Raw genomic sequence first — 98,894 nt, 5'->3', positions numbered from 1 at the left:
TCAGAAGACCACCACGGAGCGGATGCTCTCGCCGGCGTGCATCAGGTCGAAGCCCTTGTTGATCTCTTCCAGTGTCAGGACATGGGTGATCATCGGGTCGATCTCGATCTTGCCGTTCATGTACCAGTCGACGATCTTCGGCACCTCGGTGCGGCCCTTCATGCCGCCGAAGGCGGAGCCCTTCCAGACGCGGCCCGTCACCAGCTGGAACGGACGGGTGGAGATCTCTTTGCCCGCCTCGGCCACGCCGATCACGGTCGACACACCCCAGCCCCGGTGGCAGGCTTCCAGCGCCTGGCGCATCACCATGGTGTTGCCGGTGCAGTCGAAGGTGTAGTCGCCGCCGCCGTCGGTCATGGCGATCAGGTGCTGCACGATGTCGCCGTCGATCTTCGAGGGGTTCACGAAATCGGTCATGCCGAACTTGCGGCCCCAGTCGGCCTTGGCGTCGTTCAGGTCCACGCCGATGATCTTGTCCGCGCCGACCATGCGGGCGCCCTGGATCACGTTCAGACCGATGCCGCCCAGGCCGAAGACGATGACGTTCGAACCGGGCGTCACCTTGGCGGTGTTGGTCACGGCGCCGACGCCCGTGGTCACGCCGCAGCCGCAGTAGCAGGCCTTGTCGAAGGGTGCGTCCTCGCGGATCTTCGCCACGGCGATCTCCGGCACCACGATGAAGTTCGAGAAGGTCGAGCAGCCCATGTAGTGGTAGATCGCCTCGCCCTTGTAGGACATGCGCGAGGTGCCGTCGGGCATCAGGCCCTGGCCCTGGGTGGCGCGGATCGCGGTGCACAGGTTGGTCTTGCCCGAGAGGCAGGATTTACACTGGCGGCACTCGGGGGTGTAGAGCGGGATGACGTGATCGTCCTGCTTCACCGATTTCACGCCCGGACCCACGGCCCGGATGACGCCGGCGCCTTCGTGGCCCAGAACGGAGGGGAAGATGCCTTCGCTGTCGAGACCATCCAGAGTGTAGGCGTCGGTGTGGCAGATGCCGGTGGCCATGATCTCGACCAGGACCTCGCCCTCCTTCGGGCCTTCCAGGTCGAGCTCGACGATTTCCAGAGGTTTCTTCGCCTCGAAGGCGACGGCTGCACGGGTTTTCATGGTAGCTCGCTCCGTAATGGGGATGTCTTCACAAACCACAGGTCGGCATGTCGGGAAAGACCAGAAACGAAGAGAAGGGCAGACGATTGCGACGCTTCGCGCGCTGCCCGCGACATGGCGCAGCGATGCGGCACAGGCGGGACGAAAAACGGCGTCCCCGGGGCGGAGACGCCGCAAGTCATTGATAGTTATGGTCTATCGCGTGATAGCTCAGACGGCCTCAAGCGCCACGGCGATGCCCTGGCCGACGCCGATGCACATGGTCGACAGGGACTTCTCGCCCGACTTCAGCTGCAGCGCGGCGGTGCCGGTGATGCGCGCGCCGGACATGCCCAGCGGGTGGCCCAGGGCGATGGCGCCGCCGTTGGGGTTCACCCGCGGGTCATCGTCGGCAATCCCGAGGTCACGCAGCGTGGCCAGGCCCTGGGAGGCGAAGGCCTCGTTCAGCTCGATCACGGCGAAGTCTTCCTGGGTCAGACCCAGCCGCGCCATCAGCTTCTTCGAGGCGGGCGCGGGGCCGAAGCCCATGATCCGCGGCGGCACGCCGGCGGTGGCGCCGCCCAGCACGCGGGCGATCGGGGTCAGCCCGTGTTTCTTCGCCGCCTCGGCGGAGGCCAGGATCAGACCCGCCGCGCCGTCATTGACGCCCGAGGCATTGCCCGCCGTCACCGTGCCACCCTCACGGAAGGGCGTCGGCAGCTTGGCCAGCTTTTCCAGCGTGGAGGCGCGGGGGTGTTCGTCGGTGTCGAAGATCAGGTCGTCCTGCTTGCGGCGCTTGATCGTGACGGGCACGATTTCCTGTGCCAGGCGACCATTGGCGATGGCGGCGGCGGCCTTTTCCTGACTGTTCAGGGCGAATTTGTCCTGGTCTTCGCGCGAGATGTTGAAGTCCTCGGCGACGTTCTCGCCGGTTTCGGGCATCGATTCCACGCCGTACTGCTTCTTCATCAGCGGGTTGACGAAGCGCCAGCCGATGGTGGTGTCGTAGACGGCGTTGTTCCGCGAAAAGGCGGTTTCGGCCTTGGGCATGACGAAGGGCGCGCGGGACATGCTTTCCACGCCGCCGGCGATCATCAGGTCGGCCTCGCCCGCCTTGATGGCACGGGCGGCGGTGATGATGGCGTCCATGCCGGACCCGCAGAGGCGGTTCATCGTGGTGCCGGTGACATTGACCGGCAGACCGGCCAGCAGCGCCGCCATGCGGGCCACGTTGCGGTTGTCCTCGCCCGCCTGGTTGGCGCAGCCGAAGATCACGTCGTCGACGGCTTCCCAATCGACGGCGGTGTTCCGCTCCATCAGGGCCTTCAGCGGCAGGGCGCCCAGGTCATCGGCCCGGACGGTGGCCAGCGTGCCACCGAAACGGCCGATGGGGGTGCGGATGTAGTCGCAGATATAAACGTCGGTCATGTGATCCTCCTGGGGCTCAAGGGCGTGTCCCTAGCCATGTGTTCCGCCCGTCGGGCACCGCCGGGCAGAGCCCGACCCGCCCCACAGGGCGGGCGCTATGCACCCACCCTCGGGCCGGGCGCCGCCCTCTGTACGAAGGCGCCGCCCATGGATTGTCCGAAGGGCGGGATCTACCCCGCCCCGGTTGTCAAAGCTCTGGCACCACCAGATCGGCCACGTCGCCTTCGGTGTGCAGCGGCGCGCCGGTGACGGCTTGCAGATCGTCCATGGACATCCCTGCCAGCTTCTCGCGCAGCACGAAATGGCCGTCCACGATGTCCACAACCGCCAGCGAGGTGTAGACGCGGGTCACGCAGCCCACCCCGGTCAGCGGGAAGGTGCAGGCATCGACCAGTTTCGGGTCGCCCTTCTTGGTGACGTGGTCGGTCAGCACGGCCACGCGTTTCGCGCCATGCACCAGGTCCATCGCGCCGCCCACGGCCGGAACACCCTTGTTGCCGACGCGCCAATTGGCCAGGTCGCCGTTCTGCGCCACCTGCAACGCGCCCAGAATGGCCACGTCCAGATGCCCGCCGCGCACCATGCCGAAGCTGTCGGCGTGGTGGAAGAAGGACGCACCGGGTTTCAGTGTAACGGCCTTCTTGCCGGCGTTGATCAGATCCCAGTCCTCGCTGCCCGGCTCCGGCGCGGGGCCGAAACCCAGCAGGCCGTTTTCCGTGTGGAAGACCGGCGTGCGGCCGTCGACGGTGTATTGCGCCACCATCTCGGGGAAACCGATGCCGAGGTTGACGTAGGCGCCATCCTCGATGTCCTGCGCCGCGCGCCAGGCGATCTGGGCGTTGGAAAGCTTAAGCTCGCTCATATTCAACTCCTGCGCGGATAAGGGCCTCTTCCTGCTGCGGATCGGCGACCTCGACGACGTGATCGACGAAGATGCCGGGGGTGTGCACCTGCTCGGGGTCGATGCCGCCGGGCTCCACAACCTTGGTCGCCTGCACGATGGTCGTCGCCGCCGCCGCGGCCATCAGCGGGGAGAAGTTCCGCGCCGCCATGCGGTAGGTCAGGTTGCCGAAATGATCGGCCAGCTCCGCCTTGATCAGGGCGAAATCGGCCTTCAGCCAGCGTTCCTGCACGTAGTGCTTGCCGTCGAACTCGGCGGTCGGCTTGCCCTCGGCCAGCTCGGTGCCATAGCTCGCGGGAGTATAGAAGGCGGGGATCCCCGTGCCTCCGGCGCGGATCCGCTCGGCGAGCGTGCCCTGGGGCACCAGCTCCAGCTCGATCTCACCGGCCATGTAGCGGTCGGTGAAGGCGCGCGGATCGGACGACTTGGGGAAGGAGCAGATCATCTTCTTCACCATGCCGGCGTCGATCATCGCCGCGATGCCGATCTTGCCGTTGCCGGCGTTGTTGTTGATGACGGTCAGGTCCTTGGGGCCGGCGTCGATCAGGGCGTGGATCAGCTCGATCGGGTTTCCCGATCCTCCGAAGCCGCCGATCATCACCGTGGCGCCATCCTTGATCCCGGAAACGGCCTCGTTCAGGCCGGGGAGTCTCTTGTCCATGCGGATCCTCCTTTGCTGGCGCAAGTCATACGCCCCGACAGGGATCGACGTCCACGGGGTTTGTGCGCTATGCTCTCTTTGTACGGATAGCGCACAAACCCCGGCGGGAGGCTCCATGGCCCTGAACCAACGCGACATGATCTCCGGCCTCGCCAAGGGGCTGCGGGTGATCGAGGGGTTCACCGCCGACCACCCTCGCCAGTCGATCAGCGACGTGGCCGAGGCGACGGGGCTGGACCGCGCCACCGCGCGGCGCTGCCTGCTGACCCTGACCGAGCTGGGCTACGCCGCCCATGACGGCAAGTATTTCACCCTGACGCCCCGGGTCCTGCGCCTGGGCACCGCCTGCCTGGCCACCCTGCCCCTGGCGCAGATGGTGCAACCCTGGCTGGATCAGCTGTCGGAGGAACTGGGCGAAAGCTCCTCGGTCTCGGTGCTGGACGAGGGCGAGGTGGTTTACGTGGCCCGCGCCGCACAGCGCAAGGTGATGTCCATCGCCCTGATGCCCGGATCCCGCCTGCCAGCCTATTGCACCTCGATGGGGCGTGTCCTGCTGGCCGCCCTGCCCGAGGCCGAGGCGTGGGCGCGGCTGGCCGCGATGGACCTCGCGCCGCGCACACCGCTGACCCAGACCGACCCGGAGGCCCTCATGGCGCGGCTGGCGGTGGTCCGGGCGCAGGGCTACGAGGTGATCGACCAGGAGGTGGAGATCGGCCTGCGCTCCATCGCCGTGCCCATCGAGGATGCCCACGGCCGCACCGTCGCCGCCCTGAACCTGGGCCTGCCGGTGCGGGACACGCCCGTTGACGACATCCCCACCCGCTACCTGCCTGCCCTGCATCGCCTTCAGGCCGAGTTAAAGCGCGTGCTGCGCTAGGGGATCGCCCGTGGGCCTTCCTAGCTGGGGTCTCATCGGCGAAGAGCAGAGGGTGCGTGAAGAGGTTGGGATTAACCCCTCACAACGCCGGGCTGCTGCCTTCGACCACCGCTTCCATCGACACGAAGGTGGTGGTGGAGGTGACATGCGGCAGGGTGCTGACTTCTTCCCCCATGACGCGGCGGTAATCGGCCATGTCCTGGGACCGCACCTTCAGCAGGTAGTCGAATCCCCCTGCAATCATGTAGCATTCCTCTATCTCGGGCACGCGGCGCACGGCCGCGTTGAAGGCTTGCAGGGCCGCTGGGCGGGTATCGTCCAGGCGCACCTCGACGAAGCTGACATGGGTCAGGCCCAGTTTCCGGGGCGACAAGGTGGCGCGGTAGCCGGTGATGACACCGCTGTCTTCCAGCGCCTTCAGACGGGCCGCAACAGGTGTTTTCGACAAGCCGACCTTGCGCGCCAGCTCCGCCACCGGGATGCGGGCATTTCCGGTGAGTTCACGCAGGATCTTGCGATCCGTCGAATCCAGGTTTGATGTGCGCATCGCCTGCCAATACCTCGAAGAAAAGTTCTATCGCCGCCATCATGGCATATCTTTGGGCGAAAGGACTATCGCGAAGTCGATACAACAGCCCTGACCCGGGACGTGCCCGGCGACCGCCCGCCAAGGGGATCACAGAAGGGAGACGACCATGCAGGACCAGACCGCAACGCCGCGTTTCGACGCCCTCGAAGGGGTGGCCAAACATGCCGCCGAAGCGCCGCTGATCGCCGCCCTCGCCGCCGAGGCCGATCTGAGCGAGCAGGCCCGGGCGATGATCTCTCACCGCGCCGCCGATCTGGTGCGCAAGATCCGCACGACGCAGAAACCCACCCTGATGGAGCATTTCCTGGGGGAATACGGGCTGTCGACCCGCGAGGGCGTGGCGCTGATGTGCCTGGCCGAAGCGATGCTGCGGGTGCCGGACCGGCTGACCATCGACGCGCTGATCGAGGACAAGATCGCCCCCAGCGACTGGTCCGCCCACATGGGGCGGGCGTCGTCGCCGCTGGTCAATGCCTCCACCTGGGCGCTGATGCTGACCGGGCGCGTGCTGGATGACGAGGGGCCGCGCATGGCGGCCACCCTGCGCGGCGCCGTGAAACGCCTGGGCGAGCCAGTGATCCGCACCGCCGTGGGCCGCGCCATGCGCGAGATGGGCCGCCAGTTCGTGCTGGGCCAGACCATCGAGAAGGCCATGGACCGCGCCCGGACCCGAGAGGAGCAGGGGTTCACCTACAGCTACGACATGCTGGGCGAGGCCGCGATGACTTCTGCCGATGCGGCGCGCTATGCCCGGGAATATTCCGACGCCATCGACGCCATCGCCAAGTCCTGCACCCATGGGTCGGTCGAGGACAATCCCGGCATTTCGATCAAGCTGTCGGCCCTGCACCCCCGTTACGAGGTCGCCAACGAGGAACGCGTCATGGCCGAACTGGTGCCCGTGGTGCGCGAACTGGCCCGCAAGGCGCGCGCCGCCGGCATGGGTCTGAACATCGACGCCGAGGAACAGGACCGGCTGGTGATTTCGCTGAAGGTGATCGAGGCGGTGATCTGTGACGAGGCCCTGGCGGGTTGGGACGGCTTCGGCGTGGTGGTGCAGGCCTATGGCAAGCGCGCCAGCCAGACCATCGACTGGCTCTACAAGACCGCGACGAAATACGACCGCCGCATCATGGTGCGCCTGGTGAAGGGCGCCTACTGGGACACCGAGATGAAGCTGGCCCAGGTCGAAGGCTTGCCCGACTTCCCGCTCTTCACCTCCAAGGTGGCGACGGACGTCAGCTATATCGCCAACGCCAAGAAGCTGCTGCAGCGCGCCGACCGGATCTATCCGCAGTTCGCCACTCATAACGCGCACACGGTTGCCGCGATCCTGGAGATGGCGGGGGACGAGAAGTACGAGTTCCAGCGCCTGCATGGCATGGGCGAACGCCTGCATGACATCGTGATGAAGGGCACCAAGGATCACGGCGGCCCGGGCCGTTGCCGGATCTACGCCCCCGTGGGCGCACACAAGGATCTGCTGGCCTACCTGGTGCGGCGCCTGCTGGAAAACGGCGCCAACAGCTCCTTCGTGAACCAGATCGTCGACGAGGAGGTCTCCCCCGAGGAGATCGCCCGGGATCCCTTTGCCGACCTGCCCGAGGCCCATGCCCCGGCGGGGCTGGTCGCTCCGTCCGAGATCTTCGGCGAAGGCCGGGTGAACAGCCGTGGGTTCGACCTGACCGATGCCCGCACCCTCAGCATGATCGAAGCGGCGCGCGACATCACCGTGCCGGACGCCGGGCCGATCACCGTGGGTCCCGCCAGCGGCACCGCGCGCGACGTACTGAACCCCGCCGACGGCACGGTCGTCGCCCAGGTGACCGAGGCCGACGAGGCCTGCGTGACGGCCGCCATCGACGCGGCCGCGCCCTGGGATGCCACCCCCGAGGAGCGCGCCGAGGTGCTGCGCCGCGCCGCTGATCTCTACGAGGCGAATTTCGGCCCCTTCTTCGCCGTGCTGGCGCGTGAGGCGGGCAAGTCGCTGCTGGATGCGGTGGGCGAGTTGCGCGAGGCGGTGGATTTCCTGCGCTACTACGCCAATGAGGGCGCTCGGCGCGAGGATGCCGCGCGCGGCATCTTCACCGCGATCAGCCCCTGGAACTTCCCCCTGGCGATCTTCACCGGCCAGATTTCCGCCGCGCTGGCCGCGGGCAACGGGGTTCTGGCGAAACCGGCCGAGCAGACCGGGCTGACCGCCGCCATGGCCGTGCGTCTGCTGCATGAGGCCGGGGTGCCGGCCTCCGCCCTGCAACTGCTGCCCGGCGATGGCCGGGTGGGCGCCATGCTGACCGGATCCGGGAAGGTGCAGGGCGTGGCCTTCACCGGCTCGACCGAAACGGCGCAGACCATCTGTCGCGCCATGGCCGAGGTGATGGACCCCGGCGCGCCGCTGATCGCGGAAACCGGCGGGCTGAACGCCATGATCGTCGACAGCACCGCCCTGCCCGAACAGGCCGTGCGCGACATCGTCGCCTCCGCCTTCCAGTCGGCCGGCCAGCGGTGTTCCGCCCTGCGCTGCCTTTACGTGCAGGAAGACGTGGCACCCGGGATGATCGAGATGATCCGCGGCGCCATGGACGAGCTGACGGTGGGCAACCCCTGGTATCTGTCGACCGACGTCGGACCGGTGATCGACGAGGAGGCCCGGGCCGGCATCGCCGAGTACATCGAGGCCGCCCGCGCCGAGGGCCGGCTGCTGCATGCGCTGGACACGCCCCACGGCGGCACCTTCATCGCCCCGACCCTGCTGCAGGTCGGCGGCATCGAGGAGATGGAGCGGGAAATCTTCGGCCCCGTCCTGCATGTCGCGACCTTCAAGGGCAAGGACCTGGGCAAGGTGATCGCGCGGATCAACGCCACGGGCTATGGCCTGACCTTCGGCTTGCACACCCGCATCGACACCCGGGTGCAGGAGGTGACGGATGCGATCCATGCCGGCAACCTCTACGTCAACCGCAACCAGATCGGCGCCATCGTCGGCTCCCAGCCCTTCGGCGGCGAAGGGCTGTCGGGCACCGGGCCGAAGGCCGGCGGGCCGAACTACCTCGACCGTTTCCGCGCCGCGCCCGCGCCGCATGCTGGCACCGAGGATGGCCCGGTCAGCGCCGATGCCATCGCGGCGAAGCTGAAGGGCGGTCGCGAGGGTGAGCTGGTCAACGAGGAGCTGCTGCCCGGTCCGACCGGCGAGCTGAACCGCCTGGCCGCCTTCCGCCGTGCGCCGTTGCTGTGCATGGGGCCGGGGGCCGAGGCCGAGGCGGCGCAGGTCGCCGCGGTCGAGGCGTTGGGTGGTCAGGCGCTGGCGGCGGGCGGTGTGCCCGATGCCACGGCGCTGACCGATCTCGACGGGTTCAGCGGTGCGCTCTGGTGGGGCGACGCGGAGGCGGCGCGTGATTTCACCCGGGCGCTGGCCGCCCGCAAGGGGCCGATCCTGCCGCTGGTCACCGGCCTGCCGGACCGCGGTCATGCCCTGCACGAGCGGCATCTGTGCGTCGACACGACGGCCGCCGGCGGCAATGCCGCCCTGCTCGCCGGCGCGGGGGAATAGGCTCCTGTTCCCTTCCCTGGCGTCCGGGGCGGCACATCCCTTCCTGCCCCGGACGTCCCCTTTGTCCCTGCAACCTGACGGGGGCGACGGCCCCTAGTCCAGGTCGTAGCGTTTCAGCACCTTGTCGACGACACGACCGTCGCCCAGGCGCTTGCCGGTGATCCGCCCGTACTCCTCGAAGCCGCGCGACTGGTAATAGGCCAGGCCGCCCCCGTTGTCGGCGCGGATCTCGGCGTTGATCCAGGCATAGCCCGTGGCGCGGGCGGCGGCTGCCGTGGCCTCGAACAGGGCCGATCCGATGCCCAGTCCGGTGCGGCCCCTGCGGGCGAAGGTGGCGATACTGCCCACCTCCCCGCCCAGTTCGGCGTGCGGTTCGACGTATTGAAACCCCAGGATCTCGCCCGCGTCATCCTCCGCCACATGCCAGATCGCCCGGTCGGAACGGGTCATCCAGGCCGAAATCTCCGCCCGGGTGACGGGATCGGTCATCGCCGTTGTGCCGCCCGCGCGGATAATCTCGTTCAACAGTGCGGCCATGGGGCCGCAATCCAGCGCCCCGGCACGGCGGATATGCGGGATTTGCCCCATCCGGTCAGATCGCCGCCAGCAGCGCGGCGTGGCGGGCGGTGAATTCGTTGCGCGCCTCGACCGGCGGGCGCAGCACGATGTCCAGCCCCTCGATCACCTCCGGCTTGGGGCGGCCGAAGAACCGGCTGGCCTCGGCCTCGGTGAAGCCGGCGATCTGCGTGGCCTCCATCCAGGCGGACACCTTGTCGGCCTTCTTGATCCGCTGCTTCAGGCGTACCGGCGTCGCCGCCGGCAGGCCGAAGCGGATGTGAATAGCCGCCGTCAGCCGCTCGTCCAGCTTGCCGTAGTCGGGGCCTACGGCGGCCTTCACCGGGCTGATCATGTCGCCGATGACGTATTCCGGCGCATCATGCAGCAGGGCCGTCAGCAGCTCCGCCGGCCTGGCCGAAGGCCACATGCGACGGAACAAGGCCTCTACCAGCAGGGAATGCTCGGCAACGGAATAGGCGAAATCGCCCTTGGTCTGGCCATTCCAGCGGGCGACGAAGGCCAGGCCATGGGCGATGTCCTCGACCTCGATGTCCATCGGGGTCGGGTCCAGCAGATCGAGGCGGCGACCGGAGAGCATCCGTTGCCAGGCGCGGGGAGGTTTCATCGGAATGGTCCTTTCACGCCCTGATTAGGCCGCCCGGCGGCGGCTGTAAATTCGCCCCTTTGCAAACTGCCGCATTTGCAGGCACCGACCCGCCGAGGGCGCTGCCAGGGGCCGTTTTGGCAGGCAGCCGTCGTCTCCGTCAGCGCCCTGCTATGCTTTGCTCTGCTCGATATTCTGGCCAGTTCCGCGCGGCCGACTGCGCACCTTTGCCTATGCTGGGCAGAGCAGTGAAAATTAACATCCGATCAAGGCTGCCGATCGTATGAAAGGGGCCTGCGTCGGTCTACCAAGTTGTACCCATCAGCCGCCGGTGCTACCCCTTTGCGCGACCGATCGAACCCTTTTGGAGTGACGGATGACCCAAGACTATATTGTCAAAGACATCGCCCTGGCGGACTATGGCCGCAAGGAACTGGATATTGCCGAAACCGAAATGCCGGGCCTGATGGCGCTGCGCGAAGAGTTCGGCGAGACCAAGCCGCTGAAGGGCGCGCGCATCGCCGGGTCTTTGCACATGACCATCCAGACGGCCTGCCTGATCGAGACGCTGGTCGCCCTGGGTGCAGAGGTCCGCTGGGCCTCGTGCAACATTTTCTCCACCCAGGACCATGCCGCGGCCGTCATCGCCGCCTCGGGTACCCCGGTCTTCGCCGTGAAGGGCGAGACGCTGGAGGAATACTGGGACTATTGTGACAAGATCTTCGCCTTCGAAGACGGCGCCAACATGATCCTCGATGACGGTGGCGACGCCACCATGTACATCCTGATCGGCGCCCGCGTCGAAGCCGGCGAAACCGACCTGATCGAGATGCCGACCTCGGAAGAAGAGGAATACCTCTTCGCGCAGATCAAGAAGCGCATGAAGGAAACCCCCGGCTTCTTCACCAAGCAGAAAGAGCTGATCAAGGGCGTGTCCGAAGAGACCACCACAGGCGTTCACCGCCTCTACGAGCTGTCCAAGGCCGGCCAGCTGCCCTTCCCGGCGATCAACGTCAACGACAGCGTGACCAAGTCGAAGTTCGACAACAAGTACGGCTGCAAGGAATCGCTGGTCGACGGCATCCGTCGCGCCACGGATGTGATGATGGCCGGCAAGGTCGCCGTGGTCTGCGGCTACGGTGACGTGGGCAAGGGGTCCGCTGCGTCGCTGCAAGGCGCCGGCGCCCGCGTTCTGGTGACCGAAGCCGACCCGATCTGCGCCCTGCAGGCCGCCATGGACGGCTTCCAGGTTGTCCTGCTGGACGAGGTGATCTCGGACGTCGACATCATCATCACCACCACCGGCAACAAGGACATTGTCCGCATCGAGCATATGCGCGCGATGAAGGACATGGCGATCCTCGGCAACATCGGCCACTTCGACAACGAGATCCAGGTTGCCGCGCTGAAGAACCACAAGTGGACCAACATCAAGGAACAGGTGGACATGATCGAGATGCCCTCGGGCAACCGCATCATCCTGCTGTCCGAAGGTCGTCTGCTGAACCTCGGCAATGCCACCGGCCACCCGTCCTTCGTGATGTCCGCCTCCTTCACCAACCAGGTGCTCGCCCAGATCGAGCTGTGGACCAAGGGGGGAGAGTACGGCAAAGACGTCTACGTCCTGCCCAAGCACCTGGACGAGAAGGTCGCGGCCCTGCACCTGGACAAGGTCGGCGCCAAGCTGACCAAGCTGAGCCCGGAACAGGCCGCCTACATCGGCGTCGGCGTCGATGGCCCGTTCAAGCCGGAACACTACCGCTATTGATCCCGCGGGGCCGTCCGGCCCCCGGATCCGCATTGGAAACCCCCGTCGAGCGATCGGCGGGGGTTTTCTCATGGCGCCGCCGCGCCCTTGATCGCCGCGCCTCCGGGGCCATCTGAAGGGGATGAAACCCCTGCCCCGCTTCGTTTCGCTGATCTGCCTTGCCGCGCTGAGTGCCGGTGCCGCCCTGCCCGCCCGGGCGCAGGGCCTGGGCACGACCGCGGCTGATCGCCTGCGGACGGAGCAGCAGAACCGCGTGCTGACCCACAGCAACCCGACCCTGGGCCGCATCGACCAGCGCCTGAACCTGCATTTCGTCCAGAGCGACGCGATACGGCGCGGTGACCTGGCCGATCTGGCGGAGATCGAGCGACGCCGGCGGCTGTTGATGCTGGAACGACAGAAGGACCTGTCGGAGATCGAGACCCCGTCCGCCGCGCCGACGGATGGTCGCGAGGATCGCACCTCGGTCTCCGGGGCGCCCGGCGCGCCCTGACCCGACACCCCCGCCCCGCCTGCGAAAAAGGCCCCGGTCCTTCGACCGGGGCCTTCGTGTTTCGCCAGGGGCCGTCGGGCCCCGGATCGGATCAGGTGAACTTCTTGATCTCGCCCGACTTCAGCCGCGCGACGTAATGGGCCAGTTCGGCCTTCACGATCGGCATCAGCAGGTAGAGCGCGATGATGTTCACGATCGCCATCGAGAAGAGCATCGCATCGGAGAAGTCGATGACCGGACCCAGGCTGGCCGCCGCGCCGATGACGATGAACAGGCAGAAGATGACCTTGAAGGTCACCTCGCTCGCCTTGCTTTCCCCGAAGAGATAGGTCCAGGCCTTCAGCCCGTAGTAGCTCCAGGAAATCATCGTCGAGAAGGCAAACAGCACCACGGCGATGGCCAGCATCACCGGGAACCAGGAGAAGGACTGCGCATAGGCGCGCGAGGTCAGCTCCACCCCGGAGACGCCGCCCTCGGTCGAGATCATGCCCGCCGCTTCGTCCCAGACATAAAGGCCGGTGTCGGCATCCACGTTCAGCACGCCGGTGATGACGATGACCAGGGCGGTCATGGTGCAGATCACCACGGTGTCGATGAAGGGTTCCAGCAGGGCGACGTAGCCCTCGGTGATGGGCTCCTTCGTCTTCACCGCCGAGTGCGCGATGGCAGCCGAACCGATCCCCGCCTCGTTGGAGAAGGCAGCACGGCGGAAGCCCTGGATCAGCGCGCCGGTGAAGCCACCCGCGACGCCCAGGCCGGTGAAGGCGCCCTGGAAGATCTGGCCGAAGGCCCAGAGGATCATGTCGTAGTTCATGAACAGGATGGTCAGCGACACGACGACGTAGAAGATCCCCATGAAGGGCACGACCTTCTCGGTGACGCGGGCGATGGATTTGATCCCGCCGACGATGACCACGAAGGTGATGCCGGCCAGGATGACGCCGGTGATCCAGCCCGGGTAGTCGCCGATGACGTTCGACAGCTGCGCATGGGCCTGGTTGGCCTGGAACATGTTGCCGCCGCCCAGGGCACCGAGGATGGTGAAGATGCAGAACAGCACCGCCAGGATCTTGCCGCCCGGCAGGCCGCGTTCCTTGAACCCCTTGGTGATGTAGTACATCGGCCCGCCCGAGACGTGGCCGTCCTCGTATTCGTTGCGGTACTTCACCCCGAGCGTACATTCGGTGAATTTCGTCGCCATGCCGAAGAGGCCTGCGATCACCATCCAGAAGGTCGCGCCGGGGCCCCCGATGCCCACGGCCACGGCGACGCCGGCGATGTTGCCCAGCCCCACGGTGCCCGACAGCGCGGTGGCCAGGGCCTGGAAGTGACTGACCTCGCCTGCGTCATCGGGATCGGAATAGTCCCCCTTCACCAGCCGGATCGAATGGCCGAAGCCCTTCAGCTGGATGAAGCCGAAATAGAAGGTAAAGATCAGGGCGCCGACCACCAGCCACAGCGCGATCCAGCTGAAGTTGGTGCCGGGCAGGTCGGCGAAGATCAGGCCGACATACCAGCCGGTGTAATCGGCGAAGATGGAGTTGATGGTCTCGTCGATGCCCTGCGCGGCGGCGGGCAATGCGCCGAAAAGGAAGGCCGCCAGCGCGGCGGCAAATGTCGTTACGCGGTTCATGGGGGACTCCTCAGGGCACGATGACGGTGGGAACGGGGGCGATCTGGGCCAGGCCCAGGGGCACCGAGCCGAAGACCCGGGCGGAGATCGAGTTCGATCCCGAGCGCCCGACGAAGATCATCGCGGCGCTCTTCTGCCGGGCGATCTCGGCGATCAGTTCGACCACCTGGCCATAGCGGATTTCGCCGGTGGCGCTCAGTCCCGCGTCGGAGGCCTTGACCACCGCGGGGTCGATTATGACCGCCTTGGCGCGGGCCAGCTCTTCCTTGCGGCGGGAATGGCGTTCCTCGACCTCCTGGGGCGTGAGGAAGGAATAGGGCGACCATTCGAGAACGTGCACGATATGCAGCGCCGCGTCCTCTTTCTTCGCCCGTTCGATGGCGTACTCCAGCAATGTGCCGGAGTCGTCGTCGCCCTCATAGGCCACGACGAAAACTTCCTGTGTCATGTCTTGTCTCCCTGTTCCCGGCCCTGTCGTTGTCCTGCAGAGCTGTGTTTGCGGCATGGCGCCACATGGCATCAGGGTGCCCCTGCGGAGTGCGCTTGTCATGAAATATTTGCAAGAAAACGCGGTTTCAGGGGGCGTACGCCCGAAGATTCCTACGGGCCCATGGTAAATTTGGATTTCTTCCGTGCGGATTTGCCGATTAACTTCTTGTTAGGGAACGCATTGGGCGGGCCTGTAGTCGAAGAGGGGAAAGAGATGGGCAAACGGGATGAGCTGATCGAGAAATACGCCGAGGATCTGAAGACGAAATGCGGCATGGAGCCGGACATGGACCTGCTGACGAAGGTGACCATCGGCTGCGGTCCGACGATCTACGACGCGGATGCCTCGACCGTCGCTTCCAGCCAGCCGGGAGAGCTGGAAACGGTGAAAAACAACTTTCTGATCAAGAAGTTGGGCCTGTCCGACGGGCCGGAGCTGATGACTGCGATCGACAGCGTGGTGGAGACCTACGGCAAGTCCGAGCGCAACAAGTTCCGCGCCGTGATCTACTACATGCTGGTGAAGCATTTCGGCAAGGAATCGGTCTACGGCTGAGCCGTTACATCGCATTCTAATCATTGATCTTTTGCCGTGGCGCGGGATCTCGTGCTAGACCCGTGGCACGGCCAGTACGGCCCGACCTATTCAGAGATCACGTGTGGTGCGTAGGGAGCACGTGGGGTGACGAAGGGGTTGGGCGCTGTCCGACCCCTTCGTTCGTTCCGCACGTCCGGTCCGCCGCTTGGCTGTCGCCTCACATGAGACCGTTCCACCAGTCGCCCTCCGGCGACGGGGCCGCCGCCCCGACACCCTCAGTCCGGGTCGGTCTCGCCCAGGGCGCAGACGATGCGCCATTCCTCCGCCGTCACCGGCTGCACCGACAGGCGGGAGTTCTTCACCAGCACCATGTCGTCCAGCCGCCCGTCGGCCTTGATCTGGTCCAGGGTGACAGGCCGTTGAAAGGGCCGCACCGCCTGGATGTCCACGCAGTCCCAGCGGGGATCGTCCGTCTTGCTGTCGGGATGGGCCTCGGCGATCACCTCGACGATGCCCACCACCTGCTTTTCGTTCACAGAATGGTAGAAGAAGCCGCGATCACCCACCTTCATCTCGCGCATGAAATTGCGCGCCTGGTAGTTGCGCACGCCATCCCATTCCTCGCCGTCCGCGCCCTTCGCCACCTGGTCGTCCCACCCCCAGGTGTTCGGCTCGGTCTTGAAGAGCCAGTAGCGCATCAGAGACCCACCACCTGCTTGAACCCTTTGATCTCGACGCTCTCGAACAGGCCCGCCTTGGCATAGGGGTCGCCTGCCGCCCAGGCCTCGGCCGCCGCCATGTCCGCCACGTCGAGGATCAGCATCGAGCCGCACATGTTGCCGTCAGCATCCAGCATCGGGCCGCCGAAGGTGCCGACGCCGGTCTCGGACAGGTAGGCCAGGTGCGCGTCGCGGTTGGCCTTGCGGATTTCCAGCGCGCCGGGCTTGTCATGGGCGATCAGGATAAAGGTCATGGGGTTTCCTCCTTCAGGGGGCGCGCCAGAAGTTGCGCCATGGCAGTTTTCACATCCAGCCGTTGGTCCACAAGGCCGGTGACGACCTCGGTGATCGGCATGTCCCATCCCTCGCGCTGTGCCAGGGCATGGGTGGCCTGGGCGGTGGCGGCGCCTTCGACGGTGACAGCGGGGTCGAAGTCCTCGCCGCGTCCGATCGCCAGGCCGAGGCGATAGTTGCGCGACCCCTCCGAAGTGCAGGTCAGTGCCAGATCGCCGAAGCCCGACAGCCCCGCCAGCGTCGCGGGGGAGGCGCCTAACGCCTTGGCCATGCGCGACATTTCCGCATACCCCCGGGTCATCAACGCGGCGCGGGCGCTGTCGCCCAGCCCGGCACCTATGGCCGCGCCACAGGCGATGGCGATGACGTTCTTCATCGCCCCGCCCAGTTCGGCCCCGGTCACGTCGGTGGTGCGGTACAGGCGCAGGTGTGGCGCCTGCAGCTGTTCCTGAAGCTCCTCGGCGCAATCGGCGGTTTCGCAGGCCAGCGTCAGCGCCGTGGGCAAGCCGCGGGCGATGTCGGCGGCGAAGCTGGGACCGGTCAGCACGGCCAGCGTCGCCTCGGGCAGGGTTTGGGCCAGCACCTCGCTGGCACGCAGCCCGGTCGACAGCTCGATCCCCTTGCAGCACAGGACCAGCGTCCGGTGCGCCAGCTGATCGGCAAAGCGCGTGGTGACGGCGCGCAGCTGCTGCATCGGCACGGCCAGCAGGACGGGGCCGGAGGCGGGCAGGGCGGTGATGTCACTGGCGCAGGTCAGCCCGGGGTCCAGCGTCACGCCGGGCAGGCGCGGGCAGGTCCGGTCGGCCTGCATCCGCGCCATGACCTCGGCGTTGCGCCCCCACAGCCAGACCGGCGCATGAGCGGCAAAGGAGGTGGCCAGCGCGGTGCCGAAGGCCCCGGCGCCGAGGACGGAAATGGGGACGGAAACGGGGGCGGAACTCATGCCTTGGCTCCCTTCTTGCCTGACCCCAGAAGGGCGGGCGCGCGTTTGTCCAGTGGCCAGCGCGGGCGGGCCGCCAGGGTCATGTCGTCGGTCTCTCCGGCGGCGAACCGCTCCAGCCCGGCGTAGGCGATCATCGCCGCGTTGTCGGTACATAGCGCCAGCGGCGGCGCGGTGAAGGCCACGCCCCGTTCGGCGCAAAGCCCGGTCAGGGCCGCGCGGATGGCACCATTGGCCGCCACGCCGCCCGCGACGGCGATCATCGGCTGCGCGGGCGCCTCGGCCAGGTAGAGATCCAGCGCGCGCGCTGTCTTCTCGCGCAGGACGTCCACCACGGCCTGCTGGAACCCGGCGCAAAGGTCGGCACGGTCGCCTGCGCGCAGCGTGTTGTCCTGCATCAGCGCGTCGCGCTCGCGCAGCAACGCGGTCTTCAGCCCCGAAAAGGACATGTCGCAGCCGGGCCGGTCCAGCAGCGGCCGCGGGAAGCGGAAGCGTTTCGCGTCCCCGTCCCGCGCCGTGCGTTCGACCGAGGGGCCGCCGGGCTGGGGCAGGGCCAGCAGGCGGGCGGTCTTGTCGAAGGCCTCGCCGGGGGCATCGTCGATGGTGCCGCCCAGCCGGGTGAAGCGGTCGGGGGCATGGACCAGCAGGAACTGGCAGTGCCCGCCGGAGACCAGCAGCATCAGATAGGGGAAGGGCGCGCCATCGGTCAGCCGCGGCGTCAGGGCGTGGCCCGCCAGGTGGTTCACCCCGATCAGCGGCTTGCCCGTCGCCGCCGCCAGCCCCTTGGCACACATGACGCCCGACAGGACGCCCCCGATCAGGCCCGGCCCGGCGGTGACGGCGATGGCATCCACCTCGGCCAGTGTGATGCCGGCCTCCTCCAGCGCGCGGGCCACGCAGCTGTCGATCCGTTCGGCATGGGCGCGGGCGGCGATTTCCGGGACGACGCCACCGAAGGCCGCGTGCAGCTCTGCCTGGCCCTCGACGACCGAGGACAGGACCCGCGCCGCGCCGGGCTGGCCGGTGACCAGCGCCGCGCCGGTGTCGTCGCAGCTGCTTTCGATGCCGAGAAGGGTCAGGGAAGGGGGCATGGCACGTCCGTTGCGAAACCTCTGTGCGGGAGGTAGCACTGGCAGGAGCCGGGAACAATGACGACCACCGTCCCGGGCAGGAGAGCGGATGGCCCCCATCGTGATGATCACACGGCCCGAGCCGGAGGCGACGGCGCTGGCCGCGCAGCTGGCGGGGCAGGGCGCGCGGCTTGTGGTCTCGCCCCTGCAACAGATCAGATTTCACGCCATCACCCTGCCCGAAGGCCCGTTCGAGGCGATTTTCACCTCGCGCAACGGGGTGCGGGCCCTGGTCCGCGCCGGGGCCGTGGCCCGCCGCGCCTGGTGCGTGGGCGAGGCCACCGCCCGGGCCGCGCGCGAGGCTGGGATGTGGGCCATGTCCGCCGATGGCGACGCAGAGGCCCTGCTGGCCCTTCTGTTGAAAGAACGTCCCGCCGGGCCGCTGGTGCATCTGCGCGGCGCGCAGCATCGCGGCGACCTGGTGGGGCGGCTGGTCGCGGCCGGGCTGCGTGCCGAGGCGGTGGAGGCCTATGCCCAGGCGCCCCGTGCCGCCACGCCGGAGGCGCGGCAGGCGATGCAGGGGCCGGCACCCGTCGTCGTGCCGGTTTATTCGCCGGGCGCCGCGCATCGGCTGGCGGCGGAATGGCAGGGCGGTGCGCCGCTGCTGGTCACGGCCATCAGTGCCGCCGCCGCCGCGCCGCTGCGAGCCCTGTCGCCGGCCCGGCTGTCGGTCGCCGCCCGGCCAAGCGGCGAAACCATGCTGAACGAGATCACTGGACTTATCGCCGCAGCGCATCAGCTTGAGAACAAAGGGGGTGGCGTCTAAGCTGCCCGTGATGCGCCATGGTGGGCGCCCAGAATCGAACGCCCAGAAGCGAAGGGGTTGATCATTGGCTCAGACCAGGGACGACGAGACCGAAAAACGCAGCCAGACGGATGCGGAGGCCAGCCAGGAGACGGGCCGGCCAGAGGAAGACGTCGACACCGGCCCCGCGCCGGAGGGCACCGAGGCGGAACTGACCGTACCGGAGCATGACCCGACGGACAACGCGCCGGAACTGGTCGCACCCGAGCATGATCCGCGCGAGGAAGTTGCCGATCCGGCCGCGGCGGTCGCCATTCCCGAGGAAGAGCTGACCGATCTGGACGAGGAAAGCCCGCTTGCCGCTGGCGACGACCGGCTGCAGGCGGATGAGACCCCGAACGGCCCGCCCGCCGATACGCCGCCGCCCGCGGCCGAGGCGGAACCGCCCGCCCGTCGGGGGGGCTTCGGCCCGGCCCTGCTGGGGGGCGTGGTCGCCGCCGGCATCGGGTTCGGCGCCGCGATGATCGCCTTCCCGCCCGTCGACACCACCGCGCTGGAGCAGACGCAGCAAGATCAGGCCGCCACGCTGGAGGACCTGCGCGCGGATCTGGACGCGGGCCCTGACCTGTCGGCTCTGGATGCCGTGACCGCCAGTGTCAGCGACATGGAGGCGAGCTTTGCTGATCTGCAGCAGAGTGTGGAAAGCACCCGGTCGGACCTCGATGCGCTGACCGCCCGTGTCGATGAGCTTGAAAAGCAGCCCCTGGCCGAAAGTGTCTCGGATTCCGCCATCGCCGCCTATGAGGACGAGCTCGCGCGCCTGCAAAAGGCCATGGAGGACCAGCGCGCCGAGATCCAGGAGATGGTCACCGACAGCCAGCAGATGCGCGAGGACGCCGCCGCCACCGCACGCGATACCCAGATCCGCGCTGCGTTTGTGCGTCTGAACGGGGCATTGGCCGATGGTGAGCCCTTCGAGGCACCGCTGAAGACCCTGGCCGAGCTGGGGCTGGACATTCCCGACGCCCTGGAGACCAATGCCGCGGCCGGCGTGGCGACCATGGCCCGCTTGCGGGACGATCTGCCCGATGCGGCCCGCGATGCCCTTGCCGCCACCCGCGACGGCAGTCTGGGGGGATCCCTCAACGACTTCCTGAAGAACCAGCTGGGCGCGCGGTCTCTGACCCCGAAGGAGGGGGACGACCCCGACGCGATCCTGTCGCGCGCCGAGGCCGCTCTGCGCGACGGTGACCTGAAGAAGGCCCTGGTCGAACTGGATGGGCTGCCGGAGCCGGCTCTGGCCGCCATGAACGACTGGATGAACCTCGCCCGCACCCGCTCCGACACCGTCACCGCAGCCGAAACGCTGTCCGAACAGACGAAGTGAGGAAGAACTGATGCTCTGGTCCCTGGTGAAAATCCTCGTCTTCGTCCTGCTCGTGGGGGCGGCCACCTTCGGCGCCGCCTACCTGCTGGAACTGGACGGCGGGGTGCGCATCGCCTTTGGCGCGATGGAATTCAACCTGACCCCGATCCGCGCGGTTATCGCTCTGCTGCTGCTGGTGCTGTCCATCTGGCTGCTGCTGAAACTGGCCGGGCTGCTGATCGCCCTGCTGAAGTTCATCAACGGCGATGAAACCGCCCTTAGCCGCTATTTCGACCGCAACCGCGAGCGCAAGGGCTTCAACGCGCTCAGCGACAGCCTGATGGCGCTGGCCTCGGGCGAGGGGCGGTTGGCCATGTCCAAGGCCACCAAGGCCGAGAAATATCTCGACCGGCCCGATCTGACGACGCTGGTCATCGCCCAGGCGGCCGAGGTCGCGGGCGACAAGCGCCGCGCCGAAGAGGCCTACAAGCGGCTGGTGACCGATGAACGCACCCGCTTCGTCGGCGTGCGCGGGCTGATGAAACAGAAGCTGGAGGCGGGCGATACCGACAAGGCGATGAAGCTGGCCGAGAAGGCCTTCGCCCTGAAGCCGCAGCACGTCGAGGTGCAGGACACCCTGCTGAAGCTGCAGGCGGCCAACCAGGACTGGTCCGGCGCTCGCGGTACTCTAAAGGCGAAGCTGCGCCATGGGGCCCTGCCGCGCGACGTGCACAAGCGCCGCGATGCGGTGCTGGCCCTCAGCGAGGCGAAGACCGTCCTGGCCGATGACAGCACCATCGAGATGCGCGAGGCCGCGATCGAGGCCAACCGCCTGTCGCCCGACCTGATCCCTGCCGCCGTCTTTGCCGCCCGCGCCTATGCCGAGCAGGGCAAGCCGAAATATGCCACCCGCGTCCTGAAGAAGGCCTGGGAGGCCCATCCCCATCCCGACCTCGCCGCCGCCTTTGCCGCGCTGCATCCCGAGGAGGACGCCGAGGCCCGGCTGAAGCGGTTCAAGACCCTGACCCGCATCCACCCCGAGCACCGCGAGACCCGGCTGCTGCAGGCCGAGCTGCTGATCGCGGCGGAGGATTTCCCCGCCGCCCGCAAGGCCCTCGGCGATCTGGCGACCGAGAAACCCGATGCCCGCGCGCTGACCATCATGGCGGCGATCGAACGCGGCGAGGGGGCCTCGGACGCCGTGGTGAAGGGCTGGCTGGCGCGCGCCGTCTCCGCCCCGCGCGGCCCGCAGTGGACCTGCGAGAACTGCCACCACATCCACGCCGAATGGGTGCCGGTCTGCGAGAACTGCCAGGCCTTCGACACGCTCGCCTGGAAGGACGCGCCGGCGGCGGATTACCAGACGACCATGTCCAGCGCGATGCTGCCGCTGATCGTCGGCCGGGTGGATGAGGGGGCCGGAGTGCCCGCCGCCGCCCAGGCCGCCACCCCACCCGAGATGCCGGGCGAGACGGGGACGGCAGAGGCGCCCGACGGCCAGGCGCAGGAGGCGTCCGACGGGATCCCCGAAGCCGAGGTCATCCCGCCCGAGCACAGCCCGGGCGATCCCTCCGGCGATCGCCGCTGAAAGCTCCCGGAAAAGCGCGCACTTTGCGCTTTTCCAACCGCCGCCGGGGTGCTATAGCCCCGGCCCACGAGGCCCCGTTCGCGGGCCCTCCGAGGGAAGTGCCGGTGTAGCTCAGCTGGTAGAGCACGTCATTCGTAATGATGGGGTCGTAGGTTCGAGTCCTATCACCGGCACCACTTCTTTCTCCTGAAATATTGATCTTGTTTTGCATCGCGCCTTTCGCGTCGAGCGGGTTCCTCAAGTCCGTCACGCAGGCAAGCCCCTCGTCCACCGTCACGAAGGTCCTTCCCGCACGCTGTTAAAGCGGGATATGGACCCTGTCGGTCCAGCGGCCGATGGTTGCGCGACTCACGCTGAACATTTGCGGTGCTTGGGGCTGTAGGGGCAGAGCCGCAGGGCGTGCGACTTCGATCGCCAGGTCGCAGGCCTCCACGTTCGTGCCGCCGTGTTGAACGGCTACACCGTGCTCGGACGACCTTTCACCGCGCCCAGGGGATAAGTGCCTCCGGGGCACGGGGAAGTGCCAGCGTTCGCAGCCCTGCGCGAAGGAACCGTTCAGGCGTGACCCCCTTTGAACCGGGCGCCTCGACGCCCGGTCGTGCAAGAGGCTCAGGCGCCGCTACATCGGATCACCCTGCCCGACCTCGATCTGATCGCGAGGCGGGCAAGGGCCCGGAGATCGACGCGGGCGGCGCCTGCTCACGACGTGCTGTCGCCGCGCCGCGTGACGCGGATCTCGCCGGCCTCGGCGTCGACCGACACCCAGTCCCCGGTGCGGATGCTGTCGAAGACGTCATGGTCGAAATCTGTCATCGAGGGGACGCGCGTCACCACGGCCCCGAGCGCCATTTTCGTCGTCATCCGGGTGAACAGCATGGCCGCCGGGGCGACGCCATTGATCCGGGTCATGTGGAAGAAGGCGGACCAGCCGGAGGATCCCTTGGCGCCGGGGAAGACCAGGATCTTGCCCGCGAAGCTCTGCCCGACCAACTCGTGCCGACGCTCGATGATCGAGCCGTCACGCTCGTTGATCCCGCCCCAGCCGGAGATGGTCTGGGTGGTGACCAAGGCCTCGCCCTCGGCCCGGCCGGCAACGACGCAGCGGCCACGGATCAGCAGGGGTGTTGTCAGCGTTTCCATCAGAAGTCTCCCGTCCAGGTGCCGGTCAGGCCGGCCTCGATGCAGGCCTCCAGGCTGCCGAACCAGCCCTGCACCTTGGCAATGGCGGGCAGGTAGTGGGCCTGCTTGGCGCTGTCGGTGGCGATCACGCGCACCCCCGGCGGCAGGCGGCGCGAGATGGCGGGGCAGGTGTCCGACATCACCTTGCCGCCCGCCGCCTCGATCCGCGCCACGTAGCCCGAGCGTTCGGCGACGGTACGGATCGCGCGCGGGGTATGGACCCAGAGCGCGACATCCGGGTGCAGCCGCTTGCCGTCCAGAAGATGCGCGATGCGGGCCAGCTGCTCGATCGAGTTGTGCGGGCAGCCCAGCATGATGAAGTCGACCTTGCGGTCCTCGGCGCTTTGCAGCGTGTCGTACATCTTCTTGCGCGCGGTGGCGTCGTAGACGTGGACATCATCGGCCCGATTGGGGCCGAAGGCCTCGTCCACGGTGCGCGCCTCGGGGGTGTGACCGGGGATGTGGTACATCTCCACCCCGCCGGAGGAGGCCGCGGCGGCGCCGAAATGCTTCAGCTTGACCAGGTCGACGCCGGACATATCGCCCTCCAGCACGGGGATGTTCTCTTCCACCATCTCGCCGGTGAAATAGCCCAGCAAACCCCAGTCCAGCATCGAGCGCACGGGCACGTCGACGCGGATATGGCGGTTGCCGTAGCGGTTTTCGGAAAGGTGATAGCCCCAGTAGGGGATACGCCCGGTCAGCGCGGCGGCGCCGGTGCTTTCCTTGCCCTCGACATTGGTGCGCCCGCCAAGCGCGCCGTTGCAGTAGATCACGGCGGAGCTTTCCATCCAGGCGCAATGTTCGCCGAAGGTGGGCACGTTGCCGACCTGGTAGGGGGTGCAGGTGGCCATCAGGTTCACCCCGCGCTGGCCGACGAAGGCCTCGCTGTCGCGCTGCATCTCGACCATCTGCGGATCGGCGCCCTGCAGGGCCCAGTTCTGGTCGTCGATGCCGGTAATCAGCTGGCAGGTGCGGGCGCGCATCTGCGGGATCTCGACCGTCTTGTCGCTGTCGAGGTTGAGGCGCGAGAAGACCTCGGCCATGCCGTTCTCGGCGATCTTGCGCACCGAGGGGGTGGAGGCGTTGAAGGCGCCCGCCACGTTGTCGGTTTCCACTAGGCGCTCGGCGCCAAGCGCCGTGCCGTAGCGGATCAGAAGGTCCATCGCGGCGGCCACGGCCTCCCCGCCGTCGCCGTCCCGCATGGCCTTTTCAGTATCGGTCAGTTGCATTCTTCCTCCTCCGGTCCGGGTCACGAATTGGTCGCGACCGAGGCCAGCTCCTTCTCGTCCCAGCGGTAGTGCTGGCGCTCGACGTTATCGGATACCCGCGCGCGCATCTCGTCCATGTCGATCTGATGGGTGCTGCCGGTTCCGGCGAGGTCCAGCGCATGGGCCGCGGCCATGCCCATGGCGATGCAGGGGCCCATGACGCGCACCGAGGACAGCGCGGCGCTGTCGGCGTCGATGCAGCGCCCGGCGGCGATGACGTTGTGACAGGCCTCGGGCACCAGGCTGCCAAGCGGCACGTAATGCACGTGATCCTTGTCGAAGACGATCCAGTGGTGGCCGTCGTCATGGTCGTGCAACTCGATCGGCCAGGCGGTGCGGCCGATGGCATCGTCGAACTTGCGGCTTTCGCGGATCTCCTCGACCGTCAGGTGATGGCGGCCCTTGATCCAACGGGTCTGGCGGATGCCCGGCAGCCCGAAGGAGCGGATGCGTGCCTCGCCGAAGCAGTCGGGGAATTCCTTGCGCAGGAAGTCCACCGCGCGCATGGCCTGGTCCTTGCCGTCCAGGGCGGCGGCAGAGGCCGCGACCGGTTCCAGCGGGGTTTCCACGTGGGTCATGTTCATCGCCGCGATGCCACGCCCGGGGATGGTGAAGCCCAGCCCCTCGCGCCGCCGCAACCCGTACTGATCGCCCACCTCCTTCATCCGGGCGCCGATCAGGTCGCGGGTCGGCTGGGCGGCCTCGTTGATGTTCTCCATCACCACCATCTGGGTGCCGTAGACGCCGTTCTGGTCCGGCTCGCGACAGTCGAAGCCCGATTGCCAGACCAGTGCGGCATCGCCGGAGGCATCGACCCAGCCGGTAGCGTCCACGTCCAGCGCGCCATAGCGGGTCAGGAAATGGCCGCGCGTGACGCGCCCGCCCTCGACCTCGGTGCCGTTCAGCATGGCGCCCAGGACCACGGTGATCCCCGCGGCCAGGATGCTTTCCTCGACCCAGCGACCCAGGGCCACCTCGTCGTAGTAGACCACCGTGGTGTTGGGGCCGTGGCGATAGAAGATGCCCTGGTCCTGGCGTTCCAGATAGCCCAGCAGATCGTCGGCAATACCGTGGGTGAACTGGTAGCCATGGGTGCCGTTGGAAAAGAGGCCGCAGAAGGTGGCGATGATCGAGTTCACGGCCTGGCCGCCAAGCGCGGGCTGGCTGTCGACCAGCACCACCTTGCGGCCCAGCTTGGCGGCCTCCAGCGCGGCTGTGACACCGGAAATCCCGGCGCCGACGACGCAAATGTCCGCGCTCAGCCGGTCCACGGGACGCCCGGCATCCCGACGAACGATCCGGGTGGCCGTGTTGAATTGGTCGCTCATGGCGATGCTCCTCCCTCTGAATTCCCGGGGACCGTCGCACCCCGTTACCCTCAGAAACAGAACAGATTTACGCCTTTACCTTTTGCGCATCGCGAAAGACATTTGACGCAGGGAGAGGAGACCCCATGGATACCATCGACAATATGCGCACCTTCCTGGCGGTCGTGCGCGCGGGCAGTTTCTCGGCTGCGGCCCGCAACCTGGATACAGTGCCTTCGGTGATCTCGAAGAAGATCAACCGGCTGGAGGACCAGATCGGCGCGCCGCTGTTCATCCGCTCGACCCGCAAGCTGGAACTGACGGAGACGGGCGCGCAGGTGCATCCGCGTTTCATGGCGATCGTGGCGGATGTGACCGACGCCTTCGCCGACCTGCGGGCCCATGGCTCACCCATGGCCGGCACGCTGCGCATCAAGTGCCCGACGACGCTGTGCGTGCTGCATTTCGGGCGCATCATCACCGAGTTCCAGGCCGCCCATCCCGAGGCGCGCATCGACCTGGTGCTGATGGACCGCTCGGTCAATCCGCTGGAGGAGGGGTTCGACATCGCCATCGGGGCGATCCCGACCTCCTACCCCAATGTGGAGGCGACGCCGCTCTGTCCCTATCCGCGGTCGACCGTGGCCTCCCCGGGCTATCTCGCCCAGGCGGGGGAGCTGAGCCATCCGCGTCACCTGCTGAACCATGATTGCCTGTCCTTCCACCCCATCGGGTCGAACTGGGTGTTCGAGGGACGGCAGGGGCCGGTCAGCGTCGAGATCAATCCCCACTTCTCGGTCAACGACAGCCAGGTCCTGGTCGAGGCGGCCCTGGCCGACCTCGGCGTGGCCGTGGTCGCCGACTACCTGGCGCGGCCCTACGTGGCGCGCGGGGAGCTGTGCCGTGTGCTGGAGGAGTACACCATTCCGGATCTCTGGGTGTCGGCCTGGGTCCCGGTGTCGCGGGCGCAGGACCGGCTGGTCGTGGCCATGTGCGACTGGCTGCGCGAGGCCGTGCAACCCGTGGCGCCCTGGGATCACGGGGCGTCGGAGGGAGGGGCGGCCGGACATGCGGCCGCCCAGCTTCTTACATCCCGTTCGGCAGGACCAGCGAGATCTGCGGGAAGACCACCAGAAGGAACATGATGATCGCCTCGCAGGCCAGGAACCAACCCACGCCACGGAAGATGCGGCCGAGGGGGATCTCGTCACCGACTACCGATTTCACCACGTAGACGTTGAAGCCCACGGGCGGGGTCAGCAGGCCGATCTCGATGAACTTCACCACGATCACGCCGACCCAGATCGGATCCGCGCCGACGGCGTCGAACATTGGCTGCATCACCGGCAGCGACAGCAGCAGTACGCCCATCGGATCCAGGAACATGCCCAGGATCAGGTAGATCACCGAGGCCGCCAGGATCAGCATGTAGGGCGACAGCTGCCAGCTCTCGATCGTGTTGCCGAGGAAGACCGGCAGGCCCGACAGCGCCAGGAACTTGGTGAACATCACCGCGCCATAGGCCACGAACAGCAGCGAGGCGGTTGTCGTCACGGCCTCCATCACCGAGGTCCACATGACCCGGCCTGTCAGGCGGCCCTGGAAGAGCGCGATGGCGCAGGCCAGCAGGGCGCCACCCGCCCCGGCCTCGGTGGGGGTGAAGATCCCTCCATATAGGCCGCCGATGATCCCGAAGATCAGCACCAGCACCGGCCAGACCGGCAGCAGGGATTTCCAGCGCGCCTGCCACAGGGTGCCTTCCTCGGGGTCCACCGTGACCGGCGGGGCGATCTTGGGGTTCAGCTTGGCCCGGATGATGATCATCGCCGTGTAGACCGCCGCCGTCAGGATGCCGGGCAGGACGCCCGCGACCAGAAGCTTGGTGATCGAGACCTCGGCGAAGACCCCGTAGATCACGAACATGATCGAGGGCGGGATCAGCGCGCCCAGTGTACCGGCCGAGGCGACGACGCCCGCGGCCAGCCCCTTGTCATAGCCCGCGCGCAGCATCTCGGGGATGCCGAGGCGGCCCATGGTGGCCGCCGTGGCGACGGAGGAGCCGGAGGCGGCGGCGAACCCGGCCGAGGCGAGGTTGGTGGCCACCGCCAGCCCGCCCGGCAGGCGCGAGGCCCAGAGGCGCGCCGCCCGGAACAGGGCGACGGAAATGCCGGAGTTGTGGGCGATGGCCCCCATCAGGATGAACATCGGGATGGCCGACAGGCTCCAGCTGGCGGCAACCTCGAAGGGCGTCTGTTCCATGACGTTCATCGCCACGCGTTCGTTGCGCAGCACGGTCAGCCCGACCACGGCGGCCACGCCGAGGGAGACGCCGATGGGAATGCGGATGGCGATCAGGACGAGAACGCCCAGAAGGCCCAGGGCACCGATCAGGGGGGCGCTCATTCCATCACCTCCATGCGCTCGTCCTCGTCGGGGATCTGGCCGGTGATCGCGGCGCGGGCATCGCGGACCGTGTGGATCAGCACGTAGATCGCCATGAACAGGAACCCGGCGGGCACGATCCAGCGCGAGGGCCAGATCTCGACGAAGCCGGTGGCGGATTCCCAGGCCTCGCGGATGTGGGTCTTCTCGATGGCGATCTCGAAGAGCTTCCAGACGAAGAGGCAGACGTAGGCAAGGGTCACCAGGCCGGCAAAGGCATCAAGCGCCTTCAGCTTCCGCTTCGGCAGGTGCGAGGTGAAGAGTTCCACGATGATGTGGCCGCGCTGGCGCGAGATCCAGGCAATCGGCAGGAAGGCGAGGGCCACCATGTAATAGGCCGCCACGATCTCCGTCGTGCCGATGAGGGGAGAGTGAAAGAAGGTGCGCGCGACGACATCGGCGCTGACATGCAGCATCATGATGATCACGAAGATGCAGGCCACTGCGGTCGTCGCTTTCGCAACCCGGTCGAGCTGTTTCATGGGGATGCGCTTTCGGGCAGAGAGCTGAAAAGGGTCACCGGAGGCCGCGCGGGCCCCCGGTGACGGATGGGCCGGGGATGATCAGAGGTCCTCGGGGTCCAGCTTGGAATAGACCTCGCGGTTGAGGGCCTCGGTGAATTTCTCCACGTCGGTCCCCACCTCTCCGGAGATGTCGGCCCATTTCTCCAGAAGCTCGCTGTACTTGGCCAGCAGTCCCTCGACATCGTCGACGCCGACGGAGGTTGCCATCTCGATGATCGCCGCTTCCTGCTGATCGACACGCTGCTGCATGATGTCGGCGAAATCGGCGCCGCCCTCGTGGAAGATCACGCCTTCCTCCAGGGCCGCGGCCTTCACCTCGGCGTCGATGTCCATCTGCGCGGTGATGGTGCCCACGGCGACCAGCTCGGCCGCGTTGTCGATATGGGCCTTGCGCTGTTCGGGGGTCAGGTCGTTCCAGACATCGCGGTTCATATACATCAGCAGCGGCGGACCGGCCATGCCGAGGGGGTATTCCATCACATGTTCGGTGATGTCCATGTAGCCGTAGTTGCGCAGCCAGGCGAGCGAGCCCATGACGCAATCCACCACGCCACGCTCCAGCGCCGAGGTCGCCTCGGCTGGGCTCATCGCCACCGGAGTGGCACCGGCCATCTTCATGATCTCGACCCCGCCGCCGGAGGCGCGCACCTTGGTGCCGCTCAGGTCGGCCACGGTTGAGACCTCGGGCTTGCACATCAGCAGGTAGGGGGTGGTGTTGTAGGCGCCGAAGGCCACGGCGTCGTTGCGTTCGTACTCCGCCTTGCACTCGGGGCAGTTGAGCAGGATCAGCTCGTTCATCGCGCCTGCGGTGCCGACCACGTCGTCGCCTGCCACGGTGCGGGTGAAGATCGCGTTGGTGGCCGGCAGTTCGCGCGGCGTATAGGGCGCCATGGTGGTGCCCGCGTCGATCAGGTTGCCTGCGACCGCATCGACGGTGCCGGCGCCGGTGGCCAGCTGTCCGCCGGGCACGAGGGTCCACTCGATCTCCCCTCCGGTGGCCTCCTTCACCTTCTCGAAATAGTGGGGCAGCGAGATCGCGTTGGTCGAGGCATTGGCCCCCATCCAGCTGCCATAGATCAGTTCCTTGGCCTGGGACGGCACGGCCCCCACGGCCAGGGCTGCGGCGATGGCAGCCCCGATGATGGTCTGTTTCATGAATTCCTCCCTAGGTGCAGCAGGTCCGAAGACCCCTGACAAGTCATAGTCTAGAAGCGCCATTCCTCGCGAAACCACAGCAATTGATGCACAGATGCATTCGCGATCTGGAAAAGGTGGTGGTCTGTGCCTGTCGCGCGGCGGCGGTGCCGCCGCGCGTTGGGGCTCAGCCGCGCGGCGGGATCAGAACGGCGCCGCGCGACAGCGGTTCGACCTCGCCTTCGTAGATCGACAGCCAGCCGCGCTGGCCGGAATGTCCCACCGGGGGCAGGGCAGAGCGGCGCGTCTCCATCTCGGCGTCGTCCATGTCGACATCCACGCGGCGGGCCAGCACATCGATGGTGATCTGGTCGCCGTCGCGCACCAGCCCCAGGGGGCCGCCACCGTGGGCTTCGGGTGTCACCTCGCCCACGACCAGCCCCTTGTTCACCAGTCCCGACAGCTGCCCGTCGGTGACCACCGCCACGTCCTCGCCCAGGCCCGCGCCCTCGATGGCGAAGACCACGCGCGAGGCCATGCCCATGCCGGGCCCGCCACGCACGCCGAGGCCGCGCAGCACCAGCACGTCGCCTGCCGTCACCTTGCCCGCCTTCAGCCCCTCGATGGCGTCGATGGGGTTGTCGAAACAGACGGCGGGGCCGGTGACCTTCAGCTTGCGGTCATAGCGCAGGCCCAGCTTGATGATCCCCGTATCGGGCGCCAGGTTGCCGCGCACGAGGACGATGGCTGGCTTGTCGGACAGCGGCGCCTCGGCGGTCTTCACCGTGTCGGTGGGCGGCTGCCACCCGTCCAGCGTCTCGCCCAGGGTCTTGCCCGCGACGGTCATCGCCTCGGTCCGGGTGAGCGCCCCGAGGTTCTTCAGGATCGCCCGCGCGCCGCCGCCGTCGTCGAACTCTTCGATCGAGCTGTCGCCGTTCGGACGCACCGCAACCAGCACCGGTGAGCTGTCCATCAGCCGTTCATACATGCCGTAGACGTCGATATCGGTGTCGGCCTCGGTCGCCACGGCCTGCAGGTGCTTGATCGTGTTGATCGAGCCGCTGACCGCGAAAACCGACCGCACGGCGTTTTCAAAGGCGGCTTCGGTCAGGATCTGTCGCGGGCGCAGGTCTTCCCAGACCATGTCGACGATGCGCTTGCCCGCTTCGGCGGCGTTGTCGAGCATGCCCCCGCCCGCGGCGCGCACCGGCGCATGGCCGGGCAAGGTCATACCCAGGGCCTCGCAGACCGTGTGCATGGAATTGGCCGTGCCCATCCCCGAGCAGACCCCGGAGGAGGTGATGGCCTTCTCACTCATCTCCTTCAGCCGGTCGAGGGTGATGGCGCCCATGGCGTGATGCCCGGCGCCGAGGAAGACCTCCTCGATATCGACATGCTCCTCGCCCATATGGCCGCTGCCCTGGTAGCCGCAGATGGCGAAGATCGTCGGGATGTTCAGCCGCGCGGCCGCCATCAGCTGGCCCGGCGCGGTCTTGTCACAGGAGGCCAGGCAGACCATCCCGTCCAGCTGCGCGCCCTCCACCTGAACCTCGATGTCATTGGTGATCAGGTCGCGCGAGGGCAGGATGTACTTGCCCGCGTTGCCCGCCGAATGGATGAAATCCGAGGGCGCGGCGGTGCGCACCTCGAAGGGCAGGCCGCCGGCGTCGCGGATCGCCTGTTTCACCACTGCCGCCACATGGTCCAGGTGGTTGAAGCAGATCGCCAGTTCCGACGAGGTGTTGATGACGGCGATCTTGGGCTTCTCCATGTCCTCGTCGGTCAGCCCCATGGCGCGCCACTGCGCCCGGCGGACCGCCCAGAATGAACTCCCGATCTCGTAATTGCTGCGCAAGGGGCGCGTGTTGCGCCCGTCCTTCGTGGCCATGCCTGTTCTCCTCCGAAACGTGAATGTCTGTGCATCTCCTCCGATGCCCTTTTAGTTGACGTATCCTTTAATGACGTGTCAACATAAAGATACGTAGCAAAAATTCCGATCACATGGCTGACGCGGATCGCATTGCGCCGCGGCGCTGGGTAGGCTGTGGCCGGTCAGCAGGACGACAGGACAGGATGATGGCAGACACGGAAGGAACGGATCAGATACCGCTGCTGTTCGATCATGGGGTGTCCTTCCGGATCACCGGGGTCGCCAACCGGCTGAACCGCTCTGCGGCCGTCTTCTACCGTGAGATCTTCGGCATCGGTCTGCCGGAATGGCGGATGATGCTGGCGCTTGGCAAGACGCCGGAGCTGAAGGTGGGGGATGCCGCCCGCTCTGCCGATCTGGATGCGGCCCAGGCCAGCCGGGCGCTCAAGCTGCTGAAGGCGCGTGAACTGGTGACGATGGAGATGACGGCCAGCCGCGGGCGCGCGACCATCGTGCGGCTGACCGAGGGGGGGCGGGCCTTTCACGACCGTCTGCTGGAGGCCGGCGACCGCCGGGCGGAGCGGATCCGCGCGGGGTTCACCCCCGAGGAACTGGCGCAGCTTTTCGACCTTCTGGGTCGGATCGGTGCGAATGCCGAGGCGCTGATCGAGTTGCAGCGCGAAACCGGGCAGGATCCCTGATCGCCCGCGCTGCTGTGCCGGTCAGCCGGGAACGGGGCCGAGCATGGACAGAAGTTCCGACGGGCTACGGGCGCGCCGGGGCAGCTCCAGCCTGAGGAATTCCGTTTCCGAGCCCAAGTCGATGCCTTCGGGGTCGATCGTCGTGACCTGCCAGTGGCCGCGTGACCCGGACGGGACGCCCGACTGCAGGGGGCGAAGCTTCTCCGGGAAGCGATCCAGATGGGCGATCAGCGCGCCTTCATCCGCCACCAGCGCGTCGGCCCCGTCAAGCGGGACAGTCAGATCATCGGGGCGCAGGTCATCGACATAGCGGGCGGGGCCGCCGTTCAGGAAGACGTCCTCGATCCGCAGAAGGAACAGAAGCGTGTCGGGCAATCCGATATAGCGGCCGGCGCGCGGGAACTTCCGGCAATAGCGGGCGCCGGCGGTCTTGAAGGCGCTGCCGGTCAGCGGATGGGCCCGGCCGATCAGGGTCAGGCGGCGGTCGCGCAGCACGTCGCGCCCGGCATCCTGCACGAGGGTCATCGAGATCCGGGGATCGGCCAGGATGTTCTGCCCGTGGTGGCTGAGGCGCGAGGCGTAGATCACCGGCCCGCCGCAGGGTTCGACCGAGAGATTGGTGATCGAGCTGTAGGGGAACCCCTCGTGACGGTCGAGGCTGGCCAGGGCCACGTTGCGGGTGGTGCGCAGGATCTGCCGGGCGAGGCGACGCGCGGCGAAAGGCTCCACGTCAGCCGCGCTCAGGGGCTTTTCGCGCATGAGATGCAGCGGCTGCGTCATTCTTCGTCTCCTTCGATGCCGTTTGTGGTCGGGGCCTGCCGGGGTGGCAGGGGCGCGCCCGGGGAGGGGCCGTCGGGGGTGTGCCTCGTGCTCCGCTCCTGGCCACCGGGCGCGCCTGGGATCCGCCCTAGAACCGGGTCGTCAGCCCGGCGATCACGGTGCGACCGCGGCCGGTCATCTCCTCGTAGGCGGCCGCGCTGCCGCCCGGGTAGCCGTAGCTTTCATCGAAGAGGTTCTCGACCGAGAAGAAGAGCTGCGCCGCCTCGGTGATCGCGTAGCTGCCGTAGAGATCGACCAGCGTGTAGCTGTCGGTCTCGGCCATGTAGGCGCCGTCGGGGTAGCTGCCCCAGTCGAAGGCGGCCTGCTGGCTTTCCCCGACATACCGCACCTGGGTCCCGAGGGTCAGGCGCTCCTCCAGGGTGCGCAGGCCGATGTCCAGCGTCGCCATGCGCTCCGGCTGGGCCGAGGTCATGCCGTTGCCCATGCCGGTCCCCTGGCCATAGGGTTGATCGTCGGTGTCGCTGATGGACAGGGACAGGTTGGCGTAGACCTTGCCGGAATCGTAGCCGCCCTCGACCTCCAGGCCGCGCATGCGCGTCGAGCCATCGGTGTTGACCCACATGGCGCGGCTGTAGGGATCGCCGGGAATGTCGACGAATTCGTTGACGATGTAGTTCTCGATCCGGCTCTGGAAGGCCGTGACGCGAAGCCAGGCGCTGTCGCCGGCGGTCAGCAGGCCCTGCTGACGGTAGTGGGCGCTGAGTTCCAGGGTGCGGCTGGTCTCCGGATCCAGGTCGAGGTTGTTGGTCATGCCGGAGCCGACGCCGTCCCCGAAGGGCACGAGGGCATAGAACATCTCGTGCGTGGTGGGCGGGCGGAAGGTATGCGCATAGCTGGCTTCCAGCGTCAGCGCCTCGTTGACCGCGTGCCGGATGCCGATCTTCGGCAGCCAGGTCCCGCCGTCGCGGTCCACCCATTCGTCGCCGCAATCCGGCCCGTCGGCCGGGCAGTCGGCCACGCCGGCGCTGTAAGGCGGGCGATAGCCGTCGGCGCGCCAATAGTCATAGCGCAGCCCGCCGAACAGCGTGGTGGCCCCCATGTCCAGGGTGGCGTCGGCAAAGAGGCTGGCCTTGTCCAGCGTCCCCGGGTGGTTGCCGCCCCGCATCGAATGGGTCTGGAAGTCGTCGCGGGTCCAGCTCAGCCCGTAGTCGAGGACCAGCCTGCGCCCGCCGGACAGCACCAGGTGGCTGCGGTTGCTGAGGGACAGCCCGTAGGTCTCCTCCTCGGTTTCGCGTCCCGCGTAGGAGCCGCCGGTGCCGGGGTAGGTCAGGGTGGTGTCGTTGTAGTAGGCCGACAGGTCCAGGTTAATGAGGTCGCTGCCGGGCCGGTAGGCGTAATCCGCCGTGTAGGTCCGGTTGTCGACATCCCAGGTATAGCTGGAGTTCTGGAAGGTGTTCTCATAGCCGAGCAGGCCGAAGCTCAGCTCATGCGCCTCGCTGGGGGCGAGGACGATCTTCACCAGCCGGCCCTCGGGGGTGTTCGCGGATCCGCGGCCCGCGCTGCCATCATCCAACTCTCCGTCCCCCGTGGCGTAGTTGCCTTCATCCGACTTGGCGTAACCCAGCAGGATATCGGCATGGCCCGCGCCGCTCCACAGGCCCTCGAGGCGTTTGCCGTAGGTCACGAGGCCCGAGTATTCATAGCCGTTGTCGCCGAATTTCAGCCGGGTCATGCCGCCTTCGCTCCGCCCCTCCAGCAGGATGTCATCCAGCGACAGGGTGCGGAAGTTCGCGGCCCCGGCCAGGGTGCCGTTGCCGGCGGCCCCCGAAACGGCCCCGCGCTCGACCTCGATCGCGGAGAGGAATTCGGGCTGAACATAGAGCAGGCTGCCCCCCGAGCTTTCATGGCTGGCGGTGTTCTTGAAGCTTTGCGGCACCCCGTCGATCATCGCGTTGACCCGGCCGAAGCCGGAGAGGCCGCGAATGTTGACCTCGATGCCGGGCTGGTTGGACGACTGCCGGGTCGAGACCCCGGGCAGCGCATTCAGGGCCGTCTGCGGGTTGCCGGAATAGCGCGTCTGCAGATCTGCGGCATCGACGGCGGAGGTGGCCGCGGTGTCCGTTCCCTCCTGGTCGCTCTGCACCCGGATCGGGTCGAGAACCAGGGCCGGGTCCGGGGAGGATTGGGACAGGGCGTGGGTCGGGCTGAGGATGAGGCCGCTTGCTCCGGTGGCAAGCAGCACACTGCGCCCGAGGGCGCGCATGGGATGCGACATGGTCGTCTCCTGCGAGGGTAAGAGAATGTTCAATCCCTTGATCGCTCGCAGAAGGCGTCAGCCCTCCCGCCACTGTCTCGGAGTGCACGTGTGCGCCTGACTCTTAATCAGTATACAGACGACTTATCAAGATCTGTCGCCCCAGGGCCTCCGCCTCGGGGGCTGCAAGAGCCTTGAGCATAGGGGCGATATGAACGCCGCCAGGGCCGAGACTGGCCCCTCGCGTGCCTTCTGGCGCCTTGCCCGACGCGAAGGTGCCCAGCTTCTCTATCCGGTAGCCGCGGGGGTAGGTCTGCGGGTCTGCGCACGTGCCGGTCATTTCTCTCTCCAGCACTGCGAGGTGCGCGCGGAGGCGGTGTCGCGCAGTCTGGAGAGGTGCCGGGGCAGGCCAGGCGGACAGGGCCGGATCAGCCGGCTTGGGCGGGGTGCTGCGTCGTCTCGATCTGCAACAGGCGCTGTTTGCGCCACAGGCCACCGCCGTAACCGGTCAGCGATCCGTCGCTGCCGATCACCCGATGGCAGGGGATGACTAGGGCGATCTGGTTGGCGCCGTTGGCACGGGCCACGGCGCGATGCGCCTCGGGGCGGCCAATGGTGCGGGCCAGGTCCGCGTAAGAGCGGGTTTCCCCCGCCGGGATGCGGCGCAGCTCCTCCCAGACCTGCCGGGTGAAGGCCGAACCGTGCAGCGCCAGCGGTGTGTCGAACCGCGCGCCCCCGCCGGCAAAGTAGCGGGCCAGTTCCTCGCGGATCTGCGCGCCGGGGTCATGGGTGCCCAGCCCCAGAGACCCCCGGGCGTAGTTGGCCAGCCTGCGCACCTCGGCACCCAGGGCGCGGCGGTCGGCGAACTCCAGCAGGTGCAGATGGCGCGCGCAGGTCACGGCGACCATGTCGCCCAGAGGCGTCGGGATCCATTCGGCGCGCAGCAGGGCGTCGCGTTTCAGGTGGCCTGGGGCGACGCCCAGGTGCCGGGCAAAGGCCGCGCGGAAGGCCGATGGGCTGTCGAACCCCGCCTCCAGCTGTGCCTCGATCACCTTGCCGCCCCGCGCCAGCGTCAGGAAACCGTCGCGCAGCCGCCGCTGGCGCGCCATGTCGAGGAAGGTCATCCCGAAGGCGCGTTTGAACGCCCGGCGCACGGTGGAGGGATCGTGACCCAGGGCGATCACGCAGGCCTCGCTCCAGCGGTGATCGGGTCGGGCGTCCAGGGCCGCGAGCAGGGCCAGCACCGCGGGGTCGCCCTCGCCCGCCGCCCGCAGGGGATGGCAGCGCTTGCAGGGTCGGAACCCCTCAGCGATGCAGTCGGCCAACTGGGCACGGAACAGGCAGTTCTCCCGCCGTGGCTTGCGGGCCGGGCAGGTCAGCCGGCAGAAGATGCCGGTCGACGTGACACAGACCCAGGCCCGGCCTTCGTAGCTGGCGTCCCGCGCCAGCAGCGCGTCGTAGAGGGTGTCATCGGAGGGCAGCTCGAACATCATGAAGCGATCCTAGCGCAGGTCGCCCCGGCACTGCGCCGGAAATCGGGCGCCTATTCCGCCTTTTCGGCCTGGACTTGCTGGATCGCTGCTGGATCGAAATACCCCTTTTGTCGGATCGCGGCGTCCAGATCCGCGTCGTTGTGATGGGCCAGCTTGTTTCACGCCTTGGCCGCCTCGCCCGATTCCTCAAGCGTCTTGAGGCGGTAGCAATCCCCGCCGCGGTCGATCCCGCAGTGGTGGGCGTAGCTGTCCGAGGCGCGCAGGACGCGCGTGGCATGGGGTCTCCTGCCGGTCTGGGCCCCGGGGGATAGCCCCGGCGCAGGCCATGCCGCAAGCGACCCCATGCGTCAGCCGGGCTGCCCGCCCGGTTTGCGCGCCCCGGCCCGCATGGGCAGCAGGCGGCCGGGGCCGTCTTCGGGGGTGGGGATGAATTCCTCCCGGTCGTCAACGGGCAGGTCGAACAGGCCCTGGCCCCAGGTGCCACGCCGCCAGTCCAGCTTGGCCGCTTCGATCCGGTCGGGATCGGAGGCGACGAAATTCCACCAGATGTAGCGTGGCCCGGGTAGCGTCGCACCGCCGAGGGCGAGGAACCGCGCGCCTTCGGGTCCGGCGCGCAGGGTGATCGCGTCGCCGGGCCGGAAGACCATCATCCGGCCCGGTTCGAACCGCTCGCCCGCCACCTCGACCGCGCCATGGGTGACATGCACGCCACGGTCCTCGTGGTCGTCGGGCAGGGGGAAGCGGGCGCCGGGGGCCAGGGTCACGTCCAGGTAGAAGCTTTCGGAGAAGAGCTGCGCCGGGGCGCTCTCGCCGAAGGCGTCGCCCAGGATCAGCCGGGCCTGGATTCCCTCGGCCTCCAGCTCGGGCAGGGCGGCCTTGGCGAAATGCTCGAACAGCGGCGCACGGGTCTCCTCCGCTTCGGGCAGGGCGATCCAGGTCTGCACGCCGTGGATGGTGCCGCCCGCCTCGACCGAGGGGGAGCGTTCGGAATGGCTGACCCCGCGCCCGGCCACCATCCAGTTCACGTCACCGGGGACGATCACCTGATCGGACCCGATGGAATCGCGGTGCCGGAAGCTGCCCTCGAACAGGTAGGTGACGGTGCCCAGCCCGATATGGGGATGCGGGCGCACGTCGATCCGGTCGCCGGCCAGCAGTTCCGCCGGGCCCATCTGGTCGAAGAAGATGAAGGGGCCGACCATCTGCCGTCGGGGCGCGGGCAGGGCGCGGCGCACCTCGAAGCCGCCGATGTCGCGGCTGCGGGGGATGATGAGAGTTTCCAGCGCCGAGGCGGCGATCAGGTCCGGGTCGGTCAGAAGGGCGTCGGGATTCCAGCTCATGGGGGCCTCCTTTGATCCAAAGATAGGCCGAAATCCCCAGAGCGCAGCCCCGCAAACATGCACAGGGGCTGCTCACGCCTGGAGGGGGTGTCAGGCGGCCTCCTGCTGGACGGCGCGGCAGCGGCGCAGCCAGAAGAAATGCTCCTTCGGGTCGCCAGGGCCGAAGCGTTCCAGCGCCTCGTCCACCAGGGCCAGGGCGCCGCCCGCATCGCCGCCGCGGATCAACAGCCGGGCGCGGACCAGTTCGATGTAGCGGGTGTCATGCCCGCCCTCGCGGAAAAGCGACAGCAGCCGGTCGACCCGGGCCAGGGCATCGCTGGGGTCCAGGTCTTCCCAGCGGCCGGCCTCCGCCAGGGCTTGGGCCGGGATCGGCTCGCGCAGGCGCAGCAGGATGGAATCGTCGGCGCGCGGCTCCATCAGCTCGAAATAGTCGATCAGGTGACCGAGGGAGCAATGGATCCACGGGTTGTCGGCATTGTGGAAATCCTGGTTCACCAGCAGACCCGGTCCGGGGCGCAGCTCGGGCAGGAACCGTTCCAGCACGACGCGGTTCAGCTCGGCCGTCTTGGCGATGTCGACGAAGACCAGATCCACCGCGCCGCCGTCCCAGCGGGCCTCGGCGAAGTCGCCCTTGTGGATCTCGATCGCCGGGGCGACCTCTGCCGTCTGGGCCTCGAAGAGGTGCTGGAAATCCTCACCCTCGCGGAAGTCGGGATCAATGCGGGTGCGGATGAATTCGGCCATATCGCCGAACTTCGCCTCGAAGATGTCGAAACAGTGCAGCCGCGTGGTGCCGTCCCAGTCGGGGTTGGCCATCAGCCCGGCGCCGGTCAGCGACGCGCTGCCGCCCAGGAAGGAGCCAAGCTCCAGCAGGGGGTATCGCCCCGACACCCAGTCGCGGGCGATGTAGTAGAGCATGGCCCCTTCGGCGGCGCCAAGCTGGGCATGGCCCAGCTTCTTCATCGGCCAGGCAATCTTCTGGTCGTCGCGCCAGGTCATCGGCGGGTGGTCGATCGTCTGCATGGGAACCTCCTGTCACAGGGCAGCGGGGCCATTTCGCCGAAGCTTCCCTAATCAATGATTAAAACTGCAGGGGGACCCGCCCTGAGCCGCCGGTTTTTCGGGCCAGGCGCCAGCATGGTGGGCCGGGGAGACCGGAGTGGAGTTTACAAGACCCGCTGGCTGGCCCCATGTCGGGAGCAGACCTGCGTGCCGATCACCAGCGACGCGGGCGAGGCGATCCGTCTGGCCAGCCGCGTGGTGGTCGTCGATCCGCGCCGCACGGCGACCTGCGACATTGCCGATCTGCATCTGGCGGTGACACCCGGCTGCGACCTGGCGCTGTTCAACGGGTTCCGGGCGCGGGCGAAGAACGGGCAGGGTCGGCGGGCCGAGATCGCGGATCTTCATTGCCCCGAAGATCGGGGGCGTTACCTTTGCGCCATGTTCGATTGCGATGAGGAAGAGATGCAGGTGCTCACCGATCCCGCGCGCGGCAGCGACCGCGCCGCCCGCCCGCGTCGAAGCGGCGGAGTGAGCGCGTGATGAGCCTGGCGCCCTATACCCGCATCCTGGCCCGTGGCCCGGGCCGGTCACGCTCCTACACGCAGGAGGAAGCGGCGGAGGTCTTGCGCCTGATGCTGGCCGAGGGGGCCGACCCGGAGGCCGTGGGCGCCATCCTCATGCTGCTGCGGATGAAGGGGGAAACCGCCGACGAGATCGCGGGTTTCGCCGAGGCTGCCCGCGAGGCTCTGCCACAGATCCCCCGCCCCGCGCTCGACTGGCCCAGCTATGCCGCCGGGCGCACCCGAGGGCTGCCGTTTTTCCTGCTGGCCGCCCGGCTGGTGGCGCAGGCGGGCCATCCGGTGCTGCTGCACGGCTGGAATTCCGAACACCACATGGCCGAGGCGGCCTCGGTTCGCAGCGCGCTGCCCCATGCGGGGATCCCGGTGGCGGGATCCGTGCCCGAGGCGGGCGCCCTGCTGGCCGACCACGGCATCGCTTACCTGCCGCTGGAGCAGTTTCAGCCTGGCCTGCTGGCGCTGATGCAATTGCGGGACAAGCTGGGCGTGCGCAGCTGCGTGAACACGGTCCTGCGGGTGCTGAACCCGGCGCGCGCGCCGGCCTCCGTCCAGGGGGTCTTCCACCCGCCCTACCGGGAGTTGCAGGCGGATGCGGGCCGCCTTTTGGGGCAGGACAACCTGACTGTCATCAAGGGCGGCGGGGGCGAGTTCGAACGCAACCCGGGCAAGGAGATCGCGCTATTCGGCCTGCGCGACGGCGCGCCGCTGGACCGGCTGGCGCCCGCGCGGCTGGCGGAGACGGGGAAGCTGAACCGGGGCTGGACCGACCCGGCGCTGCTGGCGCGGCTCTGGTCGGGGGACTGGGTGGATGATTTCGCCACCGAGATCGTGCTGGGCACCGCCGAGCTGGCGCTGGACACGCTGGGGGTGTCCGATCCGGGCGCCGAGGCGCAGCGCCTCTGGGCCGCCCGGGCGCAGGTCCCGGCCTGAGCGGTCAGCTGGCCGCGCGTACCTCGTCCACGATGCTGTTCAGAACGCGGTCCAGAAGTTGCATGTCCTCGGCTTCCCCCATGACGCGGATCAGGGGTTCGGTGCCCGACTTGCGGATCAGCAGGCGCCCGCCCTTGCCGAGGGCCTTCTCGCCCTGCGCGATGGCCTCCTGCACCGGGTCGGTGTCCAAGGGCGCCTTGCCATCGGCATAGCGCACGTTGATGAGCTTTTGCGGCACCGGCTGGAACACGTTGGACAGGTCACTGGCGGACCGGCCCGTTTCCACCATGGCCGACAGGAACTGCAGCGCGGCCAGCAGCCCGTCGCCGGTGGTCGAATGGTCGGTCATCACGATATGGCCGGACTGTTCGCCGCCCAGGTTGAAGCCGCCCTGCTGCATCCGCTCGACCACGTAGCGGTCACCGACGGCGGTGCGTTCCAGGCCGATGCCGTGGCCTTCCAGGTAGCGTTCCAGCCCGAGGTTCGACATCACCGTGGCCACCAGGCTGTCACCCGCCAGGATGCCGGCCTCTTTCCAGCGGGCGGCGATCAGGCCCATGATCTGGTCGCCATCGGCCACCCGGCCGGTCTCGTCGATCAGGATCACCCGGTCGGCGTCGCCATCCAGGCAGATGCCCAGATCGGCACGGGTTTCGCGCACGCGGCGCGCGGCCTGTTCGGGATGGGTGGAGCCGCAATCCTCGTTGATGTTGAACCCGTTGGGTTCGACGCCCATGGGGATGACCTCGGCGCCCAGCTCCCACAGGACGGCGGGCGCGGTGCGATAGGCGGCGCCATTGGCACAATCCAGCACGACGCGCAGCCCGTCCAGGCGGGTGCGGCGCGGCAGGGTGGCCTTGGCATATTCCACGTAGCGCCCGCGCGCGTCCTCGTACCGCTTGGCGCGACCGATGTTCTGCGGTTGCGCGGGGGGCACGCCCTCGGCCATCAGCCGCTCGATCGCATCCTCCGCCTCATCCGACAGCTTGAACCCGTCGGGGCCGAAGAACTTGATCCCGTTGTCCTCAGCCGGGTTGTGGCTGGCGGAGATCATCACCCCCACGTCGGCGCGCAGGCTTCGGGTCAGGTAGCCGATGGCAGGCGTCGGCACCGGGCCCAGCAGGAAGACGTTCATGCCGGTCGAGGTGAAGCCCGCGGTCAGCGCGTTTTCCAGCATGTAGCCCGACAGCCGCGTGTCCTTGCCGATCACCACCCGGTGGTCCTGCTTGTCGGTGCGGAAATACCGCCCCGCCGCCGCCGCCAGTTGCAGCGCCACGTCGGCCGTCATCGGCCACTTGTTCGCCTGTCCGCGCACCCCGTCGGTGCCGAAGAGCCTGCCTGCCATCTGCTGCCCCACTTCCGTTCTGTCCCGCGCCTGTCCCCGGCGCGCCTCGCGCACGGGCCGGGCCCGCCGCGTCTTGCATGTGTTGCAGCTATAGGCGCCGGGGCGGGGGCTGTCCAACCGCGCCGGGCCTGAAATTCCGCCGCTGCGCCCCCTTTCCCGGCGGTCATCCGCCGCTAGTTTTTCGTTTCGGTAACAAACCACCGGTCGCCCGGGATCTGCGTTGATCCCCCGTCCGGCCCTCGCTACCACTTTGAGGCGACCTCTCTCGTCTCATTTCAAACGGATGACTTGGCATGACCAAACCCCTTTCCACCGTCACCCCCAATACCTGGGAATTCCTGCGCGATCCGATGATCAAGCCGACCGGCTTCCGGGAATACGATGCCCGCTGGAAGTACCCCGAAGAGATCAACCTGCCCGGCATGACGGCCCTCGGCCTGGGCCTGGGCACGCAGATGATGAAGCGTGGCCTGCCGCCGGTGATCGCTGTCGGCAACGACTACCGTGACTACTCGCTGACCATCAAGAACGCCCTGATCCTGGGCCTCGTGCAGGCCGGGATCACGGTGAAGGACATCGGCCCCTGCATCACGCCCATGGCCTATTTCAGCAGCTTCCACCTGGGCGGCTGCGCCGTGGCGATGGTGACCGCCTCGCACAACCCGAACGGCTGGACCGGGGTGAAGATGGGCTTCGACATGCCCCTGACCCACGGTCCGGACGAGATGGGCGAGCTGAAGGACATCGTGCTGAACGGCAAGGGCGAGGCCCGCGAGGGCGGCAAGGTGGAGTTCGTCGACGGCGTCTGGGACGCCTACATGGACGACCTGCTGGGCGATTTCAAAATGTCCCGCAAACTGAAGGTGGTCTGCGCCACCGGCAACGGCACCGCCTGCGCCTATGCGCCCGAGCTGTTCCGCCGCATGGGTGTCGAGGTTGTTGAGAGCCACAACACGCTCGACTACACCTTCCCCAACTACAACCCGAACCCCGAAGCCATGGAAATGCTGCATGACATGGCCGACAGCGTGAAGGCCTCCGGCGCCGATTTCGCCCTGGGCTTCGACGGGGACGGCGACCGCTGCGGCGTGGTGGACGACGAGGGCGAGGAGATCTTTGCCGACAAGGTGGGCGTCATCATGGCCCGCGACCTGGTGAAGCTCTACCCCGGGTCGACCTTCGTGGCGGACGTGAAGTCCACTGGCCTCTTTGCCAGCGATCCCGAGCTGGTCGCGGGCGACGCCAAGGCGGATTACTGGAAGACCGGCCACAGCCACATGAAGCGCCGGGTGCACGAGCTGGGCGCGCTGGCGGGCTTCGAGAAGTCGGGCCACTACTTCCTGGCTGAACCCATCGGGCGCGGCTACGACGACGGCATGCGTGTGGCGGTCGAGATCTGCAAGCTGATGGATCGCAACCCGGACATGAAGATGTCGGATCTGCGCAAGGCCCTGCCGGTGACCTATTCCACGCCCACCATGTCGCCCTATGCGGCGGACGAGGAGAAATACGACATCCTCGACCGGATCGTGCAGAAGCTGGTGGCCAAGGCCGAGGCGGGCGACAGCTTCGCCGGCAAGGCGATCAGGGAAGTGGTGACGGTGAACGGCGCCCGGGTGATCCTCGAAAACGGCTCCTGGGGGCTGGTGCGCGCCTCGTCGAACACGCCGAACCTGGTGGTGGTCTGCGAAAGCTCCGACAGCGCGGAGGAGCTGCGCGCGATCTTCGAGGAGGTCGATGCGGTGATCCGCACCGAGCCGGGCGTGGGCGACTACGACCAGACCTTCTGAGGTTCGGGTGACCGGGGCATCTGCGGATCCCCGTCACGTTCATTGGCCCTGGACGGTGGGCCCTGGGGTTGGACTGATGGTCCGGCCCCTTTTCATTGCCGCCCTGGCGGGAGGCGGTGCAAGGTCTTGGCGATGTTCCCCCGATGCCACCCTTCAGCCGCCCGGATGATCGAGGGCCGCCGTGAATTGGCCCGCTGCCGGGGTTGATATCGATGCCACCAGGGCCAAGATTTCTGCGCCCTGCGCCCTGCGCCCTGCGCCCTGCGCCCTGCGCCCTGCGCCCTGCGCCCTGCGCCCTGCGCCCTGCGCCCTGCGCCCTGCGCCCTGCGCCCTGCGCCCTGCGCCCTGCGCCCTGCGCCCTGCGCCCTGCGCCCTGCGCCCTGCGCCCTGCGCCCTGCGCCCTGCGCCCTGCGCGCCTTGCGTTTCGCTTCGTGGGGCATGGCCATGACCCAAGATGAGGGGGGAGGGCGCATGGGCCAACCAGGATCGTCTTGTCGTCGCGGTGTGCTCTGCTGGGCGGTTGCACGACGCAGCCTTCCGGTCGACGGCAGTCGCAAGCGTCTCGGGCCAGCTTCGCCACTCTACGTCAGTGTGGTCTGACTATCGCACGATGAATTCCGCATGCAGGGCCCCGGCGGCCTTGATGCTTTTCAGGATGTCGATCATGTCCCGTGGCGCAACGCCGAGCGCGTTCAGTCCGGCAACCACTTCCGACAGCGAGGTGCCCTCGTCGATCTCCGCCAGGCCGATGCCCGGCTCCTCGATGATGTCGGCATTGGTGCGCGGCACGACCACGGTTTCCCCTTCGGCGAAGGGGTTTGGTTGAACCACCACCGGGTCCTCCTCGATCCGCAGGGTCAGATTGCCCTGGCTGACGGCGACACGGCTGATGCGGACGTCATCGCCCATGACGATCGTGCCCGATCGCTGGTCGACGACCACACGGGCCTTGCGCTCTGGTTCCACCAGGATGTTTTCCACCTGGCCCAGGGCATGGGCCGGAGAGGGCAGGCCGGTGGCGAGGATGTCGAGGCGGACCGTGCCCGAGTCCAGCATTCGCGCCGCGCCGGTGCCGAAGGCGCTGTTGATTGCCGTCTCGATCCTGGCGGCGGTGGTGAAATCGGGTTCGCGCAGGGCCAGGCGCAGGGACGACAGGGCGGAAAGCTCGAAATCGACCTCCCGCTCCACCCGGGCACCAGCGGGGATGACCCCGGCGGTGGGCACCCCTTGGACCACCTGCGCCGCCTCGCCCTCGGCGGCGGCACCGCCGGCGATGATCGTGCCCTGGGCGACCGCGTAGATCTGTCCGTCGGCTGCGTTCAGCGGCGTCATGATCAGCGTGCCGCCCAATAGAGAGGAGGCGTCGCCGATGGCCGAGACGGTCACGTCGATCTGTGACCCGGCGCGGGAGAAAGGGGGCAGTTCCGCGGTGGCGAAGACGGCGGCGACATTCTTCGGCCTGAACTGTTCTCCCGTGATGTTCACCCCCAACCGTTCCAGGATGTTCGACATGATCTCTTCGGTGAAGGGGGCGTTGCGGATCCCATCACCGGTGCCGTTCAGCCCGACGACCAGCCCGTAGCCGACAAGGTCGTTGCCACGCACCCCATCGAATTCGACCAGATCCTTGATGCGGATCGGGCCGGCGGCGAGGGGGGCGGCCAGCAGGGCGAGGCAAAGGGTCAGGGCGGCGCAGAGGCGGATCATCGCAGGTAATCCGTCAGCGACAGGCGCGAGAGCTTCACCGTCAGAGCATAGAGCGCCTCCAGCTGAAACTGAACGTCCTCCAGCTGTGTCGCCGTTTCATAGGGATCGACCGCCAGCAGTTCGGACTGGGCAATCAGGTAGCCGGCGCGTTCCGACACGACCCGGGCCGAGGCCTCCTCGGCCCGGGTCTGGGCATAGCCGAGATCGGCGCGCAGTTGCACGATGCCCTCCTGCTGGAACGAGAGACCCTCGCCCGCGGCCTTCATCATCTCGACCTGCAGGGCGCTGTCGAACCCCAGGCCTGGATCCGAGGCCAGCGCGGCCATGGCGGTGTGTTTCATCAGCTCTCGCAGGCCTGGGTCGTCGGCGCGCAGGTCCAGGTCGACGGTTTCGCCCTCTCCCAGCAGGAAGGGGCGCAGTGAGGTGGTGCTGCCCTGGTAGGCCACCGTTTCGAAATCGCCGCCGGGGCCGAACCAGGTGTCCAGCACGCCCTGGACGCCTGCCAGGTCGGTCTGACCGGCCAGCGCCGTGCGCAGCTCGTCCAGGATCTGCTCGGAGGAGATCAGCGGTGAGGTGTCGCTGTCGATGCCGGAGAAGATGGCGCGCCCCGCCACGGTGGTGTTCAGCGCGTTGACCATGCTTTCCATGTCTTCCGAGGCGCGGGTCGAGGCGCCGATCACGGCCTCGTCCAGGAAGGAGCCGGCCGCGGTCAGGGCGGCGGAACCGAGGTCCGTGGCCAGGGTCTGGTAGCGGTCCAGCACCTCTTGCATTGTGCCGGTGAAGAGGATCGCCTCGCTGGCGGCAGAGTCGTATCCCTCGATCAGGGTGAGGTTGCGTTCGACGTCCGCCAGGTAGGAATAGCTGCCGGAGAGATGGCGGGCGACATCGGCGGTGCGCCCCGAGGCCAGTTCCTGGCTGAGCTGGTTCATCCGGCTTTTCAGGTCGGTGTTCTGCTGGCGCAGCATGAAGCTCTGCGCGAGGTCGCCTATGGTGATGGGGCTTGGCATGGCTCAGATACTCATCAGTCGGTCGAGGAGGTCCTCGATGGTTTGCACCAGGCGGGCATTGGCGCCGTAGGTCTGTTCAATCAGAAGCAGGCGCTGCATTTCCTCATCGGTGTCGACGCCGTCGGAGAGCAGTCGCGCCTTCAGCTCCGCCTCGCGGGTGGTGGCGAAGCTGAGGCTCTGTTCGGCGAGATGGCGTTCCGTGCCGGCCATGGAGATCAGCGAGGAGGCCAGATCCGGGGCCGACAGGCCGGAGGTGGCGAAGGGGCCGGAGGCGGGGGGGCGTTTCACCGCCAGGGCGGAGAGCATGTCCTGCAGCAGGGCGGCATCAGAGACCGGTCCCTGGGCGCCCGCATTGATCCCGTCGCGCAGCCGCCAGGTTTCGCCACCCTGTGCCGGGTCCACGGCAGCGTTGATCTGCAGCCGGCCGGCAAGGCCCACCTCGTCGGCGGGCAGGAAGGCCCCGCCGCCATCGGTGAACAGACCTGCGTCGCCGGGCAGCAGCGTCGGGTCCAGCGCCGGGTCCTGGAAGCGTTCGACCAGGTCGCGGGCGGCGGAATCGATTCGGGCCTGGGCCCCTTCCGCCAGACTGTCACGGGCGCGGAACAGGGCGGCCAGCCGCCCGCCCAGGATCGGGCTACGGTCGTCCTCGGTGTCGATGGCGACACCGTTGATCGTCAGCCCCGACAGCAGGCCGGCGCCTTGGGTCATGTTGGCGGTGATCATGTTGGTGCGGGTGAAGCCGAACTCCACCGCGGAGGAGCCGTCGAGCAGGATCGCCCCGCCGGCGGAATAGAGCGCGACGGTGTCATTGGCGCGCGCGACCTCGATGACGGGGATGTACTCCGACAGTTCGTCGATGACCGCCTGGCGATGATCGATCAGGGAATTCGGGTCGCCGCCGGTCATCCGGGCCTTGTTGATGCCGGTGTTCAGATCGGCGACCTGGTCGAGCAGGGTATTCATCCGGGTGACGGAGCTGTCGATTTCCGCGTCTGCCTCCATCCGAATGTCCTGGATGCCGTCGCTGATGCGGCGGAAGGCGTCCACCACGTCCTGGGCGGCGTAGAGCGTGGTCGTCAGCCGTTCCGACAGGTCCGGGCGCGAGGCCGAGGCGATCAGCGCGCTTTCGAAGTTGGTCAGCCGACCGGAAAGGGAGGCCCCATCCTCCGGCGTGCCCAGAAGATCCTCGACACGGGAGTAGAACTGGCTGATCGTGTCGCTTTGCTGCAGGGCGGAATTGGCCTCCCGCCGGTCGGCCACCAGCCCGTGATCGACGTGGCGCACCACGCCGTCCACTTGGACCCCGCCGTAGGACCCGGTGGAGCGGGCAGAGGTTTCCAGCGTGCGGCGGGCGTAGCCCTCGGTCATCGCATTCGAGATGTTCGAGGCGGTGACGGAGGAGTTGCGCGCGGTCGCGGTCAGGCCGGACAGGGCGTTGGACAGGGCGCCGGAGAGGGACATGAATCAGACCTTCCTGTTTGTGGGCCTTCCTGTTCGCGAGCCGCCGCCAGGGTGGCGACTCGGGGTCAAGCCGCTGTTATCGCTTGATGTTTGTGGTTTCCTGCAGCATCTCGTCGACGGTCTGGAAGACCTTGGCGTTGGAGGAATAGGCGCGTTGGGTGCGGATCATGTCGGTCAGCTCTCCCGCGACATCGGTGCCCGATTCCTCGCGGGCGTAGGCGACGATGTCACCGGTCGGACCGTCACCGGCATCCCAGAGGTAGAAGCCGCCGCTGTCCGGGGTGGGCTTGTAGGTCTGGTAGTCCAGCGACTTCATCCCGTTGACGTTGGTCACATCAGCCAGCGGCACCTGGTAGAGCACCAGCGCCTCACCGCTTTCGAAGAAAGCACGCACGTAGCCGTTCGCGTCCACCTCCACTCCGGTCATGTTGGACACGGCGGAGCCGTCCTTGTTGATGCCCGTGGGCGCGAAATCATCACCCAGCTGGCTGAGGCCGCCGCCCTCGCCGTAGAGACCAAGATCGATCTCGATCGGACCGCTGGCGACGTTGATGACAACGGTACCGGTGCCGGGGTCATAGGCGGTACCGACGCCGGTCAGCGTGGCATCGGCCAGGGTGCCGCCGGCGGTGCGGCTGTCGTTGAAGGTCAGGTCATATTCGCCGACCACCGCCGCAGTGGCGCTGTCGGTGATCTCCATCGACCAGATGTTGCCGGCGCCGGGCCCGCTGACATCGGGGGTGAAGACCACCGTCAGCGTCTCGGGCTTGCCCAGGTTGTCGTAGTATTCAATCGTCACCTCAAGCGGGTCACCGCTGGCGGTATCCTCGGTCTCGGTCGCGGGCAGGTTCACCCCCATGTCGATGGAGGTGGTCGGGTTGCCGGCATAGGTCGACGGGTCGATCTGCACCGGCACCAGGGCGCTGGAGGTCTCCCGCGGGACATTGGGGAAGCTGCCGTCGCCATTGGCGGGCCAGCCCAGCAGGATCAGCCCGGTCTCCGTCTTCAGGAAGCCGTCGGCATCCATGCGGAAGGACCCGGTCGAGGTCAGCAGCATCTCGTCGAAGGTCCCGGTGGCGGCAATCTCGGTCGACAGGGCCACGGGCAGCATGCCGCGTTCGCGCACGGCCAGATCGGTGGGGTTGTCGGTGGGCACGATGGACCGCCGCTGGTCCACCAGCCGCATGGTCGAGGCGCGCACGCCACCCGCGGTATAGCCGCCGCCGGAATCGCCCAGCACCAGCGAGCTGAAGTCCGTCTGGACCCGCTTGTACCCGAAGGTGGAAGAGTTGGCGATATTGTCGGCAATGGCCGCGAGACGGGTGGCATTCGTCTGCAGACCCGCGACGCCCGCGTTGAGGGACGAGGAAATTGTCATGAATACGCCTTTCTGCTGCATCGACCTTTTGTCGTGCCTCAGGGCTAAGGGCGCGGCCTTAACAGCGGGCTAACAACTGGGCAGACCCCTAAAATACGCCACACTTCCGTCGGGACATCAGGACGCCTGTTGCGCGGCCCGGCGGGTGTCGCGCGGCGCCTCGCCATAGTGGGCGCGGTAGCTGTCGGAGAAGACGGGAGGCGTGGAAAACCCCGTGATCGCAGCCACTTCACCCATCGGCAGGCGCGAGTTTCGCAACAGCTCCCGGGCCGTGGTCAGGCGCATTTCGCGGTAGGCGCGGATCACCGAACGGCCGAGGGCGGCGTCGAACTGGCGTTGCAGCTGCCGGGGCGACAGGCCGACCAGGGCGGCGATCTGGCCCAGGTCCAGCGGATCCGCCTGGTGGGTCTCCATCAGCTCCAGCGCCTCCATTACAGGCCGGGGCAGGGCGCCGTAGCGGGCGCTGATCCCGGCCTGCTGCGGCGCGTCCGCCGGGCGGATCTGGGTCTGGATGAACCAGTCGGCGATGCGCCGCGCAAAGGCGGTACCGTGATCACGCGCCAGGATCGCCTGCATCATGTCCAGCGGCGCGGTGCCCCCCGCGCAGCTGTAGCGATCCCGGTCGATGACGAAGAGGCGCCGTTCCAGCAGGAAATCGGGTGACAGGGCGTGGAGTTCCTCCAGGTGGTGCCAGTGTACGGTGAAGCGGCGCGCGGCCATCAGCCCGGCCTGCGCCAGGATCGCCGCCCCGCCGGAGATGCCCCCCAGGGGCACCCCCGCGGCATCCAGCCGGCGCAACCAGGCCAGGAGGGTCGGATCGTTCAGAGCCAGTGGATCGCCCCCCGCCACCACGAAGACCAGGTCGAAGGGACCGCGCGCCCGCGCAAGCGCCGTGGTTTCGATGGTGAAGGGCAGCGACGAGGCCACCGGCCCGCCCTGCCGCGACAGGGGCACGATGTCGTACAGGGGCCCGTCCGAGAACAGGTTCGCCGCCCTGAGCGGTTCCATCGCGGCGGCGGTACTCATCATAGCGTAGCCGTCGACCAGGACGAAGCCGATGCGCTTGGGCGGCATGTATGACCCTTTTCCGAAATATAATGACTGTTTTCCGCAATACACTGCGCGGCCCGCGCGGCTAGATCAAGGGCGCAGCAGCAAGGAGCAGCAGATGGGATTCTCCGGGTTCCGCGTCATCAAGGAAGCGCTGACCGGCCACAGGGGCTGGGGGCCGCTGTGGCGCGATCCGGCGCCGCGGGCGCAATACGACATCGTCATCGTGGGCGGCGGCGGTCATGGCCTGGCGACGGCCTATTTCCTGGCGAAACTCTATGGCCGGCATCGCGTGGCGGTGCTGGAAAAGGGCTGGCTGGGCGGTGGCAACATCGGGCGCAACACCACGATCATCCGGTCGAACTACCTGCTGCCCGGCAACCAGCCCTTCTACGAGCTGTCGATGCAGCACTGGGAACGGCAGGAGCAGGACCTGAACTTCAACTCGATGGTCAGCCAGCGCGGCATCATCAACCTGATCCACAGCGATGCGCAGCGCGACAGCTTCCGGCGGCGGGGCAATTCCATGATGCTGACCGGCGCGGGCGCGCGGCTGCTGGACCGCGACGCGCTGCGCCAGATGGTGCCCTTCCTGAACTACGATAACGCGCGTTTTCCCATCAAGGGCGGGCTGATGCAGACCCGCGCGGGCACGGCGCGGCACGATGGCGTCGCCTGGGGCTATGCCCGGGCGGCTGACCGGATGGGCGTCGACATCATCCAGAACTGCGAGGTCACGGGCTTTCGCATCGAAGGTGGTCAGGTGCGGGGTGTCGAGACCTCGCGCGGCTACATCGGTGCGGGCAAGGTCGGCGTCGCGGTGGCGGGCAGCTCGGGGCGGGTGATGGCCATGGCCGGGCTGCGTCTGCCGATCGAAAGCCACGTGTTGCAGGCCTTCGTCACCGAGGGGCTGAAGCCGGTGATCCCCGGGGTCATCACCTTCGGCGCCGGGCATTTCTACATCAGCCAGTCCGACAAGGGCGGGCTGGTCTTCGGCGGTGATATCGACGGCTACAATTCCTACGCGCAGCGCGGCAACCTGCCGGTGGTCGAGGATGTGGCCGAGGGCGGCATGGCCCTGATGCCGATGATCGGCCGCGCCCGGCTGCTGCGAAGCTGGGGCGGGCTGATGGACATGTCCATGGACGGCTCGCCGATCATCGACCGGACGCCGGTCGAGGGCCTCTATTTCAACGGCGGCTGGTGCTACGGCGGCTTCAAGGCCACGCCCGCTTCGGGCCATGTCTTCGCGCATCTGCTGGCCACCGACACGCCCCACGACACCGCCACCGCCTTCCGCCTGGACCGTTTCGCGCGCGGTCACCTGATCGACGAACGCGGCGCTGGCGCGCAACCCAACCTGCACTGAGGTCCCGATGCTGATCCCCCATCCCCTTCTGGGCCTGCGAGACGCGCAGGAGTTCACCTATCTCGGCGATGCCGCCCTTCTGAACCGCCCCGACCCGGCGGCGGGCGAAGCGGCCTTCGCCGATTACGTCTACCTGCGCGACAACCCGGCGAGTGTGCACCGCGAGCTGTGGTTCCACGAACAGGGCGACCGCTCCTGGCTGGTGGTCACCCGCAACACCCTGACCCATGAGATCCTGGGCGCCGAGCTGGCCCGCGACGTGAAGCTGGGAGGGACCGCATGAGCCGCCTGGACCTCTCGCAAAGCCGCGACGCGCTGATCGACCGTAACCGCCCGCTGTCCTTCACCTTCGACGGGCGGCCCTACCAGGGTTTCGCCGGTGACACGCTCGCCTCCGCCCTGATGGCCAATGGCGTGCAGCTGGTCGGGCGCAGCTTCAAGTACCACCGCCCGCGCGGCATCTTCTCTGCCGGGTCCGAAGAGCCGAACGCGCTGGTCACCCTGCGCAGCGGGGCGCGTGCCGAACCCAACACCCGCGCCACCATGGTGGAGCTGTTCGACGGGCTGGAGGCCGGCAGTCAGAACCACGTCGGGGGCTTGAAACACGACCTGATGGCGGTGAACGACCTGGCGGCGCCCTTCCTCTCGGCGGGGTTCTACTACAAGACCTTCATGTGGCCGCGCGCCTTCTGGGAAAAGCTGTACGAACCTGCGATCCGCCGCGCCGCCGGTCTGGGCAAGCTGTCGATGCAGGCTGATCCCGACAGCTATGACCGGGGCTACCTGCACCCCGACCTGCTGGTGATCGGCGCGGGCGCGGCCGGGCTGATGGCCGCGCTGACCGCAGCGCGGGCCGGGGCCGAGGTGGTTCTGGCCGACGAGGACGCGCGCATGGGCGGGCGCCTGCTGGCCGAAGGCGGGCTTCTGGATGGCGCGCCCGCGACCCAATGGGTGGCCCAGGTGCTGGACGAGCTGGCCGCGCTGCCCAACGTCCGGCTGATGCCGCGCACCACGGTCTTCGGCGTCTACGATCACGGCATCTACGGCGCGGTCGAACGGGTGTCGGACCACCTGCCCACACCCGGGACCCGCGTGCGTCAGACCCTGTGGCGGATCACCGCGAAGCGCGCGATCATGGCGACCGGCGCGACGGAACGGCATATCCCCTTTGCCGACAACGACCGCCCCGGGGTGCTGTTGTCTGGTTCCTTACGCGCCTATGCCAACCGCTGGGGGGTGACCCCGCAGGCGCGGGCCACGGATCCGGTGCTGATCTTCACCAACAACGATGACGGCCATCGCACCGCCCAGTCCCTGCTGGCCCGCGGCGTGCCCCTGGCGGGCGTGGTCGACAGCCGCAGCGGCGCGCGCAGCCTGGGCGAGTACACCACCCACGCCGGCGCCATGGTGACCGGCACCAAGGGGCGCCACGGGCTGCGACGGGTGCAGATCCGCACCGCCGATGGTCGCGACAGCTGGATCCCCTGCGGGGTGCTGGGCGTCGCGGGCGGCTGGAACCCTAATGTGCAACTGGCCTCGCACCACCGCGGGCGTCCGGTCTGGGATCGCGAACGGCTGACCTTCCTGCCCGGCCCCGACGGCCCCGCCGGTCTGATCCCGGCCGGGGCCGCCTGTGGCCACGGCAGCACCATCGCCGCCCTGGCGGACGGGCGCCGCGCCGCGCAGACCGCGCTGGCGCAGCTGGATCGCACGGCCACCGCCCCCGCCTTGCCGCAGGCGGAGGAGGAACCTTCGGCCATTGCCGCGCTCTGGCATGTGCCGGGCAAGCGCCGCGCCTGGGTCGATCTGCAGAACGACGTGACGGTCAAGGACATCAAGCTGTCGCACCAGGAGAACATGCGCTCGGTCGAGCACATGAAGCGCTGGACCACGCTGGGCATGGCGACCGACCAGGGCAAGACCTCCAACGTGACGGCCCTGGCGGTGATGGCGGAGCTGACGGGCAATGGCATCGCCCGTACGGGCACCACCGTCTTCCGCCCGCCCTATACCCCTGTGGCCCTGTCGGTGCTGGGCGGCGGCGACACCGGCGCCAACTTCCGCCCCCGCCGCCTGACGCCGACGCACCACTGGGCCGAGGCCAACGGCGCCACCTTCGTCGAGGTCGGTCAATGGATGCGCGCCCAATGGTACGCGCAGTCCGGCGAAACCCACTGGCGGCAAAGCGTGGACCGGGAGGCGCGGGCCGTGCGCTCCGCCGTGGGCCTGTGCGACGTGACCACCCTGGGCAAGATCGACGTGCAGGGGCCGGATGCGGCCACCTTCCTCGACCGGATCTATGCCAACACGATCAGCACTCTGAAACCGGGGCGCGTCCGCTATGGGCTGATGCTGCGCGAGGATGGCTTCGTTTACGACGACGGCACCTGCGCCTGCCTGGGCGACGGGCATTACGTTGTGACGACGACCACCGGCAACGCCGGCCTGGTCTTCCAGAGGATGGAGTTCGCGCGCCAGTGCCTCTGGCCCGAGCTGGATGTGACCCTGATTTCCACCACCGACGCCTGGGCGCAGATCGCCGTGGCGGGGCCGAAATCGCGCGCCCTGCTGGAGCGGGTGGTAGACGGGGTCGACCTGTCGAACGACGCCTTCCCCTTCATGGCCTGTGCCGCGCTGACGGTCTGCGGCGGGTTGCCCGCGCGGCTCTTCCGGATCTCCTTCTCGGGGGAGCTGGCCTATGAGCTGGCGGTGCCGGCCCGCTATGGTCATGCCCTGATGGAGCGGCTGATGGAACGCGGCGCCGATCTGGGCGTGACCCCCTACGGGACCGAGGCGCTGGCGGTGCTGCGGATCGAGAAGGGCCATGCGGCGGGGGCCGAGCTGAACGGCCAGACCACGGCGGCGATGCTGGGGCTGGGGCGGATGGTCTCGGCCAAGAAGGACGCGATCGGCGCGGTGATGTCGCGGCGCGAGGGGCTGGCGGGCGACAGCCGCCGCCTGGTCGGCCTGCAGCCCGTGGACCCGGCCGGGAAACTGCCCGCGGGCGCCCATCTCTTTGCCGAGGGCGTGGCGCAGGGGCTGGCGACGGACGAGGGCTGGATCACCTCCGCCTGCTACTCGCCCCACGTGGAGAGCTACATCGCGCTCGGCTTCCTCGATCGGGGCGATCAGCGCCTGGGCGAGGTGATCCGCTGTGCCAACCCGCTGGAAGGACAGGACATTCCCGCCCGTGTCGTCCCGGCTCATTTCGTCGATCCCGAAGGAGGGCGACTGCGTGACTGACCTGATCCCCATGGGGCCCCTGGGCACCCCCGACCCCGCCCGCGCCACCCATGGCGCCCTGACCCTGACCGAGAACACGGCCCTGATGCTGATCGCCGTGGCTACGCGCCCGGGCACGCCGGCGCCGCATCCTCTGGGCTTGCACCTGCCGGGGCCGGGGCTGTGGTCGCAGGGGCAGGGGGCGGCGGCCTTCTGGACCGGGCCGGGCCAGTGGATGATCGAGACCGATGTGCCCGACCATGCCGAACGGCTGCGCGATGCAATCCGCAGTGCGCCGGGTGCCCGGCTGACCGAGCAGTCCGATGGCTGGATCTGTGTCGAGGTCACCTCGGACGCGGGCGCCGCCCCGATTCGCGCCCTGCTGGAGCGGTTGGTGAATCTGTCGCCCGATCAGGTCGCCCCGGGCCATGCCACCCGGACGCTGCTGCATCACCTGGGCTGCATCGTCATCCGCCGCGGCGAGGATCATCTGGCGGTGCTGGCCCCGCGCTCGGCCGCGGGCAGCCTCTGGCACCTGCTGAGCGAAACGGCGTCGCGCCAGGTTCCCGTCGCGACAGTCTGATCCGCTCTGGACAGACGCGGCCCTAGGCGGTTCTGTCTAGGCTGTGTCTTCAGGGAAGTCAGATCATGCATGACAGTGACCGCCAGCCGGGCATCTTCGACGGCCATAACGACCTGATCCTGCGGCTGATCACCGGCAAGGTGACGGCTGCGCAGGTGCGCGACGGGCTGGACAGCGGCCATATCGACCTGCCGCGCGCCCGGGCCGGTGGCCTGGCGGGCGGGTTCTTTGCCATCTTCGTGCCCAGCCCGCCGGAGTATGGCATGTCGATGGAGGACCTGGCGAAACCCAGCTACGACATACCGCTGCCGCCGCCGCTGAAGCACCCTTATGCCGCCGAGATGACCGATCAGGGCTTCGCCGCCGCCCGCGCGCTGGAGGCTGCCGGGGTCATTCGCATCTGCACGGATGTCGACACGCTGGAAACTGCACTGGACGGGCCCGAGATGGCCGCCGTGCTGCATATCGAGGGGGCCGAGGCGATCGGGCCGGAGATTGCCGAGCTGGAGGGCTTTCACGCCCTGGGCCTGCGGTCCCTCGGGCCGGTCTGGTCGCGGCCGACGATTTTCGCCGAAGGCGTCCCCTTCCGCTATCCGTCCGATCCCGACATCGGCGGCGGGCTGACCGAGGCCGGGCGGCGCCTGGTGGCCGAATGCAACCGCCTGGGGATCCTGATCGACCTGTCGCATCTGAACGCGGCTGGCGTGAGGGACGTGGCCGCAATCAGCGACGCGCCCCTGGTGGCCACCCATTCCAACGCCGCCGCCGTCTGTCCGCATGCGCGCAACCTGACGGACGAGCAGCTGCGGATGATCGCCGACAGCGACGGCATGGTGGGGATCAACCTGGCCACCGGGTTCTTGCGGCCCGACGGGCAGATGACGGCGGACACTGCGCTGGACATGCTGCTGCGCCACCTCGACCACCTGATCGGCATCCTGGGCGAGGATCGTGTCGGCTTCGGCTCTGATTTCGACGGGGCGATCGTGCCGCAGGCCATCGGCGACTGCGCCGGCCTGCCGGCCCTGCGCGCGGCGATGCGGGACCATGGGATCGACTCGGCGCTGATGGAGAAGCTCTGTCACCGCAACTGGATGGCGGTCCTGCGGCGCACCTGGAAGGACTGAGGGGGATATTCCCGGCAAGGAGACGATGGCCGCCCCCGCTCTTGGCGGCGCCGGACACTGGCTCCGAAAGGGGGCCGATGGCGGGTGCCGCTCAGAGCCGACACCGCGCCGCGCCCTGCTTGCCTGCACGTGAAGGGCATGGCGTGAAGACCATTCGGGGCCGTCGCCGTTCTGCCGACTGATGAAGGGATCGCGCTGGATGGGTCAGCCGGGTGGCCCAGGGCGTCCCCGGTCGGGGCAGAGCGGGACGGGGGTGCCCCGGGCAGGTGTCCGCAGGTTAGCCGCGCTCCTCTCCGCTTGCGGCGCGACGGGGCTGCTGGCCGCGCGCGACCCATCGGTGCAGGGCGGCGACGGCGGCGGTGTCGTCGCGTGCCTCCAGGCAGCGCCGCAGCTCTGCCAGGGCCGCAGCCACCTCGATCTGCGACAGGTGACCCTCGCGGGCGCGCAGGATGCGCGGATGTGGCGTGGGGTGGAGCTGATGCCCGATCAGCAGATCCTCGGTCAGCTTCTCTCCGGGGCGCAGGCCGGTGAAGCGCACCTCGATCTCCTCCGCGCCCGCGCCCGGCGATTCTGTCCCGGGGACCGCGAGCGGATCTGGCGCAGCTACCTCCGGGGGCAGGCGCGGCACATGACCGGCGCCGCGGATCATGCGGCAGGCGAGGTCCAGGATCCGTTGCGGCGCGCCCATGTCCAGTACGAAGAGATCGCCGCCGCGCGCCCAGGCCCCGGCCAGCAGGGTCAGCCGCACCGCCTCGGTGCAGGTCATGAAGTAGCGGGTCATGCGGGGATCGGTCACCGTCACCGGCCCGCCAGCCGCGATCTGCGCGGCGAAGCGGGGCACGACGGACCCCGAGGAGCCCAGCACGTTGCCGAAGCGCACCATGGCGAAGCAGGTGGCGCCGCTGCGCTCTGCCAGGTCCTGCACCACCTCTTCGGCCAACCGTTTGCTGGCGCCCATCACCGAGGCCGGGCGCACGGCCTTGTCGGTCGAGATCAGCAGCACCCGGCCCACGCCCGCCCGCTGCGCCGCCTCGGCCAGCGCCTGGGTGCCCAGGACGTTGGTGCGGATTCCCGCCAGCGGATGCGCCTCGACCAGGGGGACGTGTTTCAGGGCGGCGGCGTGAAAGAGGGTGTCGATACGCTCTGACGTCAGCAGCGCCTCGACCGCGGCGCCATCGCAGACCGATCCCAGGACGGGGCGGATCAGGCCCTGACCCGCTGCCTCCAGCTCCGTTGCGATGTTGTAGAGGGCCAGTTCCCCGTGATCGAGCAGCACCAGCCGCGCGGGACCGCAGCGCAGCAGCTGTCGGGCCAGTTCCGATCCGATCGAGCCGCCGGCGCCGGTCACCAGGATGCGCCGCCCGGCATAGCTGTCGCGCACCTCCGGCAGGTGCCGGTCCAGGCGGGCGCGTCCGAGCAGGTCCGGCGGGTCCGGCGGCCCGGCTGCGCCGCCCCAGAGGTGGGCCGCGAAGCCGGGCAGGGTCTGCACCTCGCAGGGCAGGCCGGCCAGTCGACCCCTCGCCTGGGCCCAGGTGGTGCGGGGCAGAGCCAGGATGATCCGGGCAGGGCCGTGCCGGGCCAACAGATCCGCCGCGCGGGCCGGGGCATGGACCGGCAGCCCGGCCAGCCGCTGTCCCTGCTTGCGCGGGTCATCGTCGAGAAAGCCGAGGCAGCGGTGGTGGTGATCGCCCGCCAAGGCGGCCGCCAGTTGCTGTCCGGCCCGCCCGGCGCCCCAGATCAGCAGGCTGTCCGGCGCGCGCGCGGTCCCGTGGGCCATCAGGGCAAGGCGCAGCAGGATCAGCCGACCGATGATCGTCAGGGTAACGAAGAGGGAGGCCAGTCCCAAGGTCGGGCCGAAGGGCGCGACCACCGCTGTGGTGCTACGGGTCGCGGGTGTCAGTCCCTGCCACAGGGCGACCAATCCGGCCAGTGCGGCCGCCAGCGCCAGGCTGCGGGGCAGGCCTTGCAGCGGGTAGGCCTGCAGTTTCCCGCGGTGGAGGCCGAGCACGACGCTGCCCGTGCCCGCCAGTACCGGAAGCGCCAGCAGCAGCGCCGGGTCGCCCGCCCCGGGCCAGGCAAGAAGGCAGGCAGCCCAGGCGAGAGCCGCGGCGGCACCGTCCAGCGCCAGCAGGATCACTGCCTTGGCGCGCGGGCCCAGACCGGTCAGGTGGCGGGCCAGCCGGCACCAGGGGCCGGGGCGCGCCGTCATCGCCGCCTCTGCCGTCTGCGGCGGGGCCAGAGGGTGCGGGTCAGGATCCAGAGGTCGAGGCTGAGGTTACGGTGGCGCGCATACCACAGGTCCAGCCGCGCCTTGGCGGGCAGGCAGCTTGCCAGGTAGACCCGTTCGGTTTCGGCGGCGTTGCGACAGGGGCGCAGCAGCGCCGCCTCTCGGGCGTGCCAGCGCAGCGTCGCAAGCCCGGTCAGCCCGGGGCGGCTTCGCAGGACGCGGGCAAAGAGCGCGGGCCGGGCGGCGACATGGCTGCGCAGGGGCGGGCGGGGGCCGATCAGGGTGATGTCGCCGCGCAGCAGGTTCCACAGCTGGGGCAGCTCATCCAGCCGCCATCGGCGCAGGTGGCGGCCAAGCGGCGTGATCCGTCCGGCCTTGTCGCCGCCGGTGACACCATGGTCAGCGGGGTCGGGGGACATGGTGCGGAATTTCCACAGGATGAAGGGCCGACCGGGCGCGTACATCCGTTCCGCCGGGTAGAGGACAGGTGCGCCGTCGCGCAACCGGATCAGCAGGGCCAGGGCCAGCAGAAGGGGCCAGAGGCAGAACGCCGCCAGCAGGGTCACCGATATGTCCAGCGCCCGTCGTCCCGGCGGCAGCGGCGCGGGCCGGGCCGGAGAGGCCTGCGTTTCGCCACGGGGGCGGGCGCGGGAGAGTAGGGAGGCCTTCGTCCGAGGCGGGCTATGCACGCCGGGGATCATGCGCCGGCCTCCGCTCTGTGCCATTGGGCCAGCAGGGCGCCAGGGTCGGCGCTGCCGTGCAACGGGCCGCCCGCAAGTGCGGAGAGGCGCGTCGTGTTTAGCGCCAGCACCGGCAGCGCGGCCGCCGGGGCGGGGCGCCAGAGCACCTCGCGCCCGGCGGCGCGGGCCAACGCCTCCATAGCGACGGGGGCCGGACCGGCGAGGTTCAGATGCGTTGGCATCGCGCCGCCGGGCAGGCGCAACAGGGCGCCCAGGGCGCGGGCCAGATCCTCGATACCGAGGTAGGCGCGACGGGGGCCGCCGGCGGTGCCGCCGGACCCGCCGAAACGGTCCAGCGTGATCGGTCCGGGACGCACCAGGGCGCGCGACAGGCTGTCGGCTCCGGCGATGTTGCCCAGACGCAGGATCAGGCTGCGCGGGCCTGTGTCGCCTGGGGTGTGGCCCGTCGTGGCGCGGCGGGCGTGCCAGGCCGCCACGACGCGTTCCATCTCCGCCTTGGCGGTGCCGTAGGGGCCAAGCGGTGCCAGCGGTGCCTCTTCCTGCGCGGGGGCGCCCGTCAGCCCGGCATGTACGGCTCCGCTGGAGGCATGCAGGACTCGGTCGGCGCCGATCCGTTGCGCCAGATGCAGCGCCGCGCGCGCCAGGGTGGCGTTCTGCGCCAGCGCCGTCGCAGGCCCCTCGGTCACGCCCCAGAGCGCCAGGATCGCGCGCGCGCGCAACCCCTCCGGCAGGGCCGCGCCCGGCTGCCATTTCATGATATCCGCCCCTGTTGGCCCGCGGCGGCACTGCCACATGAGGCGCGGCGTCCGGCCCGGGGGCGCCAGCTCTGCGCGCAGCGCATCGGAGCGGGCCAGCGCGCCGCGCAGCAGTCGGCCCACGCGCCCCGAGCCTCCCAGAACCAGCAGATCGACTGTCACCCTCGTCCTCCGTCCGATGCGCGCCCATCCTTGGCGAAGCAGGGTTAAGGATCGGTTCCCGCAGCCCCGACGCCCGCGGTCATCCGGAGCAAATGGGGACAATTGAAGGTGTTAAGGCCGCAGCAAGGGCTGGGGGGTAGCCTGATCCCGGGTGAGAACAGAGGTGGTAAGGATGAGTGGGCCGAGCAACGCCCAGCCGATCATCATCAAGAAGGTGAAGAAGGGCGGCGGTGACGGACATCACGGCGGCGCCTGGAAAGTGGCCTATGCCGATTTCGTCACGGCCATGATGGCCTTCTTCCTGCTGATGTGGCTGTTGAACGCGACGACGGAAAAGCAACGCAAGGGGATCGCGGATTACTTCAGCCCGACGATTCCGTTGAACCGGGTCTCCGGCGGGGGCGACGGCGCCTTCGGCGGCGAAAGCACCTTTTCCGAGATGGCCCTGCCGCAGGTCGGCACTGGCGCCACGTCGCTGAACCCCACGCCGGAGGACAAGGCCTCGGGCCGGGAAGCCGAAGAAGAGGCGGAGAGCGAACAGCAGCGCCAGCTGGAGGAGATTGAGAAGATCCTGCGCGGCCAGAGCGGCGAAAGCGACGTGCACCCCGAAATGCTGCGCCATATCGTGACGCGCGTCACCGACGAGGGGCTGGTGATCGAGCTCTTCGAGACCGAGGACGTGCCGCTCTTCGAGGGAGAAACCGCGGAACCGACGGCCCTGCTGGAGGAGATGGCGGCGATGCTGGTGCGGGTGACCTCGCTGGTGACCAATGAAATGGCGATGGAGGGGCATGTGCACGCCCGTCCCGTGGTCCTGAACGAGAACCCGGTGTGGGAGCTCTCGACCCTGCGTGCGCAGGAGATGCGCAAGCTGATGCTGCAGCAGGGCCTGTCGGGCAACCGCGTGTCGCGGGTCACCGGCCATGCGGATCGCGAGTTGGCCGACCGCAACCCGATGGCCGCCCGCAATGACCGGCTGGAGATCATCCTGTTGCGCGACGACGGCTGACGGGGCCGGGGCGGCCCCGGGCTGGATCGTGCACAGGTCCTGCCCTGTCTGGGGGCAACCACGGAAGACGTAGTGAAACCGTAACAAAAAAGGCCCGGGGACACCCCGGGCCAGTCGCCGGCCGGATCTTGCGGCCAACGGGGAGAGGTCCCTCAGATATCCAGCGTGTTGTCCTTCTCCCAGCGGGAGAAGTGGGACACGAAACTGTTCCATTCCTGATGCTTCATCTTGGCATAGGAGGCAGAGAAGTCGGTGCCCAGCATCGCCTGCAACTCGTCATCCGCCTCGAAGGCGCGGATGGCATCCAGCAGGTTCAGCGGCAGCTTCGGCGCATCGGTGATCTTGTGGCCTTCGGCGTACATGTCGATGTCGTGGCGTTGCCCCGGATCGGCCTTGGACCGGATGCCCGAGAGGCCCGCGGCGATGATCACCGCCTGCAACAGGTAGGGGTTGGCGGCGCCATCGGGCAGACGCAGCTCGAACCGGCCGGGGCCGGGGACGCGCACCATGTGGGTGCGGTTGTTGCCGGTCCAGGTGACGGTGTTGGGCGCCCAGGTGGCCCCGGACATGGTGCGCGGCGCGTTGATCCGTTTGTAGCTGTTCACCGTGGGGTTGGTCAGCGCCGCCAGAGCCTCGGCATGTTTCATGATGCCGCCCAGGAAGTACCCGCCGCGCTCGCTGAGGCCGACCTCGCCGATCTGACCCCCGGCATCGCCTGCAAAGGCGTTCTCCTTGCCCTCCAGATCCCAGACCGAGATATGGGCGTGGCAGCCGTTGCCGGTCAGCCCCTCGATGGGTTTCGGCATGAAGGTGGCGCGGAAGCCGTGCTTTTCGGCCACCGATTTGACCATGAACTTGAAGAAGGAATGCCGGTCGGCGGTGACAAGGGCGTCGTCGAACGCCCAGTTCATCTCGAACTGGCCGTTCGCGTCCTCGTGGTCGTTCTGGTAGGGGCCCCAGCCCAGATCCAGCATGTAATCGCAGATCTCGCTGATCACGTCATAGCGGCGCATCACCGCCTGCTGGTCGTAGCAGGGCTTCTCGGCGGTATCGAAGGGGTCGGAGATCACGTCGCCTTCGGGGGTCAGCAGGAAGAACTCGGCCTCGATCCCGGTCTTGACGCGCAGGCCTTCCTTGGCGGCCTCGGCCACCAGGCCCCGCAGCACGTTGCGCGGCGCCTGGGCGACGTCCTCGCCTTCCATGACGCAGTTGGCGGCGACCCACGCGACCTCGGGCTTCCAGGGCAGCTGGATCACCGTGGTCGGGTCCGGCACGGCCAGCATGTCGGGATGGGCTGGCGTCAGGTCCAGCCAGGTGGCGAAACCCGCGAAACCGGCGCCGTCCTCGGTCATGTCGGCGATGGCGGCGGCGGGCACCAGTTTCGCCCGCTGCCCGCCGAAGAGGTCGGTGTAGGAGATCATGAAATACTTGACGCCATTGGCCTTCGCGAAGGCGGTGAGGTCGGTCATAGCGTGTCCTTTCCCTGTCGTGTCGCGGGGGTCTGGCGCCCCGTCTGTCGATCCATTCGTCTCATGTTGTCGGCCCGCTCAGCGCCTGCCGTGCCGCCAAGGGCGAACGGCGGGGATCGCTCCCCGCCGCTGTCTCAGAACCCGGGTTTGCCCGGCCACCAGTTTGTCCCGGCCAGGGGCACCTGCGCCATGGCGGCGGCCTCCATCGTCAGGGCACAGAGGTCTTCCGGTTCAAGATTGTGCACATGGCTCTTGCCGCAGGCGCGGGCGAGGGTCTGGGCCTCCAGCGTCATGACGTTCAGGTAGTTCCGCAGGCGCCGCCCGGCGGCCTCCGGATCCAGCCGCGCCATCAGCTCGGGGTCCTGGGTGGTGATGCCGGCGGGGTCGCGGCCCTCGTGCCAGTCGTCATAGGCGCCAGCGGTGGTGCCCAGCTTGTTGTACTCGGCCTCCCACTTGGGATCGTTGTCGCCCAGGGCCACCAGCGCGGCGGTGCCGATGGAAACCGCATCGGCGCCAAGCGCCAGCGCCTTGGCCACGTCGGCGCCGGTGCGGATGCCGCCCGAGACGACCAGCTGCACCTCGCGGTGCAGGCCCAGATCCTGCAGCGCCTGCACGGCGGGGCGGATGCAGGCGAGCGTCGGCTGGCCCACGTGTTCGATGAAGACGTCCTGCGTCGCCGCCGTGCCGCCCTGCATGCCGTCCAGCACGATCACGTCCGCGCCCGCCTTCACCGCAAGCGCCGTGTCGTAATAGGGGCGCGCGCCGCCGACCTTGATGTAGATCGGCTTTTCCCAGTTGGTGATCTCGCGCAGCTCCAGGATTTTGATCTCAAGGTCATCCGGCCCGGTCCAGTCGGGGTGGCGACAGGCGGAACGCTGGTCGATGCCCACGGGCAGGTCGCGCATCCCGGCGACCCGCTCGGTGATCTTCTGACCCAGCAACATGCCGCCGCCGCCGGGCTTGGCGCCCTGGCCCACGACCACCTCTATGGCGTCCGCGCGGCGCAGGTCGTCGGGGTTCATTCCGTAGCGCGAGGGCAGGTACTGATAGACCAGCTTCTCGCTATGCCCGCGCTCTTCCTCGGTCATGCCGCCATCGCCGGTGGTGGTGGAGGTACCCGCCATGGTCGCGCCCCGACCCAGGGCCTCTTTCGCATTGGCGGAGAGGGAGCCGAAGGACATGCCGGCGATGGTGATCGGAATCTTCAGCTCGATCGGTTTCTTGGCGAACCGGGTGCCCAGCACGACGTCGGTGCCGCATTTCTCGCGGTAGCCTTCCAGCGGGTAGCGGCTGATCGAGGCGCCGAGGAACAGCAGGTCGTCGAAATGCGGCACGCGGCGTTTCGCGCCGCCGCCGCGGATGTCGTAGATGCCGGTCGCGGCTGCGCGGCGGATCTCGGAATTGGTCTCCTTGGAGAAGGTCCAGGATTGGCGCGGGTCGGTCTGTGGGGTCTTGTCCATGTCGCGCTCCTCAATACTCGTCGGCGTGGTCGATGTTGAAATTGTAGAGCTTGCGGGCCGAGCCATAGCGTTTGAACTCTTCCGGCTTTGCGTCGGCGCCGGCCTTCTCCAGCAGGTTGGCCAGCACCTTCAGATGCTCGGGGCGCATCTCCTTCTCGATGCAGTCGGCGCCGAGGGATTTGACGGAGCCGCGCACGAAAAGGCGCGCCTCGTAAAGGCTGTCGCCCAGGGCCTCGCCCGCGTCGCCCAGCACCACCAGGTTGCCCTTCTGCGCCATGAAGGCGGACATATGGCCGATGTTGCCATGTACCACGATGTCGATCCCCTTCATCGAGATACCGCAGCGGCTCGACGCATTGCCCTTGATGACCAGCAGCCCGCCATGGCCGGTGGCGCCCGCGTACTGGCTGGCGTCGCCGTCGATGACCACGGTGCCCGACATCATGTTTTCCGCCACGCCCGGCCCGGCGGAGCCTTCGACGTGCACGGTGGCGTCCTTGTTCATGCCCGCGCAGTAGTAGCCGGTGGAGCCTTTCACGGTGACGGTCAGCGGGCCGTTCAGCCCGCAGGCGACCGCATGGCTGCCGCGCGGGTTGATGATTTCATAGGGTTCGGCGATCTGGGTACCGGCGGCGCCTTGCAGGGTCTGGTTGACCTCGCGCAGCTCGACTTGCGACATATCGAGGGTGGGCATGGCTCAACGCTCCCAGAAATAGACGGTGGCGGGTTCGGGTTCCCAGACGCGGGCGGTGTCGATACCCGGCAGGTCGGCGAAGGCGCGGTATTCGCTGGCGAAGGCGACGTAGTCGTCGGTCTCGGCCATGACGGCGGGCTTGCAGGCGATGGGATCTCGCACCACGCCGAAACCGGTCTTGGTGCCGGTGACGAAGGTGAAGAACCCGTCGAGATCCTTCAGCGTGCCTTCCAGGGCCTCGCCCAGGGTCGCGCCCTCGGCGATGCGCGAGCTGATATAGGCCGCGCCCACCTCGGTGTCGTTCTCGGTCTTGGTGAAGACGCCCTTCTTGGCCAGCCGGCGGCGCATGTCGTTGTGGTTCGACAGGCTGCCGTTGTGCACCAGGCACTGATCCTCGGCGGTGGAGAAGGGGTGCGCGCCCAGCGTGGTCACGGCCGACTCGGTTGCCATGCGGGTGTGGCCGATGCCGTGGCTGCCGCCCATCTCGCGCAGGCCGAAGCGCTCGGCCACGTCTTTCGGCAGGCCGACCTCCTTGAAGATCTCCATCGCCTCGCCAATGCCCATGATGCGCAGGTCCCGGGCCTCCAGCGCCTCGATGGCGGCGGCCTCCTTCTCGGTGGGCACCAGCAGCACGGCGTGGGTGTCCTTCAGCGTCACCGGAATGCTCACGCCCAGGGTGGTTTCCAGCGCCTCGGCCAGCCCGTCGAAGGCGGCGGGGTCATCCGATTGCACGGTGAATTTCAGACCATCCGCTGCATCCCCATAGATCGCGATCCCGGCACTGTCCGGGCCGCGGTCGGTCATGGTGATCAGCATATCGGTCAGCATGTCGCCCAGGCGCGGGCGCAGCTCATCCTTCTTCAGGAAGAGGCCAACGATGCCACACATCTTCTCACTCCATCAGCAGTGGGGCCGTGCCCCGTCATGCCTTTCCTAGGAGGAGAGGTTATTTCCTGTAAAGAAAATTAATCCCTTTAGGGGAAAATGTTGCGGGCGGGCGTGCAGGGGCTCGCCGTGGTGCCTAGAATCCGGGCAGGATCACTTCTGCTGCTGTGGGTAGGTGATGATCGACAGGTAGCGGATGGGGAATTCCAGCATCCCTTCCGGCCCATGCGGCGCATCCGAGTCGAACAGGAGCGTATCGCCCGGTTCCAGCCGGTACATGGTGTCGCCGTGGCGGTAATCCAGCAGCCCGTCCAGCATGTAGAGCATCTCGATCCCCTCGTGCTGGAAGACGGGGAAGCGGTCGCTCTCGTTGTTCAGCGTGATGAGGTAAGGTTCGACCACCACGCCCGAGTTGTTCGACCCGATATGGCCCAGCAGGTTGTACTGATGCCCGGCGCGTGTGCCTTCGCGGTCGACCTCGGCGCCCTCGCCCGCCTTGGTGTGGACGCAGCCGCGCGCCTCCTCGTAGCCGGAAAACAGCTGCACCAGCGGCACGCGCAGGGCGTGGGCCAAGGTCTGGATCGTCGAGAGGGAGGGGGAGATCACCCCGTTCTCGATCTTCGACAGCATGCCCACCGAGACGCCCGCCGCCTGGGCCAGGTCGCTGCCGGTCATCCGCTGCCGCTTGCGCAGCTCGCGGACCTGGCGGCCGATGGCAACCTCCAGGTTCTTCTCGCGGGTTTCGCGCAGGGCGTGGGGGTTCTGGCGCAGCTTGGCCGGTTCGTCGGGGGTGTCGGTCACGTCGGGCTCTCCGTTGGTGAGGGACAAGAGAGCATGACGGGGCGCCGGTGAAAAGGTGGGCACGCGATGCGGGGCCCTGGCACGGGCTGCAAGCCCGGGCCGCGCCCGACCCTCCCCCCGGGAGGGCGCATCGGCGATGTCATGGAAAGCCGCAACGACGAAGGGGCTTTGAAGCGCGCCCTTAGCGGCAAGGAACCGAGGCGCCCACCCAGGGTCGGGCGCGTTCCTCTGTTCTAGTGCGTCCCTCTCGGGTGCCGACGCGACATGCCCGGAGATGAAAAGGGCGGGGAAATTCCCCGCCCTCTTCTTTCGGAGCCCAAGGCGCCGTCTTGATCGCCGCAGGCGATCAGCCCATGCGCTCGGAGGCGTAGGACCCCGGAGAGGCCGGGAAGACCACGGTCTTGTTGCCGTTCAGGAAGACACGGTGGTGGATATGCGCGTGGATCGCGCGGGCCAGAACCTGGCTTTCAACGTCACGGCCCAGGGACACGTAGTCCGACGGCGACTGCGCATGGGTGATGCGCACCGTGTCCTGCTCGATGATCGGGCCCTCGTCCAGGTCGGCGGTTACGTAGTGAGAGGTCGCGCCGATCAGCTTCACCCCGCGCTCATAGGCCTGCTTGTAGGGGTTGGCGCCCTTGAACGACGGCAGGAAGGAGTGGTGGATGTTGATGATCCGACCCGACATCTTCTGGCACATCTCGTCGCTGAGGATCTGCATGTAGCGCGCCAGCACGATCAGCTCGGCCCCGGTTTCGCGCACCACGTCCATGATGGCGGCCTCGGCCTGCGGCTTGTTCTCCTTGGTCACCTTGATGCAGTGGAAGGGGATGTCCTGGTTCACCACGACCTTCTGGTAATCCATGTGGTTGGAGATCACCGCCACGATGTCGATCGGCAGGGCGCCGATGCGCACGCGGTAGAGCAGGTCGTTCAGGCAGTGCCCGAAACGCGAGACCATGATGATGACCTTCATCCGCTCGGACGGATCGTGGAATTTCCACACCATGTCGAAGTCTGCCGCGATCGGACCGAAGCCCTCGCGCAGCTCGTCGATGCCCGTGCCTTCCTCGCTGACGAAGGTGACGCGGCTGAAGAACATGCCGGTCTCGGTGTCGTCGAACTGTGCCAGGTCGGTGATGTTGCAGCCCTTCTCGGCCAGGTAGCCCGAGATCTTGGCGACGATGCCGCGCTGCGTTTCGCAGGTCACGGTGAGGGTATATTCGCTCATGGTATGGTCCTTGGGGTCAGAAGATCAGGCGGTCAGGCCCTCGGGTTCAGGCAGGCCGGCTGCGCGGCAGCAGGCCGTCAGGGTATTGGCCAGCAGGCAGGCGATGGTCATCGGGCCGACGCCGCCGGGCACGGGGGTGATGGCCCCGGCCACCTCGGACGCGCTGTCGAAATCCACGTCGCCCACCAGGCGCGTCTTGCCCTCGCCCTTTTCCGGGGCGGGAATGCGGTTGATGCCCACGTCGATGACGGTGGCGCCCGGCTTCACGTGATCGGCGCTCAGCATCTGCGGGCGGCCCACGGCGGCGACCAGGATGTCGGCGCGGCGGCAGACCTCGGCCAGGTCCTTGGTGCGCGAGTGGGCGATGGTCACGGTGCAGCTGTCGCGCAGCAGCAGTTGCGCCATCGGCTTGCCCACGATGTTCGAGCGGCCCACGACCACGGCGTTCAGCCCGGACAGGCTGCCGTGGTGGTCGCGCAGCATCATCAGGCAGCCAAGCGGCGTGCAGGGCACCAGGGCCTTCTGGCCCGTCGCCAGCAGGCCGACGTTGGAGATGTGGAAGCCGTCGACGTCCTTGGCGGGGTCGATGGTGGCGAGCACCTTGGCCTCGTCGATGTGGTCCGGCAGCGGCAGCTGCACCAGGATGCCGTGCACCGCTGGATCGGCGTTCAGTTTCTCGACCAGGGCCAGCAGATCGGCCTCGGGCGTGGTATCCTCCAGCTTGTGCTCGTAGGAGTTCATGCCGGCCTCGATGGTCTGCTTGCCCTTGTTGCGGACATAGACCTGAGAGGCGGGGTCTTCGCCGACCAGCACGACGGCCAGACCGGGGGTGATACCGTGATCGGCTTTCAGCGTGGCGACTTGCTCGGCCACGCGGGCACGCACATCGGCGGCGAAGGCCTTGCCATCAATGATTTTCGCAGACATCCGTTCGGGCTCCTTGGGTTCCGCGGCGCGTCGGGCGGGCGGTTTGGGTCGGTCCTCGCCGTACCGGAACTTCTGCCGGGAAAACAGCCGCGCGCAGGGCCGGGCGCGACACTTCCGTGCAAAAAGGCGGCGAAATGGGGCGGTTGGTTTCCTTTCGGGAACGCGGCGTTCCGAAAGCGGACGGGCCGCCTGCGCCGGGGCGCGGGACCGTCAGGGCGTGTGTTGTCGGGCCGCAGGTGCCCTGCACCGCGGTCTGTCGCCTCTGGATCGACATGCTTCCTCCATTCCACCGCGCCCGGGGGCGTCGGTGATCTCCTCTGATGCGGTGTATACATTGCATCGAGGGGGGAGGTCACGTGTTTTGTTGGGAAAACCGCCGGAGTTGGTGGAAATCGCGTTCCTATAGTGAATTTCCTCCACCATAGGCCAGCTCGGGGCGCCCGGTCGCCGTTCGGGACGCGCCAGCGCGACCCGTCCTCAGGGTATCAATGTATACAAATCAGGAGGAGAATCGCCATTCCCCGTCGCCAAGCGCCGGCGCGGCCTTGTCCACCGCCAGGTCGGAGCGGGAGAATTGCACCGGGGTGCGCAGCCCGGCCAGCCCCTCGGGGGCGATCTGCATGCCCCGGGCAACGATCTGGCGGTCTGCCAGGGCCTCCTCCACCGTGTTGATCGGCCCGCCGGGCACGCCGCCGGCCTCCATCGCCGCGATCAGCTCGGCCTTGGGGCGCAGGCGGGTCTTTTCGGAAATCAGCTCGGCCAGCCGGTCGCGGTTGCCGACGCGGGCGGCGTTGGTGGCGAAGGCGGGATCGTCCGCCAGCTCCAGCCCGAGGATCCCGCAAAGCGCACGGAACTGCCGGTCATTGCCACAGGCGACGATGAAATGGCCGTCGGCGGCTGGAAACACCTGGTAGGGTACGATCGACGGATGCGCATTGCCCAGCCGGTGCGGCACCTGGCCGCCCAGCAGGAAGTTCATCGCCTGGTTGGCCAGAACGCCCACGCCCGCGTCCAGCAGGCTGAGGTCGACGTGCTGCCCCTTGCCCGAGCGCGCCCGTTCGGCCAAGGCCGCCTGCACGCCGATGACACCGTAAAGCCCGGTGAAGATGTCGATCCAGGCCACGCCGATCTTCTGCGGCTCGCCGTCGGGGTCGCCGGTCAGGTCCATGATCCCGCACATGCCCTGGATCAGGAAGTCATAGCCCGGCTGCTTGGCGCGCGGCCCATCCTGCCCGAAGCCGGTGACGGAGGCATAGACCAGCCCCGGGTTGGCATCCTTCAGGCTGTCGTAATCCAGCCCGAACTTGGCCAGCCCACCGACCTTGAAGTTCTCCAGCACCACGTCCGCCTCGGCGATCAGCGCCTTCAGCTTCTCCAGCTGCGTCGGGTCGCCGAAATCGCAGGTGATCGAGGTCTTGCCCCGGTTGGCGGCGTGGAAATAGGCGGCCACGGTTTCCTCGCCGCCACGACCGTCGGGGCGGGTGATGAAGGGCGGGCCCCAGCGACGGGTATCGTCGCCCTCGGGCGCTTCCACCTTGATGACTTCGGCGCCCAGGTCGGCCAGGGTCTGGCCGATCCAGGGCCCGGCCAGGATCCGCGCCAGTTCCACGACCTTCAGCCCCTTCAGGGGCGCGTCACCTGTTCCCGATGTCATGTCATTCCCTCTCGTCATGCCTGCCCCCTACCTAGCGGCCGAAGCCCCCGAGATGAAACGAGTTCTGGTCATGGCATGATGCGTCCGGCGCATAAGGCGGGTGCTCTGGCGCTTCGGCGGGCCAGATGCCATCATCGGGGCGAACCGCCCCCTGGGGGCGTGCACCGTGGAGGGGCAGCACATGATCTTCGACTATTGCATCATCGGCGGCGGCATCGTCGGGCTGGCGACGGCGCGGGCGCTGCTGGCCCGGACCCCCGGCGCCTCGCTGGTGGTGCTGGAGAAGGAGCCGGAGCTGGGCCGCCACCAGACCGGGCGCAATTCCGGCGTGATCCATTCGGGCATCTATTACGCGCCGGGTTCCTTCAAGGCGCGGCTCTGCCGCGAGGGCGCGGCGCGCACCAAGGAACTGTGCCAGCAGCACGGGGTGCCGTACGAGGATCGGGGCAAGCTGATCGTCGCCACCCGGGAAGAGGAGATCCCCCGCCTCGACGCGCTGTACGACCGGGCTGGCGAAAACGGCATCCGGGCGGAGCTGATCGACGGGGCCGAGATCGCGGCGCGTGAACCCAATGTGACGGGGCTGAAGGCCATCCATGTGCCCGAGGCGGCCATCGTGGACTACACCAGAGTGATGCAGGTGATCCTGGCGGAGATCGAGGCCCAGGGCGCCGAGATCCGGTTCGAGACCGCGCCGCGTGCGATCACCGAGGCGGGCGATCAGGTGACAGTCGACACCGGCGGCGAGGTGATCACCGCCCGCCGCCTGGTGGCCTGCGCCGGGTTGCAGTCGGACCGGGTGGCGCGCATGGCGGGGATCGACCCGGGGCTGCAGATCGTGCCCTTCCGCGGCGAATACTATCGCCTGGCGCCGCGCCGCAACGACGTGGTGCACGCGATGATCTACCCGGTGCCGGAACCGGGGCTGCCCTTCCTGGGCACCCACCTGACGCCGATGATCGACGGCTATGTCACCGTGGGGCCGAACGCCATGCTGGGCTTCGCGCGCGAGGGCTATCCCAAGTGGTCGGTGAACCCCCGTGATGCGCTGCAGATGCTGAGTTTCCCGGGCTTCTGGAAATCCATCCTGCAATATGTCGGCCCGGGCCTGACCGAGCTCGGCAACTCGGTCTTCCGCCGCCGCTACCTGGACACCTGCCGCCGCTACTGCCCGGCGCTGGAGCTGTCGGACCTGACCCCCGAACCCTGCGGCATCCGCGCCCAGGCGATCCTGAAGGACGGCAGCATGAGCCAGGATTTCGTGTTCCTCGACACCGACCGGATGCTTCATGTCTGCAACGCCCCCAGCCCGGCGGCGACCTCCGCCCTGCCGATCGGGGATCTGATCGCGGAAAAGCTGCTCGGACCCAAGTGAGGCCCGTCGTGCGAGGCGCGACAGGTAGAGGGTGAGGGGGGCGCTGCCCCTTGAGCTTTCGAGGGCCACCCTCCTTGCACTTCTCCATGCTGAAAATGTCCCCGCCGGAGGCATCGCCCGGCAGGGCGATAGGCTGGCGTGGGGCATCGGCTTGACTGTCCCGCGCCGAGGCGATCCATTGGCGCCACGTTTCCAGATCGGACCTCTCCCATGACCAGCCGCACCCTGACCCCCGCCGAGGCCCATGCCCTCGTCGTCGACACTCTGACCCGCTGCGGTACCGATCCTGCCAATGCGGTGCCGGTGGCCGAGGCCCTGGTGGGGGCGGAGCTGACGGGGCAATACGGCCACGGGCTGCGCCGCCTGCCGACCTACGCGCGCCATGTCCTGACGGGGAAGGTGAAGGGCCGGGTGCAGCCGACCAGCCAGCGCACGCGCCCCGGTGCCCTGCTGGTCGATGCCCATGACGGGTTCGCCTATCCCGCCCTCGACATGGCGCTGGAGCAGCTGCCCGAGATGGCGCGCGACAACGGCATAGCCATCGCCGGGCTGCACAATTCGCATCATTGCGGCGTCGCCGGCCTGCCGGTGGAGCGGCTGGCCCAGCAAGGCTTCCTGGCGATCTTCATGGCCAATGCCCCCGCCGCCATGGCGCCCTGGGGCGGGCGCAAGCCGCTCTTCGGCACCGATCCCATTGCCTTTGCCGCCCCCGTCGCAGGCGGCGATCCGGTGGTCGTCGATATCTCCCTGTCGAAGGTCGCCAAGGGCAAGATCATGGCCGCGACCCAGACCGGGGAGGACATCCCCGAGGGCTGGGCGCTGGATGCCGCTGGCAACCCCACCACCGACGCCCATGCGGCGATGAAGGGCACCATGCTGCCCATGGGCGAGGCCAAGGGCACGGCGCTGGCGATCATGGTGGAGATGCTGGCCGCAGGCCTGACCGGCGCCCTTTACGCCCATGAGGCCAATTCCTTCTTCGATGCGGAAGGGGACCCGATGGGGGTGGGCCAGGTCATCCTGGCCATCGACGCCACCGTCTTTGGCCCCCATGCCACTACGCGCTTTGCCGACATGGCCCGCGAGATCGAGGAGATGGAGGGCGCGCGCCTGCCCGGTCGCCGCCGTCAGCAGATCCGGGCGGAGCTGTCGAGGACGGGCATCGCGGCCGATGTCTCCCTGCTGGAGGAGATCGACGGGCTGGCCCGTTAACCCGCCAGCAGGGTGCTGGCGCCCCGCCAGATCAGCCGGGCCGAGATCAGCACCAAGGCCAGGTTCAGCGCCCGGCGGAACTGTCGGTCGTCCAGGCGCATCAGCACCCGCTTGCCCAGCACCGTGCCAAGAAACCCCATGGCGATCATCAGCAGGATGAACCCGGCCCAGGGGCCGAAGGCGAAGCCGAGAAAGCCGAAGGTCAGGCTTTTCAGGCTGTGCTGGATCGTCATCAGCACCGCATGGGTGCCGACGTGGGCCTGTCGCGGCAGGGTCAGCGATTTCACGTAATTGGCCACGAAGGGTCCGGTGGCGCCGAAGAACATCGTCAGGAAGGACGACGCCAGCCCGGTCAGCCCGCCGGCCTTCGCCAGCCAGGCGGGCGGGGTGCGGAAGACGGACCACAGGACGAAGGCGCCGATGCCGATCTGCACCACCGCAGGTTCCAGCCGCACCGCCACCGACCCGCCGATGACTACCCCCAGGACGGAGCCCGCGGCGAAGGTCGCCACCACCCGCCATTGCGCATGGGCCAGCATCAGCACGGCGCGGAAGGCGTTGGACCCCAGCTGGATCACCCCGTGCACCGGGATCAGCGCCAGTGGGGGAAACAGGCTGGCCATCACTGCCAGCAACAGAACCCCGCCGCCGATCCCCATGGAGGCGGTGATGAAGCTAGACGCGAGGCTCATACCCGCCATGAGAAGCCCGGATTCCACCGGCAATCCATTGAAAATCACTTCTATGAGGCGTTCCATGCGGCCCAGCTCTCCCTATGGAATTGGTGCAGATGAAAACGACGTGCGACCTGCATGAAGATTACGGCAATGCGATTGAGATCCTGCCCTACGGCCTGACCTCCTACGGGGCAAGGACCGGTTTCCAAGGGCCGATCGAAACGCTGAAGTGTTTCGAGGACAATACGAAGCTGCGGGAATTGTCGCGCAGCGAGGGCGACGGGCGGGTGCTGGTCGTAGATGGTGCGGGGTCGCTGCACGCGGCCCTTCTGGGCGGGCGGCTGACCCGGCGCTTCGCGGAAAACGGCTGGGCCGGGCTGGTGATCTGGGGCGCGGTGAAGGACGTGACCGAGATCCGCGAGTTGGACATCGGGGTGCTGGCCCTGGGCCATATCCCCCGCCACTGCATGTCGCGCGGCGACGGGCAGGTGGACGTGCGGCTGCACCTCGGCGGCGCCCGGATCGACCCCTATGGCTACCTCTACCATGACGAGGATGGCACGGTGATCTTCCCGCCCGAGATCGAACACCCCTTCGGATAAGGGTCGGCCTTCGGCCAGGCTCAGGGAAAGACCCGCCCGTCGAACAGCTTGCGCGCCGTGCGCAGGGTGCCGGCGCCGTTGATCTGCCCGCTCGCGTCGGTCTCGATCAGCACCTCGGCCGCACCCGAGGGATGCTCGATCCGGAACCGGCCATCCTCGGGCAGTTGCGCCAGAGCGGCGGCGGGGCTGCCCTCGATCAGGCAGGCGGAGGCCACGGTGACGGCGGCGAAGACCCCGATCGAGGCATGGCAGCGATGCGGGATGAAGCTGCGGGTGGCGAGCGCCCCGCCCGCCTGGGGGGGCGAGACCAGTGTCATCTTCGGCACCGATTTCTCTGCCACGTCGCCGAGATTCATCATCGGCCCGGCCTTGAGGCGGATCGCCTCCAGCCGCTCTTTCAGGGCGCCGTTCGCCTCCAGTTCCTCGCGCGTTTCGGTGCCGGTGATGCCCAGTTCGCTGGCGGCCATGACGACACAGGGCATGCCATTGTCGATCAGCGTGCAGGCCACGCCCTCGATCTCGTCGGCGCCGTTTCCAGTGGGCAGCATGACGCCGCCGCCGGTCATCGACCCGGCGGTGCCGGTGAACATCAGCGGCACCGGCGCATGGGTGCCGGGCACGCCGTCGATGGCGGCGTCGCCCGCGTAGGTCACCCGCCCGTTCGGTGTCTGAACTTTGGCCACGGCCACTTCGCCGGTGTTGCGCATGTGGATGCGCACCGGGGTCACGTCGCCCGCCACGGGCACCAGCCCGCGTTCAATCGCGGCGGGACCGACACCGGCCAGGATATTGCCGCAGCCCTGGGCGTCGGTGACGATGGCCTCGTCGACGAAAACCTGCAGGAAGAGGTAATCCACGTCCGCGTCCTCGCGCGTGGGCGGACCCAGAACCGCGACCTTCGAGGTCAGCGGATCCGCCCCGCCGATCCCGTCGATCTGCCGCGGATCGGGCGAGCCCATGATGCCAAGCAGAAGCGCATCGCGTTCCTCCACGCTTTCGGGCAGATCCGAGGCCAGGAAATAGGCCCCCTTGGAGGTCCCGCCCCGCATCCAGAGGCAGGGAATTCCGTCCTGATACTCGGGCATGACGCCCCTCCCATTTGTTGGCCAGAAATATCCTCGGGGGTGGCTGGGGGCGGAAAGCCTCCCAGCCTCTCAGCTTGTCCTATCGCGTGGGCAGGATGGCAGCTGCCCGTCAGATGTACTTCAACCCCTTGGCTTCCAGCCGCGGCCGCATGTCGTAGATGTCGAGGCCCAGCTCTCCGGCGGCCAAACGCACGCGCTTGGCTTCTTCGGCGTCCAGACGCTTGCGGGTCGCGGCCAGCACGGTTTCGGCGTCTTCGCGGCGCACCACGCAGACACCGTCGTCATCGGCCACCATGATGTCACCCGCGCGGATCGCCTGACCGGCGCAGACGATGTCGACGTTCACCGAGCCGAGCGTTTCCTTCACCGTGCCCTGGCAGGACACGGCCTTGGACCAGACGGGGAAATTCATCTCGCGCAGGTCGGCGGTATCGCGCACGCCCGCGTCGATGATCAGCCCGCGGCAGCCCCGCGCCTGGGCCGAGGTCGCCAGCAGGTCGCCGAAATAACCGTTGTCGCAGGGAGAGGTGGGCGCCAGCACCATCACGTCCCCCGCCTGCAGCTGTTCGATCGCCACGTGGATCATCCAGTTGTCGCCCGGCGCGGCCGAGATCGTGACGGCGGAGCCGGCGATCTTCACCCCCTGCTGGATCGGGCGCATGTAGGCGGCCAGGCAGCCGGTGCGCCCGGCGGCCTCGTGCACGGTGGCGACACCGGCGGCGGCCAGTTCGTCAATGATGGCCTGATCGGCCCGTTCGATGTTCTGGACGACGACATTTGCCATGCCTCAGCCCTCCTTCTTGTCCACGGGCGGGGTGCCGTGGGTGTGAAATGTCTCGATGGTCTTCAGGCCCCAGGCCTGGCCCTTCTTGCGGTCGGCCTCGGTCCAGACGACGGGCTCCCAGCCGGGATCGAGGATCAGCCGCGCGCCGGCATTGGCCAGCTCGATGCGGTTGCCCGCAGGTTCCCAGGCATAGAGGAAGAAGGACCCCTGGATCGCATGCTTGTGCGGCCCCGTCTCGATATGCACGCCGTTCTCCAGGTAGATGTCGGCGGCGCGCAGGATGTCCTCGCGGGTATCGGTGGCGAAGGTGACGTGGTGCAGACGCCCCTGGCCGCCGCCGCGTTCCTCGGAGCAGACCAGGTCATAGGTCTTGTTGTTGCACGAGAACCAGCAGCCCCCCATGCGCCCGTTGTCCAGCTGGATATACTCGGTCACGCGGGAGCCGAGGCAGGTATCCACCCAGTCCTTGAAGGCCCGCACGTCCTCACCCAGCAGGTTGACGTGGTCGATCCGGCGCGGGCTGATGCCCTGGGCGTGGTAGCGCGAGGCGAGGTTCTTCAGCGCCGAGGCATCCTCGGGCGGGGCCTGGTATTTCACCGTGTCCCAGTAGAGCTCGAAGACATGGCCGAAGGGATCCTCGAACCGATAGGCGCGACCGTGGGACAGGTCGCCGTCGACCCAGCCGTGGGTCACGTAATCGCTGGCCTCGATGACCGCCACGCGCCGCTCCAGCGCCTCCGGCGAGGCGACGCGATAGCCGATGTGGCCGATCCCCGTGGTGTCGGATTTCGTCAGCTTCAGCGAGCAGAACTCGTAATCCTCCCAGGCGCGCAGATAGGCGCTGTTGCCCTCCTCGGCGGAGAGCTTCAGCCCGAAAATGCGGGTGAAGAAGTCGAGGCTTTCGTCATACTTGTCGGTCAGCACCTCGACGTGGCCCAGGTGGGCCAGGTCGGGATGCGGCATCGTTGGAACGTCGGACATGGTTTCCTCCCTCGGACCGCGTCAAAGTTCGTCGACGGTGCGCGGGAAGATCGACTGGAACCCTTCCGCGTACTTGCAGTCGCGCCCGCCGGACATGCCACCCGAGTTGCGCTTGAAGTGGTTGGCGCGTTGCTGGGCGACGCGGGTGTAGTAGTCCCACAGGTGCACCTGGCCGTTCATGCATTCCATCGCCGCGCGTTTCTTGTCCCAGACCGGCGTGATGTCGAGGAAGGTGTCGGGCTTCCATCCCATCTGTTCGGTCTGGTGCGGCTCGAACAGGTAGAGCTGCGGCGCGCCCAGCACGGTCTCGCCAGGGTTGTGGCCCCAGGCCTGTGCGATCATGCGGCACTCCAGGGCGATCTGGGTCATGTACATGTGGTCAGTGTTGTAGGGGTCGTATTGGCTATGGCTCATCATGAAGCGCGGCTGCACCTTGCGGATCAGGTCGACCAGCTTGAACTTGTCGTCCTTCTCCAGCTGCAGCGGGTAGTCGCCCAGGTCGAAGCATTCCAGATGCGCGGCGCCCAGGGCGTCGGCGGCGGCCTCGGCCTCGCCGCGGCGGATCGCCTTCACCTCGTCCAGGCTCTTGCCCTCTTTCCACAGGCGCGCGCTCTCGCCGCGCTCCCCGAAGCTGAGGCAGGCGACAGTGACGTCATAGCCCTTTTCCGCATGCAGGGCGATCGCGCCGCCGCAGCGCCAGACGAAGTCGGCGGCATGGGCGGAGATGATGAGGGCGGTGGGTTTGTCGGACATGGGGGTCTCCTTCGTGCAGGCCGCTGTGCCGGGACGGCGCCGGATGCGGGTCGCGTGAACCTTCACCGATCAGCGCGGAAAACCCAAATTTGAAGAGCGTGGCGCCCGATAAGTTCATGCTATAGCATTCTAGTGTGGAGCGCGGATTGGAATGAATGCCTACAAGTGAAATGGTGGACCCATTAATTATGCAATCTCGAATGTACATTTTTGCAAAAGGGGATGCCGGAGGCTTGGCATGAAATGGAACCTGCGCCACCTGAGGGTGTTTTTGGCGATCACGCGGCATTGTTCCGTTTCGCGCGCGGCGCAGGAATGCAACCTGTCGCAGCCGGCCGCGACCCAGGCGATTGCCAAGCTGGAACGCGACCTGGCGCAGTCCCTTTTCCGGCATATGTCGCAGGGCCTTTTTCCCACTCCGGCGGGGGAGATGCTGGCGGCACGCGTCGCCCGCGCCCTGCGCCGTATCGACCGGGCGGCGGCGCCGATCTCGCCGCGGCTGGCCGGCGCCGCCAGCTTTGCCCAGCTGGAGGCGCTGATCGCCCTGCGCGAGACCGAGAACTTTACCCTGGCCGCCCGGCGCCTGGGGCTGTCGCAGCCCACGGTGCACCGAGCCGTGGCCTACCTGGAATCCGAGGCGCGGCGGCCGCTGTTCGACCGCACCGCCCAGGGCATCCGGGCAAGCCGTCCGGCGCGACAGCTGGCGGACGCCGCACGTCTGGCCTTCGCCGAGCTGGAGCAGGGGGAAATGGAGCTGGCCGAACTTGCCGGTCGCGCGGCCGGCCGGATTGTGGTCGGGGCCATGCCGCTGGCGCGCAGCTCCTTGTTGCCAAGGGCCATCGCCGCGTTTCGCGCGGCCCGGCCCGACACCCTGATCCGGGTCGACGAAGGTCCCTATGCCGATCTTCTGGCCGGGTTGCGGCGGGGGGAAATCGACTTTCTCATCGGCGCCCTGCGTGATCCCCTGCCCATCGGGGACGTGGTTCAGCAGGAGCTGTTCGAGGATGACCTGATCCCGGTGGTCGGCCCCGATCACCCCCTGCGCGATCGCCCGGATCTGACGCTGGAGGATCTGGCCGCGCAGCCCTGGGTCCTGGCGCGGCAGGGCACGCCCTCGCGCCGGATCTTCGACGGGCTGTTCCAGGGCCATCGTCCGCCCGAAAGCATCGTGGAGACCGGCTCGATGATCCTGATGCGGGAGATGCTGCGCGCCTCCGACCATGTCGGCTTCATTTCGCGGCTTCAGGCGGCTGCCGAGATCGACCTCGGGCTGATGGTGCCCCTGCCGCTGGACCTGCCCGGAACGCGCCGTCCCATCGGGCTGACAACCCGCCAGGACTGGCTTCCGACAGCGGCTCAGGACGCTTTCCTTCGGGAACTATCCGTGTCGGTACGACAAAAGTCGTATTAGTTTTAGTTAATATCTCAATTGCAAATTGATTCACGTCATTGTGTAATTGGTCATGTGAACAATTCTGTTGTGTGCATCGCGGTCGGAACAGGTGACGGCGAAAATTTTTGGGGACAAAATGTATGAGTATGTTTGAGAAAGTGAATACCGGGCCGAACACTGAGGTGGAGGTGTCCAGCGTCGCGCGGAAGCATGTGCTTCTGGACGTGATGGTGCATCTCTTGCGGCGCGCGCATTTCCGGTGCGAGTCGTTGTTTCCGGGGGTCTTCGCGGAATACGATCTCACCTCGCGCCAGCTGGCGCTGCTGGTGGCGATCGGGCAGCGGCCGAATTCGTCGCAGAAGACGATCGGCGAGTCCGTGGCGCTGGACGTCAATACCGTCAGCGACACCCTGCGCCGGATGGAGCGCAAGGGTCTGGTACGGCGGGAGGCCTCGCTGACCGACGCGCGGTCGATCTGCGTGACGCTGACCCGCAAGGGGTTCCTGCTTCTGGAAAGCGCGGACGAGGACATCATGCGGCTGGAGAAGCGCGTCACGATGAACCTCAGCGCGGATGAGGAGGAGCAGCTGAAATACCTGCTGCGCAAGATGCTGAACGTGGATCTGCCGCTCAGGCACTGAGGGCATCACCAACAGAATTGGGACGGCGCGCAGGTCTTGGGGATCTGCGCGCCGTTTTCTGTTCCGGCCCGGCTCGTCTTAGCTCAGGCGGGTGACGAAGCGGGTTTCCAGGTAGCTTTCGATCGCTTCCGAACCGCCCTCGGTGCCCATGCCGCTGTCACCGATGCCGCCGAAGGGGACCTCGGGCATCGACAGGCCGAGGTGGTTGATCGTCAGCATCCCGGCGCGGACCTCGTCCTGCAGGCGCTGCGCGCGGCGCGACGAGCTGGTCCAGGCGTAGGAGGCCAGGCCGAAGGGCAGGCGGTTCGCCTCGGCGAAGATCTCATCCTCGGTCTTGTAGCGGTTGACGATGGCCAGGGGGCCGAAGGGTTCGTCGTTCATCATCAGTGTATCGGTGGGCACGTCGGTAATGACCGTCGGCTCGAAGAAATTGCCGGCGTTGCCGATGCGGTGGCCGCCGGTTTTCACCTTCGCGCCCTTGGCCACGGCATCGTCGATCATCGCGGTGATCGCGGGAATGCGGCGGTCGTTGGCCAGAGGACCCATCTGGGTGCCCTCGGCCATGCCGTCACCGACCTTCAGCGCGGCATAGGCCTCGGCGAAGCCGTCGGTGAAGGCATCGGCCACCCCGTCCTGCACCAGGAAGCGGGTGGGAGAGACGCAGACCTGGCCTGCGTTACGCTGTTTCGCGCCCAGCATGCCCTGGATCGCCGCCTCGACATCGGCATCGTCGAAGATCAGCACCGGCGCATGGCCGCCCAGCTCCATCGTGGCGCGTTTCATGTGCTGGCCGGCCAGACCCATCAGCATCTTGCCCACCGGGGTGGAGCCGGTGAAGGAGACCTTCTTGATGACCGGATGGGGGATCAGGTAGCCGGAGATTTCCGCCGGATCGCCGTAGACAAGGTTCAGCACACCGGCGGGCACGCCCGCGTCGACGAAGGCGCGGATCAGCTCGGCGGGGGAGGCCGGGGTTTCCTCGGGCGCCTTGACGATGATGGTGCAGCCGGTGGCCAGCGCGGCCGAGACCTTGCGCACCACCTGGTTGATCGGGAAGTTCCAGGGCGTGAAGGCGGCAACGGGCCCGACGGCCTCCTTGATGGTCAACTGCGTGACGCCGGGCTTGCGGGCCGGGATCACCTGGCCATAGGCGCGCCGCGCCTCTTCGGCGAACCAGTCGATGGTGTCGCAGGCGCCCAGGATCTCCACCTTGGCCTCGGCCAGGGGTTTGCCCTGTTCGGCGGTCATGATCTGCGCCACCGTGTCGACGCGATCCCGCAGCAGGTTGGCGGCGCGGCGCATGATCTTCGAGCGCTCGAAGGCCGCGGTGCGCTTCCACTCGGGGAAGGTGCGGTCGACGGCGGCCAGCGCGCGGTCCAGGTCCTCGGTGCTGGCGTGGGCGCAGCGCCCGATTTCCTCGCCGGTGGCGGGGTTCACTACGCCGAGCGTCTTGCCAGAAGCCGCCGGCACCCATTCGCCGTCGATCAGAAGAAGCGTGTCCGGATAGCTCATGGCCCTGTCCTTTCCATATGCGCCTGCACTATTGCGCCTGTGGGCCGCCGCGGCGGCCGCATTCGGGTTCGGGCGTATGTGTCAAATATTTTGAGCGGCCATGCAAGGCTTCAGGACACAGGGAAACGGTGAAAACCCTGTGACATGGCTGGTATAGGCATTCAGGCGCGGTGCGAAAGATGCGCCTGAATTGGAATTGAGTCTCTGAATACTGAGCGAGTGCGGTGGCTAACCCACTGGAAAGCGGCAAAAGCGGTGGATCAGGCTGGCGCGCGGGTCAGCGTGACCTCGGTTCCTGCCATTCCGTTGCTCAGCGCCTGGGGTTTGCGCAGATGCACGCGGGCCGATTGCACCGGGGCGCAGTCCAGCAGGCGACGGGCCAGGCGTTCGGCGAAGACCTCGACCAGGCCGATCTGGGTGACCGCGATCTCCTCGGCCAGGTCGCCCACCAGACGATAATCCAGCGCCTGGTCCAGGTCGTCGGCATCGGGGGTCAGCACGTCCATCTCGACGTCGAGGAACAGGGGCTGGCGTTGCCCCTGTTCGTGACCCAGCACGCCGATCAGGGCCTCGACGCGCAGGTCGCGCACAAAGACCTTCGTGCGCACTGCAAGGTCGGACCGGACCGGCATCGTCCCGTCAGCCATCGGCGAGGCGGGGTGACATCGGATCGGTGATCCGATGGGCCTGGAAGGTGTCGGGCAGGGGCGTCAGGTCGATCTCGGCCACGATGCCCGCGGCGTTGAACGGATCCCCCTCGGCGAAGGCGCGGGCGTCGGCCAGCGATGCCGCCTCGATGATGCCGAAGTTGCCGATGCCGGCCCCGGTTTCATCCTGCAGGGCGGAGCCGATCAGCACGGCGGCCAGGCCGTTTCCGCCCGAGCCGACCCAGGTGCGGTGTGCGGGGCGGTGTTCATCCCGGGCCGCGTCCTGGCCCGGGTGGTGCAGACAGCGCATCAGGAAGAAGGCCATCAGAGGTTCTCCAGCACGACCATGCCGGCGCCGGTCATCGAGGCGGGGGCGTGGTAGTGCTTCATCTTCAGGTCGACCTTGTCGTCCATGGCCGCGCGCATCACCAACCACATGATCAGCTCCGCCCCTTCCGAGCCGAACTGCTCGACATAGTCCTCGCGGCTCATGTCGCGGAACTTCTCGTAGTTGTTGGCGATGTTGTTCAGCCAGTCCTCGTCGGCCTCGCGGTTGATGAAGCCGGCGCGGCTGCCCTGCAGCTGGTGGCTCAGGCCACCGGTGCCCATGATGACCACGCGCTCGTCGCCGGGGAAGCTCTCGATCGCCTCGCGCAGGACCTTGCCCATTTCCCAGCAGCGCTGCGGGGTGGGGATCGGGTACTGGATGGTGTTGACCCAGATCGGCAGCACCTTCACCGGCCAGTTCTCGGGGCGGCCGAAGAACAGCTCCATCGGGACCTGCAGGCCGTGGTCCACCTCGATCTCGCGGCAGACCAGCGGGTCGAAGTGGTTCTCGACCAGCTTGTCGACGAAATGCCACGACAGATCCGTGGCGCCCTCGAAGGACGGGATGGAGCGACGGCCATAGCCTTCGTCCACCGGGTCGTAATGGTCGGCCACGCCGACGGCGAAGGTCGGCACGCGGTCGAGGAAGAAGGTGTTGCCGTGGTCGTTGAAGATGACGACCGCGATGTCGGGCTTCTTCTCGGCCATCCATTCCTTGCCGGGAATGTAGCCGTCGAAGAAGGGTTTCCAGTCGGGGCTGTCGGCAATGCCCTTGTCGAGCGCCGCGCCGATGGAAGGTACGTGGCTGGTGCCCACGCCGCCGATGATCTTGGCCATTATTCTTTCCCCAGTCGCTGTTTCAGGAAGTCCGCGTGGTCGAGGCCCGCCTGGGCCGCGCCGATGGCGGTGATCGGGGTCGGGTCGACCGCAGCGATCTTCAGGATGAAGAACAGGTTGCCGCCCATGGCCACCATCCGGTTCCAGTCGCGGGACATGACCGCGTCCTTCTGCTCGGGGGTCAGCTTGTACCGGTCGAGGAAGGCTTCCTCGTCCGCCTTGAAGGCTTCGCGGTTGGCCGGGTCGCCAAGCGCCATGGCCATCTTGTTGATCCGATAGCCGTCGATCGACCCCTTGCGGTCGAACAGCGGTGTCTCGGGGATCTGTGCGTCGGACATCAGAACTCCTCCTCGTGGGTTTTCAGCCAGGCGGTGATTGCGGTCACCGTCTGCTCTGGCCGTTCGACGGGCAGGAAATGGCCCGCGTCGTCTATCACCTGTACCTCTGCGCGCGGCAGAAGGGCAGCGATCTCGTGATGTTGCTTTGCCGGGGACCATCCGTCCTGGGCGCCCGTGATCAGAAGCACGGGGCAGGGAATGTCGGAAAGGTAGGTCTTCGCGTCGGGGCGCGCCAGCAGGGCGCGGATCTGGCGCTCGTGCACCTCTGCGCCCATTTTCAGCACCATCTCGGTCAGATCGGCCACCAGCGCCTGGTCATCGACGCGGGCCGGATCCAGCATCGGCGGGATCCATTCGGCGGCCAGCCGGTCCATGTCCTCATGGGCCAGGGCGACCTTCGCCATGCGCTTGGGTTCTTCGCCCGCCTTCAGGCTGCCGTGGCCAGTGTTGGCCAGGATCATGCCGCGGATGCGGTCGGGGGCCTGGTGGGCCATCTCCATCGCGACGCGGCCGCCCATGGAGTGACCGGCGAGGACCAGCGGGCCTGGGTGGACGCGCAGCAGGCGCGCAGCCATGGCGGGGATGCTGGTCTCCTGCGAGACATCAGCATCGGCCACGGGCATCGACGCGGCCTCGGCCACGGCGCGCCAGACGCGTGCATCGGATAGCAGTCCGGGGATCAGCAGCAATGTCGCCATGGCGGTCCTCCTCCTCCACGTCGCATACATGAGACCGCTGAATAGCCCCATTTCGACGATTCAACAAGGGTAAATCCCCCAGAATGTATACATGACCGCAGGGGAGGCCCTTGTGTGTTCGGGGTTGGCTGTCAATTGGTTTGCGATGTGGCGCAGTCATGTATACAAATTTTCCGGATGGATCAGGAGGCATGAATGGCACGGGAAGCGACCTCGAAAACTCACGCGATGCGCGCGCTGGTGGAATTGCGCAAGCGGATCACGAAGGGCGAGCTGCCGGGTGGCACCCGCCTGTTTGAGGTGGCCCTGGCCGAGGATCTTCAGGTTTCCCGGACCCCCGTGCGGGAGGCGATGTCGCGCCTGGCCGAGGAGGGCCTGCTGGAGCGCGCGCCCTCGGGGGGCTTCATGGTGCGCAGCTTCGCCTATGCCGACGTGCTGGATACGCTGGAGCTGCGGGGCGTGCTGGAGGGCACCGCGGCGCGGCTGGCGGCCGAGCGGGGCGTGCCGGAGGCCAAGCTGCGCGAGATCACCGAGGTCGTGCGCAAGCTGGACGAGGTTTTCGGAGACGAGCCTGGCGATGTGGATTTCGAGGCCTATTCCGAACTGAACGGCCAGTTTCACGACGCCTTGGCGGCGCTGCCCGGCTCCGCCACCATCGAGCGGGAGCTGGCGCGGGTGAAATCCCTGCCCTTCGCTTCGCCCTCGGCCTTCTTGCCCAACGAGGGGCGCCTGTCGGCCTTCCGTCGGTCGCTGGCCGTCGGGCAGGAACAGCACCGCGAACTGGTGGCCGCCATCGCGGCGCGCGAAGGGGCCCGGGCGGAGGCCCTGGCGCGGGAACATGCCCTGGCCGCGCGGCGCAATCTTGAATACATTTTCTCCAGCGAACACAGCATGGTCACCACCGTGCCGGGGCTGGAGCTTGTCGCGCCCGCAGAAAAGTAACCCCTGCAAGGTCAATAAAAACAGGCAATTTCTCGCCTCCCGGTCAAAATTCTCCCGGTCGGCGCGGAAATTTCCTCTTGCTTTTTGCGGCGCGACTCGCGATCTCATGTATACATCAACATGTGAATGGGAGGAGCCTCCACATGGCAATCCAAAGTCTTTCCTCGGTCATCGCTGCCGCGGGTAACCCCGTCGATCTGCTGCGCAACTCGCAAAGCGGCATCTATGTGTACCCGGTGGTCGCGCCCGAATACTCCAACTGGCGCAGCGAACAGCAGGCCTGGCGCGACACCGCCGTCCTGTTCGACCAGACGCACCACATGGACGAGCTGATCGTCGAGGGTCCCGACGCCGAGGCCTTCCTGGCCTATGTCGGCATCAACGGTTTCAAGAACTTCGACCTGAACAAGGCGAAGCACTTCGTCCCCGTCACCCCCGCCGGCCACGTCATCGGCGACATGATCATCTTCCGCGAGCGTGACGACAAATTCGTCCTGGTGGGCCGTCAGCCGACCGCCAACTGGACCAAGTTCCAGGCCGCCATCGGCAAGTGGAACGTGCGTCTGTTCCACGATCCCCGCTCCGATTCGCGCCCCGACGGCGAGCGCGTGCTGCGCACCCACTACCGCTTCCAGATCCAGGGCCCCGACGCCAACAAGATCTTCGACGAGATCAACGGCGGCCCGGTTCCGGACATCAAGTTCTTCAACGTCGACTGGATCAACATCGGGTCGAAGAAGGTGCAGGCGCTGCGTCACGGCATGGCCGGTGCACCGGGCCTGGAAATCTGGGGCCCCTACAAGGATCGCGACTACATCCTGTCGACCATCCTGGAAGCCGCGAAGAAGGTCGGTGTCGACCTGCGCCGCGTGGGCTCGCGCGCCTATTCCACCAACACCGTGGAATCCGGCTGGATCCCCTCGCCGCTGCCCGGCATCTACACCGGCGACGGCATGATGGCCGAGTACCGCGACTGGCTGGGCGCCGACGCCTATGAAGCCGTGGGTTCGGTGGGTGGCTCCTACGTCACCGACAACATCGAAGACTACTACACCAACCCGTTCGAACTGGGCTACGGCTTCTACATCGGCTGGAAGAAGGACGACTTCATCGGCAAGGAGGCCCTGACCAAGCTCAAGGACTCCCCCTCGAACCGCAAGAAGGTCACCTTCGAGTGGAACCCCGAGGACGTGATGAAGGTCATCGCTTCCAACTTCGAGGAAGGCGTGCCCTGCAAGTGGATCGACTTCCCGCAGCCCAACTACGCCTCCTCCTCGACCGACATGGTCATGCAGGGCGACAAGATGGTCGGCATGTCGATGTTCAACGGCTACTCCTTCAACGAGCGTCGTTGCCTGTCGCTGGGCGTCGTGTCCCAGGACGTGCAGGTCGGTGACGTGCTGACCCTGAAATGGGGCGAGCCGGACGACACCCAGAAGACCTCCACCGAGAAGCACCGCCAGGCGGACATCCGTGTGCGCGTCTCGGACACCCCCTACGCCAAGGAAGCGCGCGAAAACTACGCGGACAGCTGGCGCACCAAGGGCTAAGACGTTTTCGTGTATCCCCGGGGGGTTGTAATCCCCCCCGGGGGTCGCGAGAAAATGATGCCGGCCTCGCGATTTCCGGTCGAAGTCTCGGATTTGTCGCGTATCGTCTGTATGCATCACGGAATACCGGCATGGGGAGGAGCCCGTGCCGGCGTTCGCAAAACCCGGGAGGATTTTCATGAACCGTCTTGCAACTGGCCTGGCCTTCGTCAGCGCCCTGACTTTCGGCGCCGCTGCCGCCCAGGCAGAGGAACTGTCCTTCGCCCACTTCGCAGCCCCCACCCATACCCTGACCGGCTCTGTCATCGAACCGCTGAACGAAGGTGTCTCCGCTGACACCGACGGCGAGCTGACCGTGCGCGCCTATCCGGGCGGTGAGCTGGGCAAGGGCCCCCTGGAACAATACGTCCGCGTCGTGCAGGGCGTGGCTGACATCGTGTGGGGCCTGCCGGGCTACACCTCGTCGCAGTTCCAGAAGACCATGATCGCGGAAATGCCGGGCGTGATCCCGGACGGTGAACCGGGCTACCCGGGCATCTGGGCCGCCATGGATGAGATCAAGTCCGAGTTCCCGGCCACCAAGCCGCTGGCCGTCTGGACCTCCGAACCCAACATCTTCATCATGAAGGACGTCGAAGTCCGCACGCCGGCCGACCTGGAAGGCCTGAAGATGCGCGTTGCCGGGTCCACCTCCGCCTCGATGATCGAAGCCCTGGGCGCCACCCCGGTGCAGATGCCCGCCGGCGAGATCTACAACGCCCTGCAGACCGGCCTGATCGACGGTGTGGTCACCGGCGCCTCCGCGGTCACCGACTTCAAGCTGTCGGAAGTGGCCAACAGCTACACCGTGGGCGCACCGCTCGGCCGTCTGACCTTCTATGTCGTCATGAACCAGAGCCGCTACGATGGCCTGTCGGACGAGATGAAGGCCGCCATCGACGCGCATTCCGGTGAGAGCCTGTCGCAAAGCGCCGAGGAAGCCTGGAACCGTGTCGCGGAAGAAACCATCGCGGGCCTTGAGGCCGACAGCTCCAAGACCGTCATCACCCTGTCCGACGAAGAAGCCGCCGCCTTTGGCGAGCTGACCTCGCCGGTGACCCAGGCGACGGTTGACGAGATCGGCGGCCAGGCCGCGCTTGAGGCCATGCAGGCCGCATACGAGTAAGGACCGGCAATGCTCGGAACGCTCAGAAAGATCGCGGACGGGCTTATCGGCCTGTCCGCATTTGTCGGCACCCTGGGCCTGGTCTTCGTGACCGGCGTGGTGCTGGTCGACGTGATTGGACGCACCTTCGTTTCGCCGCTGGCCGGGGCGCAGGATTACACCCAGATGGGCATGGTCATCATCGTCTTCGGTGGTATGGCCCTGTGCGACAAGCTGGGCGGGCACGTCTCCGTCGACATCTTCGAACGCAGCTTCCCGCCGCGTTTCAACCATGTGCTGGACGTTCTCGCCGCCATCCTGGGCGCCGCGATCTTCGTCGGCATCGCCTATACCGTCTATGACAGCTCGAAACTGTCCCAGATGCTGGGGCTGGCCACCAACATCGTGGCGCTGCCGAAATGGTATTTCCAGTGGGCTCTTTCGGTGATGGCCCTGATTACCGCCCTGGGCATGATCCTGCGCGCGGTGGAGCTCACGCTGACGGGCTGGGATGCCCGGGCCGAGAAGGAGATCCGTGAATGAGCGGAGAAATGATCGGCCTCGTCGGCATGCTGGTGCTGCTGGTGCTTCTTGTCCTGCGTTTCCCCGTCGCCCTGTCGATGTTCGCCGTGGGCTTCGTCGGTATCTGGGTGCTACGCGACCTCAACTCGGCCATGTCGCTGATGGCCTCCGAGAGCTTTACCCTCGCCTCCTCCGCCGAACTGGTGGTCGTGCCGCTGTTCATCCTGATGGGCAATGTCGCCTCCGTCACCGGGATGAGCGCGAGCCTTTATGACGCCGCCTATGCGATCATCGGACGGCTGCGCGGCGGCCTGGCCTCGGCCACGGTGCTGGGCTGCGCGGGCTTCGCGGCGCTGTCGGGGTCCTCGGTCGCCTCGGCGCTGACCATGGGCAAGGTGTCCATGTCGCAGATGGACCGCTTCAACTACGACAACCGCCTGTCCACCGGCGTGGTGGCCGCGGGCGGTACCCTGGGCATCCTGATCCCGCCTTCGACCGGCTTCGTCATCTATGCCATCCTGACCCAGCAGAGTATCGGCCGCCTGTTCCTGGCCGGCGTCCTGCCGGGGCTGCTGATGCTGGCGATGTTCATCGCAACGATCTCGATCATGTGCTGGATCTGGCCGCACTTCGGCCCCAAGGGTCCCAAGACCACCATGGGCGAGAAGGCGCAGAAACTGATCAGCGCGTTGCCCGTGCTGCTGGTCGTCATCCTGACCATCGGCGGCATCTACACCGGCATCTTCTCCCCGACCGAGGCTTCGGCCGTGGGCGCGGGGCTGGTGATCCTGATCGCCTCGCTTCAGGGCAAGCTGACCTTCCGCCGCTTCTGGGAAGCGGCGAAGGACAGCGTGGTGACCACCGCCACGGTGATGCTGATCCTGATCGCCGCCCACATGATCAACCCCTTCCTGGCGCTGACCCATATCCCGGCGCTGGTCGGTGATTTCCTGGCCGGGCTGGACGTGGGGCCGATCGCCATCCTGGCGCTGATCCTGCTGACCTACCTAGTGCTGGGCTGCTTCCTGGAAGGGTTCGCCATGCTGGTGCTGACCATGCCGATCTACTTCCCGGTGATCATGCAGCTGGGTCTGGACCCGATCTGGTTCGGCGTGCTGGTGGTACTGACGCTGGAAATGGGGCTGATCTCGCCGCCTGTGGGGGTCAACGTCTTCATCGTCAAATCGGTGGCGCGCGACGTGCCGCTGGCGCGGATCTTCGCGGGCGTCACGCCCTTCTGGTTCGCGATGCTGGCGACGCTGATCCTGCTTGTGGCCTTCCCTCAGATCGTTCTGATCCTACCTGATACCATGATGCAATGACGATGCGGGGCCTGCGGGCCCCGCGTCTGACCTGCGTCATGAATACATCACAGCGCGGCGGATGCTCAGTCATCCGCCGAAAACTTGCGTTTATGCGCGTAGCTCTTGTGGGAATCGTCATATCATGTATACATTGGCTCAGGGATTACGGAGGAGACTGCAGGATATGATCTCGTTCATCGGACGACGCGACAAAGGGGGCTCCGCCACCGGAGCCGGGCTGCACGAGCTTGTGCAGGGCTATTCCATCGAGGTGATGCCGCGCACGGCAGCCAAGGTCGAGGATTTCCGCACCCTGCTGCCCGAAGGCACCCGCGTATACATCGCCCATATCGAGGGCACGCCCATCGAGGAGATGGTGGCCACCGCCAAGCGCCTCTCGGACGAAGGCTTCCCGGTGATGCCGCACTTCCCCGCGCGCATCATCAAGGACAAGGCGACTCTGGAAGACTGGATCAAGCGCTATCAGGGCGAAGCCGGCGTCGACCAGGCGCTGATGCTGGCCGGGGGCGTGGCCGAGCCGCACGGCGACTACCATTCCTCCATGCAGCTGCTGGAAACCGGCCTGTTCGACCAGCACGGGTTCAAGCGCCTGCACGTCGCGGGCCACCCCGAGGGCAACAAGGACATCGACCCCGACGGCTCCACCAAGCTGGTCGATGACGCGATGCAGTGGAAGCAGAGCTTCTCCGAGCGTACCGACGCCGAGATGGCGGTCGTCACCCAGTTCGCCTTCGAGGCGCAGCCGGTGCTGGACTGGATCGCCAGCCTGCGCGACGCCAATGTGGACCTGCCGGTGCACGTGGGCATCGCCGGCCCGGCGAAGCTGCAGACGCTGATCAAGTTCGCCATCGCCTGCGGCGTCGGCCCGTCCCTGAAGGTGCTGCAGAAGCGCGCGATGGACGTGACCAAGCTGATGCTGCCCTATGAGCCGACCGAGGTCATGGCCGACTTCGCCGAGGCCCGGGTGACCGGCACCCATGCCCCGGCGCAGATCCACTTCTTCCCGCTGGGCGGGATCAAGGCGACGGCCAACTGGGCGATGAAACACGGCGCCGAGCCGGTGAAGGCCGCCAGCTGAACGATCCGCGCGGGCCGTCATCCTACATGACGGCCTGCGCCACCAACCCCAGGACCACCGGGACCGGCAGCGAATAGAGCAGCCTGACCCTCGTGAACCTGCCCCCCATCATTGGCACCTCGTAGCTCATGATCCTGAGGATCGAGTAGATGCACCAGGCCGTCACATAGGCGGTCAGGGCGCCGAAGGTCGCGCCGGCCTTCAGCGCCGAGGCGCCGATGGCGAAAGCCACGAAGGGCCCACCCGGGGTCAGCGCCCCGAAGACGGAGGCGATCAGCAGCCCGGCGAAGCCCGCGCTGTCGCCCAGAAACCGCTGCACGAAGGCTTCCGGCAGCAGCAGCGCCAGGAACCCGGCGGAGATCAGGCCCAGCATCAGTCGTGGCAGCATGAAGACGAAGGTGTCGAGGCTGATCGTCCAGACCGTGCGCAGCTCGGACGCGTGATCGCGCCGGACCCGGGCGAGGGCCCAGAGGGCACCGGCCCAGATGATCACGCTGCCGATCAGGATGTTCATTCCGCCGCTTCCCCCGTCATCGCCCGGCGCCGCGCCACGTGGCGGATGGCCAGCCCCAGCAGGATCGGCACCGGCAGGGTCATCAGGACCCGCAGCCCGACGAAATGGGCCGGCAGGAAAGACAGCTCCCAGATTAGGGTGCGGTTGGCCGACAGCAGGACCCAGCCCGAGACCATCGCCACCCCCGCCGCGATGTCGGCGCCCGAGGTGATCAGCCCCGCCGTCAGGGCAAAGGTGACCGCCGGCCCGCCGGGGAACAGCGCTCCGGCTGCGGTTGCCACCGCCAGGCCGCGCACCCCGCTGTCGGGACCCGCCAGCGCCAGGATACGCTCGCGCGGCAGGACGTAGCCAAGCGCGACGGCCAGAAGGATGCCGCCCACGACCTTGGGCAGCAGCATGGCGGCAAAGCCCAACTCGACCAGCAGCGTATCGGTGAAGACCTCCGGCCCGTGCAGGACACAGACCGCCGCGCCGCTGGCCGCGCAGATCAGGGCCAGGACGATCAGCCCGGCGTCGATCTTCTTGCGCGTCTTTGGTGGCGTCTGGGGAGAGGGCTCGGGGGCGGACATGCCCCCTGCTTACTGTCCCAGCCCCCGGGTTTCCAGCCAGGCCATGGAACGGGGGATGTCTGCACGGTTGCGCAGCTCCAGGATCAGGCGTGGGTTGGCGCCGGTGGCGGCGATGGCGCGGAACACCTCGTGCCAGCGGATCATGCCCTCGCCGATGGACCAGTGGCGGTCGGCATAGCCGTCGGCGTCCTGCAGGTGCACATGGCCCAGCAGATCGCCCGCCGAACGGACGAAATAATCCACCGGCTGCGCCCCGGTCGAGCCATGCGCATAATGGGCGTGCCCCGTGTCGACGGACAGCTTCAGTGCCTCGGAGCCGAAGCTGTGCACCAGCGCCTTGCGGGCCTCGGGGTCGATGTCCTCGATATTCTCCAGGACCAGGGTGATCCCGGCGTTCTCAGCCCGGGTCACGGCGGCGCCGAGGCTTTCGTGGACCCATTCCGTCACCCGTGCCAGCCCGCCGGGATAGGTGGACAGATTGTGGTGGTCCCAGGTGGAGAAGGGCGAATGGATGACCATGTGGCTGCCACCAAGCGCCTCGCAGATGTCCAGGCCCTGGGCCATGCGGCGGGCGACGATGGCGCGGATCTCCGGGTCCGGATTGGCAAAGCTGAGGCCCCAGAAGGGGCCATGGATGCCATAGCGCCCAGCGAAACCGTCCAACTGGCGCTTCGCCTCGTCGACCAGCGGCTGCCAGTCGCCGGAGGCCAGCAGGGTCGGGTCGGCGAAGCTCTGGATTTCCAGGTCGCGGTTCTTCTCGAACAGCCAGTCGCGCCAGGTGGCCAGTTCGGGCACCATCAGGGCAGCGCCGATCACGGGAAGGGTCATGGGGTGTCTCCTTGTGCCTGCGACCTGCGCGCGCCAGGTTTCACCCATGTGACGCGCAGGTGACATGATTGCGACAGCGCCGCCGCGCGGTCCGCCCTGAGTGGCCCGCGACCGCTGTGTGGGCCCGGATGCGAGCCGTGAAGACTCGGCCACCGGGAACGCGACCGCCACCGATAGTAGGTCACAGGTATCGCGCGTCTCGACTCCACAAACAAACCGAGCTGTTTGCAAATGGAGGCGAGATGATGATCCCGGGGCGCAGAACCCAGGACCAGCGCAGTGCCGCTCGCGCCGCCTTCTTTTGCAGGCGACGATCGAGACGCTGATGGATGTGCGCTATGCCAATACCAGCACCGCCGGCATCGCCAGGCGGGCGGGGGTGTCGCGGGGTGCGCTAAGGCGACTTGTTCCATTCCTCGCTGGAAATCATCCTCGCGGCCCGGGGCACCGTTACGCCGCGCCGCCGGGGCGCAGGCCTTTTGCCGTGAACCGCTCCAGGCTGAAGGGTTTTGGGTCGAAGGTGGGCGCGACGCCACGCACCAGGTCCGACACCAGCTGACCGCCGCCCGGGCCAGAGCCGAAGCCGTGACCGGAATAGCCGGAGCTGAGGAAGAGGCCGGGGATTTCCTTCACCGGGCCGATGGCGGGGATCGCATCGGGAGTCGCGTCGATCAGGCCGGCCCAGCTGTGGGTCATCCGGGCGCCGGCGAAGACGGGGAAGGCGCGCGCCAGGTTCTTCAGCGCGTGGCGGTTGTAGCGCTCCATCGGCTGCGGATCGAGGGTGCGGATCTTCTCGAAGGTGGTCTGCTGGTCATGACCCCATTTGCGCGGCATGCCCGCTTCCTTCAGGAACTCGCCATTCAGCCGCACCTGGATCTCGCGCCAGCTGGACATCAGCGTGGGCAGGTAGGTGCCCAGCAGGCGGAAGCTGTCGGGGGTGATCTGGGCCACGTTCCAGTTGCGCCGCGCCACGGTGTAGCCGCCGTCCAGCCGCTTGCGGAAGGCGAAGTCGCCGCCGCCCACGGGCATGTCGCCCGCGTCGCCGTCGATCTCCACCCGGGCGACTGTGCCGTGCAGCTTCAGCTGGGGGAAGTTGACGCCCTTGTTGCCCAGGAACATCCGCGACCAGGCGCCGCCGGCGAGGATCGCGCGTTCGGTCCGGATCCTGCCCTTCTCGGTCACCACCTCGGACAGGTGGCCGGCGCTGGTCTCAACCCCGCGCACAGCGCAGTTCTCGATGATGGTGGCGCCCAGGCGGCGGGCGGCCATGGCCATCTGTGGCACGGCGCGCCAGGGCTCGGCGCGACCGTCATCCTTGGTGTGCAGGCCGAACTTGAACCGGTCGCGGGCAATCGCCGGCAGCTTGCGCGCCAGGGCCGCCGGGTCCAGCCGTTCCGACGCCATGCCGATGCGATCCGCCAGGTCGGCCCAGTCGGCAAATTCCTTCACTTCGCGCGGGGTGCGGCAGACATAGGTGATGCCCGTCTCGCGGAAGCCGGTGTCGATCCCGAACCGCTTGTCCATGCCGCGCCAGATGTCGAGGCTGCCCATGGTCAGCGGCAGCTCCACCGGGTCGCGACCCATCTGGCGCACCCAGCCCCAGTTGCGGCTGCTCTGTTCGCCCGCGATGACGCCCTTTTCGCACAGGACGACCTTCAGTCCCGCCTCGGCGAGGAAAAGGGTTGCGGTCACACCGGCGATGCCGCCGCCGATGATGACCACGTCAGCCGCGTCGGGCAGTTGCGTGTCCGTTTCAATGCGTTGGAGCACGTCGAGTATCATGGAAAGGGTCCGTTTCTGTCGTCCTGGTCGCCCGACTCGGGCGTCCCCTCGTCGATGAGGGAGCGTTTGCGCGTTTGTGGTAGAGTATGGTAGAAATTGGCGCAAGATATTTGTAAGCGGCCAGGTATGAGCGATTTGCTGCGCGACTATACCTGTGGCGCATGGCAACTGTTGCCAAGGTTCGGCGGAGGGGGCGCAACATGACAGAGAGCTCTGGCGCGGTGACGCAGGAACGACCTGCAATTGCGCGTGCCGGGCGATCGGCGCGACAGGTGATGTGCACGAACGTGCAAAAGGCTGCAAGGTTTGCCGCCGGTCCCGGTCCTGCCGATGCGCGCCCGGGTCGGTGGATGGCACCGCAAGGGGCGGGGCAAGTACCCCGCACCGCAGCCGCACCCGTCCGCCTTCCGGTTGCCCAATGCCCTGTCTTTCCGTACCTATCCCAAGGTCCGGGGCGCGGAGGCGCAGTGGCACGCGATGAGAGGGGAACTGCATGTCCGAATTGCCGCTGAACGAGGAAATGCTGCCGGCCGCGCGGCGACAGCATCTGATCGAGTGGTTCGAGGCCAATCACTCCGGCGCCAGCCAGGAGCTGGCGCGGATGTTCGGCATCTCCGTCTCCACCATCCGGCGGGACCTCGACGTGCTGGCCTCCGAAGGGCTGGTGAAGCGTACCCATGGCGGCGCCGTGGCCGTGCGCAACCGTGCCACATGGGAGCCGTCGACGGATGTTTCGCGCCGCACGGCGGTGGAGGAAAAGCAGGCCATCGTGCGCGAGGCGCTGCGCTTCGTCAGTCCGAACCAGTCGCTGCTGATCGATACCGGCGGGGTGGTCTGCCACCTGCTGGCCGATGAGCTGGCCAAGCTGTCGATGCCGCTGACGGTGATCACCAATGACCTCTACGTTGCCGGTGCGCTGACCTATCATGAGAACATCAAGCTGCACGTCCCGGGCGGCACCTGTCGCCCGGGCAGCTACAGCCTGCTGGGTGCGCCGGGCGAGGCGTTCCTGGAAAACATCCGCTGCGATATCTTCTTCATGTCGGCGGCGGCGGTGGACGAGGAATGCGTGTCGGAAACCGCCATCGAGATGAGCCAGATGAAGCGCGCCATGGTCGCCGCCGCGCGCGAAGTGATCCTGCTGGCCGACAGCGCCCGTTTCATGGAACGCGCCCTGCATCGCACCGTGCCGATCGAGCAGATCACCCGGATCATCACCGACGAGGGCCTGACCGACAAGAGCCGCCAGCGGTTCCCGACCCCGGTGCCCGAGTTCGTCATCGCCGAAATGTAGGCCCGGGGCAGACCGGAATGAAAAAGACCCGCTCCAGATCGGAGCGGGTCTTTCTATGTTTTGCTTGCGATGCGGGCAGGCGCGGGGCGCCTGCGGCCCGATCAGAAGTCGAGGTTCTCGACCGACAGGGCGTTCTGCTGGATGAACTCGCGGCGGGGTTCCACCACGTCGCCCATGAGCTTGGTGAACAGGTCGTCCGCCTCGGCCATGTCGTCCACCGTCACGCGCAGCAGGGTGCGGGCGTCGGGGTCCAGGGTGGTTTCCCACAGCTGGTCCGGGTTCATCTCGCCCAGGCCCTTGTAGCGCTGGATGGTCAGGCCCTTCTCGCCCTCGGTCAGGATGGCGCGCAGCAGTTCCAGCGGGCCATAGATGACCTGGCTGCGATCCTTGCGGACCAGGGTGCAGGGCACGTTGTAGATTTCCTGCAGGGACTGGGTGAAGGAGCCGGTCTTGCGCGCCTCGCCCGAGCGCAGCATCGGCCCGTCCAGGGTGCGCACCTCTTCCACGCCGCGCAGGATGCGCGCCAGACGGATGCCGTGATCCTGGGTGATGCGGCCCTGCCAGCCCTTTTCATATTCCAGCGCGATCAGGTCCAGACGGGCGGCGACCTTGTCGGCCACGCCCTGCAGGTTGCTGTCCACCGCGCCGGGCACGAAGGCGCCGGCGACGGCGGCCTGTTCCAGGATGTGACGGGGATAATGCGTCGGGAAGGCGTCCAGAACGCGCTTCAGCTGGCGCGCCTCGGTCACCACGCGCTTCAGGTCCTCGCCGGCCAGCTCGGTGCCGTCGCCGAGGCGCAGCAGCGTGCTGTCGGTGCCCTGTTCGATCAGGTAGTCATCCATCGCCGCCTGGTCCTTCAGGTAGACCTCGGACTTGCCGCGCGACGCTTTGTACAGCGGCGGCTGCGCGATGTAGAGATAGCCGCCCTCGATCAGCTCGGGCATCTGGCGATAGAAGAAGGTCAGCAGCAGAGTGCGGATGTGCGCACCGTCGACGTCGGCGTCCGTCATGATGACGATCTTGTGGTAACGCAGCTTGTCGATGTTGAACTCGTCCCGGCCGATGCCGGTGCCGAGGGCCATCACCAGGTTGCCGATCTCCTGGCTGCCCAGCATCCGGTCGAACCGCGCGCGTTCCACGTTCAGGATCTTGCCGCGCAGGGGCAGCACGGCCTGGGTGCGGCGGTCGCGCCCCGTCTGGGCGGAGCCACCGGCCGAGTCACCCTCGACGAGGAAAACTTCGGTTTCCGACGGATCCTTGGAGGAGCAATCCTTCAGCTTCCCGGCGAGGAAGTTCACGTCCATCGCCGTCTTGCGCCGGGTCAGCTCGCGCGCCTTGCGCGCGGCCTCGCGGGCCAGCGCCGCCTCGACGATCTTGCCGACGATCATCTTGGCCTGGCCGGGGTTTTCCTCGAACCATTCCGACAGCTTCTCGCCCACCAGGTTCTCGACCACGGGGCGCACCTCCGACGAGACCAGCTTATCCTTGGTCTGGCTGGAGAATTTCGGATCCGGCACCTTCACCGACAGAACGCAGGTCAGGCCTTCGCGGGCGTCGTCGCCGGTGAAGTTGACCTTCTCCTTCTTGGCGATCCCGCTTTCCTGGGCGTATTTGCCCAAGGTTCGGGTCAGGGCGCCGCGGAAGCCCGCCATGTGGGTGCCGCCATCGCGCTGCGGGATGTTGTTGGTGAAGGGCAGCACCATCTCGTTGAAGCTGTCGTTCCACCACATCGCGACCTCGACCCCGATGCCGTCCTTCTCGCCGGTGATGAAGATCGGTTCCTCCATCATCGAGGACTTCGAGCGGTCGAGGTACTTCACGAATTCCTTCACGCCGCCTTCGTAGAACAGCTCGGTCTTCAGCGGCTCGGCGGGGCGGTGATCCTCCAGCACGATGCGCACGCCGGAGTTCAGGAAGGCCAGTTCGCGCAGGCGCTTTTCCAGGGTGGCGTAGTTGTATTCGAGGTTCGAGAAGGTCTCCAGCGACGACAGGAAGCGCACCTCGGTGCCCTTTTCGCCGTTGGCATCGCCCACCACTTCCAGCGGTTTCGCCGTCTCGGAATGCTCGAACCGGACGTAGTGTTCCTTGCCGTCGCGCCAGATGCGCAGTTCCAGCCAGTCCGACAGCGCGTTCACCACGGAAATGCCCACGCCGTGCAGGCCGCCGGACACCTTGTAGGAGTTCTGGTCGAACTTCCCGCCCGCGTGCAGCTGAGTCATGATGACCTCGGCCGCCGAAACTCCTTCCTCGGGGTGGATCGACACCGGAATGCCGCGCCCGTTGTCGCGCACGGAGACCGAGTTGTCGGCATGGATCACCACCTTCACGAAGTCGGCGTAGCCCCCCAGGGCCTCGTCGATGCCGTTGTCCACGGCTTCGTAGATCATGTGGTGCAGGCCGGACCCGTCGTCGGTGTCACCGATATACATCCCCGGACGCTTACGGACCGCGTCCAAGCCCTTGAGAACCTTGATGGATCCTGCGTCGTACTCTTGCCGCGCCGGTTGTGCGTCTGCCATGCAGCGTGCCCTTTGTTTTTCTACGCAGTCTATACGAAATCTGTGGGGCAATGTCACGTCGGCGCGGTAGGTTTTGTGTTTCTTCGCTGAGGAATTAAGGTTCCCCGGCGCTGACGTTATGCGGCCTTCCGTCCAAGCTCGGAAATCCGCGCCAGCCATGCCGTCACGGTCGCGCCCGACGCA

Annotated in this window: 90 protein-coding genes, 1 tRNA gene and 1 pseudogene (1 of these 92 running past the window's edge); 33 read left to right on the top strand and 59 right to left on the bottom strand. The window is 67.5% G+C overall.

The features are described from left to right. From CVM50_RS19015 to CVM50_RS19000, 4 genes are all read right to left on the bottom strand, one after another. Positions 1–1,110: an S-(hydroxymethyl)glutathione dehydrogenase/class III alcohol dehydrogenase gene (locus tag CVM50_RS19015; RefSeq protein WP_100148409.1), complete on the bottom strand. Its 1,110-nt coding sequence runs from the start codon at positions 1,108–1,110 to the stop codon at positions 1–3. 210 nt (positions 1,111–1,320) lie between these two features. Further along, positions 1,321–2,517, bottom strand: coding sequence for a 3-oxoadipyl-CoA thiolase (gene pcaF, locus CVM50_RS19010; RefSeq protein ID WP_085888941.1), 1,197 nt, complete (start codon positions 2,515–2,517; stop codon positions 1,321–1,323). A 187-nt stretch (positions 2,518–2,704) separates the two neighbouring features. Continuing rightward, positions 2,705–3,379 (bottom strand): 3-oxoacid CoA-transferase subunit B, encoded by a 675-nt coding sequence (locus CVM50_RS19005; RefSeq protein WP_085888940.1) that lies wholly within the window; start codon positions 3,377–3,379, stop codon positions 2,705–2,707. Next, positions 3,366–4,079: a 3-oxoacid CoA-transferase subunit A gene (locus tag CVM50_RS19000; RefSeq protein WP_085888939.1), complete on the bottom strand. Its 714-nt coding sequence runs from the start codon at positions 4,077–4,079 to the stop codon at positions 3,366–3,368. The genes CVM50_RS19005 and CVM50_RS19000 overlap by 14 nt, the downstream gene beginning before the upstream one ends. 115 nt (positions 4,080–4,194) lie before the next feature. Between CVM50_RS19000 and CVM50_RS18995 the strand changes: the two genes are divergently transcribed. Then, positions 4,195–4,956 carry an IclR family transcriptional regulator domain-containing protein gene (locus CVM50_RS18995; protein WP_085888938.1) on the top strand — a complete coding sequence of 254 codons (762 nt, stop codon included), beginning with the start codon at positions 4,195–4,197 and terminating at the stop codon, positions 4,954–4,956. A 79-nt stretch (positions 4,957–5,035) separates the two neighbouring features. Here the strand turns inward: CVM50_RS18995 and CVM50_RS18990 are convergent, their stop codons facing one another. Then, complete coding sequence (locus CVM50_RS18990) at positions 5,036–5,503, bottom strand: Lrp/AsnC family transcriptional regulator (protein WP_085888937.1); 468 nt, start codon at positions 5,501–5,503, stop codon at positions 5,036–5,038. A 148-nt stretch (positions 5,504–5,651) separates the two neighbouring features. Between CVM50_RS18990 and putA the strand changes: the two genes are divergently transcribed. Further along, positions 5,652–9,095 (top strand): bifunctional proline dehydrogenase/L-glutamate gamma-semialdehyde dehydrogenase PutA, encoded by a 3,444-nt coding sequence (putA, locus tag CVM50_RS18985; protein WP_085888936.1) that lies wholly within the window; start codon positions 5,652–5,654, stop codon positions 9,093–9,095. A 93-nt stretch (positions 9,096–9,188) separates the two neighbouring features. Here the strand turns inward: putA and CVM50_RS18980 are convergent, their stop codons facing one another. Beyond that, on the bottom strand, positions 9,189–9,632 hold the full coding sequence (locus tag CVM50_RS18980) for a GNAT family N-acetyltransferase (RefSeq protein WP_232618298.1): 444 nt from the start codon (positions 9,630–9,632) through the stop codon (positions 9,189–9,191). A gap of 55 nt (positions 9,633–9,687) precedes the next feature. Further along, positions 9,688–10,278, bottom strand: coding sequence for an HD domain-containing protein (locus tag CVM50_RS18975; protein WP_085888934.1), 591 nt, complete (start codon positions 10,276–10,278; stop codon positions 9,688–9,690). Positions 10,279–10,633: 355 nt separating this feature from the next. Between CVM50_RS18975 and ahcY the strand changes: the two genes are divergently transcribed. Both ahcY and CVM50_RS18965 read left to right on the top strand, forming a co-directional pair. Next, positions 10,634–12,025 (top strand): adenosylhomocysteinase, encoded by a 1,392-nt coding sequence (gene ahcY / locus CVM50_RS18970; RefSeq protein WP_085888933.1) that lies wholly within the window; start codon positions 10,634–10,636, stop codon positions 12,023–12,025. A gap of 121 nt (positions 12,026–12,146) precedes the next feature. Next, positions 12,147–12,518 (top strand): hypothetical protein, encoded by a 372-nt coding sequence (locus CVM50_RS18965; protein ID WP_085888932.1) that lies wholly within the window; start codon positions 12,147–12,149, stop codon positions 12,516–12,518. A 91-nt stretch (positions 12,519–12,609) separates the two neighbouring features. Here the strand turns inward: CVM50_RS18965 and CVM50_RS18960 are convergent, their stop codons facing one another. Then, the gene (locus tag CVM50_RS18960) at positions 12,610–14,151 is read right to left on the bottom strand and encodes an alanine/glycine:cation symporter family protein (protein ID WP_085888931.1); all 1,542 of its coding nucleotides are present in this window, start codon (positions 14,149–14,151) and stop codon (positions 12,610–12,612) included. Between the two features lie 10 nt (positions 14,152–14,161). After that, complete coding sequence (locus CVM50_RS18955) at positions 14,162–14,599, bottom strand: universal stress protein (RefSeq protein WP_085888930.1); 438 nt, start codon at positions 14,597–14,599, stop codon at positions 14,162–14,164. 255 nt (positions 14,600–14,854) lie between these two features. On the opposite strand from CVM50_RS18955, the gene CVM50_RS18950 reads away from it, so the two are divergent. Continuing rightward, positions 14,855–15,196: a DUF2853 family protein gene (locus CVM50_RS18950; protein ID WP_085888929.1), complete on the top strand. Its 342-nt coding sequence runs from the start codon at positions 14,855–14,857 to the stop codon at positions 15,194–15,196. A gap of 257 nt (positions 15,197–15,453) precedes the next feature. On the opposite strand, the gene CVM50_RS18945 is transcribed toward CVM50_RS18950, so the two are convergent. The 4 genes from CVM50_RS18945 to tsaD are packed head-to-tail and all read right to left on the bottom strand — an operon-like array spanning position 15,454 to position 18,222. Beyond that, positions 15,454–15,876 (bottom strand): EVE domain-containing protein, encoded by a 423-nt coding sequence (locus tag CVM50_RS18945; RefSeq protein ID WP_085888928.1) that lies wholly within the window; start codon positions 15,874–15,876, stop codon positions 15,454–15,456. Continuing rightward, positions 15,876–16,151 (bottom strand): YciI family protein, encoded by a 276-nt coding sequence (locus CVM50_RS18940; protein ID WP_085888927.1) that lies wholly within the window; start codon positions 16,149–16,151, stop codon positions 15,876–15,878. Before CVM50_RS18940 ends, CVM50_RS18945 begins: the two co-directional genes overlap by 1 nt. After that, positions 16,148–17,134: an NAD(P)H-dependent glycerol-3-phosphate dehydrogenase gene (locus tag CVM50_RS18935; RefSeq protein ID WP_085888926.1), complete on the bottom strand. Its 987-nt coding sequence runs from the start codon at positions 17,132–17,134 to the stop codon at positions 16,148–16,150. Before CVM50_RS18935 ends, CVM50_RS18940 begins: the two co-directional genes overlap by 4 nt. Then, a complete protein-coding gene (gene tsaD / locus CVM50_RS18930; protein ID WP_085888925.1) occupies positions 17,131–18,222 on the bottom strand; it encodes a tRNA (adenosine(37)-N6)-threonylcarbamoyltransferase complex transferase subunit TsaD in 1,092 nt (363 codons plus the stop codon). The genes CVM50_RS18935 and tsaD overlap by 4 nt, the downstream gene beginning before the upstream one ends. Positions 18,223–18,310: 88 nt before the next feature. On the opposite strand from tsaD, the gene CVM50_RS18925 reads away from it, so the two are divergent. From CVM50_RS18925 to CVM50_RS22050, 5 genes and pseudogenes are all read left to right on the top strand, one after another. Further along, positions 18,311–19,027: a uroporphyrinogen-III synthase gene (locus CVM50_RS18925; protein WP_085888924.1), complete on the top strand. Its 717-nt coding sequence runs from the start codon at positions 18,311–18,313 to the stop codon at positions 19,025–19,027. A gap of 64 nt (positions 19,028–19,091) precedes the next feature. Further along, positions 19,092–20,393, top strand: coding sequence for a COG4223 family protein (locus CVM50_RS18920; RefSeq protein WP_085888923.1), 1,302 nt, complete (start codon positions 19,092–19,094; stop codon positions 20,391–20,393). A 10-nt stretch (positions 20,394–20,403) separates the two neighbouring features. Beyond that, complete coding sequence (locus CVM50_RS18915; RefSeq protein WP_085888922.1) at positions 20,404–21,960, top strand: heme biosynthesis protein HemY; 1,557 nt, start codon at positions 20,404–20,406, stop codon at positions 21,958–21,960. 100 nt (positions 21,961–22,060) lie between these two features. Then, a tRNA-Thr gene (locus CVM50_RS18910) sits at positions 22,061–22,136 on the top strand. Positions 22,137–22,342: 206 nt separating this feature from the next. Next, positions 22,343–22,459, top strand: a pseudogene (locus tag CVM50_RS22050) (IS5/IS1182 family transposase); the annotation flags it as partial. A gap of 200 nt (positions 22,460–22,659) precedes the next feature. Here CVM50_RS22050 and CVM50_RS18905 read toward each other — a convergent pair. The 3 genes from CVM50_RS18905 to CVM50_RS18895 are packed head-to-tail and all read right to left on the bottom strand — an operon-like array spanning position 22,660 to position 25,738. Continuing rightward, on the bottom strand, positions 22,660–23,100 hold the full coding sequence (locus CVM50_RS18905; RefSeq protein WP_085888921.1) for an aconitase X swivel domain-containing protein: 441 nt from the start codon (positions 23,098–23,100) through the stop codon (positions 22,660–22,662). Further along, on the bottom strand, positions 23,100–24,371 hold the full coding sequence (locus tag CVM50_RS18900) for an aconitase X (RefSeq protein ID WP_085888920.1): 1,272 nt from the start codon (positions 24,369–24,371) through the stop codon (positions 23,100–23,102). Before CVM50_RS18900 ends, CVM50_RS18905 begins: the two co-directional genes overlap by 1 nt. Positions 24,372–24,391: 20 nt before the next feature. After that, a complete protein-coding gene (locus tag CVM50_RS18895; protein WP_085888919.1) occupies positions 24,392–25,738 on the bottom strand; it encodes an FAD-dependent oxidoreductase in 1,347 nt (448 codons plus the stop codon). Positions 25,739–25,863: 125 nt separating this feature from the next. Between CVM50_RS18895 and CVM50_RS18890 the strand changes: the two genes are divergently transcribed. Then, positions 25,864–26,862, top strand: a complete 999-nt coding sequence (locus tag CVM50_RS18890; protein ID WP_085888918.1) for a LysR family transcriptional regulator — start codon at positions 25,864–25,866, stop codon at positions 26,860–26,862. Here CVM50_RS18890 and CVM50_RS18885 read toward each other — a convergent pair. The 4 genes from CVM50_RS18885 to ilvD all read right to left on the bottom strand — a co-directional run bounded on the left by CVM50_RS18885 (position 26,804) and on the right by ilvD (position 31,705). Continuing rightward, on the bottom strand, positions 26,804–28,120 hold the full coding sequence (locus tag CVM50_RS18885; protein ID WP_085888917.1) for a TRAP transporter large permease: 1,317 nt from the start codon (positions 28,118–28,120) through the stop codon (positions 26,804–26,806). The two genes, CVM50_RS18890 and CVM50_RS18885, sit on opposite strands and share 59 nt — an antisense overlap. Beyond that, positions 28,117–28,641 (bottom strand): TRAP transporter small permease, encoded by a 525-nt coding sequence (locus CVM50_RS18880; RefSeq protein WP_085888916.1) that lies wholly within the window; start codon positions 28,639–28,641, stop codon positions 28,117–28,119. Before CVM50_RS18880 ends, CVM50_RS18885 begins: the two co-directional genes overlap by 4 nt. Positions 28,642–28,722: 81 nt before the next feature. Further along, the gene (locus CVM50_RS18875) at positions 28,723–29,838 is read right to left on the bottom strand and encodes a C4-dicarboxylate TRAP transporter substrate-binding protein (protein WP_157792235.1); all 1,116 of its coding nucleotides are present in this window, start codon (positions 29,836–29,838) and stop codon (positions 28,723–28,725) included. A 166-nt stretch (positions 29,839–30,004) separates the two neighbouring features. Further along, on the bottom strand, positions 30,005–31,705 hold the full coding sequence (ilvD, locus tag CVM50_RS18870) for a dihydroxy-acid dehydratase (RefSeq protein WP_085888914.1): 1,701 nt from the start codon (positions 31,703–31,705) through the stop codon (positions 30,005–30,007). A 188-nt stretch (positions 31,706–31,893) separates the two neighbouring features. Here ilvD and CVM50_RS18865 point away from each other — a divergent pair, with 188 nt between their 5' ends. After that, positions 31,894–32,388, top strand: coding sequence for a MarR family winged helix-turn-helix transcriptional regulator (locus CVM50_RS18865; protein ID WP_157792234.1), 495 nt, complete (start codon positions 31,894–31,896; stop codon positions 32,386–32,388). 21 nt (positions 32,389–32,409) lie between these two features. Here CVM50_RS18865 and CVM50_RS18860 read toward each other — a convergent pair whose 3' ends face one another. The 5 genes from CVM50_RS18860 to CVM50_RS18835 form a co-directional block, all read right to left on the bottom strand. Next, positions 32,410–33,168, bottom strand: coding sequence for a HugZ family pyridoxamine 5'-phosphate oxidase (locus tag CVM50_RS18860; RefSeq protein WP_085888912.1), 759 nt, complete (start codon positions 33,166–33,168; stop codon positions 32,410–32,412). Positions 33,169–33,295: 127 nt separating this feature from the next. Further along, on the bottom strand, positions 33,296–35,443 hold the full coding sequence (locus CVM50_RS18855; protein WP_085888911.1) for a TonB-dependent receptor domain-containing protein: 2,148 nt from the start codon (positions 35,441–35,443) through the stop codon (positions 33,296–33,298). Positions 35,444–35,850: 407 nt separating this feature from the next. Continuing rightward, positions 35,851–36,915 carry a bifunctional transcriptional activator/DNA repair enzyme AdaA gene (locus tag CVM50_RS18845; protein ID WP_085888909.1) on the bottom strand — a complete coding sequence of 355 codons (1,065 nt, stop codon included), beginning with the start codon at positions 36,913–36,915 and terminating at the stop codon, positions 35,851–35,853. 347 nt (positions 36,916–37,262) lie between these two features. Beyond that, positions 37,263–38,255: a pirin family protein gene (locus CVM50_RS18840; RefSeq protein WP_085888908.1), complete on the bottom strand. Its 993-nt coding sequence runs from the start codon at positions 38,253–38,255 to the stop codon at positions 37,263–37,265. A gap of 90 nt (positions 38,256–38,345) precedes the next feature. Then, entirely contained in the window at positions 38,346–39,278 is a 933-nt protein-coding gene (locus tag CVM50_RS18835) for a class I SAM-dependent methyltransferase (RefSeq protein WP_085888907.1), read from the bottom strand. A gap of 186 nt (positions 39,279–39,464) precedes the next feature. On the opposite strand from CVM50_RS18835, the gene CVM50_RS18830 reads away from it, so the two are divergent. Together CVM50_RS18830 and CVM50_RS18825 are read left to right on the top strand one after the other, a co-directional pair. Beyond that, positions 39,465–39,800, top strand: a complete 336-nt coding sequence (locus CVM50_RS18830) for a hypothetical protein (RefSeq protein WP_085888906.1) — start codon at positions 39,465–39,467, stop codon at positions 39,798–39,800. Next, a complete protein-coding gene (locus tag CVM50_RS18825; protein WP_085888905.1) occupies positions 39,800–40,768 on the top strand; it encodes a glycosyl transferase family protein in 969 nt (322 codons plus the stop codon). The genes CVM50_RS18830 and CVM50_RS18825 overlap by 1 nt, the downstream gene beginning before the upstream one ends. Before the next feature lie 4 nt (positions 40,769–40,772). Here CVM50_RS18825 and glmM read toward each other — a convergent pair whose 3' ends face one another. Next, positions 40,773–42,113, bottom strand: a complete 1,341-nt coding sequence (gene glmM / locus CVM50_RS18820; protein WP_085888904.1) for a phosphoglucosamine mutase — start codon at positions 42,111–42,113, stop codon at positions 40,773–40,775. A gap of 293 nt (positions 42,114–42,406) precedes the next feature. Here glmM and CVM50_RS18815 point away from each other — a divergent pair, with 293 nt between their 5' ends. After that, the gene (locus tag CVM50_RS18815) at positions 42,407–43,903 is read left to right on the top strand and encodes a phosphomannomutase/phosphoglucomutase (protein ID WP_085888903.1); all 1,497 of its coding nucleotides are present in this window, start codon (positions 42,407–42,409) and stop codon (positions 43,901–43,903) included. Between the two features lie 600 nt (positions 43,904–44,503). Here CVM50_RS18815 and CVM50_RS18810 read toward each other — a convergent pair. The 5 genes from CVM50_RS18810 to CVM50_RS18790 all read right to left on the bottom strand — a co-directional run bounded on the left by CVM50_RS18810 (position 44,504) and on the right by CVM50_RS18790 (position 50,530). Continuing rightward, on the bottom strand, positions 44,504–45,610 hold the full coding sequence (locus CVM50_RS18810; RefSeq protein WP_085888902.1) for a flagellar basal body P-ring protein FlgI: 1,107 nt from the start codon (positions 45,608–45,610) through the stop codon (positions 44,504–44,506). Beyond that, positions 45,607–46,617 (bottom strand): flagellin, encoded by a 1,011-nt coding sequence (locus CVM50_RS18805; protein WP_085888901.1) that lies wholly within the window; start codon positions 46,615–46,617, stop codon positions 45,607–45,609. The genes CVM50_RS18810 and CVM50_RS18805 overlap by 4 nt, the downstream gene beginning before the upstream one ends. A gap of 3 nt (positions 46,618–46,620) precedes the next feature. Continuing rightward, complete coding sequence (gene flgK / locus CVM50_RS18800) at positions 46,621–48,078, bottom strand: flagellar hook-associated protein FlgK (RefSeq protein WP_085888900.1); 1,458 nt, start codon at positions 48,076–48,078, stop codon at positions 46,621–46,623. A 76-nt stretch (positions 48,079–48,154) separates the two neighbouring features. Then, positions 48,155–49,456 (bottom strand): flagellar hook protein FlgE, encoded by a 1,302-nt coding sequence (locus tag CVM50_RS18795; protein ID WP_085888899.1) that lies wholly within the window; start codon positions 49,454–49,456, stop codon positions 48,155–48,157. A gap of 117 nt (positions 49,457–49,573) precedes the next feature. Beyond that, a complete protein-coding gene (locus CVM50_RS18790; protein WP_085888898.1) occupies positions 49,574–50,530 on the bottom strand; it encodes a GlxA family transcriptional regulator in 957 nt (318 codons plus the stop codon). Between the two features lie 94 nt (positions 50,531–50,624). Here CVM50_RS18790 and CVM50_RS18785 point away from each other — a divergent pair, with 94 nt between their 5' ends. From CVM50_RS18785 to CVM50_RS18765, 5 genes are all read left to right on the top strand, one after another. After that, a complete protein-coding gene (locus CVM50_RS18785; protein WP_085888897.1) occupies positions 50,625–51,875 on the top strand; it encodes a sarcosine oxidase subunit beta family protein in 1,251 nt (416 codons plus the stop codon). Between the two features lie 7 nt (positions 51,876–51,882). Further along, positions 51,883–52,158 (top strand): sarcosine oxidase subunit delta, encoded by a 276-nt coding sequence (locus CVM50_RS18780; protein WP_085888896.1) that lies wholly within the window; start codon positions 51,883–51,885, stop codon positions 52,156–52,158. Next, complete coding sequence (locus tag CVM50_RS18775; protein WP_085888895.1) at positions 52,155–55,118, top strand: sarcosine oxidase subunit alpha family protein; 2,964 nt, start codon at positions 52,155–52,157, stop codon at positions 55,116–55,118. Before CVM50_RS18780 ends, CVM50_RS18775 begins: the two co-directional genes overlap by 4 nt. After that, on the top strand, positions 55,111–55,680 hold the full coding sequence (locus CVM50_RS18770) for a sarcosine oxidase subunit gamma (RefSeq protein WP_085888894.1): 570 nt from the start codon (positions 55,111–55,113) through the stop codon (positions 55,678–55,680). Before CVM50_RS18775 ends, CVM50_RS18770 begins: the two co-directional genes overlap by 8 nt. Before the next feature lie 65 nt (positions 55,681–55,745). Continuing rightward, entirely contained in the window at positions 55,746–56,807 is a 1,062-nt protein-coding gene (locus CVM50_RS18765; protein ID WP_085888893.1) for a dipeptidase, read from the top strand. Positions 56,808–57,084: 277 nt separating this feature from the next. Here the strand turns inward: CVM50_RS18765 and CVM50_RS18760 are convergent, their stop codons facing one another. From CVM50_RS18760 to CVM50_RS18750, 3 genes are read right to left on the bottom strand one after another with little or no spacing between them, the layout of a single operon-like run. Continuing rightward, positions 57,085–59,016 (bottom strand): polysaccharide biosynthesis protein, encoded by a 1,932-nt coding sequence (locus CVM50_RS18760; protein ID WP_085888892.1) that lies wholly within the window; start codon positions 59,014–59,016, stop codon positions 57,085–57,087. Next, a complete protein-coding gene (locus CVM50_RS18755; RefSeq protein WP_085888891.1) occupies positions 59,013–59,735 on the bottom strand; it encodes a sugar transferase in 723 nt (240 codons plus the stop codon). The genes CVM50_RS18760 and CVM50_RS18755 overlap by 4 nt, the downstream gene beginning before the upstream one ends. Then, on the bottom strand, positions 59,732–60,652 hold the full coding sequence (locus tag CVM50_RS18750; RefSeq protein WP_085888890.1) for an NAD-dependent epimerase/dehydratase family protein: 921 nt from the start codon (positions 60,650–60,652) through the stop codon (positions 59,732–59,734). The genes CVM50_RS18755 and CVM50_RS18750 overlap by 4 nt, the downstream gene beginning before the upstream one ends. Before the next feature lie 172 nt (positions 60,653–60,824). Between CVM50_RS18750 and CVM50_RS18745 the strand changes: the two genes are divergently transcribed. Then, the gene (locus tag CVM50_RS18745) at positions 60,825–61,661 is read left to right on the top strand and encodes a flagellar motor protein MotB (protein ID WP_085888889.1); all 837 of its coding nucleotides are present in this window, start codon (positions 60,825–60,827) and stop codon (positions 61,659–61,661) included. A 152-nt stretch (positions 61,662–61,813) separates the two neighbouring features. On the opposite strand, the gene glnT is transcribed toward CVM50_RS18745, so the two are convergent. From glnT to CVM50_RS18705, 8 genes are all read right to left on the bottom strand, one after another. Further along, positions 61,814–63,130 (bottom strand): type III glutamate--ammonia ligase, encoded by a 1,317-nt coding sequence (glnT, locus tag CVM50_RS18740; protein ID WP_085888888.1) that lies wholly within the window; start codon positions 63,128–63,130, stop codon positions 61,814–61,816. Between the two features lie 134 nt (positions 63,131–63,264). Then, complete coding sequence (locus CVM50_RS18735) at positions 63,265–64,590, bottom strand: FMN-binding glutamate synthase family protein (RefSeq protein WP_085888887.1); 1,326 nt, start codon at positions 64,588–64,590, stop codon at positions 63,265–63,267. A 10-nt stretch (positions 64,591–64,600) separates the two neighbouring features. Continuing rightward, positions 64,601–65,284, bottom strand: coding sequence for a GltB/FmdC/FwdC-like GXGXG domain-containing protein (locus CVM50_RS18730; protein ID WP_085888886.1), 684 nt, complete (start codon positions 65,282–65,284; stop codon positions 64,601–64,603). Between the two features lie 3 nt (positions 65,285–65,287). Next, complete coding sequence (locus CVM50_RS18725; protein WP_085888885.1) at positions 65,288–66,172, bottom strand: class II glutamine amidotransferase; 885 nt, start codon at positions 66,170–66,172, stop codon at positions 65,288–65,290. Positions 66,173–66,322: 150 nt separating this feature from the next. Then, positions 66,323–66,970, bottom strand: coding sequence for a helix-turn-helix domain-containing protein (locus CVM50_RS18720; RefSeq protein ID WP_085888884.1), 648 nt, complete (start codon positions 66,968–66,970; stop codon positions 66,323–66,325). Positions 66,971–67,316: 346 nt separating this feature from the next. Continuing rightward, positions 67,317–68,201 carry a formyltetrahydrofolate deformylase gene (gene purU, locus CVM50_RS18715; protein WP_085888883.1) on the bottom strand — a complete coding sequence of 295 codons (885 nt, stop codon included), beginning with the start codon at positions 68,199–68,201 and terminating at the stop codon, positions 67,317–67,319. A 24-nt stretch (positions 68,202–68,225) separates the two neighbouring features. After that, positions 68,226–69,128: a bifunctional methylenetetrahydrofolate dehydrogenase/methenyltetrahydrofolate cyclohydrolase FolD gene (folD, locus tag CVM50_RS18710; RefSeq protein ID WP_085888882.1), complete on the bottom strand. Its 903-nt coding sequence runs from the start codon at positions 69,126–69,128 to the stop codon at positions 68,226–68,228. A 499-nt stretch (positions 69,129–69,627) separates the two neighbouring features. Beyond that, positions 69,628–70,782, bottom strand: a complete 1,155-nt coding sequence (locus CVM50_RS18705; RefSeq protein ID WP_085888881.1) for a CaiB/BaiF CoA transferase family protein — start codon at positions 70,780–70,782, stop codon at positions 69,628–69,630. Between the two features lie 181 nt (positions 70,783–70,963). On the opposite strand from CVM50_RS18705, the gene lhgO reads away from it, so the two are divergent. Together lhgO and CVM50_RS18695 are read left to right on the top strand one after the other, a co-directional pair. After that, complete coding sequence (lhgO, locus tag CVM50_RS18700; RefSeq protein ID WP_085888969.1) at positions 70,964–72,157, top strand: L-2-hydroxyglutarate oxidase; 1,194 nt, start codon at positions 70,964–70,966, stop codon at positions 72,155–72,157. 210 nt (positions 72,158–72,367) lie between these two features. Beyond that, the gene (locus CVM50_RS18695) at positions 72,368–73,369 is read left to right on the top strand and encodes an Ldh family oxidoreductase (protein ID WP_085888880.1); all 1,002 of its coding nucleotides are present in this window, start codon (positions 72,368–72,370) and stop codon (positions 73,367–73,369) included. Here CVM50_RS18695 and CVM50_RS18690 read toward each other — a convergent pair. Next, the gene (locus CVM50_RS18690; protein WP_085888879.1) at positions 73,366–74,127 is read right to left on the bottom strand and encodes a sulfite exporter TauE/SafE family protein; all 762 of its coding nucleotides are present in this window, start codon (positions 74,125–74,127) and stop codon (positions 73,366–73,368) included. The genes CVM50_RS18695 and CVM50_RS18690 overlap by 4 nt on opposite strands. Before the next feature lie 32 nt (positions 74,128–74,159). On the opposite strand from CVM50_RS18690, the gene rraA reads away from it, so the two are divergent. Next, positions 74,160–74,648: a ribonuclease E activity regulator RraA gene (gene rraA / locus CVM50_RS18685; protein WP_157792233.1), complete on the top strand. Its 489-nt coding sequence runs from the start codon at positions 74,160–74,162 to the stop codon at positions 74,646–74,648. A 20-nt stretch (positions 74,649–74,668) separates the two neighbouring features. Here rraA and CVM50_RS18680 read toward each other — a convergent pair whose 3' ends face one another. The 4 genes from CVM50_RS18680 to CVM50_RS18665 form a co-directional block, all read right to left on the bottom strand. Then, positions 74,669–75,733 carry a 4-oxalomesaconate tautomerase gene (locus CVM50_RS18680; protein WP_085888877.1) on the bottom strand — a complete coding sequence of 355 codons (1,065 nt, stop codon included), beginning with the start codon at positions 75,731–75,733 and terminating at the stop codon, positions 74,669–74,671. Between the two features lie 109 nt (positions 75,734–75,842). Continuing rightward, positions 75,843–76,517 (bottom strand): 4-carboxy-4-hydroxy-2-oxoadipate aldolase/oxaloacetate decarboxylase, encoded by a 675-nt coding sequence (locus tag CVM50_RS18675; RefSeq protein ID WP_085888876.1) that lies wholly within the window; start codon positions 76,515–76,517, stop codon positions 75,843–75,845. 3 nt (positions 76,518–76,520) lie between these two features. Beyond that, a complete protein-coding gene (locus CVM50_RS18670) occupies positions 76,521–77,498 on the bottom strand; it encodes a VOC family protein (protein WP_085888875.1) in 978 nt (325 codons plus the stop codon). Positions 77,499–77,519: 21 nt separating this feature from the next. Beyond that, positions 77,520–78,251: a PIG-L deacetylase family protein gene (locus CVM50_RS18665; RefSeq protein WP_085888874.1), complete on the bottom strand. Its 732-nt coding sequence runs from the start codon at positions 78,249–78,251 to the stop codon at positions 77,520–77,522. Between the two features lie 238 nt (positions 78,252–78,489). Here CVM50_RS18665 and CVM50_RS18660 point away from each other — a divergent pair, with 238 nt between their 5' ends. Both CVM50_RS18660 and CVM50_RS18655 read left to right on the top strand, forming a co-directional pair. After that, positions 78,490–79,662 (top strand): LysR family transcriptional regulator, encoded by a 1,173-nt coding sequence (locus CVM50_RS18660; protein WP_085888873.1) that lies wholly within the window; start codon positions 78,490–78,492, stop codon positions 79,660–79,662. Between the two features lie 128 nt (positions 79,663–79,790). Next, entirely contained in the window at positions 79,791–80,285 is a 495-nt protein-coding gene (locus CVM50_RS18655; RefSeq protein WP_157792232.1) for a MarR family winged helix-turn-helix transcriptional regulator, read from the top strand. A gap of 78 nt (positions 80,286–80,363) precedes the next feature. Here CVM50_RS18655 and CVM50_RS18650 read toward each other — a convergent pair whose 3' ends face one another. The 6 genes from CVM50_RS18650 to CVM50_RS18625 form a co-directional block, all read right to left on the bottom strand. Continuing rightward, a complete protein-coding gene (locus CVM50_RS18650) occupies positions 80,364–81,797 on the bottom strand; it encodes an NAD-dependent succinate-semialdehyde dehydrogenase (protein WP_085888871.1) in 1,434 nt (477 codons plus the stop codon). 260 nt (positions 81,798–82,057) lie between these two features. Then, positions 82,058–82,387 carry a dihydroneopterin aldolase gene (locus CVM50_RS18645; protein WP_159457064.1) on the bottom strand — a complete coding sequence of 110 codons (330 nt, stop codon included), beginning with the start codon at positions 82,385–82,387 and terminating at the stop codon, positions 82,058–82,060. Positions 82,388–82,436: 49 nt separating this feature from the next. After that, a complete protein-coding gene (locus tag CVM50_RS18640; protein ID WP_085888869.1) occupies positions 82,437–82,769 on the bottom strand; it encodes a YciI family protein in 333 nt (110 codons plus the stop codon). Beyond that, positions 82,769–83,608, bottom strand: a complete 840-nt coding sequence (locus CVM50_RS18635) for a class III extradiol dioxygenase family protein (RefSeq protein ID WP_085888868.1) — start codon at positions 83,606–83,608, stop codon at positions 82,769–82,771. The genes CVM50_RS18640 and CVM50_RS18635 overlap by 1 nt, the downstream gene beginning before the upstream one ends. Then, positions 83,608–83,946, bottom strand: coding sequence for an extradiol ring-cleavage dioxygenase (locus CVM50_RS18630; protein ID WP_085888867.1), 339 nt, complete (start codon positions 83,944–83,946; stop codon positions 83,608–83,610). Before CVM50_RS18630 ends, CVM50_RS18635 begins: the two co-directional genes overlap by 1 nt. After that, positions 83,946–84,644, bottom strand: a complete 699-nt coding sequence (locus CVM50_RS18625) for an alpha/beta fold hydrolase (protein WP_159457063.1) — start codon at positions 84,642–84,644, stop codon at positions 83,946–83,948. The genes CVM50_RS18630 and CVM50_RS18625 overlap by 1 nt, the downstream gene beginning before the upstream one ends. Positions 84,645–84,839: 195 nt before the next feature. On the opposite strand from CVM50_RS18625, the gene CVM50_RS18620 reads away from it, so the two are divergent. The 6 genes from CVM50_RS18620 to CVM50_RS18595 all read left to right on the top strand — a co-directional run bounded on the left by CVM50_RS18620 (position 84,840) and on the right by CVM50_RS18595 (position 91,205). Beyond that, positions 84,840–85,586: a GntR family transcriptional regulator gene (locus tag CVM50_RS18620; RefSeq protein ID WP_085888866.1), complete on the top strand. Its 747-nt coding sequence runs from the start codon at positions 84,840–84,842 to the stop codon at positions 85,584–85,586. Positions 85,587–85,729: 143 nt separating this feature from the next. Further along, positions 85,730–87,136, top strand: a complete 1,407-nt coding sequence (ligM, locus tag CVM50_RS18615; RefSeq protein WP_085888865.1) for a vanillate/3-O-methylgallate O-demethylase — start codon at positions 85,730–85,732, stop codon at positions 87,134–87,136. A gap of 178 nt (positions 87,137–87,314) precedes the next feature. After that, entirely contained in the window at positions 87,315–88,301 is a 987-nt protein-coding gene (locus CVM50_RS18610; protein ID WP_085888864.1) for a TRAP transporter substrate-binding protein, read from the top strand. Positions 88,302–88,310: 9 nt separating this feature from the next. Next, entirely contained in the window at positions 88,311–88,823 is a 513-nt protein-coding gene (locus CVM50_RS18605; protein ID WP_085888863.1) for a TRAP transporter small permease, read from the top strand. Continuing rightward, a complete protein-coding gene (locus tag CVM50_RS18600; RefSeq protein ID WP_085888862.1) occupies positions 88,820–90,124 on the top strand; it encodes a TRAP transporter large permease in 1,305 nt (434 codons plus the stop codon). Before CVM50_RS18605 ends, CVM50_RS18600 begins: the two co-directional genes overlap by 4 nt. Positions 90,125–90,290: 166 nt before the next feature. After that, complete coding sequence (locus CVM50_RS18595; RefSeq protein WP_100148547.1) at positions 90,291–91,205, top strand: methylenetetrahydrofolate reductase; 915 nt, start codon at positions 90,291–90,293, stop codon at positions 91,203–91,205. 22 nt (positions 91,206–91,227) lie between these two features. Here the strand turns inward: CVM50_RS18595 and CVM50_RS18590 are convergent, their stop codons facing one another. From CVM50_RS18590 to CVM50_RS18570, 4 genes are all read right to left on the bottom strand, one after another. Next, positions 91,228–91,719, bottom strand: coding sequence for a hypothetical protein (locus tag CVM50_RS18590; protein ID WP_085888861.1), 492 nt, complete (start codon positions 91,717–91,719; stop codon positions 91,228–91,230). Next, positions 91,716–92,288 carry a hypothetical protein gene (locus tag CVM50_RS18585; RefSeq protein ID WP_085888860.1) on the bottom strand — a complete coding sequence of 191 codons (573 nt, stop codon included), beginning with the start codon at positions 92,286–92,288 and terminating at the stop codon, positions 91,716–91,718. Before CVM50_RS18585 ends, CVM50_RS18590 begins: the two co-directional genes overlap by 4 nt. Positions 92,289–92,297: 9 nt before the next feature. Further along, positions 92,298–93,116, bottom strand: coding sequence for a sugar phosphate isomerase/epimerase family protein (locus tag CVM50_RS18580; RefSeq protein WP_085888859.1), 819 nt, complete (start codon positions 93,114–93,116; stop codon positions 92,298–92,300). Positions 93,117–93,566: 450 nt separating this feature from the next. Continuing rightward, positions 93,567–94,886 (bottom strand): NAD(P)/FAD-dependent oxidoreductase, encoded by a 1,320-nt coding sequence (locus CVM50_RS18570; protein WP_198431935.1) that lies wholly within the window; start codon positions 94,884–94,886, stop codon positions 93,567–93,569. A gap of 505 nt (positions 94,887–95,391) precedes the next feature. Between CVM50_RS18570 and CVM50_RS18565 the strand changes: the two genes are divergently transcribed. Then, entirely contained in the window at positions 95,392–96,192 is an 801-nt protein-coding gene (locus tag CVM50_RS18565; RefSeq protein WP_085888857.1) for a DeoR/GlpR family DNA-binding transcription regulator, read from the top strand. Between the two features lie 101 nt (positions 96,193–96,293). Here CVM50_RS18565 and gyrB read toward each other — a convergent pair whose 3' ends face one another. Then, on the bottom strand, positions 96,294–98,711 hold the full coding sequence (gyrB, locus tag CVM50_RS18560; protein WP_085888856.1) for a DNA topoisomerase (ATP-hydrolyzing) subunit B: 2,418 nt from the start codon (positions 98,709–98,711) through the stop codon (positions 96,294–96,296). 116 nt (positions 98,712–98,827) lie between these two features. After that, positions 98,828–98,894, bottom strand: the end of a protein-coding gene (locus tag CVM50_RS18555) for an NAD(P)H-dependent oxidoreductase (protein WP_332835663.1). The gene runs 596 nt beyond the window's last position; 67 of the gene's 663 nt are visible here — the last part of the coding sequence; its start codon lies off the right edge, out of view; its stop codon occupies positions 98,828–98,830.

Source organism: Pseudooceanicola marinus (assembly GCF_002786295.1).
In the GTDB taxonomy this organism is placed as follows: domain Bacteria; phylum Pseudomonadota; class Alphaproteobacteria; order Rhodobacterales; family Rhodobacteraceae; genus Pseudooceanicola; species Pseudooceanicola marinus.
Note: the sequence above shows the minus strand (reverse complement) of the source record. Positions and strands in the feature narration are given on the sequence as shown.

What these genes read in the sequence shown, in the direction of transcription:
- CVM50_RS19015 (WP_100148409.1), bottom strand. Translation starts at nt 1,110, where the DNA reads ATGAAAACCCGTGCAGCCGTCGCCTTCGAGGCGAAGAAACCTCTGGAA.
- pcaF (WP_085888941.1), bottom strand. Translation starts at nt 2,517, where the DNA reads ATGACCGACGTTTATATCTGCGACTACATCCGCACCCCCATCGGCCGT.
- CVM50_RS19005 (WP_085888940.1), bottom strand. Translation starts at nt 3,379, where the DNA reads ATGAGCGAGCTTAAGCTTTCCAACGCCCAGATCGCCTGGCGCGCGGCG.
- CVM50_RS19000 (WP_085888939.1), bottom strand. Translation starts at nt 4,079, where the DNA reads ATGGACAAGAGACTCCCCGGCCTGAACGAGGCCGTTTCCGGGATCAAG.
- CVM50_RS18995 (WP_085888938.1), top strand. Translation starts at nt 4,195, where the DNA reads ATGGCCCTGAACCAACGCGACATGATCTCCGGCCTCGCCAAGGGGCTG.
- CVM50_RS18990 (WP_085888937.1), bottom strand. Translation starts at nt 5,503, where the DNA reads ATGCGCACATCAAACCTGGATTCGACGGATCGCAAGATCCTGCGTGAA.
- putA (WP_085888936.1), top strand. Translation starts at nt 5,652, where the DNA reads ATGCAGGACCAGACCGCAACGCCGCGTTTCGACGCCCTCGAAGGGGTG.
- CVM50_RS18980 (WP_232618298.1), bottom strand. Translation starts at nt 9,632, where the DNA reads ATGGCCGCACTGTTGAACGAGATTATCCGCGCGGGCGGCACAACGGCG.
- CVM50_RS18975 (WP_085888934.1), bottom strand. Translation starts at nt 10,278, where the DNA reads ATGAAACCTCCCCGCGCCTGGCAACGGATGCTCTCCGGTCGCCGCCTC.
- ahcY (WP_085888933.1), top strand. Translation starts at nt 10,634, where the DNA reads ATGACCCAAGACTATATTGTCAAAGACATCGCCCTGGCGGACTATGGC.
- CVM50_RS18965 (WP_085888932.1), top strand. Translation starts at nt 12,147, where the DNA reads ATGAAACCCCTGCCCCGCTTCGTTTCGCTGATCTGCCTTGCCGCGCTG.
- CVM50_RS18960 (WP_085888931.1), bottom strand. Translation starts at nt 14,151, where the DNA reads ATGAACCGCGTAACGACATTTGCCGCCGCGCTGGCGGCCTTCCTTTTC.
- CVM50_RS18955 (WP_085888930.1), bottom strand. Translation starts at nt 14,599, where the DNA reads ATGACACAGGAAGTTTTCGTCGTGGCCTATGAGGGCGACGACGACTCC.
- CVM50_RS18950 (WP_085888929.1), top strand. Translation starts at nt 14,855, where the DNA reads ATGGGCAAACGGGATGAGCTGATCGAGAAATACGCCGAGGATCTGAAG.
- CVM50_RS18945 (WP_085888928.1), bottom strand. Translation starts at nt 15,876, where the DNA reads ATGCGCTACTGGCTCTTCAAGACCGAGCCGAACACCTGGGGGTGGGAC.
- CVM50_RS18940 (WP_085888927.1), bottom strand. Translation starts at nt 16,151, where the DNA reads ATGACCTTTATCCTGATCGCCCATGACAAGCCCGGCGCGCTGGAAATC.
- CVM50_RS18935 (WP_085888926.1), bottom strand. Translation starts at nt 17,134, where the DNA reads ATGAGTTCCGCCCCCGTTTCCGTCCCCATTTCCGTCCTCGGCGCCGGG.
- tsaD (WP_085888925.1), bottom strand. Translation starts at nt 18,222, where the DNA reads ATGCCCCCTTCCCTGACCCTTCTCGGCATCGAAAGCAGCTGCGACGAC.
- CVM50_RS18925 (WP_085888924.1), top strand. Translation starts at nt 18,311, where the DNA reads ATGGCCCCCATCGTGATGATCACACGGCCCGAGCCGGAGGCGACGGCG.
- CVM50_RS18915 (WP_085888922.1), top strand. Translation starts at nt 20,404, where the DNA reads ATGCTCTGGTCCCTGGTGAAAATCCTCGTCTTCGTCCTGCTCGTGGGG.
- CVM50_RS18905 (WP_085888921.1), bottom strand. Translation starts at nt 23,100, where the DNA reads ATGGAAACGCTGACAACACCCCTGCTGATCCGTGGCCGCTGCGTCGTT.
- CVM50_RS18900 (WP_085888920.1), bottom strand. Translation starts at nt 24,371, where the DNA reads ATGCAACTGACCGATACTGAAAAGGCCATGCGGGACGGCGACGGCGGG.
- CVM50_RS18895 (WP_085888919.1), bottom strand. Translation starts at nt 25,738, where the DNA reads ATGAGCGACCAATTCAACACGGCCACCCGGATCGTTCGTCGGGATGCC.
- CVM50_RS18890 (WP_085888918.1), top strand. Translation starts at nt 25,864, where the DNA reads ATGGATACCATCGACAATATGCGCACCTTCCTGGCGGTCGTGCGCGCG.
- CVM50_RS18885 (WP_085888917.1), bottom strand. Translation starts at nt 28,120, where the DNA reads ATGAGCGCCCCCCTGATCGGTGCCCTGGGCCTTCTGGGCGTTCTCGTC.
- CVM50_RS18880 (WP_085888916.1), bottom strand. Translation starts at nt 28,641, where the DNA reads ATGAAACAGCTCGACCGGGTTGCGAAAGCGACGACCGCAGTGGCCTGC.
- CVM50_RS18875 (WP_157792235.1), bottom strand. Translation starts at nt 29,838, where the DNA reads ATGAAACAGACCATCATCGGGGCTGCCATCGCCGCAGCCCTGGCCGTG.
- ilvD (WP_085888914.1), bottom strand. Translation starts at nt 31,705, where the DNA reads ATGGCCACGAAGGACGGGCGCAACACGCGCCCCTTGCGCAGCAATTAC.
- CVM50_RS18865 (WP_157792234.1), top strand. Translation starts at nt 31,894, where the DNA reads ATGGCAGACACGGAAGGAACGGATCAGATACCGCTGCTGTTCGATCAT.
- CVM50_RS18860 (WP_085888912.1), bottom strand. Translation starts at nt 33,168, where the DNA reads ATGACGCAGCCGCTGCATCTCATGCGCGAAAAGCCCCTGAGCGCGGCT.
- CVM50_RS18855 (WP_085888911.1), bottom strand. Translation starts at nt 35,443, where the DNA reads ATGTCGCATCCCATGCGCGCCCTCGGGCGCAGTGTGCTGCTTGCCACC.
- CVM50_RS18845 (WP_085888909.1), bottom strand. Translation starts at nt 36,915, where the DNA reads ATGATGTTCGAGCTGCCCTCCGATGACACCCTCTACGACGCGCTGCTG.
- CVM50_RS18840 (WP_085888908.1), bottom strand. Translation starts at nt 38,255, where the DNA reads ATGAGCTGGAATCCCGACGCCCTTCTGACCGACCCGGACCTGATCGCC.
- CVM50_RS18835 (WP_085888907.1), bottom strand. Translation starts at nt 39,278, where the DNA reads ATGCAGACGATCGACCACCCGCCGATGACCTGGCGCGACGACCAGAAG.
- CVM50_RS18825 (WP_085888905.1), top strand. Translation starts at nt 39,800, where the DNA reads ATGAGCCTGGCGCCCTATACCCGCATCCTGGCCCGTGGCCCGGGCCGG.
- glmM (WP_085888904.1), bottom strand. Translation starts at nt 42,113, where the DNA reads ATGGCAGGCAGGCTCTTCGGCACCGACGGGGTGCGCGGACAGGCGAAC.
- CVM50_RS18815 (WP_085888903.1), top strand. Translation starts at nt 42,407, where the DNA reads ATGACCAAACCCCTTTCCACCGTCACCCCCAATACCTGGGAATTCCTG.
- CVM50_RS18810 (WP_085888902.1), bottom strand. Translation starts at nt 45,610, where the DNA reads ATGATCCGCCTCTGCGCCGCCCTGACCCTTTGCCTCGCCCTGCTGGCC.
- CVM50_RS18805 (WP_085888901.1), bottom strand. Translation starts at nt 46,617, where the DNA reads ATGCCAAGCCCCATCACCATAGGCGACCTCGCGCAGAGCTTCATGCTG.
- flgK (WP_085888900.1), bottom strand. Translation starts at nt 48,078, where the DNA reads ATGTCCCTCTCCGGCGCCCTGTCCAACGCCCTGTCCGGCCTGACCGCG.
- CVM50_RS18795 (WP_085888899.1), bottom strand. Translation starts at nt 49,456, where the DNA reads ATGACAATTTCCTCGTCCCTCAACGCGGGCGTCGCGGGTCTGCAGACG.
- CVM50_RS18790 (WP_085888898.1), bottom strand. Translation starts at nt 50,530, where the DNA reads ATGCCGCCCAAGCGCATCGGCTTCGTCCTGGTCGACGGCTACGCTATG.
- CVM50_RS18785 (WP_085888897.1), top strand. Translation starts at nt 50,625, where the DNA reads ATGGGATTCTCCGGGTTCCGCGTCATCAAGGAAGCGCTGACCGGCCAC.
- CVM50_RS18780 (WP_085888896.1), top strand. Translation starts at nt 51,883, where the DNA reads ATGCTGATCCCCCATCCCCTTCTGGGCCTGCGAGACGCGCAGGAGTTC.
- CVM50_RS18775 (WP_085888895.1), top strand. Translation starts at nt 52,155, where the DNA reads ATGAGCCGCCTGGACCTCTCGCAAAGCCGCGACGCGCTGATCGACCGT.
- CVM50_RS18765 (WP_085888893.1), top strand. Translation starts at nt 55,746, where the DNA reads ATGCATGACAGTGACCGCCAGCCGGGCATCTTCGACGGCCATAACGAC.
- CVM50_RS18760 (WP_085888892.1), bottom strand. Translation starts at nt 59,016, where the DNA reads ATGACGGCGCGCCCCGGCCCCTGGTGCCGGCTGGCCCGCCACCTGACC.
- CVM50_RS18755 (WP_085888891.1), bottom strand. Translation starts at nt 59,735, where the DNA reads ATGATCCCCGGCGTGCATAGCCCGCCTCGGACGAAGGCCTCCCTACTC.
- CVM50_RS18745 (WP_085888889.1), top strand. Translation starts at nt 60,825, where the DNA reads ATGAGTGGGCCGAGCAACGCCCAGCCGATCATCATCAAGAAGGTGAAG.
- glnT (WP_085888888.1), bottom strand. Translation starts at nt 63,130, where the DNA reads ATGACCGACCTCACCGCCTTCGCGAAGGCCAATGGCGTCAAGTATTTC.
- CVM50_RS18735 (WP_085888887.1), bottom strand. Translation starts at nt 64,590, where the DNA reads ATGGACAAGACCCCACAGACCGACCCGCGCCAATCCTGGACCTTCTCC.
- CVM50_RS18730 (WP_085888886.1), bottom strand. Translation starts at nt 65,284, where the DNA reads ATGCCCACCCTCGATATGTCGCAAGTCGAGCTGCGCGAGGTCAACCAG.
- CVM50_RS18725 (WP_085888885.1), bottom strand. Translation starts at nt 66,172, where the DNA reads ATGTGTGGCATCGTTGGCCTCTTCCTGAAGAAGGATGAGCTGCGCCCG.
- purU (WP_085888883.1), bottom strand. Translation starts at nt 68,201, where the DNA reads ATGAGCGAATATACCCTCACCGTGACCTGCGAAACGCAGCGCGGCATC.
- folD (WP_085888882.1), bottom strand. Translation starts at nt 69,128, where the DNA reads ATGTCTGCGAAAATCATTGATGGCAAGGCCTTCGCCGCCGATGTGCGT.
- CVM50_RS18705 (WP_085888881.1), bottom strand. Translation starts at nt 70,782, where the DNA reads ATGACATCGGGAACAGGTGACGCGCCCCTGAAGGGGCTGAAGGTCGTG.
- lhgO (WP_085888969.1), top strand. Translation starts at nt 70,964, where the DNA reads ATGATCTTCGACTATTGCATCATCGGCGGCGGCATCGTCGGGCTGGCG.
- CVM50_RS18695 (WP_085888880.1), top strand. Translation starts at nt 72,368, where the DNA reads ATGACCAGCCGCACCCTGACCCCCGCCGAGGCCCATGCCCTCGTCGTC.
- CVM50_RS18690 (WP_085888879.1), bottom strand. Translation starts at nt 74,127, where the DNA reads ATGGAACGCCTCATAGAAGTGATTTTCAATGGATTGCCGGTGGAATCC.
- rraA (WP_157792233.1), top strand. Translation starts at nt 74,160, where the DNA reads ATGAAAACGACGTGCGACCTGCATGAAGATTACGGCAATGCGATTGAG.
- CVM50_RS18680 (WP_085888877.1), bottom strand. Translation starts at nt 75,733, where the DNA reads ATGCCCGAGTATCAGGACGGAATTCCCTGCCTCTGGATGCGGGGCGGG.
- CVM50_RS18675 (WP_085888876.1), bottom strand. Translation starts at nt 76,517, where the DNA reads ATGGCAAATGTCGTCGTCCAGAACATCGAACGGGCCGATCAGGCCATC.
- CVM50_RS18670 (WP_085888875.1), bottom strand. Translation starts at nt 77,498, where the DNA reads ATGTCCGACGTTCCAACGATGCCGCATCCCGACCTGGCCCACCTGGGC.
- CVM50_RS18665 (WP_085888874.1), bottom strand. Translation starts at nt 78,251, where the DNA reads ATGTCCGACAAACCCACCGCCCTCATCATCTCCGCCCATGCCGCCGAC.
- CVM50_RS18660 (WP_085888873.1), top strand. Translation starts at nt 78,490, where the DNA reads ATGAAATGGAACCTGCGCCACCTGAGGGTGTTTTTGGCGATCACGCGG.
- CVM50_RS18655 (WP_157792232.1), top strand. Translation starts at nt 79,791, where the DNA reads ATGTTTGAGAAAGTGAATACCGGGCCGAACACTGAGGTGGAGGTGTCC.
- CVM50_RS18650 (WP_085888871.1), bottom strand. Translation starts at nt 81,797, where the DNA reads ATGAGCTATCCGGACACGCTTCTTCTGATCGACGGCGAATGGGTGCCG.
- CVM50_RS18640 (WP_085888869.1), bottom strand. Translation starts at nt 82,769, where the DNA reads ATGGCCTTCTTCCTGATGCGCTGTCTGCACCACCCGGGCCAGGACGCG.
- CVM50_RS18635 (WP_085888868.1), bottom strand. Translation starts at nt 83,608, where the DNA reads ATGGCCAAGATCATCGGCGGCGTGGGCACCAGCCACGTACCTTCCATC.
- CVM50_RS18630 (WP_085888867.1), bottom strand. Translation starts at nt 83,946, where the DNA reads ATGTCCGACGCACAGATCCCCGAGACACCGCTGTTCGACCGCAAGGGG.
- CVM50_RS18625 (WP_159457063.1), bottom strand. Translation starts at nt 84,644, where the DNA reads ATGGCGACATTGCTGCTGATCCCCGGACTGCTATCCGATGCACGCGTC.
- CVM50_RS18620 (WP_085888866.1), top strand. Translation starts at nt 84,840, where the DNA reads ATGGCACGGGAAGCGACCTCGAAAACTCACGCGATGCGCGCGCTGGTG.
- ligM (WP_085888865.1), top strand. Translation starts at nt 85,730, where the DNA reads ATGGCAATCCAAAGTCTTTCCTCGGTCATCGCTGCCGCGGGTAACCCC.
- CVM50_RS18610 (WP_085888864.1), top strand. Translation starts at nt 87,315, where the DNA reads ATGAACCGTCTTGCAACTGGCCTGGCCTTCGTCAGCGCCCTGACTTTC.
- CVM50_RS18605 (WP_085888863.1), top strand. Translation starts at nt 88,311, where the DNA reads ATGCTCGGAACGCTCAGAAAGATCGCGGACGGGCTTATCGGCCTGTCC.
- CVM50_RS18600 (WP_085888862.1), top strand. Translation starts at nt 88,820, where the DNA reads ATGAGCGGAGAAATGATCGGCCTCGTCGGCATGCTGGTGCTGCTGGTG.
- CVM50_RS18595 (WP_100148547.1), top strand. Translation starts at nt 90,291, where the DNA reads ATGATCTCGTTCATCGGACGACGCGACAAAGGGGGCTCCGCCACCGGA.
- CVM50_RS18590 (WP_085888861.1), bottom strand. Translation starts at nt 91,719, where the DNA reads ATGAACATCCTGATCGGCAGCGTGATCATCTGGGCCGGTGCCCTCTGG.
- CVM50_RS18585 (WP_085888860.1), bottom strand. Translation starts at nt 92,288, where the DNA reads ATGTCCGCCCCCGAGCCCTCTCCCCAGACGCCACCAAAGACGCGCAAG.
- CVM50_RS18580 (WP_085888859.1), bottom strand. Translation starts at nt 93,116, where the DNA reads ATGACCCTTCCCGTGATCGGCGCTGCCCTGATGGTGCCCGAACTGGCC.
- CVM50_RS18565 (WP_085888857.1), top strand. Translation starts at nt 95,392, where the DNA reads ATGTCCGAATTGCCGCTGAACGAGGAAATGCTGCCGGCCGCGCGGCGA.
- gyrB (WP_085888856.1), bottom strand. Translation starts at nt 98,711, where the DNA reads ATGGCAGACGCACAACCGGCGCGGCAAGAGTACGACGCAGGATCCATC.